This window comes from Flavivirga aquimarina, from assembly GCF_030540835.1.
In the GTDB taxonomy this organism is placed as follows: domain Bacteria; phylum Bacteroidota; class Bacteroidia; order Flavobacteriales; family Flavobacteriaceae; genus Flavivirga; species Flavivirga aquimarina.
The window spans coordinates 1-90,518 of record NZ_JAUOEK010000131.1; the positions used below are offsets into that span (position 1 = coordinate 1).

Below are 90,518 nucleotides of genomic sequence, written 5' to 3' on the forward strand. Positions count from 1 at the left end.
TTCTACCCACTGGCGTTCTTGCTCTGATAGTTTTTCCCAGTATTTGGTACTGATCAGTAAGACATCGGGAACGGCTGAGTGTTCGTCTATTGTATAATACTTGCTTACTTCGTAATGGTTTGAGGAGACAAACGAGGGCGGATTGTTCTCGGCTCCGTCCACTACGCCTTGTTGGATTGCGGTGTATAGTTCTCCATAGGCCATGGGGGTGGCAGAGCCTCCCATCGCATTGACCATGTTGATCGCCATTTGGTTGTTCATCACTCTTATCTTCAGTCCTTTTAGGTCGTCGGGGGTACGGATTGCTTTGGAACTGGTATAAAAACTTCTACTCCCTGCATCGTAATAACAGAGTCCCCGCAACCAAAATTTACTCCCTTTTTCTAATATCGACTTCCCTACTGGGCCTTCTAGTACGTCAAATTGATGCTCCTTGTTTTTAAATAGGTAGGGGATTCCCAGTACATGGTATTCGGGTACAAAATTAGAGAGGGTTGCGGCACTTACTTTGGTTATCGCTACACTTCCTATTTGTAACAGTTCCAATACTTCGCGCTCGGAGCCCAGCTGACCGTCTGGAAATACTTTTATTTTCAATGTGTTTCCTGACTTTTTTGCTAATACTTCTTGGAACTTTAAAATCCCTTTGTGTACTGGGTGCGTCTGGGGCAAGGTATGGGCCAGATATAGCACCTTCTCGCCGGATTCTTCTTTACAGGATAACAGTGTCAATACTATTAATAGTAATGTTATGGGTTTGTTGTACATTAAGATGGCGTGTTGAATTTAAAATAATTAACTGCGTTATTATAACAAATATCTTGAATCATATTTCCAAGGAAATTAACATCGTTTGGCACTAAGCCTTTATTTATATCTTCTGCAATTAAATCGCATAAAATACGTCTAAAATATTCATGTCTTGGGAACGATAAAAAGCTACGACTATCTGTTAACATTCCAACAAATCTACTTAGCAGCCCCATGTTAGAAAGGGCATTCATTTGTTTTTCCATACCATCTTTTTGATCTAAAAACCACCATCCGGAACCCCACTGCATTTTCCCGGGAATCTCACTGGTGTTATAGTTACCCATCATAGTGGCAAATACTTCGTTTTGTGACGGGTTTAAATTGTAACTAATTGTTTTAGCAAGTATGTTTTCATGATCTAATCTGCCAAAAAACTTAGACATTGCTTTAGCATGTGTTAAGTCTCCCATAGAATCGCAACCGGAATCGGCCCCTATTTCATCTAACAAACGCAAATTATTATTTCTAATGGCTCCTAAATGAAATTGCTGTACCCAATTTTTCTCATGGTACATTTTACTTAAATGGTATTGAATACAAGCTCCATAAGTATTAGCTTCAGAATCTGAAAGGCTTACTCCAGATATTCGTTTCTTTAAAACGATATCGGCTTCTTTATCTGTAAAATCGTAAGCATAAACTTGTTCTAATCCGAAATCTGATAAACGACATCCATTCTCATTAAAAAAGTCAACTCTACTCGCAATAGCTTTTAAAAGATCTGTTAAATTTTCAATGGAAAAACCGACACAGGCTTCTAACTTTTTTAAATAATCTTTGAATGAGTTCTTGTTGATTAAGAATAATTCATCTGGTCTAAATGTAGGATATACTTTTGTGAAAAAATTCTGTTTCGAAATATGCTGATGATATTCAAGACTATCTGTAGGGTCATCTGTAGTACAAATCACCTCAACATTCATTTGTTCCAACAATTGTGCAGGTGTTTTATCTGCTAAAATAGCATTAGCCTTCTCGTAAATATGAGACGCTGTATTAGCTTGTAGAATGTCGTCTATATCAAAATAACGTTTCAATTCTAAATGTGTCCAATGAAACAGTGGATTTCTTAATGTATAAGGTACTGTTTCTGCCCATTTTATAAACTTGTCTTTTAAAGAAGCTTCGCCTGTAATAAAAGTTTCGTCTATACCATTAGCCCTCATAGCTCGCCATTTATAGTGGTCACCATGCAACCACGCCTTCGTTATATTTTCTATTGGCTTGTTTTCGGCAATTTGCTTTGGTGATAAATGGTTATGATAATCTATAATAGGCATATCTTTAGCAAACTCATGATAGAGTGTTACTGCTACTTCAGAGTTTAGTAAAAAATTATCTGTAATAAAATTTTTTGACGCTATTTGAGCCATACCTATAAACTTTTAGAAATACCAAGTTCTAATCCTCTTAATTCTGCTAAACCACGCAGTCTTCCTATTCCAGAATATCCCGGGTTTGTTTTTTTATGCAAATCATCAAGCATTTGATGTCCGTGATCCGGTCTCATAGGAATAAGGGCATCTCCCCTTCCTTCTTCTGCTCTTCTTTTTTGCTCTATTAATACTTCTTTTACAATACTATACATATCTACATCGCCTTCTAAATGATTTGCTTCGTAGAAATTTCCTTTGGCATCTCTTTTTGTACTTCTCAAATGTAAAAAGTGAACTCTATCTGCAAAACGTTTAAATATTTGCACTAAATTATTATCGGCACGTACCCCTAAGGAACCAGTACAATAGGTTATACCGTTAGCTCTATCGGGAACTTGTTCAAATAAATAAGCATAATCTGTTTCTGTACTTACAACCCTTGGTAAACCCAATATAGGATATGGAGGATCGTCTGGATGGATACACATAAGTACATTATTTTGAGCCGCCACAGGAATAATCTCCTTTAAGAAAGCTACTAAATTTTCTCGCAATGTATCTGCATCTATAGCACTATACGTATTCAGTACCTCTTGAAACTGTTCTAAGGTGTATCCTTCTTCTGCACCAGGTAAACCTGCTATAATATTATTAATGAGTTGTGTTTTGTCTGTTTCCGAAAGACTTTCAATATAAGCCTTAGCCTCTATTTTTTGCTCTTCGGAATAACTATCTTCTGCCCCTGGTCTTTTTAATAAATACAATTCAAATGCTGCAAAAGCAATGACATCAAAGCGTAAAGCTCTAGATCCATCTTCCACTTTGTAGTCTAACGATGTTCTTGTCCAGTCTAATACAGGCATAAAGTTATAGCAAACAATATGAACACCACAAGCAGCTAAATTTTCAATACTTTTTTTATAATTTTCAATATAAACTTGAAAGTCACCTGATCGTGTTTTAATAGCCTCATGTACAGGAATACTTTCTACAACGCTCCATGTTAAACCTGCTTCTTCAATGATTGTTTTACGTTCTTTTATAGCATCTATTTCCCATATTTGTCCATTAGGAATTTGATGTAATGCAGAAACAATTCCTGTAGCTCCTGCTTGTTTTATATCTGATAATTGTACGGGGTCATTTGGTCCGTACCAACGCCATGTTTGTTCCATTATTCTCTTTCTTTTATCAATTACAATTATACGCCACTAAAAGCGCTAAATCCACCATCTATTGGCACTACAACACCTGTTACAAATTTTGAGGCTTCACAGCATAAATAATGAATGGTTCCATTTAATTCTTCGGCTTCTCCAAATCGTTTCATCGGTGTGTTTTTTATAATGGTATCACCGCGATCTGTATAGGCTCCGGTTTCTTTATTAATTAACAAATCTCTGTTTTGATTGCCTATAAAAAATCCTGGTGCTATAGCATTTACACGTAAGCCTTCACCAAATTTTAATGCTAATTCTACCGATAACCATTTTGTAAAATTGTCAATCGCAGCTTTAGAAGCCGAATACCCTACAACTCTGGTGATAGCACTTTGAGCTGTCATAGAAGAAATATTTATTATTATACCCTTTTTATGCTTTGCCATTTCTTTTCCAAAAACTAAAGCTGGTAAAATACTTCCAAACAAGTTTAAATCGACTACTTTTTTAAAATGATCAATATTAACATCAAAAATCGTTTGATCTACACCAATAGTAGCTCCCGGCATATTACCTCCTGCAGCATTTATAAGTACATCTATTTTATGATGTTTTTCAATGATTTTATCAGATACTTCTTTTAAGCTTGTTTCTTCTAAAGCATTACATACATAGCCAGAAACAGTATCGCTTATCTTTTTTAAGTTAGCAATAGCTGCATCAACAATGTCTTGCTTATAATCTAAAATAACAACTGTTGCGTCATTAGCTAATAAATAGCCTGCCATTTGACCACCTAAAACACCGCCTCCACCTGTTATGAGTACTACTTTATTTTCAATATCAAATAAATTCATTTTTTATAATTTTTAAATATTTATGACCTGTTTCTCTACACTATTGAAATTATTCCTTATTAAATATTGAACTTATAATTAGGATTTATTGTTAACTTCGTGTGCGTACACGCAAATGTAAAAATAAAAATTTATTATTTCGTTATATTTACAAAATTTTGTGTGCGTACACGGTAACTTTTTAAACAATATGAATAAGTCCTATAAATGATTACTATAAATGATATTGCAAAAGAGGCTGGTGTTTCTATAGGAACAATTGATAGAGTCATTCATAACAGAGGCGGTGTTTCTAAAAAGACAGAAGCCAAAGTAAATGCCATTATAAAAAAACATGATTTCAAGATTAATGTTATTGCTAGTTCTCTAGCGTCGAACAAAAAATTTGAGATAGCTACATTGATACCAGAGTTCGACTCTAAAAACACATTTTGGAAATCACCTATGATGGGTATTTCTAAGGCTAAAGAAGATATTGAAAAGTTTGGTGTAAAAGTAAATAGCTATACATTTAATCAGTTTGAAGTGTCTTCTTATGTAAGCCAGTTTAAAAAAATAATAGCTTCGAAACCTGATGCTGTAATATTTACACCATTATTTGGAACGGAAACGCAATTACTTGCTGAAGCATTAGACAATAAAAAGATCCCCTATATCTTTTTAAATGTAAACCTTGACGGGTTCGACAACATGTCTTTTATAGGTCAAGACTCATATATGAGTGGTGTCTTAGCAGGAAAATTAATGCATCTTTCTATAAATGATGATGCTTCTATAGCCATTATGCAAACAAGAATTAATGTTGATAATAATCATGCTATTTATAATAGAATAAGTGGCTTTGATGACTATTTTACAGATAATAATATTTCAATAAATCGTACTAAGGTGACTATTTTTAATCTAGATGATACTGACGAATTAAAAGAAAAGTTGCATGATATGTTTAACGCTAATCCAACAATTAAAGGAATTTTTGTACCTAGTAGTAGGGTGTTTAGTTTTGCAAATTGTATTGATAATTCAAAAATAAAAGACCTGGCCTTAATTGGTTTTGATGGTACGGAACAAAATATTAAATGCTTAGAAGATGGAAGAGTCTCTTTTTTAATTTCTCAAAAGCCCTTTAAGGAAGGTTATGAATCCATTAAATTAATGGTTGATTACCTTATTGAGAAAAAACGACCTGTTTCTAAAATATATTCTCCTATCGAAATTCTTACTAAAGAAAATGTAAAATTTAGTATGGAACTAAAATAACATGAATTTTGGATAAGAAAACTTCTTGACTGTTCACTGAAGGTAGCCGAAGTGCTAAATTCTTAAACAAAATTCACGTTAAAACAATATTTCTTCTTTAATATTTTAGTTTGATAATATTCGTGCCACTTTTAAGAGCTAAACTTGTTTTACGCTTCTTTATTTTCTTATTGTTAAGCACGACTTTAGAAGCTCCATCTGGCAAAACAAATTCTGCTTCCATATTATCTGGTAGTTCTATTTTATAGATAGCGTCTTTCTTTTCATCTATTTTATATTCGGCGTATATAGCACCGTTAAGGGTTGGAACTTTTATTTTAGAAAAGGTTAAATCACCAAGTTGTGGTTTTATTTCTGCAACTTTAAAACCAGGTGTTTTAGGCTTAATGCCCCACATGTAACGTGTAACAATATTTAATGGTGCTGTACCCCAAGCATGGTTCCAATCAGAATTTGGTTTGTATTTCATATCCCAGGCTTCCATAGCCATAGTCGAACCTACTTTTATCATATTCCACCAATTACGGTCTCCTATAGTATCGGTTATTAATTGTGATGCGTATAGGGCTTCATTGTTTTTATATAAGCCTTCCAATAAATATTGTGAGCCATAAACGCTACATGCCATTCCTCTGGATTTAATAAACTTTGTAACTGTTTTTAGATGCTCTTTAGGAACCAAATCAAAAGCCAAAGGAAGCATGTTTCCATGCAATGATGAATGACTAGATCCTACTCCATCTATATATATACCTTTTGATTTATCAAGAAATTTTTCGTTGATAGCTTTCTTAGTATTAGCTGCTTTATTTTGAAAAAATACAACATCTTCTTTATAGTTAAGAAACCCTGCGATTTCTGCCATTAACTTTAAATTGTGATAATAAAAAGCGTTAACGACTGTGTTTGTGGCAACTATCTCATAACCATCACGTTCGCCTTCTGGAGTAGCTACTTTCCAACCCGTGTCTTTCCGTGCTCCAGGCCAATCAATAATATCTCTAATTCTAGTACCTGTCTTTTTAAAACCTAGCCTTTTTACTAAATCTTTATTTAAATTGGGAGATTTTGAACTTATTAAACCATCGGCACCCTCTAATTCCATAAGTGTTTTTAACTTCAAGTTTTCGTAATGCCTTTTTAGCGGTTCTAAATCGCCAGTATACATATAGTCTACATAAAACATTAATACTGTATGTAATAACCATTCTGTTGGCCAAGTGGGATTTTCTATAAAATACTCATTGGTTCTTCTGGCCATAGTATACTCATTATCTACACTATAATGACTCAGTTGATTAATATAAGCATCAGCCTCATAGGGAATACGTTCTCTATCTCCATCTACATAATAACCGGTAAAACTAGTAGCTTTTATGGTATGCTTACATAAATCTAAAATAGAATCTAATACCGCATTTGAAGATGAAAAGGAACTCGCATCATCATTAAACTTGTAATGAACTGCTTTTTGCCAAATTTCAATAGCTTCAATAGGGATTTTTAGATTTTCAATTTCGCAATATCTAAAAGGTATAATCGTTCCTACATTCTCTGGTAGCAATATAGCAGCACCCGTAGTATTTCTTTTATCTGGAACAAGGCTTACAGTAGTTAATTCACCTTCACTTAAAGTTTCTAAAACAGCATTGCTGTACCTAATGGTCCCACCTGGATTTCTATCTATCTTATTGGGATTTTCTAATTTCTCTCCTAAATGAAAACTAATAGGCTCACTTTGCGATTTTTTGGATTTTATCTGTACAGTCCCAAAAAAAGCTCTTCCAAAATCTATTAGATAATGACCTTCACTTATTTTAATAACCTCATGGGGTTTCATCAAAGAGGTTTTTAATGATACTTGTTCAATATTATTTTGAGCATGTATTAATGCACTATATACTATTAAAATCGCTAAACACAGATACTTTTTCATAAAGATTCTTTTATTATTTACATTTTATTTATTATACTCTCATTACAATACTGGTTTGGCAACAACCTTATTATTGTACATAGCGTCAAGTCCCATTTGAATACAAATAGCAGCATTAGCACCTGTTGTAACATCAGAAATTGGCTTTTTATTATATATGATATTGTCTTTAAAATCTATTAAAGCTTGTTTGCTGGGTTCTTTATGCTCGAATTCAATAGGAATACCTGAATTTTTATCCCATTTAGTCGTTGCTCCAGAAACACCATCTACAATCCCTAGTTCTTTTTTACCCTTTCCTTCAGGGAAAAACCACGCTTTTGCATAATCTAATAGAATGGTACCTTTATCTCCCATAACTTTTATTTTATAATCATCTTTAGCGTTGCTTGTTAAGCAGGTAAATGTTGCTTTAACACCACTAGGGTAATTATAAATAAGATGAATATTATCGTAAGTTTCTCTTCCATCTTTCCAGTAATCTACACCACCAGTACCCATAGCTTGGTATGGTGTTTCACCTAATACCCAATTAGCAAAATCTATTTGATGGGAACAAAGCTCGGCAAGTAACCCTCCTGAATATTCGTGGTACATGCGCCAATTTATAATACGCTCTAATTCAGGTTCGGGAACTGGCCGCCTCCAATTTCCATGTCGGTTCCATTGACACTCAAAAGCAGCTATTTTTCCTATTTTCCCGTCTTTGATTAAATCAACTACATGAGAATATAATCGTGAACTATGATATTGATGTCCGGCTTGAAATGTGGTCTTAGATTCGTTTACTTTTTTTACTAAATTCCGAATACCATCATAACCTTTTGCCATTGTTTTTTCACAATATACATGTTTACCGGCATCTAAAGCATCTATAGCTATTTTAGAATGTGTATTAAATGGTGTTGTTACTAATATTGCATCTATATCTTTATTATCCAATAATTTACGATAGTCTGCATACCCCTTAGCTTTTCCATCTACAGTATTCACCCCTTTTTCTAATCTAAAAGGCAAAATATCGGCACAAGCAATAACATTAAAATTTTTAATCTTGTTAATATTAGAAATAAGACCTCGCCCCCTATCTCCTGTTCCTATTACACCTATATTTAAAACATCATTGGCTCCTTTATAACCAAATGCACTTTCCATAGCAAATGCTGAAGTTGTTAAAATGGCAGATGATGCTAAGGATCCTTTAACTATAAACGCTCTTCTTTTCATATATTTATTCTGTAAGATTTGAAGCTACTAAGATACTGATTATCTTTATCTATACTGGTTTAATTTCCCAACCGGGTTCGTATGTTCTTGACCATAATTTCATGGCTTCTCTATTAAAAATACGCCCTGTTTTTTCATCAACATCAAAAGAGTCATCAATACGAGAAGCAATATTTGCATAATGTGTTAATAACTGGCTTGTTGCTCCTTGATCAATAGGTGATGTTAATTCAGCTTTTCCTCTAATGGCATCAAAAAAGTTTAAAGTGTGGAATGTTGAAAGTTTACCACCACCGCCAAGTGAATTTCCTGATTCAATTCCAGACACGATGTTTTCTTTAATGAGTTCACCTTTTATATCATATAGTTTATATCCATCACGGTCTATAAAAACAGAGCCATTAGAACCATAAATAATAGTACCTCTACCTGCTCCATATTTATCATAACCATTTCTACTTCGTCCATCCCATTGTATAGTTCTATTTCCTGCAAATTTAAATGTAGCTTCCATAGTATCGTACATCTCCCAGCCATCATCTTTATAATGGTATTTGCCTGATTTTACTTCTACGTGTTCAGGGTGTTTCACATCTAAGGCCCACCGAGCTATATCTAATTCGTGAGTAGCATTATTTCCCATTTCGGCAGTACCATAATCCCAGCCATACCAATGCCAATTATAATCCCAAGTATTATGAGTATAATCCCTTCTAGGAGCTGGTCCTTGGAAAAGTTCCCAATCTAAACCTTCAGGCGGATTTGCTTTTTCTTGATTTGGCACACGCCCTCTTTTACTTGTGTAAAAAGCAATGGCATTGTACACATCTCCAATAACACCATTATGAATTTCTTTTATGATTTCTTGAGATTGCAATGACGAACGTTGTTGATTCCCCATCTGCACTACCTTATTGTATTTTTTTTGATATGCGACTAACAATTCGCCTTCTTCTGGATTATGACTACAAGGCTTTTCTAAATACACATGTTTTCCAGCTTGCATCGCCATACAAGCTCCTGGTGCGTGCCAATGATCGGGAGTTGCCATAAAAATAGCATCTACTTTTTTATCATTAATTATTTTTCTGATATCATTTTCTAAAATAGGTTTATTAGATAATACTTTTGAAACGGCTTTTCCTGCTTTATCTCTCTGGCTTTTCATAACATCGCATAAATAAAGTAATTCTACATTACTTTTTTTAGCTGCAATAGCTCCCAGATAAGCATTGTATCTTCTTCCTAAACCTTGAATGGCTACATGCAATCTATCGTTCGCACCTATTATTTTCGAATAACTTTTAGCCGACATCGCGTTAACACTATTAGAACCTAATGTTACGCCTACAGCTCCTATAGCTGCTTTTTTAATGAAATCTCTTCTATTTGAACTCATAGTAATTTATTCTTTAGTATTATTAATAGGACGAATTTTTACATTTTTAAACGATATAAGATCTCCATGGTCTTGTAATAAAATTTGACCTTCATCCAATTCGCCAAAATTTGGCCATTTTTCATATTTACTTTCTGATACTAGTTTTCTATAATCATCACTCTTTCTTTCGTATTCTAAAACTTTAGTACCATTTAGCCAATGCTCTACATGATTATCTTTAGATATTATGTAAGCTGTATTCCATTCACCAACAGGGTTTATTGGTTTATTTACATCAGCCTGAATTAAATCGTATAAAGAACTTACTGTTCTGCTTCCTTCGTGGTTTCCTAGTTTAGCATCAGGATGTAAATCGTCATCTAAAATTTGATATTCTAAGCCAATCGACGATCCCGCACCTTTATTTATATTGGTATCTACATAATATTTTATACCACTATTACCACCCGGAGTTACTTTAAAATCAACTTTTAATTCAAAGTCACTATATAATTCTTTTGTAACAATATCACCACCGGCAGTAGATTCACCTCCTCCAGAAGCTAACACTGTTAATTCTCCGTTTTCAATTTTCCAGCCACTTTCCGGAAATTCTTCTAGTTTAGCACCGCGCCAACCATTGGTTGTTTTACCGTCCCATAATAATTTCCAGCCTTTTTTCTTTTCGTCAATTGTTAATTGATTTTTCGTTATAATTGGCTTAATAGTCGACTTTTTTGAATACAATGATACGCTATCTGTAATTATTTTTATATTCTTCCAAACAATTTCTGTGCCATCTTGTTTATCTTCTTTAATACTATGCACTTGTAAACAAATAAATCCACTTGCTGTTTTTTCATCAATTAAATGCGTTGCCGGAATACCATTTACCCATGTTTTTATTGTATCTCCTATTGCTTCTATACGATAATGGTTCCATTCGTTTTGTTTAAATGCCTTTTGGGCTTCTGGATTATCTGCTAACGGGTTTAACCAACCACGTCTAGATTCATCATAAATACCACCACTCCAAGCTCGGTCTGATGGGTCTATCTCTACTTGATATCCATGTACGCGACCATCTCTATAATGAGGAAAGCTATTACTACGTATTTGAATACCTGAGTTCATTGTAGGATCTACCTTATACTCTAATTCTAAAATAAAATCATCATACATTTTATCTGTAGTTAAAAAAGAGTTCGGTGTATTGTGAACTGTCGTTCCAACAATAGCATTATCTCTCACAGTATATTTTGCTTCTCCCCCTTTTTGGTGCCATCCGTTAAGGGTTTTGCCATCAAATAAATTTACCCAAGGAATATCTTCTTTAGTGTTTTTCGCACAGTTTAAAATTAAAAATGCCATAAATAGCATTAATATACTTCTGTAATAGTTTGTTGATATTTTCATTTTAAGTTTAAATTTTTATAATCCACTAAATTACTTTTTTACGCAAGTTTCTTAATGGACAAATCAATCCAAGCCATGGACAAATCGGGTTAATAAGTTTTTAAATTTATAAAAAATTGTTTTAAAACAAACAGATTAACAAAATCTTTTGTTTTCAACCGTATCCCTTTTGTTTAAACAAAAAACAAAAACTATACCCAAGGTACTCACATATTGATTTTTGCAATTAATTAATATGTCCATATATCAGAATAATATGTCCATTTATTAACAAGTCTTTAACATTAAATTGCAGAACTATTTTAACTAAACAATTATAAAATGGAAAAACTTAAACTCTTATTTATTGCCTTATTAATAGGCTTAACAAGTACTTCATGGGCACAAACACAGGTGTCTGGTGTAGTAACTGATGGACAAAATATTCCTATTCCAGGAGTAAATGTCATAATTAAAGGCAGCTCTACTGGTGCTGCTACAGACTTTGATGGTCATTATAGTATTAATGCCAATAGTGGAGATATTCTTGTATTCTCTTACCTTGGTTTTCAAACATTGGAAGCTACTTATACAGGGCAATCGTCATTAGATGTTCAATTGCAAGAAGATACTTCTCAACTTGAAGAAGTAGTTGTAATTGGTTATGGAGGCGTAAAATCAAAAGATTTAACAGGTTCTGTTAAAGTGATTGGCCCCAAAGATTTTAACAAAGGTATTTCGAATTCACCAGGCCAATTACTGCAAGGTAAAATGGCTGGTGTTAATGTAACTACAGGTTCTGGAGAACCAGGAAGCGCTGTAGACATCAATATTCGTGGAGTTAATTCAATAGGTAGTTCTAGTAACCCCCTCTTTGTGGTTGATGGTGTTCCTTTGGATGGAGGGTCATCTAATGATAATGGTCTTACAGGTGTTGGAGGAACTTCAAGATCTAAAAGTCCTTTAAACTTTTTAAATCCACAGGATATAGAGAGTATTACCGTTTTAAAAGATGCTTCTGCTACAGCAATTTATGGTACAAGAGGATCTAATGGAGTTGTGCTTATACAAACCAAAAAAGGAAAAGTAGGCAAAACAAGAGTTACCTTCGGTGCATCAACTGGTTTTTCTACAGTAGCTAGAGATGTAGATGTGTTAAGTGCTAGCGAATATCGCGAACAAACGGCTCGTTTGGCTCCTGTAATAGGTAGAGATCCTAGTGACTATATTGATCCAGCAAATGCTAATACCGACTGGCAAGATGAGATTTATCAAACAGCCCAAACAAACAATTACAATTTAGGGATTTCTGGCGGAGCAGGTACAACGACATATAATGTATCATTGGGTTATCTAGATCAAGAAGGTTTAGTGAGAACTACGGGACATGAAAAAGTAACTGGAAGATTTAGTATAAGTACTTCATTATTCGATGACCGTTTAAAATTCCAGACTAACTTAACAGTGGCTGATCTTACAGACGAAAGTCAGGCTTTAGGGAATTTAATTACTGGATCACTTAGAGCTAATCCAACAGGTGCCGTTTATGATGCTAATGGAGTAGTAACTACATTGGCGGGCGCTACGGACAACCCTGTGGCTCTTTTTGACTTATATCGTGATAGAGCTGAAAGCAAAAAAGTTTTAGCTAACTTTACTACTACGTATACTATTATTGAAGGCTTAGATTACAAACTTAACTTGGCTTACGAAAATTCAGATACAGATCGTATAATACGGATATTCAATAATGCTAATGATGGAGGCTCCTATGATACCGATCAGATTGTTCAGAATACAAATGAAGATTCAAACGTATTAATAGAGAATTTTCTAACATACAGAAAGAGTTATAAGAAGTGGAATTTTGATGTGCTTGCAGGGCATTCCTATCAGACTTTCAATAATGAAAGTTTAAGATTTGAAGGGGAGGATTTTTCTACGACTGAAATAGATCCTATTTATAATTTAGGGATAGTAGAAGGAACTACTACAATAGAATCAGGTGATTCTGAAAGAAAATTACAATCGTTCTTTGGAAGGATTAATGCTAATTTCTTAGATAAATATCTGGTAACAGCATCGTTTAGGGCAGATGGATCTTCTGTTTTTGGTGAGAACAATAAATATGGTTATTTCCCTGCAGTAGGATTAGGATGGAAAATAAATGAGGAAGAGTTTCTTGCAAATTCAGATGTGTTTTCTAATTTAAAATTAAGATTAGGTTGGGGGCAAACAGGTAATCAGGCAGTACCAGTAAGGGTTACGCAAGCTTCCTTTGAGACTAGCGTTAATAATAGCTTTACATTTAATGGTACAACGGTTATTAATGGTGTGACTTCAACACGAACACCTAACCCAGACTTAAAATGGGAGGTTACAGAACAGTACAATATTGGGATGGATTGGGCTATATTAAATGGTAAAGTTAGCGGTACATTTGACTATTTTAATAAAAGCACCACCGATCTCTTCTTGCTAGTTTCTGCCCCTGTTCCTTCCTTGACTAGTAATATTTATGTGAACTCTGATGCAGAAATTATTAATAAAGGGTTTGAGTTTGCGTTAAATGTAAATGCTATAAGAACAGATGATTTTTCACTTGATTTTTCTGGTAACATATCATTTTTGGATAATAATATTACGGGACTTGCTACAGATGTGTTTGTTGGAGAGATTTCTGGTCCTGGGACATCCGGGGAGACGAGTAGCATTTTTACGAATGGGGAATCTGCGGGATCGTTTTATTTACCTAGATTTCAAGGATATGATAGCGATGGCGTAGAAATACTATCAGCAGATTCTGAAATAGTAGGAGATGCACTACCTACTACTATTTATGGATTTAATATTAATGCATCATACAAAAGCTTTGATTTAGCATTGAATTTTAATGGTGTAGGTGGAGTAGATATTTTTAATAATACGGCAAGAGCCTATTCAAGTGCTGCTTCTTTGGGACAAAACGGGAATAATATTTTTAGCGAATATCTTGATGTTGACGAAAGCCCACTTGCCGCACCTGTTTCTTCATCTAGATTTATTGAAGACGGTTCATTCTTTAGATTGAACAATGCCACGTTGGCCTGGAATGTTAAAAACAATAGTTTTCTGGATAATTTAAGAGTATATCTTACAGGACAAAATCTTTTTGTAATAACAGACTATTCAGGATATGATCCCGAAGTTAATACAGGCGGTGGTAATGTATATGGTGTAGATTTTGGTGCTTATCCTCGTCCTAGAACCATCATTTTAGGCGTTGACCTTTCTTTCTAATTTAAAAAAATAAAATATAATATAATATAAGATTATGAAAAAACAATCTATTATTTTTAGCATCATATTGGCTGTCTTCTTTGGATTTCAGTCATGTGACATCGATGAGAAAATTATTGACGAAGCCCGTGGAGAAGATTTATTAATTAATGCTGACCCGTTAGACCTTTTAGCTCCAGCTTATAATAATATGAGAAGGGTTTATGGACACCGATGGTTTTTCGCCCTACAAACTTTTTCAGCAGATGAAGGTATGTTACCAACTAGAGGAACCGATTGGTTTGACGGAGGTGTTTTTCAGGAACTGCATAAACACGAGTATACTCCTGAGAATCGTTATACCACGGAAACATGGGGTCATATTACAACCGGGATGGCTTTTGCTTTTCAAGCAATTTCTTATTTAGAGGAAGGTACACAAGAGCATGCAGAGGCTGTAGGTCTATTGTCACATTATATGTGGGTTTGCTTAGATGCTTATGGCCAAGTACCATATCGCGGTATTACCGAAATTAATTTTAGTACAGACCCTCAAATCCTTACAGGAACTGAGGCGGTAAACACCATCATTGCCAACTTGGAATCTGTTATGTCGAACCTTCCTACTGGAAAAAATACGGTACGTTTTAATCAAGATGCTGCAAAATCGCTTATGGCAAGGGTGTATTTGAACAAAGCAGTTTATGAAGATCGTTATGCTTCGAACTTCTCTTTCTCTGCTGAAGACATGCAAAAGGTCATTGATCTTACCACAGAAGTAATTAGTAGTGGTACACACACTTTGGAAACCGATGATTATTTTAGCATGTTCGATCCTGACAATGAAAACCATCCTGAGATTATATGGTCAGCAAAGAATGAATTAACGTCTATACGTATTGGTGGTAGAAGTGTTACGAGAAATACTACTAATGGGTTATCTAGAGGTCTTATTTATTTTGCAAACGATGGCACTACTAATTTAACGGGTTCTGATGCTGGATGTACATTACCTGGGTTTTTAGATACATGGGACGCAGTTAATGACCCTAGGTACTATAAGGAAAACTATCCTAATGAAGCAGGTACTATACAATTTTCTGATTATAAAATGAACAGAGGCTTTCTTGAAGGGCAGTTATATGGTATTAACAACGATGCTGGAACGCCTATTTTTAATGGTGACGGCACCATTGATATTGTTGCGGTACAGCTTTGGAATAAAGATGAAACTTTTGCCAATCATACACGAGAAGTGAGTTTGATTGCAGAAAACCAATCTGTAGGAGTACGAGTTTCCAAATGGAGTATAGATGATATAGGTACAAATAGAGATGACACTGGTGTTGACATAGTGATATTTAGGTTAGCCGATTTATATTTAATGCGGGCAGAAGCTAAATTAAGATTAGGATCGGGTGATGCCTTAGCCGATGTAAATGCCGTTAGGGTTGCACGTGGTGGTGATAGTTTTGCAATAGGTAGTGCTGCTCTGGAAGATGTGTACAATGAACGAGGTTTCGAATTCTATTGGGAGTACCATAGAAGAACAGACCAAATTCGATTTGGCACTTGGGAAGACACTTGGACAGATAAAACGGACACAGATACGAATATGAGAATATTCCCAATACCTTCTGGGCCTATAGCAGAAACACCTGGTCTAGAACAAAATCCAGGATTTTGATTAATAGCAAATAAAGTATAGTTTTTGAGTTAGTTTTTAGTTTAATTTATAGGCAGGTAAATATTTTGCCTGCCTATATCTTTTTACTTCAATAATGTTAGTTTAATCAAAACAGCCAGCCTCAATACATTTTATCAGAATTTATTTTAACTCATAAATTCTTTATAAACCAATAGAGATAAACCATAGTTCTAATAACGTCTGTGTTCAATAAATATAATATGATAAAAATCTTAAATAGAAAATGTAATTATTTACACGTCTTAATCTTAAGTGTTTTTATATTCTCTGCATGTTCAAACAATAATGTTATAAATTATTATTTAATCATTGGAGAGTCTGCAACTAACACTGAGTTAAGTACTATTAACGATTTAAAAAACGATTTATCTAAAGTTGTTGATGAAACTATTTATATTATTTCCGAAACTGACAAACTCCCTGAAAATGGGATCTTTTTTGTTGTAGGAACTCCAGAAACAAACAAATTCATTAAAGAACTAGCGGTACAGAAAAAAATAAACCTTTCGAGTGAAATACCTGGTTCTAGAGGTGGCATTTGGTCTAAAACAACACTATCAAATGAAAAAGAAGCAATTGTAATTGGAGGTTCAGATGTTCAAGGGTTTCAATATGCTGTTTACGATTATTCTCAAAAAGTTTTAGGCATAGATCCTTTAGAATATTGGACAGGAAAAACACCAATAAAAATATCAAATACAGACATCTATAATTTTGAAGATAAAACTATAGCACCACCTAAAGTGCCAATTCTGTGCTATTTTGAAAATGATGTGGACGAATTGGCAAATTACAGAGGAAAGTTATTAGAATACGACTGGGAAAGTTATACTGAAATGATTAACTCTCTAGTGCGCCTACGTTATAATGCCATTCAATTTTTTGATATGCTGGGGCGCCCAGAATTTTTTATGCGCCCGGAATATAAAACGCTTGCACCAAATTACCAATTAGATATTGATTATTTAGAAAAGATGATTGATTATGCCCAAGAAAAAGGCATGAAAGTTCAAATAGATTTTGCTTTAGGGTACCAAATTAAATCCTTTTCTGAGGAAAAGGCCGCTTGTTGGAAGTTATATAAAGATGATTGGATTGCGGCTTGGAAATATTATTTAGAAGAAACACCATTAGCAAAAACCGATATATTTATATTAAGATCAAGAAATCAAGTTTGGGACTGGGAATACAAAAGTAGCTGTGGAGAAGACAAAATAGAAGTATTCAACGAAGTTTACAAAGTATTTAGTGATCTAGTAGACCAATACAAGCCCAATGCACAAAAAGTACTTATCTGTTATTCCGACGGCATGGAAATGTTTAATGAAGGGTTTGATCCTCCAAAAGATTGGATTGTAGCCTGGTCTGATCATGGTTTTGGAGATTTTAAATTTTTGCCAAAAAGTACCAAAGGGCATGATTTTGGAACTTATATGCATGCTGGATTTTGGTTAAACCATACAGTTCATAATCCATATCCAGAAAAAGTAGAAACAGTAATGAAACACATGTTTCAAAACTATGATGCAGATAAATATTGCATGATTAATGGGCAAAATTTCAGACCATTTTTATTAAACCTTGAAGCCTATAGCGCAGTTTGTAATAACCCAGATGAATTTACAGGTGACCGTTTTTATAAATCATGGACAGAACGTTATTTCGATAAAAAAACAGCCAAACATGCTGTTACTTCTATGAAACTTTTACATGAAGCACAAGAAAACAGAAAAGGCTATGTAGAGCATTTATGGGAAATACGTGAAGCAATATCATATCTGTCCAATGCACCAATAAGACGGCCCGGAAAAACACCTATCCCCTACGATTATAAAAGAGTTGAAAACGACTTAGAGTCAACTGCACGTTGTAAATATTATGTACAAAAAGCATTAAAAGAAGCAGAAATAGGGTTAGAAAATGATCCTTTAAAAGACACCTTTTATCATTCGTACATCTACCTTCCTACACTATTATATTCAAATTTAATCTCTTTTGAAAGCACATTGCATAATATGGCAATCTTAAAAAGAAAGTTTGAAACCAGTAATGATTCTAAATTTTTAGAAGAAATAAAAAAATTAATACCAGAGGCTAGAAAAGAACTTGAAACTATTTTTAAGCATAGAGCTTCTGGCGATTTGGATAAAAAGTGGAATAACTGGTATTCTATTAAAATTCGCAGACAAAATAATGGCTTCCCAACAATGAAAATGTTAGAAGATATTGAAACTAATATAAATAATTTGACACTTTAAACAGAAAATAAATGAAATCAAGCCAAATTCTTAAAAGTGGCATTTTTATAATAAGCTTTACACTTATTCTCCTGGTATCCTGTAAAAAGGAACAAGAAATAATATTACCTACCGTAAAAGATCAATTAGTAGATAAGGTCTACCCCTTACTCGATACCGAAAATTCAAGATGGTTTTTCTTTTCTTCTGCCAGCCGTCCGTTTGGCATGGTAAACTTAAGCCCAGATACAGAGATTGATGGTGCTTGGGGCAGTGGTTATCGTTATAAAACAGATACAATAAAAGGGTTTAGCCATATTCATGCATGGCAAATGTCTGGTATTTCAATAATGCCGGTAACAATTTCTGAAACTAATAAAAAAAGCATTTACAAAGATTTTTATTCAAAATTCAGTCATAAAACAGAAAAAATAACACCAGGGTATCATTATGTTGAACTCGACAGATATCAAATAACTTCAGAGCTAACAAGTACAAAACGAGTTGGTTTCCATCAATATGCCTTTCCAAAAAATGAGCAAGCATCTATATTGTTTAACCTTAATACCATGTTGGGTCCCTGTAAAAACAGTGATGGAACCTTAGAAAAAAATAGCGATAAAGAACTTTCGGGTAAAGTTGTTATGGAACCTACTCACAGGCGTCCAAAACCGTTAACAGTATTCTTCAAAATAAAACTAAATACAGCAATTACAGCTATACAACAAGATGAAAATACGGGGAATTATTTAGTTACCTTGAATGAGCCAAAAGAAAAGGTCCTTGTAAAAGTTGGCATTTCATATACATCTGTAGAGAATGCTAACAATAATATTAATGTAGAATTACCACATTGGAATTTTGATGATGCTGTATCTCAATCTAAAACAGAATGGAATGATTTATTAGGTAGAATTGAAGTAGAAGGCGGTACGAAAACCGATCAAAGAAGATTTTATACAGATTTATGGCATGCACTACAAGGACGAAGAATTATAAGCGATACCAATGGAGCATACCCAGATAACACAGGAGACCAATTTAGAATAGGTCAATTACCTCTTAACGAAAATGGGAAACCTAAATTCAATCATTATAATTCCGATTCATTTTGGGGCGCACAATGGACTATCAACACACTTTGGGGCTTAGTTTATCCAGAAATCATGGAAGAATTTGTGCATTCTTTAATGCAATATTATAAAGATGGCGGTATAATTCCTAGAGGGCCATCAGGAGGGAATTACACCTATGTTATGACAGGCGCATCCTCTACCCCATTTATTGTGAGTGCCATTCAAAAAGGTATTATAAAAGATGATTTAGAAGGCATTTATCAAGCTTTAAAGAAAAATCATATGCCAAATGGCATTATGGCAAAAGCAGGGTATGAACATACTACAGATTTAGGGGGTGGTTTAAAATATTATATAAAAAATGGTTTTGTACCATATCCCATTCCGGAAGGGAATTTTGGCGGACATCAAGATGGAGCAAGCCTCACGATGGAATATGCTTACCAAGATTGGACCTTAGCACAATTAGCAAAAAAATTGGAACTTGAAGATGATTATAACTATTTTTTAAACAGGTCTAAAAACTATAAAAATGTATTTGATACAAGCGTAAATTGGATGCGACCTAAGAATGTAGACGGTATATGGAACACCCATTTTGACCCTTATCAAGTAGAACATGGTTTTATAGAATCTAATGGTGCGCAATCTACTTGGTTTGTACCACACGATTTAAATGGGTTGGCAACGCTAATTGGAGGAAATGAAAAAGCAATTGAAAAATTGAATGCGCAATTTAAAACTGCTGAAAAATTAAATTTTACAGCAGGCACATCACATGCCGTTGAAGGTCATCCAGAATATAGTAGAATACCAGTTAATTTTGGAAACCAACCATCTATTCAAACATCCTTTATTTTTAATAAACTGGGAAGACCAGACCTGACGCAGTATTGGTCACGAAATGTAGTTAAAAAGACATTTAGTGGGCTATCACCTGCCACAGGATATAGTGGTGACGAAGATCAAGGTTTAATGGGAAGCTTAAATGTTCTTATGAAAATAGGTTTGTTTCAAATGAATGGCGGCACAGAAGCTAACACAGAATACCAAATTGGGAGCCCTATATTTGATAAAATAATGATTAAATTAAACAAAAATTATTACCCTGGTGATGTGTTTGAAATTCAAACAATAAATAATAGCCCGGAGAATGTATATGTAAATAGTATTATGTTTAATAACACAGATTTAAAAAATTATGCTATTAATCACAATGATTTAATTGGGGGCGGACGCCTTCAACTTAACATGAATGCCAATAAGTACTCTAACCATCTTATAACTTCGAAAAAATAAAGGTAGCATATGAAATCTATATATCTATTTGTAGTATTAGGTTTTACTTATTTTTATTCGTTCGGACAGCTTAAAAATAATCCAAAACTCATTGAAAATTATATGGATATGGGTTTTGGAATATTTGTGCATTGGAGCATCGATTCTCAATTAGGTAGTGTTATAAGTCATTCCATGGTTGGCGCATCAGAAGCGTATTTAGATAAATACATAAATGAGCTTCCTAAAACATTTTTCCCAAATAAGTTCGACCCAGACGAATGGGCGCGATTATTTAAATTGACAGGGGCCGAATATGTTGTTTTTACAACCAAGCACCATAATGGTTTTTGTATGTGGGATACAAAAACAACCGAATTCAATATTATGAATACGCCTTATGGAAAAGATATTACAAAGATGCTTTTTAAAGCCTTACGTAATCAGGGATTAAAAGTAGGTGTATATTTTTCACCTGAAGATTTTTATTTTTTAAATCAACAAGGAACGCTTATCTCTAGAAAACGAGAGAAAAGTCAAATTACCGATAATGCTGAATTATTAGAATATGATAAAGCACAGGTTAAAGAGTTGGTTACAAATTATGGCCCTATAGATGTTATGTTTTTTGATGCTTTTAAGACAGGGCCTTTGGTTCAATATGTGCACTCAATTGATCCCAATATTATTGTTACCAGAGGTGAAATGAAAACACCTGAGCAGAAAATTCCAGATACGCCCATGTTAGGACCTTGGGAGACCTGCATGACTATGGGTACACAGTGGCAATACAAACCTACCAATGAAGATTATAAGGGTGGCGGGGAATTAATAGAAAAATTAATAGAAATTAGAGCAAAAGGAGGTAATTTCCTTATGAATGTAGGCCCAAAACCAAATGGTAAAATTCCTATTGAACAAGAAGAACGCCTACGCGAAATAGCACTTTGGATGTTTGTAAATAATGAAGGGATAAAGAATACTAGACCACTACCTACTATTATAAAAGATGGTGATATGTGGTTTACTAAAAATAAAGATGAAAATACCGCATATGTATTTATAACAGGTCAAAAAAATTGGGTTAAAGGATTCAGAAGAAATTTTCTTTTGAAGAATATAAAAGCAACATCTAGTACAGCTATTTCAGTGCTAGGTCAAAATGACTTAGTTGTAGAATATTGGCCCGAAAACACGCCTACATCTAGATTTATTCAGCATGAAGGATTATTAGAAATCTCTATAAGCCGGGCACAGCGTCTTTATAACAATAAAGCTTGGCCTAATCCTATTGTAGTTAAATTAACTAATGTAGAATTTATAAAGAAATAAGTAGACACATTTATTTAAACCCCTTAATAGAACATAACACTAGCATGAAAAATAATTCTAATATAATCATTTTTTGTTCACTAATTTTTTTGATGCTTTCTGGAAGTATAAGAGCGCAAACACCCGATAAAATGGACTGGTGGAAAGATGCCAAATTTGGCATGTTCATGCATTGGGGGTTATACTCAAAAACAGCAGGATATTGGAATGGTCATATAGCAAAAGGGAATGAACATTTTATGATTCATGAGAAAATCTCTTTAAAGGAATATGGCACAATTGCAGATGATTTTAACCCTGTTAATTACGATGCCGAAAAATGGGTACTTACAGCTAAAAATGCAGGAATGAAGTACATTATTATTACTTCAAAGCATCATGATGGATTCGCCATGTTCGATTCTCCTTCAAACGACTATAACATAAAAACGCGTACACCTTATGGCAAAGATCCTATGAAAGAATTGGTGGACGCTTGCCATAAACACGATATGAAATTTGGGTTTTATTATTCTCTAGGACGCGATTGGGAAGATCCAGATGTGGCAACCAATTGGCCACATAAAGGAGGAAGAAGTAATTTGGTTGATTACCCCGATGAAGACATAAAAGTATTCAGCAGATATTTTAAAAGAAAAGTAAAACCACAAATAAAAGAATTACTCACGCAATACGGAAAGATTGATGTTATTTGGTTTGATACCCCAGAATTAATAAGTCCAGAAGAAAGTAAAGAATTACGAGAACTTATATTAGGGATACAACCCCATTGTATTATTAATAGTCGTATTAAACATGGGTTTGGTGATTATAAAGTAACCGAGCAGAAAATTGTAGAAGGCTTAGAAGTTGAACCTTGGGAAGCCTGTATTACCATGGGAAAAAACTGGGGATATATTGAATATGACACCATTTATAAATCTTCAGAATTAATGACGCGTCAATTACTTGAAATAGTAAGTAAAGGTGGGAATTTATTACTAAATAATGGTCCTACGGCAAAAGGTGAAATCACAGATTTAGCGCAAGAACGATTGGCGCAAATGGGTATCTGGATAAAACAAAATTCAGAAGGCATCTATGGGTCTAAACCATGGAAAGTGCAAAACGAACGTCTTGCAGAAGTTCCAAAAAACACAAAAAAAATTAAAGATTCTGCGGAAGAAAACACCATGAAGGATAACTTACATGACGCTACTTCAAAAGTTATTTTTCCAGAAGTCCGCTTTACTTCAAAGGACGATAACATATATGCTTATGTTAGTAGCTTTTTAGAAAAACAGGTTGTAATAAAATCGTTTTCAAAAAACAATAACGCTATTGTAAAAGAGGTTCATTTGTTGGGAAGTGATAAAAAAGTAAAATGGACTCAAAATAATGAAGGTCTACAAATAGAGATGCCTAATTATAACAGTGGCGAAATACCAATATCTGGTTTTAAAATTATAACAAAATAAAAATGATACTAAAAAAGTCCCTTATATATTTATTCGGTTTATGCGCTGTTTTAGTATCGGCACAAAACAAGCTTCCTTATCAAAACCCAAACCTACCCATAGAAACTAGAGTAAACGATTTACTTGACAGATTAACTATTGAAGAAAAAGTATCGCTACTAATAGCAACAGCAGAAGCCATTCCCAGATTGGATGTAGATAAATATTACCATGGTAACGAAGCTTTGCATGGCGTAGTAAAAGGCGGCAGGTTTACCGTTTTTCCTCAAGCCATTGCTCTTTCGGCAACTTGGAATCCAGATTTAATTTACGACGTCGCTTCTGCCATTTCAGATGAAGCACGGGCAAAATGGAATTTTTACAACCAAGGCAAAGACCAAAAAAATGGATTTAGCGATATGCTTACATTTTGGTCGCCCACCATTAATATGGCCAGAGATCCTAGATGGGGAAGAACTCCAGAAACCTATGGTGAAGACCCATATTTAACGAGTAGAATTGGTGTTTCTTTCGTAAAAGGTTTACAAGGAAACGATAAAAAGTATTTAAAAGTAGTTTCAACACCCAAACATTTTGTAGCAAATAATCAAGAGAATAATCGATTTGGCTATAACGCGAATATTTCCGAAAAAGCACTTCGTGAATATTATTTTCCTGCCTACAAAGCAGCTATTCAAGAAGCGAATGCCCAATCTATTATGAGTGCTTATAATGCCGTTAATAATGTGCCAAGCACAGCAAACAATTGGCTTTTAAATTCTGTTTTAAGAGAAGAATGGGGATTTAAAGGCTATGTTGTAAGCGATTGCGGCGCTCCAACGCATTTAGTAAAATCACACAAATTTATCGATACTAAAGAGCGAGCAGCAAAAGCAGCAATAGAAGCGGGCTTAGATTTAGAATGTGGCGATGATATTTACAATAATCATTTGCTTCCTGCATATCAAAACGGACTCATCTCTCAAGGAAGTATTGATAAATCTGCAGCTAGAATTCTAACATCCCGCTTCAAATTGGGGGTTTTTGATAGTGTAGAAAACAACCCTTATACCAAAATATCTCCAGAAGTTATTGGCTCAAAAAAGCATCAAGAATTGGCTCTTGAAACCTCCAGACAATCCATCGTATTGCTTAAAAACAAAAATAACACATTGCCATTAGATGCTAGCAAGATTAAAAAGATTGCTGTTGTTGGGTTTAATGCCAACCAAGTAGTTTTTGGAGATTACAGTGGCTTACCCGTTATAAAACCTATTTCACCTCTTGATGGTATAAAGAATAAAGTGGGCAACAACATAGAAGTTACCTATGTTAAATGGAAAACAGCTGCTAGAAATTTAAACTTTATTGATTCGGAATATCTAAGAAATGACTTTAATGACGAACCTGGCTTGTATGCCGAATATTTTGATGATAAATTTCTTGAGGGCACACCACAAACCCGAGTGGATAAAGGAGTTAATTTCGACCCAGTGAACAATCCTCCAGACCCATATACCGCCTACCTACATAAATCCATCCGATGGACAGGTTACATAACACCCAATGTTTCTGGAACATATAAAATAGGCGTTAACTCAGATGATGGTATACGTTTATGGTTGAATAATGAATTAGTAGTCGACGCATGGCATAACCGAGGAGCCACAACAGATCAAGTCGAAATAACCATGCAAGCGAATAAGAAATATGCTATTAAGCTCGAATATTTCGATAATGGTGGAGATGCTATATGTCAATTACTATGGAAAGTACCAGGTGATACAAATGGTGATTTATACGATGAGGATATTCAAGCAGCAAAAACAAGCGATTACGTTATTGCAGTAATGGGTATTAACAAGACCATTGAAAAAGAAGGAAAAGACAGAAAGTCATTAGAACTTCCAAAAGACCAAATTGATTATTTAAAAACCATCTATGCTATAAATAAAAATACTATTGTAGTATTAGTAGCAGGAAGTTCTTTAGCCATAAATTGGGTGGATGAAAATATTCCTGCCATAGTTGACGCTTGGTACCCTGGTGAAGCTGGTGGCACCGCTATAGCCGATGTGCTATTTGGAGATTACAATCCAGCAGGCAGACTCCCTTTTACATGTTACAAATCGGTATCAGACTTACCTCCTATGGATGATTATGAAATATCTAACGGAAGAACCTATATGTATTTTGAAGGGGATGCATTATATCCTTTTGGTTATGGTTTAAGTTATACGAAATTCGAATATAACCGTATGAAAATTAAAAAGAAAGATGAAAAATTATTAATTTCTAGTACCATTAAGAATATTGGTAATTATGATGGTGATGAGGTTGTTCAACTGTATTATAGAGCAAAAGAATCATCACATAAACGTCCATTAAAGAAGCTTATAGGATTTAAAAGAATCTCTTCAAAAATAGAGGAATCAAAAACCGTTCAATTTGAGGTTTCCAAAAAAGACTTACAATACTGGGATGAAAAAACAAAAAAATGGGTGTTTGATAGTGGCATGTATGAATTTATGATTGGGGCTTCATCAAAAGATATTAAATTGCAAAAAACAATGTCACTTTAACCACTCCCATTATGAAGCCTATTTTTATAGTTATAAGTATCTTTTTTTCTTGTTTAATTTCAGCACAAACCAAAGAGGTTCTTTTTTTATGGCCAAATGAAGTGCCTGGAGAAACGGAACCTAAACATGAACCTGTTCAAACAGATAACACAAGTGGAGATGTTATAAGGCTAACCAATATTACCAATCCGTCATTAACCGTTTTTAAACCAGAAAAACCTAATAATTCTAAGGCAGCAGTCATAGTATCTCCTGGAGGTGGGTATAGTATTTTGGCTGTAAATAAAGAAGGATATGAAATAGCAGAATGGCTTAATACTTTAGGATATACAGCTTTTGTATTACAATATCGTGTGCCAAAAAAACGAAAAGGCGCATTGCAAGATATACAACGTGCTATTCGAACAGTACGAAGCAAAGCATCTGTTTATAATCTGAACCCTCAAAAAATAGGTGTTTTGGGGTTTTCAGCAGGAGGTCACTTATCTGCTCTAGCCTCAACAAGCTATAAAAAAGACGCTTACCCCAAAATAGACGCTATTGATGAATTATCAAGTCGTCCAAATTTTTCAATGCTTGTTTATCCAGCATACCTTGATAAAGGTGAAAATAAAAGTATAAGTCCAGAATTAGAGATTAACCAAAATACACCACCATTTTTTATTTTCGGGACAATGGATGACCGCTATGGAAACAGTCCTTTAGTAATGGCAACCGCTTTAAGAAATAAAAAAGTACCTGTTGCATTACACATGCTATCTGAAGGTGGACATGGTTATGGCTTACGAAAAGGAAATATAGCTGCTAAAACATGGCTAGATTTAGCCGAAATATGGTTGAATAAGATGGTTAAATCCAGAGCACTAGCCAAGTATGAAAGAACTATTAATTTCCCACAAGTTATTGAGTTTCCTAAAAGAATTCCAAAAAAGAAAGATGTTTGGGTTTTTATGATGGCAGGGCAATCTAATATGGCTGGTCGTGGATTTGTAGAACCGCAAGACACCATTCCATCTGAGCGTATTTTAACAATAAATAAAGAGAATGATATTATTCTAGCCAAAGAACCACTCCATTTTTACGAACCAAAAATGGGCGGATTAGATAGTGGTTTGTCATTTGCAAAAAGCCTTTTAAAAGACATTCCAAAAAACGTATCCATATTACTAATTCCTACGGCAGTTGGAGGTAGTTCGATAAATAAATGGGTTAACGATTCTGTACATCGCGATGTGAAGTTATTATCAAATTTTAAAGAGAAAGTCGTTTTAGCTAAAAAATATGGAACAGTAAAAGGCATATTATGGCACCAAGGAGAAAGTGATGCAAATAAAAAAAAGATTCCGAAATACAATAAAAACTTAGCGATTCTATTTAAAACATTTAGAAAATCTGTTGGAAATAAAACCTTACCCATTTTAATGGGCGAACTTGGTTCTTACTCAAAAAAGAAAGAATCTTGGATAGCAATAAATAACGCTATAAATAAATATGCTTCAAAAGACAGGTACATTTCTGTTGTTAAAACATCTGATTTAAAAGATAAAGGTGATAAACTACATTTTAACTCAGAAGGTCAAAGAATGATGGGAAAACGATTTGCAGAAGCATATATTGAACTCATAAAACCAAAAAACAAATGAGCATGTTTAAAATCAATACTAGCATCTGTTTTATATTTATATTTTCTTTTATCGCATGCCATAACAGTGATATTCGACTTAATGATATTCAAGTTATTGGCAGCCATAATTCCTATAAAATTCCTATTGAAGAACCACTTTGGAACTATTTACATAGTGTAGATTCTTCACAGGCAAAAGCCTTACAGTATGGTCATATAACATTAGAGGAACAGTTAAATTTAGGGTTGCGCAACTTGGAATTAGATGTGTTTCACGACCCAAAAGGGGGCTATTATTCGACCCCAAAAGGTTTGGAAATTGTAAGAACCATGGGAGCAACCCCTTTAGCATTTGATAAAGCGGAAAAGCTAAAACATCCTGGGCTTAAAATGTTCCATGTTCAAGATGTGGATTTTAGAAGTCATTATTTATTATTTAAAGAAGGATTGCAAGCACTAAAAAATTGGTCTGATAACAATCCAAGCCATACCCCTATTTTCATATTAATAAATGCCAAAGACCAAAAAATACCTGGTACTAAAGAACCGCTAACGTTTACAAAAGAGGCATTAGATAGTATTGATATCGAAATTAAGAGTGTTTTTTCTAACGATAAATTAATAACACCAGATTTGGTTCGGGGTGATTTTGAAACTTTAGAAGCCGCTATTTTAACAAAAGGATGGCCAGAGTTAGAAGCATTAAAAGGACGGTTTATTTTTGTTTTAGATGAAAAAGAGGATAAAATAAATAGGTATTTAGAAAATCATCTGTCTTTAAAAAACAGAGCCTTATTTGTGAACAGTAAAGAAGGAAATCCTGAAGCTGCATTTAGAATTGTAAACAATCCTGTTACAGATTTCCACTATATAAAAGAATTAGTTAAAAAAGGCTATTTAGTACGCACACGAGCAGACGCAGGGACTAAAGAAGCTCGTGAAAATAATTATAACCGATTCGAAAAAGCAAAAGAGTCAGGAGCGCAAATTATTTCGACAGATTATTACGTGCCTTCAACATTATTCTCTTCAACTTTTAAAGTGAGTTTTGAAAACAATAAATATGAACGACTAAAAAATGAGACTCATGATTAAAAAAATAATTATAATAATTATTTGTTGTCAATTTGGAATTTTAAATGCGCAACAAGGTCTTTCAGAATTCACAATTGTAGATAATACGACATCGACTTCTATTTTAATAGATAAAAAAGATGCTAAAGTTGTTGAAATTGCTTCGCAAATCTTTGCTGAAGATGTATTTAAAATTTCAGACAAAAAAGTATCAGTCATTACAAAAAAAACAAATCAATCCTATGTAATTATTGCAGGAACGATTGGTAAAAGTAAATTTATTGATGCGCTTATATCAAATGGAAAAATTAACGTTACAGAGTTTAAAGGACAATGGGAACGTTATGCTATTCAAGTAGTAAATAACCCTTTAAAAGGTATTGATAAAGCATTGGTTGTTATTGGAAGCGATAGAAGAGGAACCGCTTATGGTATCTTAGAATTATCTAGAATGATTGGAATTTCGCCATGGGAATGGTGGGCAGATGTAACCCCGGAAAAGAAGCATGAAATTAGTTTATCTGTTGAGAACATAGTGTCTAAAGGGCCTTCTGTTAAATACAGAGGTGTCTTTTTAAATGACGAAGATTGGGGTTTACAACGTTGGGCAGCTCTAAATTATGAACCTGAAACTGGTGATATTGGTCCTAAAACATACGCTAAAATATTTGAATTGTTATTGCGTTTGCGCGCTAATACCATTTGGCCTGCGATGCATTCTAGCACAAAACCTTTCTATTCATATCCAAAAAACAAAGAAGTTGCCGATAATTATGCGATAGTTATAGGTACCTCACATGCAGAGCCTATGTTGAGTAACATAAATACCGAATGGCGTCATGCCACCATGGGTGAATACCGTTACGATACTAATTCCGACGTCATAAAAGATTTGTTTACCAAGCGCGTAAAAGAAACCTCAAAATATGAAGGTATTTATACAACAGGTATGCGAGGCGAACATGATTCCCCTATGATTGTTGGAGAAGATGATACCGATTCGCAAGTACAATTATTGGAAAAAGTTATTACAGACCAGCGTAATATTTTAAAAACAGAGACAAAAAAGAATCCAAATACAATTCCACAAGCGTTTGTACCTTATAAAGAAGTGTTGAAATATTACCAAAGCGGACTAAAACTACCTGAGGACATCACTTTAGTTTGGACCGATGATAATTATGGCTACATCCGCCAGTTAAGCAACCCAGAAGAGCAAAAACGTACTGGTGGTGCAGGTGTGTATTACCACACATCCTATTGGGGGCGTCCGCACGATTATTTATGGTTAAACTCCACCAATCCGGTATTAATGTGGGAAGAAATGTCTAAAGCTTACGAGTTTCAATCGCGTGATATTTGGATTTTAAATTGTGGCGATATTAAACCACATGAGTATAATATCGAATTGTTTTTAGATATGGGATGGGATATGACTCATTTCGAAAAAAGCAGTGCTGTAAAAGACCACACAACAAAGTGGGCAGCTCGAGAATTTGGAAAAAACACCTCGGAAGAAATAACCGATTTATTAACAGAAAATAACAGATTAGCATTTATAAGGCGTCCAGAATTTATGGCATGGAGTCAAGTAGAACCTGTTACCAAAGAAGGCGAAACAGAACTCACACAGTTTCATTATGGCGATGAAGTAAATACCAGAATAAAAAGCTATCAAAATTTAATTGAAGCAACAGAAAGCATTTACAAAAACATTAATAAAAACCGTAAAGATGCTTTTTATCAACTGGTGTATTATCCTGTTATTGGAGCTTCAAAATTAAACTTGAAATGGCTGTATAGTTTCAAAAATAAGTTTACAGCAAAACAAGGTCGGGAAAGTGCCAATGTTTTTGGACAAAAATCGATAGACGCTTATACAAGGATTCAACAAGAAACAGACTATTATAATACCAAACTGCAAAATGGTAAGTGGCATCATATTATGACTATGTCTCCCAGGTTTTTACCCGTGTTCTCACAACCAGCACTATCACATGTTAAAAATCAAAAAGCCTCTATCGGTTTAGCTTTAGAGGGCTATCAAATGGAAGTTAATCAAGATATTATAAACAGCTATGCCGATGTATTACCTGTTTTTAATAGTTATACTAATAGCAACTATTTTATTGACGTATTTTTAAAAGGACAAGGCACTGTTGCGTGGGAAGCTAAGCCTAAAGCAGACTGGATTAAAATTTCGGAAACTAAAGGCACTTTAAATAATAACGCAGGTAATGAAGAAAAACGGCTGTGGGTAAGCATAGATTGGGCTAAAGTGCCCAAAGGCGAAAATAAAAAAGAAGCACCACTGGGGCATGATTTCCAATTAATTCCACCAAGTTATAAAGTAAATAGTGCTATCGATTTTGTATCGGGAGATAAAATAATTACCATAGGCATTTCTGTTTATAACCCCGAATATGATATACTAAAAGACTACTCTGGTTTTATTGAAGATAAAGGGTTTATTTCTATAAACGCAGAAAATTTTAGCAGAAAAAAGAGTGGCACACAAGCCAATTGGGAAATTTTTGAAGGTATCGGCTATACCAATAATGTGATTACAGCTTTACCAAGAACCGCAAAATCTGAAGTCGATTTAAAATCAATTGAACAAAATAGCCCCGCATTAGAATATGACTTTTATGCTTTTAATTTTGGCGAGGTTGACGTAAGACTACAAGCAATTCCAACCCATGCTCCTCATACAGGAAGGGGGGTACGATGCGCTGTTGCCATTGATGATGCAGAACCTGTTATTGTAGATTTTCAAACCTTTGGAAGAAGTGATACATGGAAGCAAAATGTACTTAAAAATGCATCGGTAAAATCTGTGAAGCAAATTGTAAATAAGGCTGGAAAACATACACTTAAAATCTGGATGGTAGACCCTGGAGTCATGTTAGATCAAATTTTAATAGATTTAGGGGGTTGGAAATCTAGTTATGCGTTTCCTAATGAAACATTTAAAAAATAATTTTTAGTTTTTACATATAAATGCAAATTTTAAAAACCATAGTATCTCTCTTCTTTTTGGTTGTAGTAATATCTTGTAAAAAAAATCAAGATTTACCACCAGAAAATATTCAGATAGCGTTTTTAGCAGATGTGCATTTTCAAGATATTTATGGCACGTTTCAAGACGCTAATTACAAAGGCATAAAAAATCCGGTAACAGGTGAGTTCGTTAATATAAGAACCATGAATTCACAATTAAAATCTACCAGAATTTTCAATGAAAATTACTTTGCTTTTTTAGCTGCTTTAGATGATATTTCTAAAAGAGGTATTAAAATAGTTGTACTTCCTGGAGATTTTAGTGATGATGGCCAACCAATACATGTTAAGGGGTTGAGACGTGTTCTAGACAAGTATTCAGAGAAATACAATATCTCATTTTTTGCCACAACAGGTAACCATGATCCTGTTAGGCCTTTTTCCAAAGAAGCCTTAAAAAAAGACTTTTTGGGTGAAGGCGGTAAAGAACAAATTATCGCGAGTTCAGAAAGCAAATTAAAACCATTACAAGATGGTCAATTAAAACCAATCATAACATCAGGAATAAAAAACTGGGGGTATAAAGACATTTTAAATGAAATGTCCGATTTTGGATTTTATCCAAAACAAGACTATCTCTATTGGGAAACCCCATTTTCAAACTATACTTATACAAACTATAGTTTTAAAGAAGCACGTGAGGCATCTCCCTTAGAGAAAAGAGTATATCCCATTCAACATAATACTGCATTTCTTCCAGATGCAAGTTATTTAGTAGAACCCGTAGAAGATATTTGGCTTTTAGCAATAGATGCGAATGTATATATTCCAAAGGAAAAAACATTAGGCTTAGAATCTAATCCAGATGACTATACAGGAGCAAGTATTGGTTATAATAATGTGTTATCTCATAAAAACCATCTCGTAGATTGGGTTAAAAATGTATCAGCAGAGGCTAAAGCACATGGTAAAACATTAATTGCTTTTAGTCATTATCCTATGGTTGATTTTAATGACGATGCCTCTTTAGAAATGAAAGCATTTTTTGGTTCGAACAAAATGCAATTACATCGTGTCCCGAACGAAGATGTTTCTAAAACATTTGCAAATGCAGGTATTCAAATACATTTTGGCGGACACATGCATATAAACGATACAGGTGTTAGAACGGCTGCAAAAGGGACATTATTCAATATACAAACACCATCATTAGCAGCATATATACCGGCCTATAAAATATTAACCGTACATTCAGATTATGAATTTGATATAGAAACTGTGGTTACAGATTCTGTTTATAATTTCAATAAGCTGTTTCCACTTTATGAGCAAGAACATACACACTTAGAAAGCATAGAGAAGATTAATATTTGGAATAAAGATATTCTTAAAACCGAAAACTATAAGGAGTTTACTAAATGGCATTTAAAAGAGTTAACGCGGCTTCGGTTTATACCGAAAGATTGGCCTAAAACATTTACCGATGCTGTTTTAAAATCTTCAGGAAAAGATTTGTTATTAATGGGTCAAAATAATAAACAAATAATCAATCAACAATTAGCATCAAAAAAATGGCTTTTAAACGATTTTGAAAACTGGACAGGTTTCGATATGGTTTTTGATTTTTACAGATTAAGAAGTGCAGACGAGTTAGCCATAGCCGATATTGGATTAAAACGATTGGAGCAATATCAATTTGTATGTGATCAATTAGCAAAATCTGGAGATGAAACATTTGCATTGTGGCAAAGTATATTGATGAAGACAGTAAACGGATACCCTTCTAATCATTTCAAAATCAACTTAAAAACGGGTTCAATAGAACGAATAAATCCATAAATAATTATTAAATTGTATACATAATTTACCTTATGAGACACCATTTTATTATAATATGTTTGTGCATTTTTTCTTTTTTTAGTTCGAATTCTCAGAATATAAAATTCGAGCATTATAATGACAATAGCGGATTGTCTCATAACTCCGTACGCCATATTGTTCAAGATAAACATGGCTTTTTATGGCTAGGAACATTTTCAGGTCTTAACCGTTTTGATGGCTATGAGTTTAAGTCATATTTAAGTTCTTCACTAGAAGAAAATAAAATTTATAACGACGATATTACAGATCTGGAACTTGATGAAACATCAAATAATCTCTGGATAGGTACAAGAAAAGGGTTGACTCTTTTTAAAACTGACACGCATGAATTTACAACATTTTTACCTCAACCCAATAACCCAAATAGCCTACCAGATGAAGAAATTCGATCTGTATATGTAGATAAATTTAAACGTGTTTGGGTTGGTACCAAAACAAAAGGTGTCTATCTGTTTTTTTTAGAAGAAAATCGATTCGAAAAAATAGAAATAAAAGATTTTGAATATATAAAAGCTTTTTTTGAGGATAGAAAAGGCAATATTTGGGTGGGAAGTTATGGTGCAGGTGCTGTAGCTAAAATCACGTTAGACACCAATGGAGATGTCGCTCAAATTATTAATTACACACTAGATATCCCTAATTCAAACGATAAGAACCCCTATCTTAATTTTATATATGAAGACATTAAGTCCGATATATTTGTTGGTACCAGAGAAGGCTTGTACAAACTCAACAAAACTATCAATAAGTTTGTAAATATTTATATAGAAGACGATACTATTAGAGATAATTTAGGCCCCTACTTTTTATCGGTGGCTCTGGCTCCAGATGGAAAATATTGGGTTGGAACTTTAGGAGGATTATTGGTATGCAACCGGCTAGAAGATATAGCAAAAGGTGATTTTCAATGGCATTATGCCGTATTATCAGATAACACGTCTTTAGTTGACAACTTAATTTCTGCATTGTATTTTGATGCTTCTGGAGTTCTTTGGATTGGAACGGAGGATGGGTTAGACAAATACGATCCTTACGAAAACCAATTTAATCTCAATAAAGATATTTCTAAGTTTATTGGTAATAAAGCACCTCGAATAAGAGGGTTTTCTAAAACAAATGATGATAAATTAATTGTTGCAACACGACATAATGGACTTTTTATTTCTACAAAAGACAATTTTAAACCTTTATATAATAATCAAAAAGATATTGCCAGTATCTATTCAGTAAATGGAACAACTTTTTATTGCGGTTTGTGGAATGGCAAAATATTGGTTTACGATTATATAAATAATACTTCTAAAGAGATTGACATAGGTTTTGACCAATCACCCGTTTTTGCTTTCGAAAACATAGGAGATAATATGCTTATGCTTGGTTCTTTTGGAGAAGGCGCTATTGTTTTAAATACTAAAACATTAAAAGTAGAAAACTTTATAGGTGTGTTATTACCAGAGTTTCAAATAAATGAAATTGTTAAAGATAACAACGAAAATATATGGTTTGCCACTGAAACCGGTGTTGTAAAATATAACATGAAATCTGAATTAATTAAGTCTTACAAAGAACTTTCTAACGAAAATTATGGCCTTCCCCATGATAATGTAAGTGATATTTTGTTTGACGAAAAAGGACAACTATGGGCAGCAACACGTATGGGGTTAAGTTTATACGACACTTTAATAGATAATTTTAAGCCTTTAAAACAACCTAATGAACTTGCCGGGAAATGGGTTACAGATATATTAACAGACACAAATGGTGATTTATGGTTAAACATGAATAATAATAGTGTTGCCAGACTTAAAACGAATCTTGAAGATTTTAATATTTACCATGTAAATAGTGGAAATAGATTAGATGTTTTTAGCTCCAGCGGCTTTTATAACTTCGGTAATTCTAACATTTACTTAGGAGGTAAAAATGGGATTATCTATTTCTCGCCTTATACTATTAATGAAAACAAATGGTCTCCAACACCAATGATTACTGAGTTTAAAATTCAGAATGAAGAAGTAATTCCTGGTATAGAAATTAACAATCAAGTTCCTTTAGTTACAGATTTAAACCATTCTAAAAGTGTAACACTTAATTATAAAAACAGAAATTTTTCATTTCACTTTTCAGCACCATCTTATGCCAACGAAAAATTAAATAAGTTTGAGTATATGTTAGAGGGGTTTGATGAAAGTTGGGTTCCTGCGAGTAGCAATTCCAGAACAATACAGTACACAAATCTATTTCCAGGAGATTACATATTTAAAATAAAATCTGCAAATAGTGATGGCCATTGGAGCAAAACTACATCATATAAAATAAAAATTACACCGCCTTTCTGGTTAACATACCAAGCCTTTATATTATTTCTATTAACCTTTTTAATTGTCTCTTATTTTATAAGAAGAGAGGCTAAAAATCGTATTAGGCTAAAACAAGAACTCGTTACAGAAAAAGTAAACAGAGAACGAGACATAAAATTAAATAATGAAAAACTACGGTTTTTCACTAATATCTCGCATGAATTAAGAACGCCTTTAACCCTTATTTTAGGTCCCGTAAAACAATTAATTGAAGAAGGGAAAGAAAATGGCAGTACGTACCAAAAAAGTAGATTCAACCTCATCCATCAAAATGCAAGTAGATTATTAAATTTAGTAAACCAAGTCCTTGATTTTAGAAAAGCACAAACAGGAGAACTAAAACTTAAAGTTACAAAAACAGATATTCTTGCCTATTCTAAAAATATTTTCGATTCTTTTAAAGAACTGGCTTATAATAAACAAATCACGTTAAATTTTATTTCAGAGAATGATACTTTAATTGGTTGGGTAGACAATGATAAATATGATAAAATTCTTTATAATCTTTTATCCAATGCGATAAAATTTACTAACAAATATGGAAACATCGATTTGTTTATAAAATTAAAAGATGGCATGAAAGGCTTTTTGGTAATTGAAGTTAGCGATGATGGTATTGGTATTCCGCTAAAAAGTCAAGAAAAGATTTTTACACGATTTTATCAAGCAACTAACAGCAAGGAGCACAATACAGGCTCTGGAATTGGATTATCCTTAGTTAAATCTTTAGTAAATTTACACAAAGGCTTCATAAAAGTACAAAGTAAACCTAACAAAGGAAGTGTCTTTACTGTAGAAATCCCTATAAATCGGAAATTTTATAATAAGGAAGATATTTTCGAATTTGTTTCGAATAAAAATATGCTAGAGTCTTTACAATACATTCCTGCAAAAAAAGTAATCAGTAATACCGATATAAAAGAAAAAATATTAGTTATTGAAGATAATATTGAACTTAGAAAGTATTTGATTGATTATTTATCTGATTATTATAAAGTATATGAAGCAGATAATGGAAAAAAAGGGCTTCAAATTTGTCGCCAAATTAAACCCATTTTATGTGTAGCAGATGTAATGATGCCTGTTATGAATGGGATTCAGTTTTGTGAAGAATTAAAAAATGATGAATTTATAAGTCATATACCAGTCATATTATTAACAGCACTTTCAGAAAATGAAGATAAAGTAAAAGGCTATGGCGTTGGAGCAGATGGCTACTTAGTAAAACCTTTCGATCCTTCTTTACTTAAAACAGTTATAGTAAATATTATTAAAACACGATTAGAATTAAAGGTTAAATTCTCAGATGAAGTAGAAAGTGAAATAAGTTTACTTACGCACTCACCTATTGACGAAGCTTTAATGAAAAAAATAACCGATTTACTTGAAAAGAATTTAAATAAAGTAGATTTAACAACTAGCTTTCTATGTAAAGAATTAGGTATGAGTTCTTCTAAATTATATAGAAAAATTAAAGAGCTAACAGATTTGTCTCCCAATGAGTTTATTAGAACCATTAGATTGAAAAAATCGGCGCAACTTTTAAAATCAAAAAAATATAATGTATCAGAAGTAACCAACCTAATAGGCTTTAACGATCCGTTATATTTTAGCAGATGTTTTAAAAAACAGTTTGGCTTCCCTCCTAGTAAATTGTTAAAATAACGTACTATTTATTTAAGTTGTTCATATTAAATTCATCCATATTTTTGATGTATTAATCCATTTCGTTCTCTACCAGATATTATAATTTAGTTTTTATAATTTTTGTTACATGTGCTTTGTAGCAAATAGTTTATTAAATTTATAACAAACAGATTACTAAAAATGAAAGAATCATTAGACAAAGATCAATCTAATCCTATGGGTAACGTTGATGATTGGGAAGAGAATATATTAGAAAGATATCCAGATCCTTCTCAAGTTAAGAAAGAAAAGGAAGACTTTAGAAATTATGTAGACTCAGAACGGTTAGATACAGTGAAGGAGTTTTATAGATTGAATCACGAATATCAAACTTATGATTTTGTGTGCTTTAAAGAAGACGAGTTCTTAAAATTTGACAAAAAAGAAATGTCTATTTGGGAAGCTGTAGATTTTTTAAATACGTTGGTTGATGATAGTGATCCAGATATCGATTTAGATCAACTACAACATTTATTACAAACATCAGAAGCTATTAGAGCAGATGGACACCCAGACTGGTTTGTTCTTACAGGATTTTTACATGATTTAGGAAAAATTTTATGTTTATTTGGAGAACCACAATGGGCGGTAGTAGGTGATACATTTCCTGTAGGTTGTGCTTTTTCAGATAAAATTGTGTATTCCGATTTCTTTAAGAAAAACCCAGATTATACAGATAACCGTTATAATACTAAATATGGTATCTACAAACCTAATTGTGGCTTAGATAATGTAAAGATGAGTTGGGGTCATGATGAATACTTATATCATATAATGAAAGATTATTTACCAGATCCGGCCTTATATATTATTAGGTATCATTCATTTTATTCGCAACATAGAGAAAATGATTATTTGCATTTAATGAATGAAAAAGATATAGAAATGTTCGAATGGGTTAAAAAATTTAACCCTTACGATTTATATTCAAAAGCACCTGTACCACCAGATGCTAATGAATTACTTCCATATTATAAAGAATTAGTCGCGAAATATTTGCCAGAAAAATTAAAATTCTAAATTTAAAAACACAACGATATTTTTTTTTGAATATGAATTATCATTAATTCATTAAGGCATTTTTTGCTTTTATTTTAACTAAACTAGCTAACCATTATTTATGTATACTGTTCTTACTTTTTTTGCTTTCACAGCATTTGTTGCTATCTATTCTTGGTATAAACTAAGAAAAGAAAAATTAGACTCTCAAGATGGTTATTTTCTTGGAGGTAGAAGTTTAACAGGTGTTGTAATTGCAGGGTCTATGTTGCTTACTAATATTTCAACAGAACACCTTATTGGAATGAATGGATCCTCTTATAAAAACGGATTTATCATTATAGCTTGGGAAGTTACATCGGCATTAGCTTTAGTGGCTGCAGCCATTTATTTTGTACCTAAATATTTAAAAATGGGACTTACTACGATTCCTCAATATTTAGAAAACAGATTTGATAGTACTACCAGAACTTTAGTCGCATTATTTTTAATGATTTCATTTATAGCAACTTTATTACCAATTGTACTTTACACAGGAGCAATAAATATTGAAAGTATTTTTAACCTATCTGAAGTTCTGGAAGTTTCAAAAAAAGAAGGTCTTTGGATTACCGTCATTGCCATTGGCGTTTTAGGGTCTGTTTATGCTATCTTTGGAGGTCTAAAAGCCGTTGCTGTATCTGATACGATAAACGGCTATGGACTTCTAATTGGAGGGTTAGCAATTCCATTGATAGCCCTGGTAAGTATTGGCGATGGCAATCCACTAACAGGTTTAAGCAAAGTATACGCACACAGTCCAGAAAAATTTAATGTTATAGGAGCTAAAGACTCTGTATTACCTTTCGGAGTTCTCTTTACAGGTTTAATTATAAACCAACTTTATTTCTGGAGTATGAATCAAACTATAATTCAACGTGCATTAGGTGCTAAGAATTTAGCAGAAGCTCAAAAAGGTTTATTATTTACAGGCGTTTTAAAAATACTAGTTCCTATTATAATTATACTACCCGGAGTTATTGGGTTTTACTATTATGGAGATTCACTTTATGACAATCAGGATATGATATACCCCGAACTAATAAAGAAAATATTACCAGTTGGTTTAGTAGGTATTTTTGCAGCCATTGTTTTAGGAGCTGTATTAAGTACTTTTAACAGTGTTTTAAACAGTGCAGCAACCATTTTTAGTATCGATGTATATAAAAGACATTTAGGTAAGAATAGTAGCGATACAAAATTAGTTAAGGTAGGAAAGTTAACCTCTACCGTTTTGGCAATATTCGCAATTCTAGTAGCACCAATGGTGGCAGAAGCACCAGATGGCTTATATCAATTACTACAACAATTAAATGGGATATTTTTTATTCCAATAGCCTCAATCATGTTAGCAGGCTTTTTTCTTAATAAAATATCAGCAATGGGTGCCAAAGCGGCGCTATTTGTTGGGTTAGCCTTTTACATACTTACTACGTTTGTTTTTAAAGTAGACATCCATTTTGTGCATATATGGGGGATCGAATTCTTACTAAATTTAGCAGTTATGTTTATAGTTTCCTATTTTTATCCATTAGACAAAGCTTTTAAGCCAAAAGATTTACACATAGTAACCTTGAAAGAATGGAAATATACTAAACAGATGTCTATCTTTTTATGCCTAACAACCATAATCATTTATATCATGTTAGGAAGAAATTAAACATTGGAACTGTTTTACAAAAGAAATCGTTGAATCATATAGTTTGACCGTTTTCCTTATAACACGAAACAAACCTTATATCAATAAAAAAATAGTTCTTTTGTTTCCATTTTTGTCTTTTTTTACTCCAAATCATTGGAGTACTCCCTATTGAACACCTACTTCTCCATTACAAATAAGGTATACTTAAATAATAAAGTGCATTAAATCCCAGAAAAATATGTGTGAAATACACAAAATTAAAAACAGTTTTTTTATATATTTACAAACCAGAACAGAACAGAACAGTTTGCGATTAAAATGAAGAACAAATTTATTTTCAATATTAACCTTAATAGTGATGTTCCAAAATATCAACAATTAGTTAACGCTATAAATGATGCTCTGGCAAATAACACTATGCTTGTTGGCGACATGCTTCCTTCTGTAAATAGTATTTGTAAAGAATACAAACTATCAAGAGACACCGTTTTTAAATCGTATACCATATTAAAAGAACAAAACGTAATAGACTCTGTTCCTAACAAAGGGTATTATGTTGCAAATGTTACCAGGAAAGTGCTTTTAGTCTTAGATACATTTAAAGCCTATAAAGAAGTTTTATACCATTCTTTTATAAATAATTTACCGGATAATATCATCACAGATGTGCAATTCCATCATTATAATATTGAAAATTTCAAAACGATTTTAAACAATAGCAAAGGAAAATATTATAAATATGTCGTTATGGGATTCGATAATGATGCTATTCCTCAAGTCTTAGATAGTTTTAGAAACGAAAAACTACTTTTAATAGATTGGAATATCCATTCTAGAAAAGACAGCAATTACGTTTGTCAGGATTTTGGTGATTCATTTTTTAAAGTATTAAAAGAAGCTCATAAATCATTCAAAAAATATAAAGAAATTCAATTTGTCTACCCAGAATACACATATCATCCAGTAGAAGCAATAACTTATTTCGAGAAATATTGTAATGATTTTCAGTTTAAGTATAAAATAATCACCAAACTAAAAAACTTAGACATTGAAAAAGGGGTAGCCTATATAAGTGTAAGTGATCGTTTTTTAGGAACATTTTTAGAACAATGTCGAAATAACGATTTAGAACCCGGTGTTGATGTTGGTTTTTTATCATACAACGAGACACCTATGAAAAAATTTATTTATAAAGGAATCTCTGTTATTTCAACCGATTTTAAAGCATTAGGTGAAAAAGCAGCAGAATTTATTTATAAAGACGAATCCATGCAGGTATTTATACCTACAAGTCTAACATTAAGAGAATCTTTGTAACTATGTATTATATAGGATATGACCTAGGAAGTTCTTCTGTAAAAGTTGCCATTGTAAATGCAGAGACAGGAGAAAAATTATCGGCATTACACGAACCTCAAAATGAAATGGAAATTATTGCCATTCATTCAGATTGGGCAGAACAAGACCCAAACCTATGGTGGACATATGTTTGTATGGCTACAAAAAGAGCCATTAAAGATGCAAATATCGATGCTTCCTTAATTTCCGGAATTGGAATTTCTTACCAAATGCACGGATTAGTTGTTGTTGATAAGCAAGGAGATCCCTTGCGACATTCTATTATTTGGTGTGATAGTAGAGCTGTAGAAATTGGAAACGAAGCATTAAATGCGTTGGGGCATGATACCTGCACTGGAAAGCTCTTAAATTCTCCGGGAAACTTTACAGCTTCTAAATTAAAATGGGTTCTCGACAATGAACCAGAGTTGTACTCACAAATTCACAAATACATGCTACCGGGAGATTTTATTGCTTACAAGCTTACCGGAGTAATAAATACTACCAAAAATGGTTTGTCTGAAGGCATACTTTGGGATTATGAGAATGATGCTTTAGCAAGTTTCTTATTAGAACATTATGGAATTGACCCTTCTCTAACTCCCGATATTGTAGATAATTTTACAAATCAAGGAACAGTTAACGAAAAAGGAGCTGCAGAAACCGGATTACCAATTGGAGCCTCTGTAAATTATAGAGCTGGTGATCAACCAAATAATGCCTTATCTCTAAATGTGTTCAATCATGGTGATGTTGCAGCAACTGGAGGCACTTCTGGAGTTATTTATGCTGTTACAAATACATTAAAATCAAAAGAAGCTTCAAGAATTAACCATTTTGCACATGTAAACTACACAAAAGAGAATCCTGTTCTGGGAAAATTGTTATGTATTAACGGTGCAGGCATCCAATACCGTTGGTTAAAAGACAATCTCGCTTGTAATTCATACGAAGAAATGAACAACAAAGCCAGTGAAGTACCTGTAGGATCAGAAGAAGTTTGTGTGATTCCTTTTGGAAACGGAGCAGAAAGAATGTTAAACAGTAAAAATATTGGAACACATTATTGCAACTTAAACTTTAATAAACACCATGACGGACATTTATACCGCGCTGCTTTAGAAGGTATTGCTTTTTCTTTTGTTTATGGCATGGAAATTTTAAAAGATGATAATGCCGCAATTAATGTTATTAGAGCCGGAAATGATAATTTGTTCCGTTCAGAAATATTCTCAAATACAGTAGCTACCTTAATTGGACATGAAATAGAAATTTATAATACTACAGGTGCAGTAGGAGCTGCAAGAGCTGCCGGTTTAACCGATGGTGATTTTGAAAAATTTGGTACAAACATTACAAAAAACGATCATGTAATGACCTTTGTACCTATAAAAAATAATGCCCCATACATAAAGGCTTATCAAAATTGGAAAAAAGAATTAGAAATTATATTAAACAATAAATAAAATATTTAAAAAAGAACATGGCAACAATAGGTAATAAAGAATACTACAAAGGTATAGGAGACATTAAATTTGAAGGAAAAGAGTCCGACAACCCCTTAGCATTTAAATACTACAACCCAGAGCAAGTAGTTGCAGGAAAAACAATGCGCGAACATTTTAAATTCTCTGTAGCGTATTGGCATACATTCTGTGGGGAAGGATCCGATCCTTTTGGACCTGGAACACAAAATTTTGAATGGGATCAATCATCAGACCCCGTTCAAGCTGCTAAAGATAAAGCAGATGCTGCTTTTGAATTTATCACTAAAATGGGATTTGGATACTACTGTTTCCATGATTTCGATTTAATTGAAGAAGGATCCACTTTTTCAGAGTCTGAAAAAAGATTGTTAACGATTACAGATTACTTAAAAGAAAAACAAGCGGCTTCTGGAGCAAAATTACTTTGGGGTACAGCAAACTGTTTTTCGAATCCACGCTATATGAACGGTGCTTCGACAAACCCTGATTTTGATGTAGTAGCCAGAGCCGGAGGTCAAATTAAACTAGCTTTAGATGCAACAATCGCTTTAGGCGGTGAAAACTATGTGTTTTGGGGTGGTCGCGAAGGTTATATGTCTTTATTAAATACAGATATGGGACGTGAGTTAGACCATATGGGACGTTTCTTAAATATGTGCAAAGATTACGCACGTGCACAAGGGTTTAAAGGCAACTTCTTTATTGAGCCTAAACCAATGGAGCCTTCTAAACACCAATATGATTTCGATTCTGCTACAGCCATTGGATTCTTAAAAGAATATGGGTTAGATAAAGATTTCAAAATAAACATCGAAGTAAACCATGCGACCTTAGCACAACATACCTTCCAGCACGAACTAGAAGTTGCTGCCAAAGCCGGTATGCTAGGAAGTTTGGATGCAAACCGTGGCGATTACCAAAACGGGTGGGATACAGACCAATTTCCAAATAATATTCAAGAAACGACAGAAGCCATGTTGGTTTTCTTAAAAGCTGGCGGATTACAAGGTGGTGGCGTTAATTTTGATGCCAAAATAAGAAGAAATTCAACAGACTTAGAAGATGTTTTTCATGCACATATTGGCGGAGCAGATACATTTGCTAGAGCTCTATTAATTGCAGATAAAATCATCACATCTTCTCCTTACGAAAAATTAAGAAAAGAACGATACAGCTCTTTCGATTCTGGTAAAGGATTGGAGTTTGAAAAAGGCAACTTGAATCTCGAGGACCTTTATAAAATAGCTCAGGAAAATGGTGAATTAAATTTAAAAAGTGGAAAACAAGAATTGTTCGAAAACATTATTAATCAATATATTTAACCAACAAAATTATAAATTATGAAGAATAATTTTTTAGTTGCGCAATCAGTATTGGAAAACTTGGACTGGGTAGTCTTAGGAATTTATTTTCTAGCTCTTGTGGCGGTAGCCGTATGGGTAGTACTCCAGAAAAACAAGAATACTGAAGATTATTTTTTGGCAGGACGAAATGTAGGCTGGTTTGTTATTGGAGCTTCAATCTTTGCTTCTAATATTGGGTCTGAACATGTAGTGGGTCTTGCAGGAACAGGTTTCGAGTCTGGAACACCTATGGCACATTACGAACTCCATGCTTGGATTGTATTATTATTAGGCTGGTTGTTCTTACCATTTTATATAAGAAGTGGTGCCTTTACAATGCCTGAATTTTTAGAAAAACGTTTCGATTCACGATCCAGATGGTTTTTATCCTTATTCTCTTTAGTGGCTTACGTACTTACTAAAGTATCTGTAACCATTTATGCCGGAGGTATTGTTGTTTCAGAATTATTAGGAATTCCTTTTTGGTATGGAGCCATAGGCATTGTAATCTTTACCGGAATTTATACCGTTATTGGAGGTATGAAAGCCGTAATATATACAGAAACATTACAGACCGTTATCTTAATCTTAGGCTCTATAATTATTACATACTTAGGGTTACAGGAAGTTGGCGGATGGTCACAACTTAGAGAAACGGTTACAACAGTAAGTCCAGACCATTTTAATATGTGGCGTCCCATGAGCGATCCTAATTTCCCATGGACAGGGTTATTAATAGGTGGTACCATTGTGGGTATTTGGTACTGGTGTACAGATCAATATATCGTACAAAGAACCTTAGCAGCAAATAATATTAAGATAGGCCGTAGAGGTGCCATTTTTGGAGCCTACTTAAAATTATTACCTATTTTAATCTTTTTAGTACCAGGAATTATTGCTTTTGCATTATCAATACAAAACCCGGAAGTATTTTCTGTTGAAAAGGCAGATAGAGCATTTCCTATGTTAGTAAAAACATTATTACCTGTAGGTTTAAAAGGATTAGTAGCCGGAGGTTTAATGGCAGCATTAATGAGTTCTCTAGCATCTGTATTTAACTCGTGTTCTACTATTTTCACCATTGATATTTATAAAAAACTAAAACCTAATAAATCTGAAAAATCTTTACTTACTACAGGTAAGATTGCAACAGGTTTTATAGTGGTACTAGGAATTATTTGGATTCCTATTATGGAAAAAATTGGAGGAGGTGTCATGTATCAATACCTTCAAAACGTACAATCGTATATAGCACCACCAGTTACTGCAGTGTTTTTACTTGGTATAATATGGAAGCGTGTAAACTCTTCAGCCGCAATTACAACTTTGTTAGCGGGATTAGGATTATTAATTATACGTTTGAGTTCCGAAATTTATTATCAACCGCAAATAGCAGCCGGAGAAAATATAGATGGTTTTATTTATAGTTTTGCGACTATTAATTTTGCTCACATGGCAATATTTATGTTTATTTTTTCTGTAATACTTTGTATCTCTGTAAGTTTAGCCACTACAGCGCCAGACTATAGCCTTATTAAAGGTCTTTCGTTCGGTACACTTACCGAAGAACAACGAGCTGCTAATAAAAATAGCTATGACCGAATAGATGTTGTTCTCTCGGTAATTCTTGTTCTATTAGTAATTGGAGTTTTAAGTTACTTTACAGGTTAATTAACCGTAACGCTATTTCAGGACGAGACAAACTTTTCAATAAAAAAAACCTTTTGAATATATTCAAAAGGTTTTTTTTATTACGAGTGGTACTTTTTAATTAACCTGCTTTTTGCTTTTCTTTCATTTTTTCTAACAACATAAGCTCATGCTGAATTTCCTCTTTTCGTTTATTAAACTTTCGGAATTTCTCATCTCTAATCTCTTGCTTTTTAATACGCTCCTGTCGCCTTAACTCATCTTTCAGTATTTCTCTTTTCTTTTCTCTTTTAATTCTAAATTTCTCCATAGCTACCGACATATACGAGTAACCATACATACTTAGAAATAATAGTGCAATTATACCTAATATCACATAACCATTTTCCATCTTTTTAAATAATAGTTTTAGTTAAAACCTTTAAAAGAAGCTATTTATATTTAAAACAGCAAACTTTTCTATAAAGATAGAAAAAAATGGTTTCTCTCTTAAAAATAAAAAGGTAAAGTACTCAAAAAGTAGTTGAATGATATTAATTTAGATAAAAATAGCGTATTAGCAGTATAAATTCTATAGTCTTTACTCAATCGTGATTTCAAACCCTTCTTCTTTCCATCTGGTAATTCCTCCTGTTAAGTCATAAATCTCGGTAAAGCCGATATCGAGTAATTTTCTGCTACTTTTGGCACTACGTCCGCCAGATTTACAATACAAAATAACAGGCTTGGTTTTATCTAATTTTTTAATATCTGAATTAAAAGTAGCAGACAAATAATTTATATTCTGGGCGCCTTCAATATATCCTTGCTCAAACTCTTCAGGAGTTCTAACATCTATAAGTTGTATTGAATCTTTAGCTAAAAGTGTTTGCATAACTTTTGGAGAAACTACTTTTATAGTTTCTTTAAATGATGAGTCCTTGCCTTTACAATTCGTCGCACTTAAGCTAAATAGCGTACATAAAAATAATATGAGCCGCTTCATTCTAAAAAATTAATCTAAATCAACTAAATCGCCTTCCCACTCCAAAATACCACCTTCAAGGTTATATGCATTTTCAAAACCTAGTTCGTCCATAATAGCACATGCTTGACCACTTCTGTTCCCAGAGCGACAATAAACATAATAATTTTTGCTTTTATCTAAATCTTCAATTTCAGAGACAAATGCTTCGCCTTTGTATATATCTATATGTATCGCATTTGGTATTATACCATCTGCAACCTCAGCATCAGTTCTTACATCCAATACGATTGCATTACTATCATCAGCTAATTGTGATGCCCATTCTTCTTGTGTTAAATCTTCCATTTTTTTAATATAAATAAATATGTACAAAATTAATACATCTAAAACTATAGACGAAAAAAAACTTGAAGTATTATGCTTCAGGTTTTTACAAATATTTAACTAACGTAAATCTTCTATGTTAAAAACCAAAATGATCTTTAAAGTCTGCTTTGTTATCTAATAAATGTTGCACCCAAGAATCATTTCTTTTAAGAAATTCAATAATTAAATACTTAGAGAATGAAGCAAAAAATGATGCCGACATATGAAAAGTTATGTTACCTGATAAGGACATGTGATGAATTAATGCCAAAGCCAAAGTAATATCTGGGGCATAATTCTTAAGTCTATTTATAAAAGAATCCCGCTCTGTGTTTTTAAATCCAATAGCTGCAGATGGATCTAAAACATCTAAAACAAAAGGAATGATATGTGTCTCGTTTTTATTTTTAATTGTTCTATAATTAATATCTACACTGTTATTATCAATATCACAAACCAAAGCCTGCTTTAATTTCGCATTTATTTTTCTAACGAAAGTACCATCGTTCCCACCAACATCAATAAGTGTGTCTACATTTAGATTAGAAATCCATTTATTTATTATATCAGATTTCTGTATGAAAGCATCATCACTATAATTGATTTTGTTATAGTAATTCCCCCATTCACTATCTTCTTTTAACTCTTAATTTTTAATATAGTTGTATAAACTTTCAACAATATCTAATTGTCCTTTTTTAGATAATTTTGAAATTTTCAACTTACCTTTAAAACCTTCATTATGTTTGCTTTCAAACTTAGCCAGTAAATGGATATTAGAATAATGTGTGATAAGAATTTCATTCTTTACTTAAAACTATGGATTTTCAATCCATAGGAGTGGTTTATTTTTTATTTCTAACAATAAAAATTGGTAAATAAAAAAATATACCTATTAACGAGAATATTAATCCACCAATAGATCCAACTGCAAATGAAAACCAAAAAGCTTCATTTTGCCCATTCCAAACAAAAGGGACTAGACCAACAATTGTTGATATTATAGTTAGAGTTACAGGAATTATTTTATAGTTAAATGCTTTAAAAAAAAGTGATTGGATATTTCTTTTTTGGTGTTGTTTTCTTAAATTATTATAGTCGTTAATAATGTATAATGCCGAGTTCACACTAATTCCACAAAGCAAAATAAAAGCAGCATAACCCCCTTGGTCAAAATTAAATTCAAACAAATAAAAAGTTAAGAATACACCAATAAAAGAAATAGGAATCATGCTTATAATCGCTAAAGGTTGTTTTAACGATTCTAAAAGGATACTACATATGAAGAAAACAATAACAATAACTATTAATATATAGAAATACTGTTTACTGTCTTCTTTATTCCATCTATTAAATAATTGATTAAAGGTTCTATACCCCATAGGTAACTTGTTTTTTAATTTTTCTATATTGTTTTCTTTTACTTTATTTGCTAATTGATAAGAACCAATAAAATTATAGGAAACAATTAAGCGATACTGTTGATTTGTTTTTGAAATAGAATTTCCTGTTTTTCTCTTTTCAATAGCTGCCAATTGGTCTAATTTATATTGTTTATTTTGAATAGAAATTGGAGTATGTTTTAAATCCCATACATTAAATTTTTTATAATTATCAGACACCAACTTTACTTGTTGTAATTCATTGTCTTGAACTATAGATGTTAATATTCCTGTATACACTTGGTTTTTTAAATAACTATAAACTTGCGTTTGAGAAACATCTGCTATGGCTAGTTTTTCTATATCAAAATCTAAATAATACTCATTAAGGACATTATTTCCCCTACGGCTGCCACTAATCTCAACATCTTTTATCCTGCCAAAAGAATTTTTAATAAGTTGCTTTTTTAAAAATTCTGCATAACCATATAATTTGTCATAATTATAACCTTCTATCTCAATTATGTTACTTTTATACCCTGTGCCTAAAGCATTAGAAAAACCTCTACCAACGCCACTAACAGACCAATCTAAACCACCTAGACTATTAACTTTAGATTCTAATAGACTTTTTAATGTATGCGGGAAGGAACCTCGTTCAAATTCATCTTTAAAATAAATCGAAATACTAGAACTTTTATGACTATTAATTCGGGTCTCATAAAGCTCTACTTCTTCAAAAAGTCCTATATAGTTTTCCATTTTAATAATAACATCATTAAGCTGTTCTATAGTACAGCCGTCAGGCATACTACCTGTTATCCTGAGTGTAGTCCGTTCTGGTTCGTTGTAATAAGAGTTTTTAAAGACATCTTCTGTAAACAATCTTAAAGAACCTCCCAAAATGGTTTCTAAAGTAGGACGCATTTCTGTATTAAACCATTCATTTCCGAGGATTTTATTATAGGTACTTGCTAAATGACCTTCCCCTTCTATAAATTTTGGTAGTAAATGTAAAGGCAAGCCAAAACCTAAAACAACAAGGATTATAAATATCCATTTAAATTTTGGTTTCCGCATCCATGTTATTATGTTCGTGTATTTTCTGGTAAATTTATATACACGGCGTTTTCGTTTTCTGGAGAATTTAACACGCTTATGTTCTAAATTAATTTTTTCTAATAATGCAGGAACATAATACAGAGATATTAATAAAGACACACCAATATTGATAGCTATAACTAAAGCAAAATCCCATAAATTATTACGCTGACTTTCCTCCAATAAAAATACAACCATTAAAGCTCCAATGGTTGTTAATGTTGCTGCTAAAATGGCTAAAAACACCTTTTTATCACCTTTGTTTCGTAAGTGATCAATCATAATGATACTATTATCTATGATAATTCCAAACGAAATAGTAATACCTGCAAAAGAATATAGTTGGAGTTCTACCTTAAATAGATAATAAAAAACAACAGCTATTAAAAGGTTTGTTATAATACTTAAGAATAATACAGCTAAATATTTAAAACTTCTATTTATCAGAATAATTAAGACTAACAAAATTAAAAAAGAAAAAAAGGTTCTCAATCCTATTTTTCGCAGTTCTTCAACAATATAGTCAGTCGTGTCTTGTGTTAGTTTTATGGAATAACCTATTGGAATATCCTTTTTTATCACCTCTACAAGATTTCTAACTTCTTTTACTAGTGCTATGGTATTAACATCTTTTTCTGCAGAAACAACCAGATTAACCGTGTTTAAACCATTAACTCTATAAAAGTTACGCATTGCTCCTTCTTTAAACCTTACTTTTGCTAAATTTTTTAAATAAATAATTTTGTTATTTTTTTTTATGGGGATTTCTTTCCAAATAATAGCATCATCTTCAAGTTTATGTTTTAAAACTACAGCTATTTCCTGTATTGTTTCACTGTATTTTGAAGTTATAATACCATTTCCTAATGCTTTTGTTTGCAAATATTCGTTTATGGCTGAGTTAATATCATTTACGGTGATGTTGAGTTGTATTAATTTTTGGCTATCATATTCTATAACCCATTCAAAAGGAGCAGCTCCATATACATTAATTTGATTAATTCCTTTAATATTTGATAATTTCGGAACAATATAATTTTCGGCATATTTTTTAATATGGTATGGGCTTTCATTAGCGTTAACACTATAAGAAATAATAGGGGCATTATTTTCGTTTGCACTACTTAACGACAGTTGAGGGTAACTTACACCTTCAGGAAGTTCAGAATAACTTTGTCGGATTAAGTTTGCTATTTCAAAACGAACCACATCTATATCAATATTTTTCTTAAAATTGATAGAAATAGAACCTCTTCCTTTATTAGAATATGAACTTATTTTTTTAACGCCTTTTATGGTATTAAAAACACCTTCTAATTTAGAGGTTACCTCTTGTTCCAGAACTTTAGAGGAGGCATCTCGCCAACTAAAAGACACACTTAAAGTTGGTGACTTTTTTGAAGGTATTAACTGGACACTTAATAAGGGTATTAAGCTGGCACCAATAATGGAAAGGCAAACAAAAATTAGAATAATAGAAAAGGAGGACGGGTTACGTTTCATATTATAATTATTGTTTTGTGGCATTACTAATTAAGACTTTTAAATAGTTCATTTTTTTCTAAATACATTTTCAATTAGACATCTATAGTTTAATTTTAAACCAATAATCGATAATTTTATAAAACTCCGTAGTTTTCTGAATTCTAATTATTTTTAATCATCTAAAATAGTATTGAAATCTTGTTTTAAATTATTACCACTCATAAAATTAAATAATGTTAATTGTTGTACTCCATAGTAGAGCGTCCAATAGCTTTGTAAGCTTTGTATATAATTTTCAGTTGCTAATTGCCATGCCTGTCTAGAGCTACTTAGGTTCAATAAATCTACCTGCCCAGACAAAAACCTTTTTTCTGTTATTTTATAAGATTCTTTAGAAATTTCGCTGGTTCTCAATGTACCCAATACCAATTCTCTTTGAAGGTTAAAATCGTTAACCTTTATGGTAATATTTTGTTTATAGGTATCTTCATCTTGCTGCAGTTCAATATCGATAACTTCTTTGTTCATTTTTGCTGTTTTAATATTGCCTTTTCGTTCTCCCCAATCTAGAATGGGAATATTTAATTGAATAGCAACCATTTCCTGTTCTAAAAAATTACCATATACCGCATTAAATGTATTTCCTTGTTGATTTAGTCCATAACTAGCTGTTACAAACAAATCGAAACGGTTATTTTTAATAGCTTGGTCTAAATCTCTTAGCGCTTTTACTTTGCGCAATTTTAAATTTAAAATATCCGGATTATTAGTATTGGCATACCTAATAGCATCATCAACGTTTATTTGTAAATTTGAAATTAATTCAGGTAATTCTGGAACCATTTTAGAAGGGAGATCAACTCTTAAAAATAATATTAATTCTGCTTCTGCTTTTTCTAAAACTTGTTCGTTTTGGGTTAGTTTTGTATTGGCATTATACACATCTAACTCTAGATTAAGTAAATCGTCCTTTTCTATAGATCCAATATCGTAGCGCTGTTTACCTATTTTAAACAGCTTTTCGGATGACACTTTATTTTCTTGTGCTATTTCAAGTTTTTTACTAGCTAATGCCCAACTAAAAAATAAATTAACTGTTTTTAAATTAATAGCTTGCATCTCATAGATAAAATCTTGTTTTGCTTTTTCGTACTCAAGAGGCGCTATTTTATGTTGCCATTTAAATTCGTTAAATGCCATTAATGGTTGTATAAGACCTACACTAATAGGTGTTGCGTTATAACTTTCATTAGCCAAAGCGCCGTAATTTTCTAATCTATTAAAAGTAGAGTTTATATATAAATTGGTTCCTGTGGCTCTTATATTTTGAGTAACAGAAAGATTAGCATAGCTATTTAAGTTTTGTTGTGATCTATAAACATCTATGTTTAACTCTGAGTCATAACGTTGTATTACCGATCTATTATACGTTAATGGCTGCAGGGTAAAATCTACTTTCGGCAGTAAGCTAGACTTGAATGATTTAAATCCCCAATAGCTTACACCATATTCACGTTTGGCTTTAAAAGCATCAAGGGATTTTTTATTGGCTAAATTTAAGACATCATTAAGTGTCAATATTTGTTTTGGATAATCAATAATACCCTTGTTTTGAGCATTTGTTATCGAACTAAACAGAACACAACAAATAAGAAGGATAAAATGCCTTGATATATTTTTTAACATACAATTTATTTTTTAACTAGATAATAATAACAAAGAGGAATAAAATATAAACTTACTAGTGTACCTAATAGCATACCTCCTATTAAGCTTATTGCCAAAGGCGCTTGTAATTCTGCTCCCAAACCACTAGAAAATAGTAAAGGGATTAATGCTAGAATAGTTGTTAAACTCGTCATAAGTATTGGTTTTAATCGCCTTTCCCCTGCAACTAATAGTGCTTTCATTAAAGAGCTGCCTTTTCTTTGTAATTGAATAATAGTATCTACTTTTAAGATGGAATCGTTAATGATAATTCCACACATAACGACAATGCCAATCATGGACATTAAATTAATGCTCATACCAAATAGTTTTAGAAACAAAAAAGCACCTGCTAAATCTAATGGAACTTCAATTAGTATAATAAGGGGCATTAAAAAGGATTCAAATTGAGAAGCTAAAATGAAATAAAGTAATACTAAAGAAATAAGTAAGACAATTTTTAATTCGTCAATGAGTTCTTGATTGGAAAAAAAGCTTCCACTAAAACTAACATCATACCATTTGTTCTTTGACACAATGTCTTTTACACTGCTTATAGTAGACTCCATATCATTATCTTTTATTTGCAGTTCCAAAGGGAAGTATTCTCCTTCCTTTCCTCCGCTAATTGTTTTTAAACCTTTAGAAGTCGTCACTTTAACAAAGTCTTGCAGATGAAACTCGGCATCACCTTCAGAGGTTATCATGGTTTCGCTTAATACGGCTTCAATATTTTTTTTTGTACTCCCTAAAATAACGGGCACAAAATTCTGATTGTCTATAATAGATAGTATTTCTCGTTCGTTAAATGCACTTTTTAGGGTATTAAATAATGTATTAGCATTTACACCATAAGTCATAAGTTTCTCCTTATCTACAACTAAAGCCATATAGTCTTGCCAAGCTATAGGTTTTAACTCTAAATTATTAAGATGCTGTTGCACATTATACCATATATTTTGAAGTTGGGTGTTTTGATAACTTCCTATGTTTGTAACATGCCTAAGATGTGCGACTAACGGGGCTTCATCGTCAGAAAATATTAAATTAAAAATATTATCAACAGCTTTATATTCATAAAGCGCTGTTGGATGCTTATTAAGTATAAAATGACTTATCTCTTTTTTAACTTTAGCTAATAATTCAGGGGCTTTACATTGTAAATAAATGGTTGTTTCTGAGGTTCTTGCTTCTGTTTCTTTATTTAATACAAATTGTTGGGTTCCTACAAGAGCAGTATTATCAATTATATTGTCGTCAACAAATTCTAATAGCTCTAAAACTCTGCGTTTATTCTCTTCTACATTTATTTGATTATTCCAATCTATTTTTAGCAAGGTTTCGGAAGTTGAAAAATTAGGCATTGTCGTTTTTGGTAATGTCATAAACAAACCTATGGCAACTATTAATAAAAGCAAACAAAGGCTCCAAGACATACGTTGTTTACGCATCACCCATCTAAACCCCTTTTCATACAAAACAGCATAATCTAGCGTATTCTTGTTAGCCAGAAAACGACTTATTCTATCAATTTTATTGGTGTCTTTAAAATGAAACAAACGATATAATACAGGTAATAAAGTAACCGAAACAAGTAAAGATGCGAATAGACCGGTAGTTACTGCCATAGCCTGATCGTAAAATAAAGCACCACTAATACCGCTTAAAAAAACTAATGGTAAAAATACGGCACAGGTTGTAAGCGCAGAACTAAGCAAAGGTTTTAAAACTTCATTAGTACCCAAAATACAAGCTTTTGAGAGGGATTCTCCCTGCTCCCTAAATTGTGTAATATTATCAATAACAATAATGGAGTTATCTATCATCAAACCAATACCCAAAACCAAACCAGAGAGTGAGATAATATTAATAGAAATACCAAACAATTGAAAACAGAGTAAACTAATAATTATAGAAATAGGTATAGTAACCCCAATTAACAAAGGCGATTTAACATTTTTTAAAAATAAAAACATAATCCCAAATGCTAAAAAGATTCCCCACAGTAAACTTTGAAGCAAATTATTAATGGCATAGTCTAACAGTTTTGTTTGATCTCTAGTAATGGAAAAACCTATATTGGGATAATCTTCTTCTAAATAATTTAAAAGCGTATTTAAGGCTATTTTTAAATCGCCCATGCGAGCATCACTTTGCTTTATAATAGCCATAGTAATAGCTTCATGACTATTAGAAAGTGCCAAACCCGTTCTACTTTGCGGATGCTCTAATACTTGTGCTAAATCTTTAAGCTGAAAAAGTCTGTTGTTTTTATTTATATAAATATTTTCAATTTCTTGAATATTATTTAACGACATTCCTAATCGCACGTCGTATTGATATTGGTTATCTTTAATTAATAAACTCCCAATCTTTAAATCGTATTTTTTAATGGCAGATTCTAATTCATCTAAGCTTATATTTAAAGCACTTAGTTTATCATAGTTAGGGATTATTAAAATTTCAGGAGCTACCAAACCACTAACATCGACCATAGCCACTTCACCAATTTGTTCGATACGTTTACGAATAACATGATTTGCAAATCTGTTAAAATCAACAAACTTTTGTGTTACTGGGTATAAATCGTTTTGAGCAGGTTCTTTTACTTTTTTAGAAGCTGACTTTAGGTACATATTCAAATAAAATACAGGCACATCGGTAGCACTAGCTTTAATAACTTTTGGGCGTTTCATAGTTTTAGGGAAACTGCCCATAGCTCGATCTATTTTCTCATTAACTTCTATAAAGGAATAATCTATTTTAGTACCGTGATTAAAACTTAACCTTAAAATGGCTTTTTCACTACTGGTTTCTGTTGTAATGTCTTTTAAATGGCTTACCTGCATTAAGTTTCGACGTAACTGCTTAACCACTGCATCTTCTAATTGTCTAGCCGACATGTTTTCTGCAGAAACTTGCACCGTAATTTCTGGAATATCAATATCTGGCATTAAAGACACGGGTATAAGTCCAAAGGCGTAGATACCCAAAATAAGGATGCCTAAGGTGCTCATTAAAACAGCTATGGGCTTATCAATTAGAAATTTTACCATAGTACTCTTTTCTTTTTATAAATTATTTATAATGATTCAATATTTTTTATTTGGTAAAATGAAAAAAATCATTAATCATTAAATCGCTTTTTTATATATTCAAAAAAAGATTTGTTTTCATTTTTTTTATGCATTTTAAAAACATAAGAACTAGAAATATTCATCTTTGGTGTCATAGTAAAAAATAGAGCCAAATTATTTTTAATCTCTAAAGCATACTTATCCCATATATTTTGAGTTCCAGAAATAAAAATCAAGTACCCGTCATATCTTCTAAAAAGTAAATTATTTTGCTTCTCATCTAACCCTGGTGTAATTATTATTATTTTGGAGTCATTAGCTTTTTTTGCTAATTCATAAATATCAGTCAAAGCATTATCTATGCATGTAGTACATTCATCTTTAGAATAGAAAAAAAATAGTTTCTCTTCTTGTATACATAAATTATTGACTTTTGTCAATAAATTTTTATTATGATTTAACATATTGGTTATAGTTAATTCTAATGCTTTATTTGAAAAAACATTATTATCCTTAACCAAATCTTGGTTGATATCGGTATTCAATTTAGTTATACAGCTAAGCGATATAATGCAAAGAGAGACAATTATTACATGATTTATTCTCATTTACTTTAATGGTTTATATTGAAGGATATATGGGTTAGCATCAACATTACCATCATATTCAAAATAGGACGTAAGTTCATGCCTTCTCTTTTTTTCATCTTCATAATGGTTCAATCTTGAATCATTAATATAGTTGTCTATATCAACAGGGTAGATATAACAGGAAGGGGTACCGTTCATAGAAAAATCAGGAAGAAGTTCTGGTGTATTTATATTTAGCCTTCTCGATAAAGGAACCATGGATCTATTTTGGATTATTTTTTTATTAATTTTATCATATATAAATCTATAAACATATTCTTTTTTGTTTTTTATTTTAGTATACTTACCAGTAATGTAACTGTCATATTCTTGAAAATTAGATATAGAGGGTATTTTTAGTTCTTTTGCCTTTTTCATCTGATTTCCATATTTTTCACTATCATATAAAAAATTATCAGGTTTATTATCTTCATATCCTACAAAATTTATTTTATACAAGGGTGTAAAAGTTTCTGAATTTATTTTATAAACAGTATCATTATATTTTTCAACGAATCGATACTCACCTTTCTTTCTTTTTGAGAAGCCATACAAATAATGAGAACCCGCTTCGGGGTTTTTAGAAACTAAATATGGCAAGTATTTTTTTATATCTTTCCCCGTATAATTGGTGCTATAAACCCTGAAATTGGTGTTTTCGTTTTCACTTTGTTCAACATATCCTTTATAAAAATATCTCTTACTTTTTAAACTACAGAAACTCTTTGCTGTATAAGGCAATTTTGTTCTCTCCTTAAAATTTCCTAGTGAATCATAAACTATAAAATCACGCCCCATATTAGCAATAATTTCTATATCTCCATTGTAATCATTTACAGCTCCATAAACAATTTTAGTATACTCGTGTGGGCCTCTGCCAATTTTTTTTAATTTAAATTTAAACGTTCCTTTACTATCAAAACATGTTACACTATAGTCTGTACCTGAGTCTATTATGTAAATATTATTGTTGTAATAATCTACTCTATAAACATTTGTGATTAGTGAAATAGGTTTAGTCTCTAGCTTAATAAGTTTTTCTTTTTTGAATATAGAATCAAAACTTGTTATAAAGATATTTTTATTAATTTCAAAATTTAGTGTTTTCGCATTATTACTTAATGCTACTGTTTTGTGCGTATTCCTGCTATCTATTTTGCATTTAAAAAAAGAAATGGATATTAAAAGGAATAATAAATATTTTTTTAGTTTAAAGTTTTTATACATTAATTGTTTGTTTTAATTTTTTTTAAAATAATGCCATTAAGTATAATAATACTCATAATTGAATCTTAAAAACTATCGTATATAATAATTAATGGCATTAAATATTAATTAATTTCTATTCTCGCATGATAGATCATTCCATAAACAAAGTCCGAACCCACTAGAACATACTCTTTGTGTTTTATTTTGCGTCTCCCATTCAAACTCACATGCATGGAAACCAGGAATCCCATTAAAAGTAAAAGCACCACAGTAAACTTCGTTAGGAAGCATATTAATTCCATTACGAATCCATCTCATTTTTCCAGTCAGGACTTTAACTTCTTCTGTCCCACATATCGGGTAATTTGATTTCCAACCACCTCCAGCACTAGAACCACCATCACTACTACTTACATCATCTGAGCCTGAAGCCATAGCTTGTTCACTCACCATTACAAAAGGATCCTCTAAAGTTACTTTTACATTTATGGCTAATGCCAATAAAAACAAACCAGCTGCGGCTAGCTTTACTATTTTATTTACTTTTGTATTCATAATTAAATATTTAATTTATTAAATGTTTGGCACGGTTTAGTAAGTGCTATTTACTAGGTCGTGCTTTTTTTGTTAAAGGTTACGTATACTAATTTACTATTACACACGCCTTATGTTTCCGTTAATAAGTTATACGCAAACACAAGTATTTTCTTTTCTTAATTTATTTAATTAAAACATTGCGGCCCTCCTTTCTTGTTTTATTATATTTATTGTAACTCTGTTTTATCGTATTATTTTGCATAGGATTCTTTTATACTTTTAATGTCTTACTTGCATTAAATTTCGACGTAACTTCTTAACCACTTAACTACTGCATCTTCTAATTGTCTAGCCGACATGTTTTCTGCAGAAACTTGTACTGTAATTTCTGGAACATCAATATCTGGCATTAAAGACACGGGTATAAATCCAAAGGCGTAGATACCCAAAATAAGGATACCTAAACTGGTCATTAAAACAGCTATGGGCTTATGAATTAAAAATTTTACCATATTTTTATAAAAAAGATTTATTTATTTTAATATTGTGCTCAAATTCTACTAAATCTCAAGCTTCTTACTCCATTATACAGCCTAACAAAGCAAAACAAAAAATTAGATGATTCTTAGATTTAATTCTTTATTGAAAGGGTTCAGTATCACAGGCTGTGACATCTCCAAATATTTTAATCAATTTTTAAATTTGTAAAAGAATAAAGTAGAATTATCAGAAATTAATATATTATTAATTTGCTCTCTTAAGTTTTTACTAATTAAATTGTCTTGTTGAATGTTTTTAATCATGGATAATAGATGGCTATCTACTGTAGCCACAAAATAATCATTGTAAATAGTTTTTGGTGTTCCTAAAGAAAAAAGACCTATATCATTTTTTATTGATTCCATAGAAACATTATTCTTTTTATCATAAACAACTCGGTTTATTCTATTTTCATCATTGAATTCAAAAAAAACATAAGATTTTGTCTCTAAAAAATCACTAAATAAACTAAATTTTTCACTGTATTTAGAAGAAGATTCGCTAATATCAACTTGTTCTTTATCTTTATAAAAATTAAATAGTGTATACCCTTCTACCTGAAGTCCCTTTGTAAAAGCATATGCCGTATTTCTCTGTTTTGGTGTATAAATAATTCTTTCTCCGTTTTTTGTTAAATGGTTCAATTTTGAACCTTTAGCATGTTTTTCTGAATTCTTAAAAAATTTTCTTATTTTTTTTGTTTTTATATTAAATGAAATTATTTCGTAATCATAATTAGACGTATTTCTTTTTTGTCCAGCATGAAAAATTATTTCGTCACCTATTTTTTCTATTTCATCAGCAAAAAATGGTATTACTATAGAGTTCTTATAAAGACCTGTGTTTTTATCGTAAAGAAAGATTTTTCTTCCACTAACGTCATATATATAAATGTATGTCTCATCAATAACAAAATCTTGTAATGTTACATATTCATTTGGTCCTCTCCCCATTTTACTAATTCGATTTACAAACCCCCCTTTTAAATCGTAACAATTTATTGAGGTATCATCTGAGACAAACACCTGTTTCCCCTTGATAACAACCTTTTTAATCACATCAAGAAGGTTGCTAGGAGCGGTTTCTAATGGAACATAATAGCATGTATCTATAAGCTTAGAAATCAAATATGTTTTATCTTTTATAAATGGTATTTTTAATTGATAATTCATAGCTACTTTTTGTTCTTTTTTGCATGCAATAAAAACAAAAAAAGAAACTAAAACATAATATTTTATTTTACTCATAATAACTATATTTTTGTTAAGAGAATGCCAAACTAAAATTAGTTTGGCATCTCTTAGTTTATTAAAATTTAATTGGTTGGGCATCCTCCACTTGCGCATGTTTCCCAATCTTGTTGTAGACATTCTACCTCTTGAACTACTGACGTACCAAGACAAACAATTTTATATTGATCTGCCGGGCCATATTCTATTGAGACTCCTGAACCTAATTCTATACTTGAATCAAATATATCCCCAACTTTTATGGTTATACCTCCACTTAGAGTACCACTTATTGAAGTTATAATATTTACAGAACGTGTACGTATATCTTTGATTTTATAAAAATTTGCAGAAACACCATCATCAGTATCATCACTAGAATCACTACCACCACCATCAGAAGCCATAGCCTGTTCACTCACCATTGCAAAAGGATCCTCTAAAGTTACTTTTACATTTATGGCTAATGCCAATAAAAACAAACCAGCTGCGGCTAGCTTTACTATTTTATTTACTTTTGTATTCATAATTAAATATTTAATTTATTAAATGTATGGCACGGTTTAGTAAGTGCTATTTACTAGGTTGTGCTTTTTTTGTTAAACGTTTATCGTATACTATAATTTTTGATATTGTACACGCCTTATGTTTCCGTTAATGGGTTATACAAACACAAGTATTTTCTTTTCTTAATTTATTTAATTAAAACATTGCGACCCTCCTTTCTTGTTTTATTATATTTATTGTAACTCTGTTTTATCTTATTATTTTGCATCGTATTCTTTTATGCCTTTAATGTCAACATCGGTATCATTCGCTAAGTTTAAATTACCAGAAACAATAATGGTATCTCCTGGTTTTAAGGAGGCACTACTTTTATCGGGATGTGGTATTACTGTATATTCATTACTGTTTTCATTAGTGGTTTGTACATAAGTCCAATAGGTTTTTTTAGATTTAAATGCGAATAACACTTCTTGATTTTGTCTTAAAATAACGGCTTCTTTTGGGACGATAAATTGATTAGGAACGTCTTTTTGAATAAATACTTTGACATTCATCCCTTCTAACAAATTCCCATCATTTTTCACTTTCGCCTTTACCAAAATAGTACCGTCTTCTTCAACTATTGGGTTAATGGTAACGATATGGCCCTCATATTTTTTATTGAGCGCAAAAGGCAGCATTTGAATTTTAGTATTTATAGATATTTCACTAATTTCTGACTCTATTAAATAAAACTCAACCTCAAAAGCCGTATCATTTATAAGTGTCATAACAACTTCTCCTGTAGAAATTTTATCATATTGTTTCATTTCTATATTGGCAACTTTACCATTAAAAGGCGCTTTTAATTTTACAGCTTTTAAATTAAATTTGGCATTTTCTAACTCATGTAATGCATTTTTATAGCCAGAACGAATAGCTAACATATTGTACTCCTTTTTAGGGATGCTGTCTTCATGAAATGATTCGTATCCTCGACCAATAAGTTTATCTTGAAATTCTAATTCGCTTTTTTTTAAATTGATTTCAGTTTTTGTAAGAGCCTGTTGGTAGACGAAGGACTTTAAAGTTGCCAGTGTTTGTCCCTTTTTAACATAATCGCCATTATTTACAAATAATTTTTCAAGGGTTTCTGTAACGTCAAACTTTAAATTGTTTTTTTGAAAAGCAACCAATTTACCATTACTTACTATTTCCTTTTTAAAAACTCTTTTTTGAAGAATCATAACGTCAACTTCATTCTTTTCTGGAAGAAATTGCTTTTTTTCTATAATATCTGCTTCGGGCATCTGTTTTTCCTCTTTACAGTTATAAACCGAAAAAAAACATATGCTAACTATAATAAACTTCTTAAACCTATCCATTATTTCTTGTTTTCAATATTTTAGAACCCTTAATTGTCTTCAATTTTATAAATATTAAATTTGCTATTGGAAAACATGTTTTTAAACCTATTGTCTGTAACATATCTATTTTCTATTGGTACTTGTAAATAAGTCCCCATACCCTTTGTTTCAACATAATAAGCTGTTTTTTCTATAATTTCATCACGATTTATCGATAATGCCAACGACACTCTATCTGTATAAAAATGCATAACTCTTGGTTTAAAAAAAGCTATAATATCCTGTTCTTGAGTGTTCGTTTTTATAAAAGCAAACATCTCTTTACTTTCTATACTTTCAGGTCCAAAAACTACATTATTAGAATTCGATTGAGATTTATAAGTCGCCGAAAATGTTTTTATGATATTTGTACTTAAGCATATCCATAAAATAAATAATGCCATATACTTTACAAAAAAGTTTTGCTTACTGCACTTGGTTATAAAAAGTAATCCATGTATTAAAAAATAAAGAATAAAAGGATATACAGTATAGAGAAATCGTAAAGGGGTAAAAGGCCAGATTGAGAATAAAGCGACTAAAAAAAGAAGGTATGTAACAAAAATGATGTCTTTTTTTAATCTAGATATAAGGCCAACAACAGCAATCCATAAAATAAAATGGATGATGTACGGAATCACAAGATTACCAAACATCTTTTCTTTTAATAAATTAAAATAAATTTCTAAGTTTAGAGCAGGCGTACCCCAACTTATCAATTCTTCATAACTAAAATGAGATGTAAAGCCCATTGGAAGTTTTAATCCTAAAATAAAATATAGGATGGTTGCTGTAATATAGGGCAATATAAAGGGGAGGTGCTTATTTTGTAACACGCTATCTCCACGTTTATATACAAAAAACAAGTATTGTATTTGCCCAACGAGTAAAGCAAAGAAAAGCCCAATGCCTTCTGTTCGTATAGAAAAACTAAAAAATAAAATAAAACCTAAAAAAACGGCTTGTAGCCAAGCGTTTTTATTAGGGGTTTTTAAAAATTTTAATATGTAATATAAGCTAATAAAAGAAAATAGTAAAAAAGGGATGTCTGAAAGTACGTTATTAGTGGCTTTAAGATATTCAATATTAAAACCTGTAATAGTAATAAAAAATAGATTATACTTTAAACTAAGCAGGTTATTTGCCTTTATAATTAAAAATATGATATATAATGCACTAACTAGAAAAATTACTTCTAATAATTTAAACACAAAAAAGTTTAGACCAAAAATGGCATAAGCAGGTGTAAGTAAAATAGGAAAACTCCAAGGGTATAATACTGGGCTTAATCCCTTAAATGAAGAATTCTCGACTGTAAATTTATTTTTTAAGGCAAGATCGTTACTGGTTCCTTCTAGAATACTTTCTGCCTGATGGATATATAATGAAAAATCCCCTCCCCAATTATGGCCTTTATGCAGATTTAATAGACATAAAATAAATATTGTTATTAAAACAAAATATTTTAAAAATGGTATGTAATTTATTTTCTTCATAAAACCATTTACTAAAATCATAAAATGTATTATTACAAAGTTTTAAAAAAACGATTCCAATTAAACTGACCTCCATTAACCGAAGATAATACCATCACTGTTTTTCCAACAATGTTTTGTTCGGGTACAAAACCCCAATATCTTGAATCTATCGAATTATGTCTATTATCGCCCATCATAAAATAGTAATTTTGTTTAAAGGTGTAATCTGTTATTTGTTTACCATACGACCAAAAAACACCTTTTTTATTTTGAATGTTTACCTTCTCAAATTTTTCAAAAATGGCCTGATATATCATATAATTTTCGATGGTTAATGGTATTGTCTCTCCTTTTTTGGGAATCCATACGGTATCCCAGTTATTTACAGACCAACGCAGTGAATCCTTCTCAGAAAAATTATTTGCAAAGGTTTTTATAGGATAATTTAGAATACGTATCGAATCTATACACTTGGCTGTTTTTAATCGTGTGTATTGTTGTTTGTTAAGCCCTAATTTGACATGGTTTGGCTTGGAAATTTCGGGAAGTTTATAGGGCTGTATTAGTGCCGTTAATAATTCTTTATCGTTAAACCAAATATTATAAATGTGTTTTACAGTTGCGGGTGTTACTAATTCTTGTTCTTCATTATACACTATAGCATTCTTAATCTGGATACTATCAGACGGCAGTCCAATACAACGCTTTATAAAAAAGGTTTTATTGTCTAATGTGCTATTAAATACAATAACATCATTTCTTTTTATTTTAGTAAAACCATTATATCGTTTATAATCCCACCAGGTAGAATCTATACTTGCTCGTGCTTCTTTGTCTATATAAAAAAGAATATTTACCCAAGGTATTTCGAAAGGTGATTTGGGTAATTTAGGACCATAATGAAGCTTGCTTACAACTATTTTATCCCCTATTAATAAAGCCCCTTCCATAGAACTACTTGGTATATTATAAATATCTAGCATAAAAACACGAATTCCAATAGCTAGAAAAACCACGCTAATTAGACTGGAAAGCGAATACAGCCAAAACCGTTTACGAAATGCTTGTGCAAAATGTAGATTAGATTTTAAAATTAAAAACGTCCCTCCAATTATTAAGATACCTATTGCTAACCAGTATAGACTTAATATTATTAAGAATATACACATTGATAATAGAAGTAAAAGTTTGTTTTTCATATTATAATTTTAAAACACATTATTACTATTTATAATTTCCTCATATCTATTAGTTTTCATAACGTTATAGAATGAATCAAAACAACTAATTTTGTTTTCGACTTTTATATGTTTTTCTTGTAATTTTTTATATTTAAAGACGAAATATGTATTAAATACAAATAGTAGGATTACAATAATTAAATATAAAATGTTTTTATTTTTCATATTTAAAAGTCTTTTATTTTTAGTTTTACAAGAATTGGGTTGTCAAAAGGAGTAATTGAGTCCACAAAATTTAGGTCTTCTTTTGTAACCTTAAAATCGGTGCTTTCAAGAATTGCCCTATATTCATTTTTCATTTCTTTAGGAGCTCCTTTTAGGCTCTTTTCTAATGTTTTATTTAATTTAACATTATCGGTACCTGATTCTAAATAGATATTTTTGATTCCGATAATATTTTGTGGATATAATACTCCTATTAAATTATCATTAACATTAGTTATAATGTCATCAAATGTTAATAATCCCTTAATGTCATTTATCAATAAATTAGCATAAATCAATGTTTTAGTTTTTTTAGAATAAAAACCGTAGTTTCTTTTACCTTTATAAGAAAATTTAAAAAAAATTATTTTAGGAGTTTCTATAAAAGTTTGAACAAATGTATATGCGTCAGGAATCTTATTATTAAAATCAATTTCTATTGATTGTGGGATTCTATATTTACCAAAGTCAATGAAGTATTTTTGTTTAAAACTATTATTTGTATAATTATAAATAACATCATCATAACTAGGCGAGAATAAAGTTTGATTATCTTTAGAATGACTAAAGAACGAATGACTAGCAGAAGGTTTTTCTTTTTTAAAAGGAAATAATTTATCTACTATTTCTCCTTCACTATTCATTAACATCAAATCATATTCTAAACCCATTTTTTCTTTATAGTTTTTTTTATGATTAAAGTATAAGGCATATAAATCTTTTTCTAATACTGAAAAAGTTCTTATATAGTAATCAAAATTAATATGACTCTTATATTTTCCATTGTAATCATACTTTATTATACTCTTTCCATCACTATCATAAACTAATAACTCTTTGTTAAATTGATCAATTTCTAATGTTTGCGGAAACACATATTCTTCAGGACCATTTCCATTTTGACCAAGCCTTTTTTTATAGTTACCTTCTTTATCAAACACAAGAATACTCTTACTTTTTATCTTATCTAAAACATAAAAATTTTCTTGAAAATAGTCTAATTCATAAACCTCTCCCACCAAAAATTCTTCCTTAGTTTCCAATTTAATATACTCCACATTATCAAATATGTCAGAAAATTTCAGTGAGCTATATTCCCTTAATGAATCAACTGAAATTCTTGTTACTCCATCTTGAATTTCTACATAAGAAATAATGTTTTCATTATTATCCTTACATGAAAAGCATAATAATAGTAATAATAATCTCATTTTATATTTTATTTAAAAGGTCCAGCATTACAATCTTTACAGTCCCAACAATGAGCAACTGTACCCCCTCCCTGACAGTTTTCATATTGGCCGTTATATATTACTACAAAGGGTGGTATGCCTTCAGTTATACTACAATCCTCTTCTATACAACCATAGACCTTAGAATCCCACCATGAAGTTTCACAAGTGCAATTACCGTCAGAACCACTACTTGAATCAGATCCACTAGCCATAGCTTGTTCACTCACCATTGAAAAAAGATCATCTAAGGTTACTTTTACATTAATAGCTAATGCCAATAAAAACAAGCCAACTGCGGCCAGCTTTACTATTTTATTTACTTTTGTATTTATAATTAAATGATTTAATTTATTAAGTGTTTGGCACGGTTTACCAAGTACTATTTACTAGGTCATGCTTTTTCGTTTATAGTACCTATTACATTTTTTGCAATACATACTCCTTTTTGTACCATTTAGTTTAGGCTAATTTGTACATAAAGTGTTTTCTGTGTTAGTTAGGTATTAGCTCACTACAGCCCTCCTTTCTGTTGGCTTAGTTAATACTTTTATATTTTCTTCAATGTTTGTAGCCGTTATTAAGTAATGAGGGCGCTGTTTGTTTTGGATATAGAGTTTACCTATATATTCGCCCATAACCCCTAAAACCATAAGCTGTATGCCTGCTAAAAATAAGATACTTGCTATAATAGAAGTCCAACCAGATACTGCTGCTCCTAGTAACATAATTATTAATGCATATATACCATAGCTAAAGGCTAATAAGGCAAACAATACCCCAATAGCTAACGATATCCGTAATGGTTTTATACTAAACGCTGTAATACCATGACTTGCTAATTGAAACATTTTTTTTGCCGAGTATTTTGTTTTTCCAAATGCGCGTTGGTTTTCTGTATAGTCTATACTCGTTTGTTTAAAACCAACCCAAGAAAATAAACCTCTTAAATACATATGCTGCTCTGGCATATTACGTATAACAGCTCCAATTTTTTTATCGAACAATCTAAAATCGGCACCGTTAACAATCACTTTTTGGTCTGCTAGCTTTGATAAGAGCCAATAAAAACAAATAGAACTTATGTTTTTTAGTGAGAAGCGTTTATGGATGTTATTTCTAATGGCAGTAACGACGTCAAAGCCATTTTGCCATGCCTTTATCATATCTGGAATAGTTTCTGGTGGGTGTTGTAAATCGGCATCCATAGTTACTATACAATCACCTTTCACAAAATCTACACCCGCCTTTATAGCTGCTTGATGTCCAAAATTTCGTGAAAAATGAATATATTTTACATGCTTATTTTCTTGAGATATTAATTCTATAACTTGTACCGTACTATCTGTACTCCCGTCATTCACTAAAATAATTTCATAATGGTATTGGGTTAATACCTCTTCTATGTTATTAACGAGAAGAAAAATATTATCGGCCTCATTATAACAGGGTATAATAATGGATAGTAAAAATTTATTATTATTCATCGTTATCTGTTAATGGACTGTTTATAATTGGTTGTTTTAGCGCTTTTCTTTTTTCAACCAATTCTTTTACATTTTTTTTCATGGTAGCGCTATCTTTCCATACTAGTGTCCTATTATAAGATTGTATTGCGATAGCAACTAGGTAAAATGTTGCTATAGAAAAGAGTAGTTTTTTATACTTAAGAAAATTATGTAGTGTCCAATCAAAAAACCAAACTCCGATAATCGATATTCCTATAATGCTTATATACATATACCTATCTGCTGTAATTACGGGACGCGGAAAAGGAAGGATGTGTAAGACTAATAAAATATTAATAATGAAAAAGAAAAAACCAAAAACAACAAGCTTATTGTTTTTTTTATAATTAGACCATATAAATCCTACTATAATAATAGTTAATAAAAGATAGCTCCAATAAAACAAAGGCAGTTCCTCTCCTATTTTTATAGGGAAAAAATAATAGTAAAATAATTTTACTGGAGCTATAGCCCTAAAAATATATTCTACCATGCTATGCATGCCAAAAAGTATTCTTTGGTGAAATGGATAAGAGTTTTCTACTACTAAACTTCCAATATTAAATAAAGATGCAAAATACCAAAAGCCTAATCCTAAGCATAAAAATGGTAATTTCTCTAAAAAAACGCGTTTTCTTAATAATGTTGCATTTAATTTAATATATATATACCTCCCAAATATAAAATCGATTGCAAATAAATTAAGGGGCATTATAATAGCTTGCTCTTTAGAGCCATAACTTAATGCATACAATATTGCCATAAGGAATAACCAAAGGGTTTTATAGCTATCAATATATTTGATATAACACCAAATAGCTAGTAACATAAAAAAAGCATATAATATTATTTTTGAAGCACTTACCCAAGCTACGGACTCGACTTGTAATGGGTGTATCGCAAAAATTAAAGAAATACATCCAGCATATAACTGCATACGTGGTATCTTTAACTCTGGTTTAAATTGTTTTATAACAGCTTTTATTATGCTATAAACTAATAACACATTTAAAATATGTATTATCAAAAAGGCTGCATGAAATGCCATAGGGTTGAAACCAAACAATTCGTATAATACGATATACAACAAAGTATTTATAGGAGAATATTGTCCACGATATAATTCTGAAAAATGAAACCTGAGTTGTTCAAAAGAATGATCTACAATAAATGGGTTTTCTAATACTTGCCATTTATCATCCCAACCTGTTTGGAAATCATTAAAAAAAGTAGGAAAAAAAACGAGAATCGTTAATAAAACCAAAATATGAGGCACGAAAAAATAAAACCGATTTGGCATATACTTATATTATTTGTTATTCATTATATTCTCAATATTTTCACCATCACACACAAAACCCTTCAATACCAGTCTTTTCTGATATTCCAGACCACTCAACTATATATATTACAATACCTATTTATAAAACCCCACCTTATTTAAATAAAAAATTAGTTTTACGAATAATGCTTCTTAACAAATACTTTCTACATAATAAATTTTAACCTAAAGAGTTCCTTAGAGTTCTTCCTTAGGGTAGTTCTTTTAAAAGTTTGAGGATTTTAGAAAAAATTAAAACCAGAAATAGGTGCAATAAAAACAAGATAGAATGATACTATAAAAAAAAGAAAGGTTAACAAATATTAAAACGGACCATACGCAATGCCCTTATAGTAATATAGTAATTACATAAAATATTTAAAATAGTATCAAAAAAATCATGCACTGCTCAGATGCTTTTTCAAAAAACTAGCTTTTGATTTCATTACATCGGATTTCTGTTAGTTACTTCAAATAATAATTTTTAAAAATAATGTAGGGTTTTATAAATAGACATTGTACTATATGTAAGCTAAGGCAACTTAATCCATAGGTTAAATCTAACATATATTAAAAAATAACCCAATGAATAAAAAATTATCTATAATAATCCCAGCATTTAACGAAGAAAATACCGTTTTATTAATTCTTAACAGTATACAAAATGTTACTCTGATTGAAAATGTTGAAAAAGAAATTGTACTAGTAGATGATTGTTCGACAGATAATACCTTGAAATTAGTTAATAATTTTAAATCGGAAAACCCCGAATTTGCGTTAGAAATTATTTGTCATAAAAAAAATCAAGGTAAAGGTGCTGCAATTCATACTGGAATAGCAAAAGCAAACGGAGACTTTATTATTATACAAGACGCTGATCTTGAATACGATCCAAACGAATACAATACACTTTTAAAACCAATTTTAGCTGGCTTTTCAGATGCTGTCTATGGCTCTAGATTTATAGGAGGAAACCCGCATAGGGTTCTTTTCTTTTTTCACACGATAGGAAATAAATTTTTAACCTTTCTTTCAAATTTATTTACTGGAATAAATATTACAGATATGGAAACATGTTATAAACTATTTAAAAGCGAATTTATTAAACCTATTTCACTTAAAGAAAAACGTTTTGGTTTTGAACCAGAAGTAACGGCTAAAATTTCTAAAATAAAGAACATAAGAATATATGAAGTAGGTATTTCTTATTATGGAAGAACCTACGATGAAGGAAAAAAAATAGGATGGAAGGATGGCTTCCATGCTATATACTGTATTTTAAGATACAACATATTTAAGTAATGTATAAAAACTGTCTCGCTCTGAAATAAGTATACATAAATCAATGGGTCTATGAAATTTAAATGGCTTTCTCAATATACTTTAATTATAATATTCATCCTATGTATAGTATCTCGATTACCCCAATTATTGAGCGATAATTTATTTCTTGATGGAGATGAATACATTATGGGTTTAATTTAAATAAAATCGATATCAAAAAATGATAGAAGCGTATTAACAAAATTATTGACTTAAATCACATTATGCAAAATAAAAAAATCTACTTAATTCTTCTTTGTTTGGGAATCGTTCCATTTGCTTATTGGTTATACAAATATATAAATGTTGATTTGTGGTATGATGAGGTTTATTCTCTTAAACATTTTGTTTTAGGTGATTTCGAAAAAACATTATTGAATTATCCTTTACCAAATAATCATGTGTTTTTTAATTTTACAAGCCAATTAATATCAAGGCTTTTTAGTATTAGACATTTAAGTCAAATAGCTGAGCATATATATGTATTACGGCTATTTCAAGTATTAATTACACTTTTTACAGCATATTATTCAGTACAATTAGTAAAAAGAGTTTTTAAAGTCAACTATAACTTACTTGTTATCTCTGTTCTATTTACAACTATTCCATTCATGAATTTCTCATTACAATTGAGAGGATATAATATGAGCTCTTTTTTTTTGATAATGGTAGTATATCACACTTGGGCTTTTATTGAAAAAAGAAAGAATCGTGATAGTGTTTTCATTGTGATTTCTAGTGTATTATTAATTTATACTATTCCATCCAACATATATATGTTGGGATCTTTATTAATAGCATTAGTTTTATTCTTTATATACCATAAAAAGCGGTATAGATCATGGTCTAAAGCTTATTTTAATCCCATTACCTTAATTGTTTTAGGAATAATAATCTGTACAATCTTTTATTTACCAATATTAAAAAATATTATTTTTAATAAATTTTCTTCAAGGGATGCGAGCAGCGTATTTTATTCTTTAGGATTAATACCAAAATTATTTTTAGCCTTTTTGTCTAAAAGATATTTACTTATTATTTTATTCATTATTGGTTCTTGGTTCATTATTCGTGGGTCTAAAAAAAAAGAAAAGCAATTATTTACCCTTTTTCTTTTCCTTTTTCTTTTTCCTTTTATTCTTTCTTTCCTGCATCAAAAATTTCCTTTTCAAAGAGTTTTTGTTTCTTTAAGCCCAATTTTTAGTGTCCTAATTACTATTCCAATAATTAAACTCACGCAGAAGATACCTAACTCTTCTTTCACTGTGTTTTGTACTTTTATTATACCAATCTATTGTGCTAGTGTGTTTTTGAATGAGATGAAAAACAACGATATCGAAATATCAGATAAATTGGTCAATAGAGGTGAAATAGCCCAGAACATTTACCTAAATTATTATCTATCTGATTCCTTTAACCAAAAAGAAACTATGAAGCATCTTAAATCTATATCAGGAAACAAAATGGTTATTCTGTATAATCAAATAGATCTTCCATCTACCCATCTATACTTGTCAATGAATAAAGTCAATTTTATTAATATCCATTCCAAAGAAAAATTAGAACAAATTATTCTCGAAAATAAAACAATATTCCTCTTAACTAGTTTTAAAAACCAAATGCTTAATGAATTAGATAAGTTAAACACGGTTACAAGCACTGTTATTATGGACAAATATCCTATTAGTAATATTATTAGAATAAGTAAAAAGTAACTAAAAGCATTAATAATTACTTTTTTTAGTACATGACTAAAATATAACTCATTGATTACCAATAAAATAAATGTTAAAAAATCCAATCAAAGCATTGGTTTTCAGTATGTTATATAAATAATCCGATCTATTTAAAAATAGTGAATTAACTTCTGTTCTCAATGACCATTTCCAAGGAAAAATAAATTTAGCTTGAGTCTAATGTTTAGGCTATGATTTTGTTATGAGTATTGTTCCAAGGGGACTTACAAATTAGGAATCAGCCGTTTAAAAGTAATAATTTTTATTGAACATAATAAAAGCAATGAATTAAACATTAAAAACAAATGTAATGTACCAGGTGTTTGGAACGGGTTTATTTGGATTCCTGCCCCTGTCCACAGAAGGGTAGATTCAGGGGAATGATACAGTTATGGAGAAGCTCGATTGGTATATACCCCTAAAATGAAGGTGTTACCTCCTCAAGCATTCGTTCAAGATTATTAAGTTAAGAAATTTTCAAACACAGTACCTGTTATATACATACCTGTTTTCTTTGTAGAAAGTTGTCCATTTATTTTTCAACTGGTAGGATAAGTGCGTCACCGGTCATTTTGATTGCGCCGATTTGAGTCTCACACTTTACAAACCAATTACCATCGGGCAATTGCTTTACCCCATTAACCCAGAACCTTTGAACCAAATTCTTCTCTTCCTTCACTAATTCTGGTAAACGAATATTAAAATTGGTGGGCCATATTTTAAATCTTTCATCACCCGGAGAATATTCAATGTTTTTGTAATAACAAAAATAAACATAGAGCAGCTTTTGACACTGAATCAATGGCGATAAAAAGATAAGATGGCTAGGACTGTTTATCATATCCGTGTAGTACTCTCGCGAAAACTCAACTTCAATATAGTTTTTAGCGCACCGGTATTCTTTAATAAATAATTTTTCACGAACATTCTTCTCAGGCATAATATTGAATGACAAATCATTAACGCTATCGTCCTTAATGACTTTTTCAAACGTTTCAGGTATTTCTCTCATTATTTTGCCTTTTTATGTTAACCCTATTTTTATAAGGATTAATAATCGTTGTGATTTTTTTTAATTATTTACTCCCCACCCCAATATTACTTTAATCGTGTAAGCCTATACATAGACCATTCTCTATTTTTCATGGACATTTTTTCTGATTAGATCTTTTTTAACAAAAAAAAACCCAAATAGGTACTGCTACTTATTTAGATTCTTATTGTACTAGTAAATTAAAATATACTATTTTTTTATAATTTTTTTAGTTTGAATTTCTCCATCGGTACTTTCTATTTTTAAAATATACATGCCAGAAGGTAAACTGCTCGCATCTAACTGGCTGCTAGTGGTACTACTTACTAATTCTTTTCCTAATGTACTATAAAGTTTGGCGTGTTTTAATTCTACACCAGATGTTGTAATAATATTTAATATATTGGTTACAGGATTAGGGCTTACACTTACAGCATCACTAAACACCTTATTATTAACAGATAAATTGCAATTAGGAACAAAAGCAGAACCTGGAGACCCCTTAAAACATCCACTAAACCAAGCCGATGAATCACTAAGATCTTGCGTATATTGATCTAACTCTAATGTTCGTCCCGTATCATCTTCATTCAATGGCCAAGGGGCATCATCAGAATATTCAACTTCTACTACCAATTCATCATCGGCATTGTATAATCTAATGGCGTCATCGGAGCCCAGTCCAAAATCAAAATCTCCCACCATATTGGTGACAGATGGATAATTTTCAATAAACTGTTCTGTATATCTGGCTACAACTAAATAGCCATCTGGCTGGATTTCAACTTGAGATTCAAAATCATAACGATGGTCATCATCTGAATCTAAAAAATACCAGCCATCTAAATTTATTGTACTTGACGTTCCATTATATATTTCAAACCAATCTGTTGTCTCAAAATCGTCACCATCTTTATAGTTTATTTCAGTTATAGTCACCTCTGTGAATGGTTCTGAAGACATTTCAAATTCTGCTATAAAACTTACTTCGGCAGATGCCCCTAAATCAACAGTGAAATCACTTTTGGTCTGGTCTGTAATCAAATCATTATCTTGCCATCTAACAAATTGATAACCAGGGTTTGGAATCGCCTCAATGGTAATTGGGACATCACTAAAATAATCACCATCCCAAGGATAGCTTTCTGGTGTTATAGTGCTAATCTTAATGGTTCCAGAACCGACAACGTCCAGATTCACCTCAACATCATTATTTAAACTGTAATGATCTCTTAAGTGTTCACGAAGATAAGCTTCTCTGGTGCTAAGCTCATTATTAAAATCTTCATGATTAGATTGGAATTTAGATACATCTCCACCATTCCATCTGTCATAATAAGCTGGAATTTCTGGCCATGCTTCATCAAAAATCTCAGTTTCTATTTTATCTAATTCCTCATAAGCATAACTTGTATTCATTAAATCGCACAGACGATTAATAAAATGATGTTTATAATCATCATTTTGCATCAACATGTACCAGTAACCTGATGCATGCCACTGAGTTCCTAGGTTATTCATATATTCTATTTGGTCAAAGTCAGGACGGGTATCTAATCCATAAGGTGAATTAACGTTGGTTGGCAAAAATGACCATTCTAAATCTATTAAGGCAAATTGCCAACGCATATCTGAACCTACACATCTCCAGGCTTTCATATTATTATGTGGCCAATCTTTATTGGTCATCCAAGTTTGAGCTGCCATATAATCCGTGTAATTATCCAGATCGAGAAATTCTCCAACGTCTTCTAAATAAGTAGCACTTGAAGTATCCATTGCTAAAAACCTGTTATAATCCTCAAAAAATGGTTCTACAGAGCCTTCATTTGCCAAGACTGTTCTTGCTTGCTTAAAAGCACTGATTCCTACCAGATCCAATGAATCTGTATCCATGTTATAATTACTCTCTAAATAATCGGCGTTTATTTTTTCTCGTCCCTCATACATACCATAATACTCACCATTAATAAATACAACAATAGGGCGGTATTCTGAGTAGAAATTATTCGTGCCTTCTCCCATGCCCCTTACCTGGGCAGCATCCTTGTAAAGTAAATCTAAATATCGATTACTGCCATTTCTCAGGTAAAGTGATGCATAATTATCGCGATTGGGGCGATTGGGGTGAAAACTATATTCTAAATCACCATCACCATAAATACCGTTTCCTGGTTCTATACGAAAAGACGTCTGAGGTTCATGTCTACTTCCACCGAAGCCTCCATCTACTTGAATGCCTGCTTTTTGCTGAAATGCCAGTGTTCCATCTGGCTCAAAGTACTCGATGTAGCAAGGCTTGTTCCATGATTCCCAGAAATTGGTAAAAATCCCGTCATCATCATCAAATAAGTTACTGTTATCGGTCGTTACAGATAAAACTGGAACCGAAAAAGTTTCATTGATAATATAAGTATTCGTATTTACGGGACTGGGCAATTTATCTACAGTACTAAATGCTCTTGCATTGATAGTTGTTGAGTTTGTTAGTGTTATAGGTGTACCATTGTATAGTGGTGATGTCATAGTAGGTTCAGAACCATCTAATGTATATCTTACTTGGTCAACAGTACTTGATGTACTGGTAATGGATACGTTGAGTGTACTAGTATGGTATCCAGCAGGAATGCTAAACAAAGGCATTTCTTCGTACCCATCCAAATAAGCTGTGGCATTGTTGTTAGTAGTTCCGGGTGTTGCATCTTCAAAAAATGCCAGTCCATCTATGCCATCTTTTTCTCTTCCAACAGAGAAATTTAATGTTTGGATATCTACCGCCATAAAGTCAATCAATTCCTGAGAATCATTATATAAATAAACAATTTCTCCTTCGCTAGAAATCTTAAAATTAGTATGTAATTCTGTATCTCCATCAATACCGACCCATACTGGAGACTCCGAAAAATAAGTATTATCACCATTAAAGGAAAATGAGAGATATGGGGAAAGACTTAAATCTGAGGATGTATCTGATATATTATGTACTTCAATAGAGAATACATTTTCGCCCTCTTGTAACGCAGAGGCAAATATATTGGGATCAATTACAAATCCCTCTGGGTTTTCTCCATTCAGCACAACTGCCTCATGAGTATCTGTGGCCGTACTGTTCCAAGTAGGCGTACCTGCTACATTGCTTCTACAAATTTCAATACCGTTAATATAAGCAACAAATCCATCATCATAATCCACATGACATATTCCTGAAACTAATGCATTTAAATCGGTAACTATAAAGCGTTTTCTTATATAAGTAACTAAAGTTCCTGTAGGTAAAATTGTAGTATCATCGTCATCACCATATCCAAACCCTGCCGAACCTGTACTCCAAGACGAAGCATCAAAGGCTAATGTATTCCAATTGGCTGGAACATTCGCATCTGGAATAATATAGCTAAAAATATCTGATGGAAGTATAGCCGATTCCCATTTTGATCCATGCTCTATAGTTCTATCCTTCCCTGAAGCAAATATCAATACATGAGATTTTGGTGCCATCTCTAAATCGGGAAAAACCCACTTGGTAACTTTAGAGTTATTATCTGTAATAGACCAATCTTTAATATTTACGGTATTTTCGCCTGAATTGAATAATTCAATCCAATCTTCATTTTCATTGTCCTCATCAAATATTTGATCTAAATTTTTATTGGATGCTTCATTAATTAGTATTTGAGAATTTCCAAGAAAACCAAGTGATATAAAAAAAGCCAATGCACTGGTTTTAATTTTACTCAAATTAAAAAAACTGGTCAATTTAAGGTTAAATGTCATATGTGTTGTTTTAAGAAACTATTGAATGTAATAGCTTTAAATAGTTTTCGAGATTAATAATTAGTAGAAGTATCGTTTTTTACACAAAAAAAACTAAAAAAAGTGCTTAAAGCTCTCAAAATTGGGACGAGAAAAGGGTTAAGTGTTATTATGACATTAGAAACCTACAAATTTTAATAAAAAATTTCTTGAAACCAACTATCCTCGAGGAATTCTTTTTGATTAAAATTGAAAAGGACTTAATACCATTTCCGACCTAAAATGACCCATTAAAATTTGCTCTTTTTCGCTTATACTTCAACATAAAATGTAGTCGTAACTAAGGCTATGATGACTGCATTTTCTTTTTTGCCTAAACAAAAAATAACTGCTTTTTATTTGAGTCGTTCTAAATCAGAACTGGTATAAGAACTGCGTTTTTACCGATAATTTTCAAAAAAACCCAAACCGTGTTTTAGTTTGGGTTTTATAGAAAGCAAGCTTGTTTGTGTTATGAAACAAAAAAACAATTAAAATAACACTAAACAAGTCATTGCTTAACTATTTTTTTTATGGCTATTTGACCTTCTGTATTTTCTATTTTTAAAATATACAATCCGGAAGGTAAGTTGTTAGTATCTATATTGGTACTCGTAGTGCTTAATACTTGTTTACCTATTATAGAATAAACTGATGCGCTTTTTAACTCAAAACCAGCAGGACCATTAATAGTTAATAAACTCGTTACCGGATTAGGGCTTACATTTATAGTGCTGCTAAACACCTCATTATTAATAGATAGTGCTGGACATTCTGTAACTTCTGTTCCATTAATGGTCCAACCTTTTGCAACAAGGTTACTTACGGCAGTTGCCGCTGAATCATCATAATCACCAACGTTGAGAATAAAGTTGGTTCCAGTTCCAAATGCTGTATTTCCATTATTTCCCCACCCTATAAGCGTGTTGGTATAGTTGCTACAATCCATGCTTGTATCTGTAAACATGCCATTTATATTCTTCACGCTGTCCAATCTCCAAAATCTCAGGTTTTGGTTGAAAGTATCGGCTCCTCTAAACATGTTATCTACATATTCCACTTTGTCCACAATCCACCCACTAATATCTTGGTTGAAAGCATCGGCTCTATAGAACATATGGCCCATATTAGTTACCTCGCTCACATTCCAACCGCTAAGGTCGCCGTTAAAAGCACTGGCACCATTGAAAAGAGAGTACATAGCTTCCACATTGCTCACATTCCAACCGCTAAGGTCTGCGTTCTCCATAGTCAAAGAAGTGGCACCAGCGAACATGTAATACATATTAATCACATCATCCAAAATCGGGCTATCTGTAGCCGTTACGTTCAGGTTGGTGCAGCCATAGAAAGCATTAGCCATACTTTTCCATTGTATACTACCCCACTGCTTTACTGCTGTTATCTTGTCCTTGTCCCCTCCATTGCTAAAAACAATAGTTGGGAAATCTCCACCAATTCTTACATCATAACTGCCACCAGTATTGTATGTATGGTTGGCTGCTATATCCGTATCCGTATAAAATTCTACTGCTGACCCGTCACCCCAATCTACAACATATTCGTAATGGTAAGCAGTGTTGATAGGTATGGTAATATCTAAACCTGTTTGGTCATTAACAGTCCAAGTGGTAATAAAATATTCAGATTCATCAATATCAGCACTACTACAAACATTTTCATTTGTTTTATCAATCGTCCATGACTTATCATTTATAAGTTCCCTTATTGCATCATCATCAAAATAGTCAAGTACAGTGATATCAAGACCAGATGGGGTATTCGCATTATTTGCCCAACCAGCAAGAGTAAGGCTAGTGTTAGTACAACTTATAGGAGCCAAATCTGATAGAGCGTTAGAATCCTCTCTTCCGAATATATCACCAGATCGAGAAACATCCATACTACTAAAGTCCCAACTGCTAATATTTGCATCGAAATTAGAGTTCTCAAACATTAGTGAAAATGCTTCCACATTACTCACGTCCCAACTATTAAAATCGGTATTTTGCCCAGTAACTCCGCTACTGCGAAACGCACCCCACATATATTCTACAGCGTTCAAATTAGGGGTGTCGCTAGCAACTACGTCTAAATTCGCGCACCCTGCAAAGGCATTTGCCATATTTTCCCATTCTATAAAGCCCCACTGCTCTACGGTACGTATTTTTTTTGGATTGTCTGCTGCTAAATCTTGGTCGTCAAAATAAATGGCTGGAAAATCGCCACTAATGGTAACGGTATAGGTGCCTGCACTCTGATAATCATGGGTGGCGGAGCCAACGCCATCGTCGTCATCTTCAGTGGTGATGTTTCCATCTCCCCAATCTACGGTATAGTTGTAAGTATAATTACCATAAAAGGCATTATCATTAATAGGTATGGTAATCTTTAAACCATCATCTCCATCATCAACCACCTCCCAAGTGGTAATGAAAGAGCCTTGTGGCAAGGCACTACTATAATCTTCTTCAGCTACAAAATTAGAAGTATCACCGGTTAAGCCAAATTTTACTAATTCACCGTTATGTCCATTCCCTGACGCATCCACTACCTCGGTTATTCCTGTGTTATCACCACTTCCAATACCTTCGTCAAAACGATAGTAAGCCAATAAGTTACCAAAGTTGTTTTCGCTACCATCTAATTTTGAGATCATCTGCCCTTGAATCTCACTTTGAGTTTTTGCATAGTCCCAAACTCTTAACTCATCCATAGTACCTGCAAATACATGCTGATAAGCACCAGCACCTTTATATTTCCATGCACCTATGGTAAAGTAATCGGTATCAAAATTGCTAGTATCTAAACCCTTTCCGCTATATGTTTCAGCTCCATCAACATATAAAAATATATTATGTTCGGACGAATTATCACCAGGATATGCTTTTCTAACAAAGGCAACATGATGCCATGTATCATCATTTATGTTCACAGGAGAAGTATGAGTTCTATAGACATTGTTTTCATTCCATTCTGCGTAGTAAAGTTTTTGATTATTAATACTAAACTCATACGAATTACCATCCGTAGTATCCCCACCACTCGAACCTACTATAGAATATATGTTATCGGCTAAATCAGGTTCTGTTATATTTATTTTTACCCATACTTCTAAGGTAAACTCATCATTATTTCCTTTAGGTAAAGAAAAATAGTCTCCTATTATATATGAGCGGTCGTCATATTCTTCTGCGTCTCCATTAAAATGTAAAGCGGTGTTTGATATTGTAGTAATGGATTTGAACCCTGTCCAGTCTGCACTTTCATATGTAGTTATGGTGCCAATAGGAACGGTTAGATCTATATCCCCACGATTAGTAAAAGGATCATTAATATTAGCATTATCGCCAAAAGTTGGCGGGGTTGTAGCCAATACCGTTACACTGGTCAAATCATTATCCTCAAAAGCACCTTCTCCAATACTGGTCACACTATTAGGAATGGCCACATTGGTCAAATTATTACCAGCAAAAGTAAAACGCCCAATACCGGTCACTTTGTTAGGAATCGCTACACTGGTCAAACTATTTTCAGCAAAAGCATAACTCCCAATAATACTGGTCACATTTTTAGGAATCCTTACACTGGTCAAATCGTTATTACGAAAAGCACCAAATTCAATAGTGGTAACACTCTCAGGAATCTCTACACTGGTCAATTGGTTATTCCCAAAGGCATTAATCCCAATACTGGTAACGCTGTTGGGAATCGTTAGACTAGTTAGCTCTTCATTAAAAAAGGCATCAGTCCCAATACTGGTCACGGTATAGGTATTGCCACTATTAGTGACTGTATTGGGTATTTCTACAGCTGTATCATTTCTTGTATAGCCCGTGGCCGATACCTCACTACCGGATATGGTGTACTCTATTCCGTTTGTGGTAAAATCTTGGCCATAGGTGGCCATACATACTAAGGTTAAGAGAAGTATGCATAATTTCTTTAAATAGCTTTTTTGTTTCATAAATTTAAAGTGTTTTTATTAAAGTTTAAAATTATTAATCAACAAATAATTATAATAATAGATACTACTTCAAAAAAAAGTGCTGAATAAAGCTTAACTAGGGAGGAACTATATGTTTTTTGGGATTTTGTGAAATCTGGTTTTTAATCTCATGTTATTATTTACCAATGGATAGTTTTTAATCATCTCCTTTAGATATAATATAGAGATGATTGTTTTTTCGTTTTTACCTAAATTTTGAAGAATTAAGGTTGAAGAATTAAAACTTAATTTTAACTATTCTGTCTAAACCATAAAATAAAAAGTGTTGACATGTACTAAAACTGGGATAAAAGAGTGTAGTGTTGGGATGTGGAAAAACTAAAAAAGAAAATTTAGAGCGTGTCTTTAACCGATTTCCAATAGCATATACTTTTGGGCGTTTTTTTGCTTTTCCGTTGGTATAAGTTCCTGACCTATTGAAGAATAATGAGATACGTTTTTAGGAATTTATATTATGTTCTATCTTTTGTTTGGAAAATTAAAAAAGTTATATTTTACTAGTTAAACTTAATAACTGAATAGATAACTTATTTGATAAAAAATTTTGCTTTAATTTACCTTTTATTGAGGTTATGTAAATACGAATAGTAGAACTACAAAGCAAGAGAAATTAAAAGGGCAAACCTTGCTTAAGGGTAGAAAACGAAGTAGCTTTAGCTTCTCTAAAGCTTTTGATAAAAGCGGAGGAAATAAAAATTAAAAATAAATCTTCATCTTTAAACGCTTCACGTATTTTTTTAAAAGCAGTATAAATATGTGATTCTACAGTTTTTACAGATACATCTAATTGTTCCGCAATTTCTTTATATTTAAGTCCTTCAAATTTATTCATTTGTAAAATCTCCTTACATCGCTCAGGTAGAGATTCAACAATGGTTTTTAATTTTGAAATGCGTTGATCTATTATTTCAGTATCATCATTAATTCTAGAGTTTAAAGCTCGTTCTTTAAGTTCATCAAAAAAGGCATCTCTATGTTTTTGTTTTCTGTAAGAGTCAATATAAGTGTTATGGGTAATTCTGTATAAATAACTTTTAATTTGTTTTTCTGTATTTATTTTTCGTCTATTAGTCCATAATATTATAAACGTTTGTTGTACAATATCTTCTGCCTCTTGCAAATCGCCAGTGAAAGTCACAGCATAATCTAAAAGCATTTTATAATAGCGTTCAAACAATGTTCTAAATGCTTCTTTGTTGTCTTTTTTAATATTTTTAGCTAATGTAGAATCCTCTAAAAAAATCTTCAAAATATTATGATTATTTTTTAATAAAAAGCTAAGGAACACAAAAATAATTAAATTTCGGCTAAGGGGATAGCAATAAATTAACGTAATAGCATTATAAAATCGAAAGAAACAGCCGATCTCTTGAAAAAAATAATCATAAAATACATAAGCAATACGATAACAAATCTTGAGTTAGCAGCGCTTAAAGATTGGTTGAAGAAGAAGAAAAAAAATCAAAATACATTTGTACAATACATAAGAGATTATTATTATGTTAATGTATTAATAAATAAACCAGATATTAATGCAGCCTATAAAAAATTATGGGGTACCATTAATCACAAAAAGAAACCAAAACAAAGAATTTTACCTGTTTGGTATAAGTATGCTGCAGCTGCAGTGGTGCTACTCATGGTTTCACTATCGTATGTTTTTTATAAAAACCAGCAACCTACTGAGGTTTTAAATACTTTTGTAAAAACCGTTGAGCCTGGTGTAAATAAAGCATCGTTAACCCTTCATGATGGTTCTATTGTTACTTTAGAACAGGGACAAATCTATGCATCTAATAAAGCTAGCAGTAATGGCAAAAAAATAATATATAACAAAATGGAAAGTGACGTAATTGTATATAATTATCTTACTATACCAAGAGGAGGTGAATTTCAAATAACCTTAGCTGATGGTACACAGGTATGGTTAAATTCTGAATCTAAATTAAAATACCCCATCGCATTTAAAAAAGGAGCACCTCGCCAAGTAGAACTTGTTTATGGTGAAGCTTATTTTGATGTGTCACCAAGTAAAAACCACAGTGGTGCAACTTTTAAAGTTATTTCTAATTTGCAAGAAGTAGAGGTATTAGGAACAGAATTTAATATAAAAGCTTACCAAGACGAAGCACATGTATATACTACTTTGGTTGACGGTAAAGTAACTGTAAGCAATGCAGCATTTAAAGAAAATTTAAGTATTAATCAGCAACCTATTTTAAGTGATACCACAGGAAATATAAAAATTAAAACCGTTAATGTTTACAATGAAACTGCTTGAGAAAAGGAACCTTTTTCTTTTAGAGGTAAACCTTTAAAAGACATTATGAAAGCGCTATCAAGGTGGTATGATGTAGACATCGTTTTTGAAAACAAAACACTTGAAACCATCAAATTTAATGGTGTTTTAAGTAAAAAAATGACCCTCGAAGAAATTTTAACACCCATTAAAAGAAATATAAACTTAAATTATAAAGTATAAAGTATATGACAAAAAAATAATTTTAGAATAAAAAAAGGGATAAAGTTTATACCTCTCACAGTACTCAAGCTTCATCCCTAAATACGTCTTAATTAATTAATTAATTAACTAACACATAACAAATTTATGAAAATTAATTTCACTAAGGAGTTTTTCCTTTTCGAAAAAAAAACTCAAATTCTTATTATGAGAACAGCACTTTTACTGTTTTGTTCTACAGTTTTTAGTTTTACACCAATAAATGTTATCTCTCAAAATGCTAAAATTGTAATTGATGAGGATAAAACTGTAACTGTCGATCAAATCTTTGACATTCTCCAAGCACAAACAAACTACACTTTTATTTATCGTTCAGATATGTTTAAAGACTTCCCAGCTGTGCATTTAAAGAAAAGTATTATAAAGGCAAACGATTTGTTATCGTATGCTATTTCTAGTGACGATTATAGTTTTGAATTACTTAAAGACAATACAATTGTAATAGAAAAAAAGTCTGATGTTTCAAAAGCAATACAGGAAAAAATTACTGGACAAGTTACTGATGAAGCTGGTATACCTTTACCTGGGGTTACTATTGCTGTAAAAGGTACAAATACAGGAGTCATTACAGATTTTGATGGCAGCTACTCTATTACTGTACCTAATACCAAGGCTATATTAGTGTTTACCAGTTTAGGTTACCAAACACAAGAAATAATGGTAGAGAATAAAACCGTTATAAATGTGTTAATGAAAGAGTCTTTGAATGAGTTAGATGAAATTATTGTAACAGGGTATCAAACAATATCTCGGGAAAGATCTACTGGTTCATACTCTACAGTAAATTCTAAGAAAATTGAAAGTAAGGTTCAAACAAATATTTTAGCAAGACTTGAAGGAGCTATTGCTGGCTTTTCATTATACAAAGGAACACCCGTTATTAGAGGAAGATCTACTCTTGTTGCTGATGAGGCTCCATTAGTTGTTGTAGATGATGTAGTTTATGAAGGGGATTTAGAATCTATTAATCCTAGTGAAATTGAAAATGTTACTGTATTAAAAGATGCTACAGCTGCTTCAATTTACGGAGCTAGATCTGCAAACGGAGTTATTGTTATTACTACAAAAGGAGGCGTTATAGGTAAACCTGAGTTTAGTTATTCATCTACTTTACAAATAACACCTCTACCAAACCGATCTTACGCAAACTTAATGTCGTCATCTGAATTTATTGATTACCAAATGTATATTTTCGATAATACGAATAATTCTCCCGGGCAAAACTCAAGATTGGCGTTAAACGAGGTAAATAGATTATTATACGATAGAGAAGATGGAAATATTACAGAAGATTTTTTTAATTCAGAAATAAGTAGACTCAGAGGGTTAGATGGGTACGAACAAGTAGAAGATGAGTTATTAAATAGTAAGATCACACAGCAACACAACCTTTCACTAAAAGGAGGTTCAGAAAAACACCAATACGCATTATCTCTAAACTTTCTAAGTACTGGATCTTATGAGAAAGACCGCTCTGTAGAACGAGTAGGAATTAATATGAAAAACAATTTTAAATTAGCCAATTGGTTCGATTTAGATTTAGGTATTATAGGTAGTTATAATAGTTATGATAACAATATTGGTATTTCTGGTATTACTTTATTAGGTTCATCGAGACTTCCTTACCAAGTGCTTAGAGATGAAAACGGAAATCCAGCTCAATGGGAGTATATTAAAAGTCTTACAGAGGTTGATAGACTTAATTCACTTGGTTTAATTGATGAGTCTTACTATCCTTTAAATGAGTTAGATACCCGTACACAAACCTATACGAACCCTTACGTTAATATAAATATTGGGGCAAAATTTGATTTAACAGAATCGTTAAATTTACAGTTAAGAGGTCAAACAGAGATAGGTAGTTCTTCTTTGAAGGATTATTCGAGTATAGAAAATTATTTGGTTCGTAAAATGATAAATGATGCTTCTCAAATAGAGAATAACGTTATTTCTTATAACGTTCCTTATGGAGGGCAAGTTACCGAACAATATAGCAACCAGAAATCATATACTTTAAGAGCACAACTTAACTATACTAAGTTATTTGGGCAAAAACATGATGTAAACGTACTTGTGGGAGCAGAAAAAAGAAAAGCCACAAATACTTCAGGCGGATATAAGCGTTACGGATATGATGATACTAATTTATCTTTTAGTCCTATTGATGAAGCAACTTTAAGTTCAAGCTTGATTTATGGAACAAACGCTTACAACGGAAGATATAGATTTACAGGAACTCAACCCGTTTATGTTGCTACAGATGATAGGTATGTCTCTTTTTACGCAAATGGGGCTTATACCTTTGATAATAAACTAGGGTTTAATGCGAGTATTAGAATGGATCAATCTAACTTATTTGGTACAGACCCTAAATACCAATATCGTCCAATTTGGTCTGTAGGAGCAAATTATAATGTAAATACAGAAGCTATATCTTGGCTAGATAGACTAAAAGTTAGAGCTACATATGGAATAAATGGTAATGTATATAAGCGAAGTGGGCCTTATATTATTTCTGAAGTTTCTCCTTTTGGCAATACTTATACTGGTGAAAAACAGGCATTCATAACTTCTCCACCAAATAAATCGTTACGATGGGAAAAAACGAATACCACTAATTTTGGTTTAGATTATAATTTATTTTCAAATAGAATATCTGGTAGTATTGATATTTATAACAAGAATACTACCGACCTAATTGGAAGCATTGCAGCAGACCCTACCTTAGGCTGGGATGAAGTTGTAAGAAACTACGCTTCAATGAACAATAAAGGTATTGAGTTTCAGGTGTACTCAAAAAATATTGATAATAAAGATTTTAAATGGCGTACCAGTTTTCTATTTAGTTATAACAAAAGTGAAATAACAAAACTCAATACTTCAGACACAAGTGTAAGTTCATATTTTGGGCTACAAGCTAGAGAAGGAAAACCTTTTAATAGTATTTATAGTATTCGCTATGCCGGATTAGATGATACTGGCTCTCCTACAGCTTACAAGGCAGATGGTAGTATTGTAACCTCTCTAGGTGAATTAGTATCAGAAGATTTAGTGCATAAAGGCACTTACAACCCGCCTTATCACATGTCTTTTTCTAATGAGATACAATATAAACAATTTGAACTTTCATTCCTTTTTATTTATTATGGAGGGCACGTTCAAAGAGATGTTGCTGCAGGGTTTTACCCAACGTATTCAAGACCTTATACTTTAAATAATAATTTAGATAGAATACATTTAAATTATTGGAAAGAACTTGGTGATGAGGCCGATATTTACACCTCTCCGGCCTATAAGGCTACAAACGACAATACTACTGATTTATGGACATACGCTGATATACATGTTCAAAAAGCCGATTATATTAAGTTAAGAAATATAGCCTTAGCTTATAGTTTACCAAAATCAGTATTAAACCAAATAAATATTTCTAGTTTGAAACTTTCTTTTGATGTACAAAACCCTTTGAGTTGGACAGCCAATAGAAATAACCTAGACCCTGAAGTTTGGGATGATCAAAATGGCAGAGGAACTGCCATTATGCCAACTTATACTTTTGGAATTAATTTAAACTTTTAAAAATCATGAAAAATCTTTATAAAATATTATTAGCATCATTAATTGGTATAGGTTTTTATTCTTGTGATGAGTATTTAGACGTAGTCCCAAAAGGATATACAATACCTAGTACATACGAAGATTTTGCTTTATTATTAAATTCTTCTTCAATTTCACAGCTATGGGACGTTGCAAATACTAATTATCTTGCAGATGATGCAGAAAAAACTACCGATGAAAGTTTTCCTACCGGAGTTACTTTTGCGTGGAGTAGTGAGGCACAGAAAAACTATTACTATTTTAATTCAGGGCCAACACATCCAGATGGGGAAGAAGATCTATTTTACCCATCGGCTTATAGTCAAATTTATACATTTAATGTTGTTGTAAATAATATAATGGACGTAACGGATGCTACAGAAGAGAAAAAGAGTATAGTTAAAGCAGAAGCCTTGTTTGGTAGAGCGTATAATTATTTTAAATTAGTAACACTTTATGCAAAAGCTTACGACCCTGCTACTGCTAGCACAGACTTAGGAATGCCTATTGTATTAGATGAAGATATTAATGCAACCTACATTAGAAACTCTGTAGAAGAAGTTTACGAGCTAATTCTTAATGATTTATTAGAGGCTGCCCCTTTACTTGAAACATATGCTTCAAGTATATCGCACCCAACAAAATCTTCTGGTTATTTACTGTTGTCTAAAGTATATTTATTTATGGGCGACTTTGATAATGCTCTTAAGTATGCAAATTTAGCTTTAGAAAACAAAGCATCCTTTGAGTTGCAAGATTTAACGCAATATTATGCTATTAATGGTGGTTGGTATGAAAGAATTATAGATTCAAGAACAGGCCAGCCAATGGAAGATATAGAAGATGTACCAGAAAACATGTACCTTAAAGCGTCTTTAATTGATTTTTCTTCAGGAGCACTAGTATCACAAGATTTATTAGATATTTATGAAAAAGATTTACCAAGCACATCTATTGATAAGCGTAGAGATTTATATTTAGCTACAGATAGCGTAATTATATATTCAGAAGCTTTATTTCCAGGTAGAACCATGTACGTTGCTAGTTTTCAAAGAAATGCAGGATTGATGTTGTCTGATATATATCTTGTTTTAGCAGAAGCCGAAGCCAGAGTTGGTAGTAAAGACAAAGCTATGGAGTATATAAATTACCTTAGAGACTATAGAATTACAAATAATGTGCCTTTAACAGCTGGAACAAATGAAGAAGCTTTAATAATGGCCTTAGAAGAAAGAAGGAGGGAATTTAGTTTTGTAGCAGACTTTAGGTTTCAAGACCTTAAAAGACTTAACACAGAACCTGCTTTTGCTAAAGACGTGGTTCATGTTCTAGATGGCGTTACATATACTTTGCCTTCAAATGATCCAAGATATATTTTACCGCTTCCAAATAGTGTTATAAACATTAATCCGGACATTCCTCAATACGACAGATAAATAAAAAAAAACTTGAAACTAGACTATCCCCTTGGTATAAGTTAAGACTAAAACGGCACAGTACTGGCTTCGTCGAAAACATTACAAACCTTAGTTTTTAATAGTTTTTCGTTAAGCTTCGCTAAGTATCTTCAATATAAAATACATTTTATATTTCGATAATGCTCAATGTGGTAAAACAGAATAAGCCCCTTAACCTAATGAGATTGTAAGCAAGCTTAAGGATGTAATTGGAAACTCTTACTTGAAGATTGAAGAATTTTTAGATAAAACATGAACAACACGAAAAAGACAAAAACTATAGCTATAGTTTTATTAACAGCATTATTATTTTCTTTTGGAAAAAAACCTCATTATGTAATTAATGGGGTATTTAAAGGCGGCATAGGAAAACTACTCTTATTGGAAGATGTTTCAAATCAAAACACTATTAAAATCATTGATTCTGTACATGTTGATACTAACGGTAAATTCACTTTTAAATGGCGCAATTTTTTAAAGAAAAATGACTATGTCGTTTGGGATCAGGCCTCTTCCTTAAATGAATGGAAATGCCCATCAGCAAAAATATTTTCAGTAACAACAATACCAGAAACTATCTTAATAGATAAAAATGGAGTAATAGCAGCTAGAGGTCTTAAAGGCAAGGAGCTGGAATTAAAAATTAAGGAACTATTATCGTAGAATAATTTAAATTATGAGAAATATAGCAATCATTATAGTTACAGTATTATTATTTTCATGTAACCAAAAAACACCTCAGTACACAATTAATGGAATTTTTAAAGACGGCATAGGAGAATTACTCATTTTAGAGGATGTTTCAGATAAATATTCAATTAAAACTATAGACTCTATGCGTGTTGGTGCTAATGGAAATTTTTCATTTAACGGCCCTTCATTTGGAGAAATAAAAGAGGTTAGATTATCCATAGCAGGAACTAGATTTAAAGACGAGATACTCATTGAGGATACCATTGTTAATGTAAATATTATACAAAAAGTCATTACAGAAAAATATACGAAGTCTATTTTTAAAGTAGAAAGAAGTAAAGAAGATGCGTTATATGCTAAACTTAAAGCTAATTATAAAGAAAGAAGAACTATATGGGGAGGAAAAACAAACAAGCTAGTAGTAGCGAATAAAAAGGAGGAAATTGGTGATGAAGAGTTGGCAAAAGCATGTGAAAAATTAGACGTAGATTTTATTACCGAGATGTTAGATACGCTATCCAATTATCCAAATAATTATGCAACTGCTTTTTATATAAAAAATTATATGTTAGGCTATGATCCGTTACCATCGGTTGAAGAAGCATTCAGTAATTTGACTGATAATATAAAGAACTCAAAAGAAGCAACACCAATAACATCACGTTTAGAAGTCATAAAAAGATCATTTGTAGGCGGTACCCCTGATGATTTTTCCATTCCTTCATTAGATGGAGGAGAAACTAGTTTGTATCAATACAGAGGTAAAGTATTGTTGATAGATTGTTGGGCAACTTGGTGTGGCCCCTGTATTAAGGAA

General features: G+C 32.0%; 58 protein-coding genes and 1 pseudogene. 27 read left to right on the plus strand and 32 right to left on the minus strand.

All coding sequences use genetic code 11. The annotated features are described in order from the left end of the window. The 4 genes from Q4Q35_RS12965 to Q4Q35_RS12980 form a co-directional block, all read right to left on the minus strand. Positions 1-768 (minus strand): TRAP transporter substrate-binding protein (locus Q4Q35_RS12965; RefSeq protein WP_303278416.1); only part of this gene is annotated, 768 nt, incomplete at its 3' end. Further along, positions 768-2,186, minus strand: a complete 1,419-nt coding sequence (gene uxaC / locus Q4Q35_RS12970) for a glucuronate isomerase (protein WP_303278417.1) — start codon at positions 2,184-2,186, stop codon at positions 768-770. The genes uxaC and Q4Q35_RS12965, both read right to left, overlap by 1 nt. A gap of 2 nt (positions 2,187-2,188) precedes the next feature. Continuing rightward, positions 2,189-3,364 carry a mannonate dehydratase gene (uxuA, locus tag Q4Q35_RS12975; protein ID WP_303278418.1) on the minus strand — a complete coding sequence of 392 codons (1,176 nt, stop codon included), beginning with the start codon at positions 3,362-3,364 and terminating at the stop codon, positions 2,189-2,191. A 26-nt stretch (positions 3,365-3,390) separates the two neighbouring features. After that, entirely contained in the window at positions 3,391-4,206 is an 816-nt protein-coding gene (locus Q4Q35_RS12980; protein ID WP_303278419.1) for an SDR family NAD(P)-dependent oxidoreductase, read from the minus strand. Positions 4,207-4,413: 207 nt separating this feature from the next. On the opposite strand from Q4Q35_RS12980, the gene Q4Q35_RS12985 reads away from it, so the two are divergent. Further along, positions 4,414-5,466, plus strand: coding sequence for a substrate-binding domain-containing protein (locus Q4Q35_RS12985; protein WP_303278420.1), 1,053 nt, complete (start codon positions 4,414-4,416; stop codon positions 5,464-5,466). Between the two features lie 97 nt (positions 5,467-5,563). On the opposite strand, the gene Q4Q35_RS12990 is transcribed toward Q4Q35_RS12985, so the two are convergent. The 4 genes from Q4Q35_RS12990 to Q4Q35_RS13005 are packed head-to-tail and all read right to left on the minus strand — an operon-like array spanning position 5,564 to position 11,381. Further along, positions 5,564-7,402, minus strand: coding sequence for a family 78 glycoside hydrolase catalytic domain (locus Q4Q35_RS12990; protein WP_303278421.1), 1,839 nt, complete (start codon positions 7,400-7,402; stop codon positions 5,564-5,566). A gap of 42 nt (positions 7,403-7,444) precedes the next feature. Then, positions 7,445-8,629 carry a Gfo/Idh/MocA family protein gene (locus Q4Q35_RS12995; protein WP_303278422.1) on the minus strand — a complete coding sequence of 395 codons (1,185 nt, stop codon included), beginning with the start codon at positions 8,627-8,629 and terminating at the stop codon, positions 7,445-7,447. A 49-nt stretch (positions 8,630-8,678) separates the two neighbouring features. After that, the gene (locus Q4Q35_RS13000) at positions 8,679-10,028 is read right to left on the minus strand and encodes a Gfo/Idh/MocA family oxidoreductase (protein WP_303278423.1); all 1,350 of its coding nucleotides are present in this window, start codon (positions 10,026-10,028) and stop codon (positions 8,679-8,681) included. 6 nt (positions 10,029-10,034) lie between these two features. Beyond that, the gene (locus tag Q4Q35_RS13005) at positions 10,035-11,381 is read right to left on the minus strand and encodes a 3-keto-disaccharide hydrolase (protein ID WP_437439748.1); all 1,347 of its coding nucleotides are present in this window, start codon (positions 11,379-11,381) and stop codon (positions 10,035-10,037) included. Positions 11,382-11,747: 366 nt separating this feature from the next. Here Q4Q35_RS13005 and Q4Q35_RS13010 point away from each other — a divergent pair, with 366 nt between their 5' ends. From Q4Q35_RS13010 to Q4Q35_RS13095, 18 genes are all read left to right on the plus strand, one after another. After that, positions 11,748-14,684, plus strand: a complete 2,937-nt coding sequence (locus Q4Q35_RS13010; RefSeq protein ID WP_303278425.1) for a SusC/RagA family TonB-linked outer membrane protein — start codon at positions 11,748-11,750, stop codon at positions 14,682-14,684. A 34-nt stretch (positions 14,685-14,718) separates the two neighbouring features. After that, complete coding sequence (locus tag Q4Q35_RS13015) at positions 14,719-16,350, plus strand: RagB/SusD family nutrient uptake outer membrane protein (protein ID WP_303278426.1); 1,632 nt, start codon at positions 14,719-14,721, stop codon at positions 16,348-16,350. Positions 16,351-16,571: 221 nt separating this feature from the next. Then, complete coding sequence (locus Q4Q35_RS13020; RefSeq protein ID WP_303278427.1) at positions 16,572-18,629, plus strand: glycosyl hydrolase 115 family protein; 2,058 nt, start codon at positions 16,572-16,574, stop codon at positions 18,627-18,629. Positions 18,630-18,640: 11 nt separating this feature from the next. Further along, on the plus strand, positions 18,641-20,983 hold the full coding sequence (locus Q4Q35_RS13025) for a GH92 family glycosyl hydrolase (RefSeq protein WP_303278428.1): 2,343 nt from the start codon (positions 18,641-18,643) through the stop codon (positions 20,981-20,983). A gap of 9 nt (positions 20,984-20,992) precedes the next feature. Beyond that, positions 20,993-22,294: an alpha-L-fucosidase gene (locus tag Q4Q35_RS13030; RefSeq protein ID WP_303278429.1), complete on the plus strand. Its 1,302-nt coding sequence runs from the start codon at positions 20,993-20,995 to the stop codon at positions 22,292-22,294. Positions 22,295-22,338: 44 nt separating this feature from the next. Continuing rightward, positions 22,339-23,751 carry an alpha-L-fucosidase gene (locus Q4Q35_RS13035; protein ID WP_303278430.1) on the plus strand — a complete coding sequence of 471 codons (1,413 nt, stop codon included), beginning with the start codon at positions 22,339-22,341 and terminating at the stop codon, positions 23,749-23,751. Between the two features lie 2 nt (positions 23,752-23,753). Then, complete coding sequence (locus Q4Q35_RS13040) at positions 23,754-26,312, plus strand: glycoside hydrolase family 3 protein (RefSeq protein WP_303278431.1); 2,559 nt, start codon at positions 23,754-23,756, stop codon at positions 26,310-26,312. An 11-nt stretch (positions 26,313-26,323) separates the two neighbouring features. Further along, positions 26,324-27,955 carry a sialate O-acetylesterase gene (locus Q4Q35_RS13045; RefSeq protein WP_303278432.1) on the plus strand — a complete coding sequence of 544 codons (1,632 nt, stop codon included), beginning with the start codon at positions 26,324-26,326 and terminating at the stop codon, positions 27,953-27,955. Positions 27,956-27,957: 2 nt separating this feature from the next. Next, the gene (locus Q4Q35_RS13050) at positions 27,958-29,031 is read left to right on the plus strand and encodes a phosphatidylinositol-specific phospholipase C1-like protein (RefSeq protein ID WP_303278433.1); all 1,074 of its coding nucleotides are present in this window, start codon (positions 27,958-27,960) and stop codon (positions 29,029-29,031) included. After that, on the plus strand, positions 29,024-31,990 hold the full coding sequence (locus tag Q4Q35_RS13055; protein WP_303278434.1) for a glycosyl hydrolase 115 family protein: 2,967 nt from the start codon (positions 29,024-29,026) through the stop codon (positions 31,988-31,990). Before Q4Q35_RS13050 ends, Q4Q35_RS13055 begins: the two co-directional genes overlap by 8 nt. Before the next feature lie 20 nt (positions 31,991-32,010). Further along, entirely contained in the window at positions 32,011-33,849 is a 1,839-nt protein-coding gene (locus Q4Q35_RS13060; RefSeq protein WP_303278435.1) for a metallophosphoesterase family protein, read from the plus strand. Between the two features lie 32 nt (positions 33,850-33,881). Then, positions 33,882-37,916 (plus strand): hybrid sensor histidine kinase/response regulator, encoded by a 4,035-nt coding sequence (locus Q4Q35_RS13065; RefSeq protein WP_437439747.1) that lies wholly within the window; start codon positions 33,882-33,884, stop codon positions 37,914-37,916. Positions 37,917-38,078: 162 nt separating this feature from the next. Further along, complete coding sequence (locus Q4Q35_RS13070) at positions 38,079-38,957, plus strand: inositol oxygenase family protein (protein ID WP_303278437.1); 879 nt, start codon at positions 38,079-38,081, stop codon at positions 38,955-38,957. Between the two features lie 100 nt (positions 38,958-39,057). Further along, positions 39,058-40,635 (plus strand): solute:sodium symporter family transporter, encoded by a 1,578-nt coding sequence (locus tag Q4Q35_RS13075; RefSeq protein ID WP_303278438.1) that lies wholly within the window; start codon positions 39,058-39,060, stop codon positions 40,633-40,635. Between the two features lie 300 nt (positions 40,636-40,935). Then, positions 40,936-41,934 (plus strand): GntR family transcriptional regulator, encoded by a 999-nt coding sequence (locus Q4Q35_RS13080; RefSeq protein ID WP_303278439.1) that lies wholly within the window; start codon positions 40,936-40,938, stop codon positions 41,932-41,934. Positions 41,935-41,936: 2 nt separating this feature from the next. Next, a complete protein-coding gene (locus tag Q4Q35_RS13085) occupies positions 41,937-43,421 on the plus strand; it encodes a xylulokinase (RefSeq protein ID WP_303278440.1) in 1,485 nt (494 codons plus the stop codon). A gap of 17 nt (positions 43,422-43,438) precedes the next feature. Further along, a complete protein-coding gene (gene xylA, locus Q4Q35_RS13090) occupies positions 43,439-44,764 on the plus strand; it encodes a xylose isomerase (protein WP_303278441.1) in 1,326 nt (441 codons plus the stop codon). An 18-nt stretch (positions 44,765-44,782) separates the two neighbouring features. Continuing rightward, positions 44,783-46,456, plus strand: coding sequence for a sodium:solute symporter (locus Q4Q35_RS13095; RefSeq protein WP_303278442.1), 1,674 nt, complete (start codon positions 44,783-44,785; stop codon positions 46,454-46,456). A 100-nt stretch (positions 46,457-46,556) separates the two neighbouring features. On the opposite strand, the gene Q4Q35_RS13100 is transcribed toward Q4Q35_RS13095, so the two are convergent. From Q4Q35_RS13100 to Q4Q35_RS13195, 20 genes are all read right to left on the minus strand, one after another. Continuing rightward, positions 46,557-46,826, minus strand: a complete 270-nt coding sequence (locus tag Q4Q35_RS13100; protein WP_303278443.1) for a hypothetical protein — start codon at positions 46,824-46,826, stop codon at positions 46,557-46,559. 189 nt (positions 46,827-47,015) lie between these two features. After that, positions 47,016-47,420 carry a rhodanese-like domain-containing protein gene (locus Q4Q35_RS13105; protein ID WP_303278444.1) on the minus strand — a complete coding sequence of 135 codons (405 nt, stop codon included), beginning with the start codon at positions 47,418-47,420 and terminating at the stop codon, positions 47,016-47,018. A gap of 9 nt (positions 47,421-47,429) precedes the next feature. Then, complete coding sequence (locus Q4Q35_RS13110; RefSeq protein ID WP_303278445.1) at positions 47,430-47,747, minus strand: rhodanese-like domain-containing protein; 318 nt, start codon at positions 47,745-47,747, stop codon at positions 47,430-47,432. Between the two features lie 118 nt (positions 47,748-47,865). Continuing rightward, entirely contained in the window at positions 47,866-48,228 is a 363-nt protein-coding gene (locus Q4Q35_RS13115; RefSeq protein WP_303278446.1) for a hypothetical protein, read from the minus strand. A 385-nt stretch (positions 48,229-48,613) separates the two neighbouring features. After that, positions 48,614-51,754 (minus strand): efflux RND transporter permease subunit, encoded by a 3,141-nt coding sequence (locus Q4Q35_RS13120; protein ID WP_303278447.1) that lies wholly within the window; start codon positions 51,752-51,754, stop codon positions 48,614-48,616. Between the two features lie 153 nt (positions 51,755-51,907). Then, complete coding sequence (locus Q4Q35_RS13125) at positions 51,908-53,422, minus strand: TolC family protein (RefSeq protein ID WP_303278448.1); 1,515 nt, start codon at positions 53,420-53,422, stop codon at positions 51,908-51,910. 5 nt (positions 53,423-53,427) lie between these two features. Next, on the minus strand, positions 53,428-56,499 hold the full coding sequence (locus Q4Q35_RS13130) for an efflux RND transporter permease subunit (RefSeq protein WP_303278449.1): 3,072 nt from the start codon (positions 56,497-56,499) through the stop codon (positions 53,428-53,430). A gap of 71 nt (positions 56,500-56,570) precedes the next feature. Further along, the gene (locus tag Q4Q35_RS13135) at positions 56,571-57,128 is read right to left on the minus strand and encodes a hypothetical protein (protein WP_303278450.1); all 558 of its coding nucleotides are present in this window, start codon (positions 57,126-57,128) and stop codon (positions 56,571-56,573) included. Continuing rightward, entirely contained in the window at positions 57,129-58,376 is a 1,248-nt protein-coding gene (locus Q4Q35_RS13140; protein ID WP_303278451.1) for a DUF4934 domain-containing protein, read from the minus strand. A gap of 108 nt (positions 58,377-58,484) precedes the next feature. Beyond that, complete coding sequence (locus Q4Q35_RS13145) at positions 58,485-58,913, minus strand: hypothetical protein (RefSeq protein ID WP_303278452.1); 429 nt, start codon at positions 58,911-58,913, stop codon at positions 58,485-58,487. Positions 58,914-59,191: 278 nt separating this feature from the next. Continuing rightward, positions 59,192-59,407, minus strand: a complete 216-nt coding sequence (locus tag Q4Q35_RS13150) for an efflux RND transporter permease subunit (RefSeq protein ID WP_303278453.1) — start codon at positions 59,405-59,407, stop codon at positions 59,192-59,194. A 177-nt stretch (positions 59,408-59,584) separates the two neighbouring features. Then, positions 59,585-60,682 carry a DUF4934 domain-containing protein gene (locus tag Q4Q35_RS13155; RefSeq protein WP_303278454.1) on the minus strand — a complete coding sequence of 366 codons (1,098 nt, stop codon included), beginning with the start codon at positions 60,680-60,682 and terminating at the stop codon, positions 59,585-59,587. A gap of 68 nt (positions 60,683-60,750) precedes the next feature. Then, positions 60,751-61,191: a hypothetical protein gene (locus tag Q4Q35_RS13160; protein WP_303278456.1), complete on the minus strand. Its 441-nt coding sequence runs from the start codon at positions 61,189-61,191 to the stop codon at positions 60,751-60,753. A gap of 237 nt (positions 61,192-61,428) precedes the next feature. Beyond that, positions 61,429-62,460, minus strand: a complete 1,032-nt coding sequence (locus tag Q4Q35_RS13165) for an efflux RND transporter periplasmic adaptor subunit (RefSeq protein WP_303278457.1) — start codon at positions 62,458-62,460, stop codon at positions 61,429-61,431. A 104-nt stretch (positions 62,461-62,564) separates the two neighbouring features. Next, positions 62,565-64,052: a glycosyltransferase family protein gene (locus tag Q4Q35_RS13170; protein WP_303278458.1), complete on the minus strand. Its 1,488-nt coding sequence runs from the start codon at positions 64,050-64,052 to the stop codon at positions 62,565-62,567. Positions 64,053-64,084: 32 nt separating this feature from the next. Continuing rightward, the gene (lepB, locus tag Q4Q35_RS13175) at positions 64,085-65,233 is read right to left on the minus strand and encodes a signal peptidase I (RefSeq protein WP_303278459.1); all 1,149 of its coding nucleotides are present in this window, start codon (positions 65,231-65,233) and stop codon (positions 64,085-64,087) included. A 209-nt stretch (positions 65,234-65,442) separates the two neighbouring features. Further along, positions 65,443-66,690, minus strand: coding sequence for a DUF4934 domain-containing protein (locus Q4Q35_RS13180; protein ID WP_303278460.1), 1,248 nt, complete (start codon positions 66,688-66,690; stop codon positions 65,443-65,445). An 8-nt stretch (positions 66,691-66,698) separates the two neighbouring features. After that, positions 66,699-66,992 (minus strand): hypothetical protein, encoded by a 294-nt coding sequence (locus tag Q4Q35_RS13185; protein WP_303278461.1) that lies wholly within the window; start codon positions 66,990-66,992, stop codon positions 66,699-66,701. A gap of 225 nt (positions 66,993-67,217) precedes the next feature. After that, a complete protein-coding gene (locus Q4Q35_RS13190; RefSeq protein WP_303278462.1) occupies positions 67,218-68,198 on the minus strand; it encodes a glycosyltransferase family 2 protein in 981 nt (326 codons plus the stop codon). After that, on the minus strand, positions 68,191-69,519 hold the full coding sequence (locus tag Q4Q35_RS13195; RefSeq protein ID WP_303278463.1) for a glycosyltransferase family protein: 1,329 nt from the start codon (positions 69,517-69,519) through the stop codon (positions 68,191-68,193). The genes Q4Q35_RS13190 and Q4Q35_RS13195 overlap by 8 nt, the downstream gene beginning before the upstream one ends. A gap of 606 nt (positions 69,520-70,125) precedes the next feature. Between Q4Q35_RS13195 and Q4Q35_RS13200 the strand changes: the two genes are divergently transcribed. Together Q4Q35_RS13200 and Q4Q35_RS13205 are read left to right on the plus strand one after the other, a co-directional pair. Continuing rightward, positions 70,126-70,842, plus strand: a complete 717-nt coding sequence (locus Q4Q35_RS13200; protein WP_303278464.1) for a glycosyltransferase family 2 protein — start codon at positions 70,126-70,128, stop codon at positions 70,840-70,842. Between the two features lie 245 nt (positions 70,843-71,087). Beyond that, positions 71,088-72,578 carry a glycosyltransferase family protein gene (locus Q4Q35_RS13205; RefSeq protein WP_303278465.1) on the plus strand — a complete coding sequence of 497 codons (1,491 nt, stop codon included), beginning with the start codon at positions 71,088-71,090 and terminating at the stop codon, positions 72,576-72,578. A 553-nt stretch (positions 72,579-73,131) separates the two neighbouring features. Here the strand turns inward: Q4Q35_RS13205 and Q4Q35_RS13210 are convergent. The 4 genes from Q4Q35_RS13210 to Q4Q35_RS13225 all read right to left on the minus strand — a co-directional run bounded on the left by Q4Q35_RS13210 (position 73,132) and on the right by Q4Q35_RS13225 (position 82,682). After that, a complete protein-coding gene (locus tag Q4Q35_RS13210; RefSeq protein ID WP_303278466.1) occupies positions 73,132-73,611 on the minus strand; it encodes a hypothetical protein in 480 nt (159 codons plus the stop codon). A gap of 231 nt (positions 73,612-73,842) precedes the next feature. Continuing rightward, positions 73,843-77,406, minus strand: coding sequence for a lamin tail domain-containing protein (locus Q4Q35_RS13215; RefSeq protein WP_303278467.1), 3,564 nt, complete (start codon positions 77,404-77,406; stop codon positions 73,843-73,845). Between the two features lie 529 nt (positions 77,407-77,935). Next, positions 77,936-81,391, minus strand: a complete 3,456-nt coding sequence (locus Q4Q35_RS13220; RefSeq protein WP_303278468.1) for a leucine-rich repeat protein — start codon at positions 81,389-81,391, stop codon at positions 77,936-77,938. 652 nt (positions 81,392-82,043) lie between these two features. Further along, entirely contained in the window at positions 82,044-82,682 is a 639-nt protein-coding gene (locus Q4Q35_RS13225) for an RNA polymerase sigma factor (protein WP_303278469.1), read from the minus strand. 120 nt (positions 82,683-82,802) lie between these two features. Between Q4Q35_RS13225 and Q4Q35_RS13230 the strand changes: the two genes are divergently transcribed. The 6 genes and pseudogenes from Q4Q35_RS13230 to Q4Q35_RS13255 form a co-directional block, all read left to right on the plus strand. Then, positions 82,803-83,714 (plus strand): FecR family protein, encoded by a 912-nt coding sequence (locus tag Q4Q35_RS13230; RefSeq protein WP_303278470.1) that lies wholly within the window; start codon positions 82,803-82,805, stop codon positions 83,712-83,714. A gap of 24 nt (positions 83,715-83,738) precedes the next feature. Continuing rightward, positions 83,739-83,915 (plus strand): annotated as a pseudogene (locus Q4Q35_RS13235) (DUF4974 domain-containing protein); the annotation flags it as partial. 186 nt (positions 83,916-84,101) lie between these two features. After that, entirely contained in the window at positions 84,102-87,533 is a 3,432-nt protein-coding gene (locus tag Q4Q35_RS13240) for a SusC/RagA family TonB-linked outer membrane protein (RefSeq protein WP_303278471.1), read from the plus strand. 5 nt (positions 87,534-87,538) lie between these two features. Beyond that, entirely contained in the window at positions 87,539-88,987 is a 1,449-nt protein-coding gene (locus tag Q4Q35_RS13245; protein ID WP_303278472.1) for a RagB/SusD family nutrient uptake outer membrane protein, read from the plus strand. A gap of 273 nt (positions 88,988-89,260) precedes the next feature. Continuing rightward, a complete protein-coding gene (locus Q4Q35_RS13250) occupies positions 89,261-89,671 on the plus strand; it encodes a TlpA family protein disulfide reductase (protein ID WP_303278473.1) in 411 nt (136 codons plus the stop codon). A 13-nt stretch (positions 89,672-89,684) separates the two neighbouring features. Further along, a partial coding sequence (locus Q4Q35_RS13255; RefSeq protein ID WP_303278474.1) for a TlpA family protein disulfide reductase occupies positions 89,685-90,518 on the plus strand: 834 nt, incomplete at its 3' end.

What these genes read in the sequence shown, in the direction of transcription:
- uxaC (WP_303278417.1), bottom strand. Translation starts at nt 2,186, where the DNA reads ATGGCTCAAATAGCGTCAAAAAATTTTATTACAGATAATTTTTTACTA.
- uxuA (WP_303278418.1), bottom strand. Translation starts at nt 3,364, where the DNA reads ATGGAACAAACATGGCGTTGGTACGGACCAAATGACCCCGTACAATTA.
- Q4Q35_RS12980 (WP_303278419.1), bottom strand. Translation starts at nt 4,206, where the DNA reads ATGAATTTATTTGATATTGAAAATAAAGTAGTACTCATAACAGGTGGA.
- Q4Q35_RS12985 (WP_303278420.1), top strand. Translation starts at nt 4,414, where the DNA reads ATGATTACTATAAATGATATTGCAAAAGAGGCTGGTGTTTCTATAGGA.
- Q4Q35_RS12990 (WP_303278421.1), bottom strand. Translation starts at nt 7,402, where the DNA reads ATGAAAAAGTATCTGTGTTTAGCGATTTTAATAGTATATAGTGCATTA.
- Q4Q35_RS12995 (WP_303278422.1), bottom strand. Translation starts at nt 8,629, where the DNA reads ATGAAAAGAAGAGCGTTTATAGTTAAAGGATCCTTAGCATCATCTGCC.
- Q4Q35_RS13000 (WP_303278423.1), bottom strand. Translation starts at nt 10,028, where the DNA reads ATGAGTTCAAATAGAAGAGATTTCATTAAAAAAGCAGCTATAGGAGCT.
- Q4Q35_RS13005 (WP_437439748.1), bottom strand. Translation starts at nt 11,381, where the DNA reads ATGGCATTTTTAATTTTAAACTGTGCGAAAAACACTAAAGAAGATATT.
- Q4Q35_RS13010 (WP_303278425.1), top strand. Translation starts at nt 11,748, where the DNA reads ATGGAAAAACTTAAACTCTTATTTATTGCCTTATTAATAGGCTTAACA.
- Q4Q35_RS13015 (WP_303278426.1), top strand. Translation starts at nt 14,719, where the DNA reads ATGAAAAAACAATCTATTATTTTTAGCATCATATTGGCTGTCTTCTTT.
- Q4Q35_RS13020 (WP_303278427.1), top strand. Translation starts at nt 16,572, where the DNA reads ATGATAAAAATCTTAAATAGAAAATGTAATTATTTACACGTCTTAATC.
- Q4Q35_RS13025 (WP_303278428.1), top strand. Translation starts at nt 18,641, where the DNA reads ATGAAATCAAGCCAAATTCTTAAAAGTGGCATTTTTATAATAAGCTTT.
- Q4Q35_RS13030 (WP_303278429.1), top strand. Translation starts at nt 20,993, where the DNA reads ATGAAATCTATATATCTATTTGTAGTATTAGGTTTTACTTATTTTTAT.
- Q4Q35_RS13035 (WP_303278430.1), top strand. Translation starts at nt 22,339, where the DNA reads ATGAAAAATAATTCTAATATAATCATTTTTTGTTCACTAATTTTTTTG.
- Q4Q35_RS13040 (WP_303278431.1), top strand. Translation starts at nt 23,754, where the DNA reads ATGATACTAAAAAAGTCCCTTATATATTTATTCGGTTTATGCGCTGTT.
- Q4Q35_RS13045 (WP_303278432.1), top strand. Translation starts at nt 26,324, where the DNA reads ATGAAGCCTATTTTTATAGTTATAAGTATCTTTTTTTCTTGTTTAATT.
- Q4Q35_RS13050 (WP_303278433.1), top strand. Translation starts at nt 27,958, where the DNA reads ATGTTTAAAATCAATACTAGCATCTGTTTTATATTTATATTTTCTTTT.
- Q4Q35_RS13055 (WP_303278434.1), top strand. Translation starts at nt 29,024, where the DNA reads ATGATTAAAAAAATAATTATAATAATTATTTGTTGTCAATTTGGAATT.
- Q4Q35_RS13060 (WP_303278435.1), top strand. Translation starts at nt 32,011, where the DNA reads ATGCAAATTTTAAAAACCATAGTATCTCTCTTCTTTTTGGTTGTAGTA.
- Q4Q35_RS13065 (WP_437439747.1), top strand. Translation starts at nt 33,882, where the DNA reads ATGAGACACCATTTTATTATAATATGTTTGTGCATTTTTTCTTTTTTT.
- Q4Q35_RS13070 (WP_303278437.1), top strand. Translation starts at nt 38,079, where the DNA reads ATGAAAGAATCATTAGACAAAGATCAATCTAATCCTATGGGTAACGTT.
- Q4Q35_RS13075 (WP_303278438.1), top strand. Translation starts at nt 39,058, where the DNA reads ATGTATACTGTTCTTACTTTTTTTGCTTTCACAGCATTTGTTGCTATC.
- Q4Q35_RS13080 (WP_303278439.1), top strand. Translation starts at nt 40,936, where the DNA reads ATGAAGAACAAATTTATTTTCAATATTAACCTTAATAGTGATGTTCCA.
- Q4Q35_RS13085 (WP_303278440.1), top strand. Translation starts at nt 41,937, where the DNA reads ATGTATTATATAGGATATGACCTAGGAAGTTCTTCTGTAAAAGTTGCC.
- xylA (WP_303278441.1), top strand. Translation starts at nt 43,439, where the DNA reads ATGGCAACAATAGGTAATAAAGAATACTACAAAGGTATAGGAGACATT.
- Q4Q35_RS13095 (WP_303278442.1), top strand. Translation starts at nt 44,783, where the DNA reads ATGAAGAATAATTTTTTAGTTGCGCAATCAGTATTGGAAAACTTGGAC.
- Q4Q35_RS13100 (WP_303278443.1), bottom strand. Translation starts at nt 46,826, where the DNA reads ATGGAAAATGGTTATGTGATATTAGGTATAATTGCACTATTATTTCTA.
- Q4Q35_RS13105 (WP_303278444.1), bottom strand. Translation starts at nt 47,420, where the DNA reads ATGAAGCGGCTCATATTATTTTTATGTACGCTATTTAGCTTAAGTGCG.
- Q4Q35_RS13110 (WP_303278445.1), bottom strand. Translation starts at nt 47,747, where the DNA reads ATGGAAGATTTAACACAAGAAGAATGGGCATCACAATTAGCTGATGAT.
- Q4Q35_RS13120 (WP_303278447.1), bottom strand. Translation starts at nt 51,754, where the DNA reads ATGAAACGTAACCCGTCCTCCTTTTCTATTATTCTAATTTTTGTTTGC.
- Q4Q35_RS13125 (WP_303278448.1), bottom strand. Translation starts at nt 53,422, where the DNA reads ATGTTAAAAAATATATCAAGGCATTTTATCCTTCTTATTTGTTGTGTT.
- Q4Q35_RS13130 (WP_303278449.1), bottom strand. Translation starts at nt 56,499, where the DNA reads ATGGTAAAATTTCTAATTGATAAGCCCATAGCTGTTTTAATGAGCACC.
- Q4Q35_RS13135 (WP_303278450.1), bottom strand. Translation starts at nt 57,128, where the DNA reads ATGAGAATAAATCATGTAATAATTGTCTCTCTTTGCATTATATCGCTT.
- Q4Q35_RS13140 (WP_303278451.1), bottom strand. Translation starts at nt 58,376, where the DNA reads ATGTATAAAAACTTTAAACTAAAAAAATATTTATTATTCCTTTTAATA.
- Q4Q35_RS13145 (WP_303278452.1), bottom strand. Translation starts at nt 58,913, where the DNA reads ATGAATACAAAAGTAAATAAAATAGTAAAGCTAGCCGCAGCTGGTTTG.
- Q4Q35_RS13150 (WP_303278453.1), bottom strand. Translation starts at nt 59,407, where the DNA reads ATGGTAAAATTTTTAATTCATAAGCCCATAGCTGTTTTAATGACCAGT.
- Q4Q35_RS13155 (WP_303278454.1), bottom strand. Translation starts at nt 60,682, where the DNA reads ATGAGTAAAATAAAATATTATGTTTTAGTTTCTTTTTTTGTTTTTATT.
- Q4Q35_RS13160 (WP_303278456.1), bottom strand. Translation starts at nt 61,191, where the DNA reads ATGAATACAAAAGTAAATAAAATAGTAAAGCTAGCCGCAGCTGGTTTG.
- Q4Q35_RS13165 (WP_303278457.1), bottom strand. Translation starts at nt 62,460, where the DNA reads ATGCCCGAAGCAGATATTATAGAAAAAAAGCAATTTCTTCCAGAAAAG.
- Q4Q35_RS13170 (WP_303278458.1), bottom strand. Translation starts at nt 64,052, where the DNA reads ATGAAGAAAATAAATTACATACCATTTTTAAAATATTTTGTTTTAATA.
- lepB (WP_303278459.1), bottom strand. Translation starts at nt 65,233, where the DNA reads ATGAAAAACAAACTTTTACTTCTATTATCAATGTGTATATTCTTAATA.
- Q4Q35_RS13180 (WP_303278460.1), bottom strand. Translation starts at nt 66,690, where the DNA reads ATGAGATTATTATTACTATTATTATGCTTTTCATGTAAGGATAATAAT.
- Q4Q35_RS13190 (WP_303278462.1), bottom strand. Translation starts at nt 68,198, where the DNA reads ATGAATAATAATAAATTTTTACTATCCATTATTATACCCTGTTATAAT.
- Q4Q35_RS13195 (WP_303278463.1), bottom strand. Translation starts at nt 69,519, where the DNA reads ATGCCAAATCGGTTTTATTTTTTCGTGCCTCATATTTTGGTTTTATTA.
- Q4Q35_RS13200 (WP_303278464.1), top strand. Translation starts at nt 70,126, where the DNA reads ATGAATAAAAAATTATCTATAATAATCCCAGCATTTAACGAAGAAAAT.
- Q4Q35_RS13205 (WP_303278465.1), top strand. Translation starts at nt 71,088, where the DNA reads ATGCAAAATAAAAAAATCTACTTAATTCTTCTTTGTTTGGGAATCGTT.
- Q4Q35_RS13210 (WP_303278466.1), bottom strand. Translation starts at nt 73,611, where the DNA reads ATGAGAGAAATACCTGAAACGTTTGAAAAAGTCATTAAGGACGATAGC.
- Q4Q35_RS13215 (WP_303278467.1), bottom strand. Translation starts at nt 77,406, where the DNA reads ATGACATTTAACCTTAAATTGACCAGTTTTTTTAATTTGAGTAAAATT.
- Q4Q35_RS13220 (WP_303278468.1), bottom strand. Translation starts at nt 81,391, where the DNA reads ATGAAACAAAAAAGCTATTTAAAGAAATTATGCATACTTCTCTTAACC.
- Q4Q35_RS13240 (WP_303278471.1), top strand. Translation starts at nt 84,102, where the DNA reads ATGAGAACAGCACTTTTACTGTTTTGTTCTACAGTTTTTAGTTTTACA.
- Q4Q35_RS13245 (WP_303278472.1), top strand. Translation starts at nt 87,539, where the DNA reads ATGAAAAATCTTTATAAAATATTATTAGCATCATTAATTGGTATAGGT.
- Q4Q35_RS13250 (WP_303278473.1), top strand. Translation starts at nt 89,261, where the DNA reads ATGAACAACACGAAAAAGACAAAAACTATAGCTATAGTTTTATTAACA.